Below are 110925 nucleotides of genomic sequence, written 5' to 3'. Positions count from 1 at the left end.
CTGCGTCAGCAGTGGCCGGAGCATCCGTCGGTCGGCATCAACGTTAACCGTCTGTATGGCATCCTTCAGGCCGCCGAACAGGGCGACCTTACCGCGCAGGCCGACTTCTTCTGTGACATGGAAGAGCGCGACGGGCATCTGTTCGCTGAGATGAGCAAGCGCCGTCGGGCGCTCCTGACGCTTCCCTGGAAGATTGTGCCACCGCGCAATGCCAGCGCCACCGAGCAGGCGCTGGCCGTCAAAGTCTCCGAATGGTTCCAGGACCTGCCGGATTTTGAGGCACTGCTGTTTGATCTCACCGATGCCATCGGGCACGGCTTTTCACCGGTTGAGATTGACTGGTCGCGTCAGGGTAAACTGTGGTTTCCGTTGCGCTTTCACAAGCGCCCGCAGCGCTGGTTCCGCACGCCGTCGTTCGCCGGTGATGATATCCGCCTGACGGATGGCACGGCGGACGGCGCGGCGCTGTGGCCCACCGGATGGGTGCTGCACCGCCACAAGGCGAAGTGCGGCGGCTTCCCGGAAGCGGGTCTGTTCCGCGTGCTGGCGTGGACTTACCTGTTCAAAAACCTCTCAGCGCGCGATCTGGCGGAGTTCCTGGAGGTGTATGGTCTGCCGATGCGCGTCGGTAAGTACCCGTCCGGCACCACCGACGACGAGAAGATGGAACTGATGCGCGCGGTGATGACGCTGGGGCGCGAGGCGGCGGGGATCATGCCGCAGGGCATGGAAATTAACTTCGAAGATGCCGCCGCCGGTCAGGCCGATCCGTTTAAATTCATGATTGACTGGTGCGAGCGCACGCAGAGCAAGGTCATTCTCGGTGCCACCCTGACGTCACAGACGGAGAGCAATGGCAACCGCTCACTCGGTGATGTGCATAACGAGGTGCGCCATGAGCTGCTGGCCAGCGACGCCCGGCAGCTGGCCACCACGCTCACGCGTGAACTGCTCTGGCCGCTGCTTGCGCTCAATGGCCACGCGGATACCGATCCGCGCCGGATGTGTCGCTTTGAGTTTGACGCCAGCGAGCCGGAAGACCTGAAAACCCTTGCTGACGCCATCGGTGCGTCGGTTAACGCCGGTATCGCCGTGGGCCAGGAGTGGGCGCATCAGCGCACCGGCATCCCGGTTCCGGCGGCAGGTGAAACCCTGCTGGTGCCACCGGGGAACAAACGCGACACGCCTGCGGCACTTTCTCTGCTGTCCGATGCGCGTGCCATGCTGCCGTTCACGCAGCAGGCGGCCCTTTCCGTGCAGGAGGATAACAGCGCACAGGCCACACTGGATGCCGTCCCCCAGGCGCTGGCCGGGGTGACTGAAGAGGCGATGAGAGCGCTGCTTACGCCGCTTGTCGCGGCCCTCAGCGACGGCCAGCCCCCGGAGGCGCTGCATGCCCTTATCGATGCGGCATATCCGCAGCTCGCTGACGAAGAGATGCGCCAGCTGATTGAGAACGCGCTGTTTGTCGCTGACCTGTGGGGGCGTGTCCGTGGTTAACCTCGGCTATGCCATGACGCTGAAGCCGGAGGCAGCGATACGTTACTTCCGTTCAAAGGGCATTAACATCGCGTTTGATACCCGGCAGATGCAGGACCGTGCGCACGCCACCTCATTTGTGGTGAGCGGTATCCTGAAGCAGGATGTGCTGACGGATGTGCATACCGCGCTGGCGCAGGCGCTGGAGGACGGCCAGACCGGCGCCTGGTTTAAGGATAACCTGATGCCACAGCTGGCGCGTAAGGGCTGGCTGGGCAGCGGTCTGAAGGCTGACGATGACGGTGTGCTGGAGGGCCGGAAGCTGATGCCATACCGGCTTGATACCATCTTTCGCACCAACACGCAGTCGGCATACATGGCGGGCCGCTATGAGAAAATGCGCGCCAACGTTAAGGCGCGGCCCTACTGGCAGTATGTGGCGGTGATGGACAGCCGAACCCGTCCGGCGCATGCGGCCCTTAACGGTCGTATCTTCCGCTGGGATGATCCGATCTGGGATATCCTCTTTCCCCCGAACGGTTACAACTGCCGCTGCCGCGTGGTGGCGTTGTCACAGGCTGAAGTCGACCGGCATCCGGTGGGTGTTGAATCGTCAGAGGGTATGCGGATCACCATTGAGCAGCCTTATGGTAACAGCACCCGTCCGGTCACGGCCCTGAAAGACCCGGCCTCCGGGCGTCTGTTTACCCCGGATGCGGGCTTTCATCTCAACCCCGGACGCGACAGCCTGGCGAACCTCAGCCAGCAGCTGTTGCGCAAAGGGGCCAGCGCACCACCGCACCTTGCGGCGCTGGCCACGGACGAAGCCATGCGCAGTCCGGCTGTGCGGGCTGACTTCACACGCGACCTGGCGGGGTGGGTGCAGACTGTGGCGCACGATGACCGCCTCAGCGGCGATGCACGCTATGCCGGGGCGCTGCTGCCTGCCGTGGTGGACGCGCCCGCCGTCAGCGTGACGCGGGCTGTGGTGACGCTGACAGCGGACACCGTGCGGGCGCAGCCAGCGGTGACGGCTGACTGGCTGCGTATTCCTGCGCTGCTGGCTTCCCCTGATGTGGTGCTGCAGGATGCTGACGGTTCGCTGTTGTACGTGGTGCGCCGCAGTAACCTGCCGCGCGTGCTGCGGGTGAGTCTGAGCGGTGATATGCCCGCCATCACGCAGAGTGAGCTGCTCACGCCTGCGCGTGAGGTGCAGCTGAGAGCGCTGCCGGTGGTGACCGGCGCATGGGAGGCCTGATGGAGCCGGAACTGACGATAACCTTCCCCCCGGAACTGGAGCAGGCGCTGGACCGGATGGCGCAGCGCTTGGCCCGCCGTGAACCGTTGCTGCGGGACATCAGCGAGCGCATGTATAAAGCGGTTATGGATAACTTCGCGCAGGAAGGTCGCCCGGTGAAGTGGCTGCCGGTTGCCCGTGAAGGGAAAATCCTGCAGGACAGTGGCCGTCTGGCCAGCTCCATCGACACGTACAGCGACAATGACCGCGCCGTGGTCGGGACGAACGTTATCTACGCCCGTATCCAGAACCAGGGAGGTAAAACGCGTCCGCATGAGATCAGGCCGAAATATAAGCAGGCCCTGCGCTTTAACGGTCGCTATGCGGCAAAGGTGAATCACCCCGGCTCAACTGTACCGGCCCGCCCGTTCCTGACCCTCACCGGTGAGGATATGCAGGATATAGCACAAAGCATAGATGACTGGCTTACAGGTGGGCTGTGAGGATAAACGCCTGAGACGCCCTGTAAGCGCCTGAAGACCTCCGGGGGTACATCGCTACCCCTGAAAACCTTTTAAACGGAACTGACGCGATTTAAACGTGTTTTAAACGGGGTTACGCCTGCCGGTTAAGCTGTTACCCTGTGATCCTGCGCAAACCTTCCCCTGCGTAACTGCTTCACCCCTGCAACTGATTAGCCTTTTGCCCTCCCGCTAAGCTGCGTCCTGACATGATGACACAGGATGGCAGCAGTACATGAAACCGGCCCTGCGCATTGGCGCACTTAACGGATGGATCACCCCGACACTGGACGGTGACGCACCTCGCGTGCAGCTTCTCCCTGCCGGTCGGTTCCGCTCGGAAGATGGTCGCCCTGCGGAAGCGGAGTGCTGGCGACTGGAAGCCGCGCAGGCGGCGCAGGTCATTGCCACCGCAGAGCGCCGCGTTAACGATTTCATGTTCGATTATGAGCACCAGACCATTCACAAGGAAGAGAACGGGCAGCCCAACCCTGCCGCAGGCTGGTTTAAGCGGCTTGAGTTCGATCCGGTTGCAGGCCTGTTTGCCACCGACGTGCAGTGGACGGCGCGCGCACAGCAGTTGATTGACGCAAAGGAGTACCGCTATGTGTCAGCGCTGTTTCTGTATGACCAGCAGGGCAACGTGGTCAAGCTCATTAATGCCGCCCTGACCAACACTCCGGCGCTGGATGGTATGGATGAACTCCTTGCCGCCGCGTCATTTCTTTACCTCCCGGAGGACACACCGATGGATGAAAACTTACGCCTGGCACTCTGCGCGATGCTGGGTCTGGGGAAAGAGGCCGATGAGGCCGCGATTGCTGTCGCGCTGACGGCGGCGCAGGAAACCCTGCTTAAACCCGCCGCCTGCAGCACCTTTTCCGACCTGATTGCGAAGAAAGACCAGAGCATTGCGGCGCTGTCTCAGCAGGCCACCACTGCACCGGACCCGTCCAGGTTCGTGCCGGTCAGCGTGTTCAATGAGACCCGCGAGCAGCTTGCAGCCCTGAGCCAGAAAGTGCATCAGACCGAAGCGGATGCCCTGATTGAGGCGGCGCTGAGCGACGGTCGCATCATTCCCGGAGCCGATGAGGACTGGATGCGTTCACTGGCGACAAAAGACCTGGACACCTTTAAGACTGGCCTGTCCATCCGCACGCCCAATCCGGCGCTGACGGGGATGCAGACCGGCGGCAAAGCCCCGGCAGAACTGAACACCGCCGCCCTGTCGGCTGACCAGCAGAAAATGCTGGGCGCGCTCGGTCTGGACGCTGGCTACCTCTCTGAGAGCGGAGGTGCAGCATGACCGCAACCACCACACCCCGTAACACGCCGTGGCGCGATGCCATCCTGACGCCGGTCGGCGTGGCGAAAGGCGAAACCATCCCGGAAGGGGCTATCGTCTGCATCAATGCTGACGGTTATGCCGTCAACGGCAAGGCGGACGCCACCCTGAAATTCGGCGGTTGCGCAGCAGAATCCGTGGATAACAGCACGGGCGCTGACGGCGACATCACCATCCTGGTGCGGACCAATAAGGCGTTTCGCTGGGATCAGGACGGCACCATCACGCAGGCTAATCTGCTTGACCGGGCTTATGTCCTGGACAACCAGACGGTGACCGCCACTGATGGCAGTACGCCTGCGTCAGATGACGGGAAGACTCCGGCCACCGAAGCCACCAACTGTAAGGCGGGCAGCATCATCATGATTGATGCTGACGGCGTCTGGATTTACTGACAATAAGGAAGACAACGATGGCCGAAATCACTAAAGCCAATCTCGACGTGCTGTTTCTGGCGCTGAAAAAAAGTTTCAGCGATGCCCTGAGCCGCGCACAGCCCAACTGGGGCGAGGTGGCCACGCTGATCCCGTCGACAACGGCGGCAAACTATTACGCCTGGATGGAGCAGTTCCCGCAGCTGCGTAAATGGGTGGGCGACAAAATGGTGCAGCGCCTGCAGCGCCAGGACTACGTTGTGCCCAACGATGATTACGAGGCGACCATCAGCGTTAAGCGTAACCACATTGAAGATGACCAGCTTGGCATTTACCCGGTCTCTGCCACCGCTTATGGCACCGCTGCCGCCAACTGGCCGGATAAGCTGATTTATGACCTGGTGAATAACGGCTTCAGTGCGAAATGCTTCGACGGTCAGCCGTTCTTCAGCGCAAAACACCCCGTTGCGAAGAAAACCTTCAGCAACCTGCTGAGCGCGCCACTCTCAATTGCTTCTCTGGCAGAAGCCCAGGCCTCCTTCGGTAAGGCACGCGAGATGATGTGGAGCCTGCAGGATTCACAGGGAGAGCCGCTGAGCCTTAACCCCAATATCCTGCTGGTCGGTCCTGCGCTGTTTGAACTGGCCACGTCGCTGGTGACCACCGACCGTCTGGAAGATGGCAAGCCTAACCCGTACAAGGGGGCGGCAAAGGTGGTGATGTCCCAGCGTATCAAATCTGCGACAGCGTGGTTTCTGCTGGACACCACCCAGGCGCTCAAGCCGTTCATCTTTCAGCAGCGCAGGAAGCCAACCTTTGTATCGCAGCTTACCCCGGACAGTGACAGCGTCTTTATGCGCGCGGAATACCTGTTTGGCGCTGAAGCGCGCGGTGCGGCGGCGTATGCCTTCTGGCAGATGGCGGTCGGCTCCACCGGTGACGGAAAATAGTCATGTACGCAACCCGTGATGACATGGTGAAGCGCTTCGGTGAGCGTGAAGTCAGTGAAATCACCAATGTTAGCGACATCGATATTGATGATGACGGCGTGCTGGACTTTGCCCTGCAGGCCGCTTCCGATGAGATCGATGGCTATATTGCCGGGCGTTACACGCTGCCGCTGAAAGCCCGTCCGCCCATCCTGACCGGCATCGCCTGTGACATTGCCCGTTACCGGCTGACCGGCACGGAGCGGCTGTGTACGGACGAAATTCGCGACCGCTACCGTGACGGCATCCGCTATCTGGAGAAAGTTGCAAAGGGTGACGTGTCGCTGGGTTCGGGAGAGTCAGGCGGAGCCGCACTGCCATCATCCTCAACCGGCGTCATGTTTACTGCAGGCAGCAACAGCTGGTCCCGGTGGCGCACAGGCGGAGGCGGTTACTGATGATTACGCAGATTGAGCAGGCCATCGTCACACGCCTCAGTGAAGGCCTGAATACCCGTAAAGGTGGCATGGTGCGTAACGTCACCACCTACGGCGGCGAGCTTGAAGATATCGGTCAGATACTGCGCGTACTGCCCGGTATCTGGGTGACATTCAAAGGCGTCACCAGTTGCCGCCCGCAGAACACCACGCAGCGCCGCTGGCGCGTGACGGGCGAGTTTGCGGTGTTTGTGGCGTCACGCAGCGTGCGTAGTGAAACCGCCCAGCGCGAAGGTGGTCCCGTGCCGGATGAGCCGGGCTGTAACCTGATAGCGGAGAGCGTGCGTCGCCTGCTGACCGGGCAGGATGTGGGGCTTCCCATCGCCTGCCTGCGTCCGGGGCGCGTCACCAATCTGTTCCGCAAGGCCTATAAGGACAGCGCGGTGTCGGTGTACGTGTGCGAGTTTTCCACGCACTGGTATGAGGACGCGCTGGACAACGGTCGCTGGCCAGCGCCGGAAGACGCCACCGATCCGGATTATATCTTTGCGGAGTACTGCGGCAGGCTTGATAAACCGTGGCCTGCCCATGACACCACCGCAGGCACCTTCACCACACCATCCGGTGCGACGCTTGACAGCATTGTGACTACGGAGAAAGACGAATGACCCGTGTGATTGCCCGTAAGGGGGTACGCGTGCCGCTGGAGAACGACAGCCGCCGCTACATTACTGACAGCCAGGCGGTGGAGGTGGTGCTGACAACCTACTACCGCCGCCGCCTGAGCGATGGCGACCTTGAGCTGGTCCCGGCAAAGGTGGCTGAACCCGCCGCTAAGGCCGTCGCGCCAGCTGCCACGAAAACTGCCGACACCGGCGCGAAGAAGGAGGACTGAGTCATGGCTGATACGGACAACATCCCGACCACCACCCGCGTGCCGGGGACGTACACCCGGTACGACTTCACCAGCGGCGCACGCACGCTTGCAACGGGTGACCAGTATCTGGTTATCCTGGCGCAGCGTCTGTCAGCGGGCAGTGTGGCCGCGCTGACCCCGACCGACGTCTACAGCGCCGATGAAGCGGCGGAGTATTTCGGGCGCGGCTCTCAGGCGCACCTGATGGCCGCTGCCGCCATTGCGGCCAACAGCAGCCTGCAGCTGGCGGTCTGTGCGCTGGATGATGACAAGGCAGGGGTGGCCGCAAGCGGTTCGCTGGTGCTGAGCGGTCCCGCCACCGGCTCCGGACAGGTCAGTCTGCGCGTGGGCACCACCACGGTCTCCATCGCGGTGAAAGCTGGTGCGACCGCTGAAACCCTGACGGACGACCTGCATGCGGCACTGGCCGCACAGGCTGACCTGCCGCTGCGGGCCACCATTGACCGCGTCGCTGAGAAACAGAGCGGCCTGATTTTTACCGCCCGTAACACCGGCGCATGCGGTAACGAAATCAGCCTTGCGCTGACCATCACCGCCAGTGGTGTGTCAGGGGAGCTTAGCACCATGACCGGCGGCGCGGGTGACCCGGCGCTGCCGGATGCGCTATCTGCCGTGTTCAGCGCCGGTCACACGCTTATTGCGGTGCCGTATTCCTCACAGGATGCGCTCACCACGCTTGCTGCGCACGTCAATGAGGTCTCCGGCCCCACCGAGCAGCGCGGGGCGGTGGCCGTCACCGGCTGGCGCGACACGCTGGCCACCGGCATCACGCTGACCGGCGACACCAACACCGCACGCATCACCACGGGCTGGCATCACGGCTCAGCACTGCCGTGCGGCATTCTGGCAGCGGTGTATGCCGCCACCATTGCCGCAGAAGATGACCCGTCTGAGCCGCTGGATAATGCGGTGCTGACCGGGCTGGATGTGACCGCGCAGACCGACTGGCCGATGCGTACCGAAATGGAGAAGGCTCTGCACAACGGCCTGACGCCGTTTAACGTGGTGAACAACGAGGTGCAGCTGGTCCGCGCCATCAGTACGTATGTGAAAAACAGCCAGGGGATTGACGACCCGACGCTGCTCGATATCAACACCATCCGCACGCTGGATTATATCCGCAAGGCCTGGCGCACCCGGATGTCTCAGCGCTTTCCGAACAACGGCAAGCTGACGGACCACCGTCTGCGCCAGATTAAGTCGGAGACGCTGGATGTGCTCTATGCGCTGCAGGCGCTGGAGATGGTGGAGAACATCGACACGTACAAAGACCAGGTGACCGTCACCCGTAACCTGCAGGATGCGAACCGTGCCGATACCGCTATCCCTGCTCCGGTCGTGCGCGGTCTGCATATCCTGACCGGCACCATTTACCTGTATTAAGGAGCGCGCAATGAGCGACCTGTATGTCGGGCCGATTGTCCTGGAGGTCAACGGCACCGAAATCGAGATTGTGAGCGTCAGTCCGACCGTGGACACCGGGCGCAAGCTGGTGAAAACCATGAACTCCACCGGGCGGGCTAAGGGGCATGTTAACGGCATTGCCACCTACAACCTGACGCTGGAGGCGGTGAAGCCCAAAGGCCATACCATCGTCTGGGAGAACATTGTTGACGGCAAGCTCACCCTCTACCCGCAGGACACTGCCGATGGCGACAAGACCATCACCTATCAGAACTTCACGGTGCAGACCGTGGGGGACCAGTACAACGTGGATAACGAAGCGCGCGTGAGCATCAGCGGCTTTGCCCTTAACCGTATCGAGGAATAACGATGACCGGAAGCACCAAAACCCTCAGTGGCCAGCTTGAGATTGGCGTGGAATTTGATGGCAAGTTGCACCGTGACTTTACCCTGCGCCTGCCGACCGTGGGCGATGAGATTGACGTGGCCGAGGATGAGAGCGTGCCGGAAAGTGGCTTTCGCGTGGCCATCTTTGCCCGCTGCCTGACCGCGCTCGGCAGTATTCCTGCGAAGCAACTGAGCTATAAGCTGTTGCGCGACGAGCTGGACAGTGGCGATTTCGGGATACTGATTAAAGCTGCTGAGGAGCTGAAAAAAAAGCGCAAATCAGCGAACGTCTGCGACATAACTTCCGCTGTGCCTGTCTCCGGCTCGGACGCTACGGGGTCAGTGAAGCCGACATCTTCCGCTTCAGTGCTGTAGAGCTGGCCGGGCGACTGGATGCCCTTAACCATGTGGAAAACCCGAAAGCCTGGTTAAAAGCGCAGTCAGGGCAACATGCCCGTTTTGTCAGCACCCGGCGCAGTAAAAAGCGCCGGAAATCCCGTCCAAAATCATCCAGGAAATAACGTATGGCAGGCCCGTTTGACACGCAGATCGGCATCGGCGTAAAAGATAACGCCACGGCTGGCATCACCCGTATCCGCAATGAAGTTCAGCGCATGCAGGAGGCGCGAGAACGGCTGGGTGTGCGCAGTGAGAATACCATTCGCCGGGCTATCCAGCAGACCGAGGCCTCCCTGAATCGTCTTGCCCGCAGTGGCACGATAAGTGCCGCTGAGCTGTCGCGCGCGCAGGAAAAAGCGGCGACTAAAATTATCCACCTCCAGAAAGAGATGGCTGAGGCAGAGGTGCGCAGTTTCACCAGTCGCAATGCTGCCAGGGAAGCATATACAGCGCTTGGAATAAGAAGCGAGCACTCTGTTCAGCGTGAAATTCAGCGCACCGAAGCCGCTTATAACCGGCTTGAACGCTCAGGTGTCCTGTCCGCCAGTGAGCTGCAACGTGCGCAGGAAAAAACCATTTCAACTGTGGCACGCCTTCGTCGAGAGCTGGGGCAGGCTGACCGCGAACAACGTACTTTCGGGCAGAATATCCGTCGGAGTATGTCCGTCATTGGCGGGGTCGGTGGTGCAATCGCAGGCGTCGGGTTGGCGCTCCATAAACCCATAACCGACGCAGCTTCCTACGATCATACCCTGCGTGAAACCGCTAACTTTGCTTACAACAGCGGCGGCATCAAAGAACGTGAAGCGGGCATGAAACGCATGGATAGCAGCATTCGTGACGCTGTCGGGGCAACCGGCGCAAGTGCTGATGAGGCTTTTTCGGCCCTGAGAACGATGTGGCGATCCGGCGTCATGCAGGGCGACAGTCCCTATAAGTACCTGAGCAATGTGCTGCGCAATGCGGTAGCTACCGGCGCAGATGCTGAGTCGGTCGCAAACACGCAGGCCAGTACTGTCAACTTCGGGCTGGGCGAAAAAGATTCGCAGGCGGGCCTCAGCGTGCTTACGACGATGGCTCAGCATGGGAGCATTGATGTGCCGAAACTGGCGCACGAAATGCCGCGAGGACTGGAGTCAGGTAAATCTGCTGGTTTTTATGGCCCGCGCGGCTTCTCACAACTGGCCGCCTTCTTTGAGGCATCGGCTATCGGGGCTAAAAACCCGGAAGATGCCGCCACCAATGCCAATGATTTCCTTGCCGAACTGACGTCCAAAAATCTTGCGAACAATGCCGGCGGAATTCAGCTCAACGGCAAAAAGCTCGATTTGCGCGGCATGATGCGCTATGACCTTGCGCACGGCAAAACCGCTCTGGATACCGTCACCGGCGTTATCAGCAAAATGGATAAAGCCGACCCGGATTATCGCCATCTGACGAAGCAACTGTCGTCTGCATCCACCGATGAGCAACGGGCAAAGCTCCGGGCGCAACTGGATCAGATCCACGGACAACACATTTCCCAATTGTTCCCCAACCAGCAGGCCCGCAATGCTTATCTGAATTTCGACCGGAATCGTGACTTTTATAATCAGCTTGTTGGTGAGGGTGTGAGTCAGTTCAGTCTGCCAGAGGGTGAGCGTTCGGCAGATGTTGACTTTCAGCTCATCCAGCGAGGCCCGCAGTGGAAAACGGATCGCGCCACCCATCTGACGCAGGTCACCGGCAACGAAGCAACCAGCGGTGCTGCCGGTCTGTGGGGAGATTTCATGAATCACATCGCGGATCTGGAGCAAAAATTTCCGGCGCTTGGGGAAGCGGTGAGCGGAGTGACGACAGCATTTAAAGCCATCACCGGCGGGACCATTGGCGGCACTGTCGGCGGTGCAATCGGTGGCATGACGATCTTTAAAAAACTCAGGAATATGCTCACCGGTAACTCTGCAGCAGTGGCTGAGGGCGCTGAAGGTGCGGAAGCTGCAGGCGCGACCTCTGGTGGCGTGCTGGGGTCGATTGGACGCTGGCTTACCGGTGGCGCGCGTGCTGTCGGAGGTGCAGTGATTAACGGCGGTAAAAGTGCGGTCACTGATGGCATTGTGGAGGGTGGGCTTTTAAGTAACCCGCTGGCGCTGACCATTGCTGGTCTGGTTTACCCTTCGGATACCGTGAGCGGCAGCAGTGAGTCCGCAGAGCTGGCCCGCCTCAAAAACCAGAACTACGGAAAAAACTCCCGCCAGACGTCGTCTGAAGCGCTCAGCTACCTGCAAAACTGGAAAGGTAATCAGGCACCGGCGGGAGGACAGCCGGTTGTCAGGTTACCTGCTCAGCAGGTTCCGGTCGTTAATGTCAGCGTGACGCTCAATGATCGTGATATTGCTGCCGCTGTACACGTACTGATGGATCAGAACGCCCGGAGGCACGGCGCATGAGTGATTTTATCTCCCAGATAGCCGCAGTGGCGGGTATAGACACCCTGATGGAGGCGTCTTACCGTGGCGTGCCGTTTGACGTGGTGGCCACCCGTGACACGCTGGCCCGCGATACCGTGAACTATGCCTACCCGTACCACGATGGCGCGACCGTTGAGGACCAGGGGCTGAAAGCAATTAACTTTCGTCTCTCGACCATTCTCTTCGGGCTGGACTGGAAACAGCAGTTAAACGCGCTTATCACCGCCTTTAAAACCGGCGGGCCGGGCGAGCTTATTCATCCCATCTACAACTCCATTCCCCGCGCGCAGTTCCTTGAGGCGGGGATTGAGAAACGCGCCGAAGAGATGGACGCCGTCACCGTCGAGCTGGTCTTTGTGGAGTCCGGCGAGGTGCAGGCGCTGTTTGAAGCGGCCTCTGCTGACCGCGCGTCAGAGAGTATCACCAGTACAGGCAACAGCCTGCTGGACGGTGCCGCCTCAGCCTTCAGTACCGCGATGCGTGATATCCGGGAGCTGGAGAACGGCGTGGAGCGCATCAACACGATAGTCGCTCAGGGCGAATACGTCCTGGACGGCGTACGCGAACAGATTCAGGGGGCAACGGCCAGCGTCAGCAACCTGCTGGACACGCCCGCTGCGCTGGTGAGCGACCTTAAAAGCCTGCTATCAACCTTCAGCGACTCGCTGACGCTGACCGGCAGCGGCGTGAAGTCAGACTGGCAGCAGGTCACCCGGCTGGCACAGACCACCGTGGCGCTGCCGCAGCAGTATGTCGCCTCACGCAGCATTGTCACCATCAGCAAACCCTACCGCCTGCCGCTGAGCCGGGTGACCGCCATCAGAAGCAGTGACACGCAGCTTGTCACCCGTACCGCGCAGCTGGTTACCGTGAGCGAGCTGACCGCCGTGGCCGCCACCATTTTTGCAAACGAGACCACCACGCCGTCGCTCACCAGCACGCAGACGGAAGCCATCACAAACAACGTGCGCAGCGCCATCGCGGACGCGCTCAGCGCCTGCCGGACTGCCCTGCTGACGGATATCAGCGAGGCCCGCAGCCGGGGGCTGACCGCCGACACCCGCACCCTCAGCACCACCATCACGCAGCTGCAGGCGCTGGCTTACACCCTGCAGAAACAGGCGGCAGCGCTGATACAGCAGCGGCCACCGCTTGTCACCCGCGAGGTGACCCGCCGGGCCAACCTGCATCTGGTGGCCTTTGACTGGTACGCCGACGCCAGCCGCGCGGAAGAGCTGCTGCGCCTCAATCCGCAACTGGCTAACCCAAATGACCTGCGTCCCGGCATGACCCTTTACGCTTACTCAAGGTGACCCCGTATGGATAACAGCACGACTGATGAACGCCTGACCCTGACCGTGGGCGGCGTCACGCACAGCGACTGGATGCGCGTCAGCGTCGACGCCTCCTTTCTGACGCCAGCAGGTGCCTGGTCGCTGGCCGTGGGAATGAACGGCAACAGGCTACCGGCTGAAGTGCATGAAGGCGCACGCGCCGTGCTGAGCGCGGGCAGCGATGTGCTGATGACCGGCCTGATTGACGATATCAATCACGACATCACGCGCGGCCAGAACGTGCTCAACCTCGCCGGGCGCGATAATGCCGCCGCACTGGTTGACTGCTCCGCGCCGGTGTTCACCGCGCAGGAGATGACGCCGGAGGAAGTGATTAACAAAATCGTGAAGCCCCTCGGCATCACCCGCGTGGTCATTCATGCCGACAGCAGTACCGCCCCGAAGAAGTTCGCCGTTAATCCGGGTGAAACCGCCTGGAGCGCCCTGATGCAGGTGGCGCAGGTCAACGGCCTGTGGCCGTGGGTGGCCCCGGACGGCACGCTGATAATTGGCGGCCCGGACTACAGTGCAGCACCCGTGGCCTCGCTGGTGATGAATGCGGACGGCAGTGGCAACCTGCTGCGTCTCGGTAAGGTGACCAGCATCGCCGGACGCTACTCGGAGGTTACAGTGCTGTCACAGAGCCACGGCACCGCTACGCACAACGGCGCACACCAGCGCAGGGGCACCGCCACCGATACCGGCTTTGGGCTGTACCGCCCGTTTATTGAGGTGGCGGGCGACACCGATACCGACGACATGGCCACCGCCCGCGCCCGCAAGGTGCTGTCGGATTCGCGCCTGAAGGGGCTGACGCTCTCCGCCACCGTCCGGGGCGTGCGCACGGAAGGCGGCACCGCCTGGCAGCCCGGCCAGCGCGTGGCGGTGAAGAGTGAACTTCACGACACCGACGCCATTTACTTTGTGATGGCGCGCAGCATTCAGGGCGGACGCGGCATACCGCTCACCACCACGCTCACCCTTAAGGAAGACGGGGTGTGGGTGCCGGATGCCTACCCCAAATCGCGCCATAAGCGCAAAGGTAAAGGCAAAGGCACCACCGGCGTTTACCATACCTGGGAGGAAATCACATGACGGACATCACCGGCATCATTCGCCGTAACATTGCCACCGCACTGGCAGGCATCCGCAGGCCGTTTCGCGCGGTGCTCTCACGCATCACCACGGAAGGTGGCGTGATGACAGCCCAGCTCGACGGGCTGTCAGGCGAGACGCTGCAGGCCGTCGAGGTGTTTCAGCACTTCGGCTTTACCTCGGTGCCGCCGGAGAACGCGATGGCCGTCATCCTGCCGCTGGGCGGCAGCACCAGCCACAGCGTGGTGGTGGCGACAGAGCACAGCGAATACCGCATTCAGTCGCTGAAGCCCGGCGAGGTCGCCATCTACAGCAGCGACGGGGCCAGCATCACGCTGAAGGATGGCCAGGCCATTAAGGCAACCTGCAAAACCTTTACCCTGGAGTGTGAAAGCGCCGCGATTAACGCCAGTAAATCCATTGCCTGCACCACGCCGGACTTCAGCACCTCACAGAACGCCACCGTGAAGGGACTGCTCACCGGCAGCGGCGGCATGAGCATTTCCGGTGACAACGGCAGCGGCTCTGCTGCCACGTTTGCGGGGGATATCAGCCACACCTCCGGCTCCATCAGCTCGCTCAGCGTCAAAATCAACGGCGTGGAGGTGAGTGGTCATATCCACGACACGCCGGAAGGCAAATCCGGGCCGATGCTGGCAGACTGAGGTCAGTCCGGTCACCGGCGACCGCTGCCGCCGGTGTTCTTGTGCCCGTCCCCGGTGCCGGTCCGTCTCTTTTACCCGCTTCCTTCCGGCATCCCTTCACCTCACTCCCCGGCTGCTTCACCCCTGCAACATCCGTCTCACCCGCGCGCGCGATATTCTACCCCGCATGGACAACATGCTCAATCCCGACACCGGCGACTACACCGGCACCCGTACCAAGGGGCTGGAAAATGCCGCACAGATGCGCCTCAAAACCCCGCTGGGCAGCTGGCTGTTTAACGCTGCCATCGGGTCAAGGCTGCATCAGTTGCCCCGCAAGGACACGGAGCAGACCCGCGCGCTGGCGGAGCAGTACGCCTTTCAGGCGCTCCAGCCGCTGGTCACTGATGGCCGGGCTACGGCGGTAAACGTCACCGCCACGCAAACGCGCACGGGCTGGATTGACCTTGTTGTCCGCATCACGGAGGCCAGCGGTCAGGTGGCCACCTTCGAACACCCGGTAAAAGTGAGTTAACCGATGCCCCTGACGATACCCGCGCAGGCAGACCTGGCGGAAAAGTACCTCGAAGAGGTCGGCAACCAGTTGCCGGACGCGGACGCCACGGAAGACAGCGACCAGGCGGTGCGGGCAAACGCCACCGGCTCGGTGGTATGGGGACTGTATCAGTACGCTGCCTGGGTTCTGCGCCAGCTTTTCCCGGACACCGCCGACAGCGACTGGCTGGTTATGCACGCCCGCCAGCGCGGCCTGAGCCGCAAGAACGCCACCGCAGCGGGTGGCAGCGTGACCCTTACGGGTAAGGCAGGCACCGCCGTTGCCAGCGGCCTGCAGTTCCGGGTGAGCGGCAACAGTACGCTGTACCAGACCACGGAGGACGGCATCACCGGCGACGACGGCACGCTGACGGTGGCCGCAAAAGCCACCACCACCGGCACGGCGGGTAACCTGAGCGCAGGCGTGAGCGGCGCGCTGGTCTCCGCGCCGTCCGGCACTGACAGTGCCGTGACCGTGGTCAGCATGAACGGTGGCACCGACACCGAGACGGATGACGCGCTGCTCTCCCGCCTGCTGGACGTGATGCGCCAGCCCCCGGCGGGCGGCAATGCCCATGACTACAAGGTGTGGGCGGAGTCGGTCGACGGCGTCAGCGGTGCCTGGGTGTTTCCGCTGCGGCGCGGGCTGGGCACGGTCGACGTGGTTATCACCGCCGCTGACGGCCTGCCATCACAGGAGACCATCGACGCCACGCAGGCGTATATCGACAGCGTGCGCCCGGTCGGGCCGGGTGATGACGGTTGCCGGGTGCTGGCCCCGACGATTAAAACGGTCGACGTCAGCGCGGAGGTGGGCATCAGCGACGACACCACGCTGGAGGCCGTCACCACAGGCATCAACGGCAGCCTGCTGACCTGGTTTAACGCGCTGACGCCCGGTCAGGAAGCCGTCCGCAGCCAGGCGGGCGCGCTGATATCCGACACGGACGGCGTGCTGGATTACGCATTACCCACGCCTGCGGCCAACGTCACGCCGGTGGTGGATGACAGTACGGTGGAATGGATACGCCCCGGCACCATCACCGTGACAGAGCTGAAGGCCTGACCATGACGCGCGACGATTACCGCAATCTGCTGGCACTGCTGCTGCCGCCGGTGACGTATGACGCCTCCGGTGAACGCCTTAACGCAGAGCTGACGGCAGAGGCCGCGCTGTATGCCGCCGCAGAGGCGGTTGTCACCGAACTGCTGACGGCCATTGACCCGCTGACGGCCACCGACACGCTGCCGGACTGGGAGCGGGTCTACGCCCTGACGCCCGGCAGTGACGACACCCTGCAGCAGCGCCGTGACCGCGTCCAGGTGGCGCTGGCCGAAACCGGCGGCCTCAGCCGTGAGTATTTTATCCGCCTGGCGAAAACGCTGGGCTACGACATCACCATTGAAGAGCCGGACGACCCGAAGTGGCGCTGGCTGGTGAACGTCAGCGGCGCGCCTGAGCGCATCTATTACTTTCGTGTGGATGAGTCCGCTGTGGGCGACCGTCTTGAAGAGGCCGGAGACCCCGGACTGGAAACGCTGTTTCAGCGCCTTAAACCGGCGCACACGGAGTGTGTTTTTACCTATACAGAGGACAGCAGTCAGTGAAGCCCTTAATTGACCCGATAAACACCAGCGACGGGCAGTTTCACCCCATCAACACGCAGACGGGTGAGAAAGCCACCATCGTCACACCGGACTACATGAACGACAGCCAGGACGCCACCCGCAGCCTGCAGCGGGAGCTTATCAGCATCCTCACGGCCTCCGGCATCAAACCGGCAGAGGCCACCGATAACCAGTTGCTGACAGCACTGAAAAAGCTTTTCCTCGATGAGGATGACGATCGTGTCAGTGGTGCCCTGCAGAAGGGGCAAAATCTGGCTGACGTCGATGATGCTGACGCGTCCCTGAAAAATCTGGGCGGCTACCCCCTGTCGGGCGGTGCGCTTAATGGGCCGGTCATCCCCGGTACGACAGAAGCAGGTCTGCAGAAGGATGCGTCATCCTGGAATGAAGGTGCATCATCTAACAAAATTTTCCAGGTTGTCGGCGCAGATACCAGCTATTCCGTGGTGTCAGATTTTTACCTCAGTGCCGGTAATTACTGGGCCTGGCGTGTCTACCTGGGTAAGGTTGACAGCGTACACGTTCTTGATTTTCGCAGTGACGGCACGCTCCGGGCACCAGGTGATGTTTATGCTGGTGAAGCCCACCTGGCCACCGATGGCAATATTAATGGCACCTGCTGGGGGGGCTTCCTGAATACCTGGATTGTGTCGAAAATTAGCGCCGCTGTAGCCGGTGCAATCACAGGAATACGCCTTGCCACCTCAACCTGGGCGGCTACCGGCAGCAGTAACTGGAGTGCGCCCTCCGGTGCGGTAATGAATGGCGTCGGGATTTACACCGGTGCCCAGGCCCGTTACGCCTATATTCAGGTTTGCATCGGCGGTCAGTGGGTCAATATTTCAACGGTTTAAAAGGTAGCGAGATGAAAATTTATAAAAACTTCAGCCAGTATCAGCCAGAGAGCGGGCTGGCTGGTGTGATGTATCTGAAAGATGAAGATGGCCATGACTGGTACAACTTACAACAGCATTTTTCCGGCGACACCACGAAAATCGTGTTTGATTCCACCGGGCTGATTATTGATGCAAAGCGTGATGTCAGTGCCATCGTTCCGGTCGATATGAGCGTGGCAGAATTGAGCGATGCGGACCTGCCAGCAGGCTTTACGGCGGACACGGCCTCGCAGTGGCAGTTTGACGGTAAAGCTGTCACTAAAAAGCCGCTGACGGCGGAAGAGTGCCTGGCCAAAGCCACCGCACAGCGCCAAAGCCTGCTCGACACCGCAAACTCGACGATCAGTTTCTGGCAGACCAAATTACTGGCGGGTAAGACACTTACTGAAGACCAGAAAACAAAGCTGGACCTGTGGCTTGAATATATGGATGAGCTGGAGATGCTGGATTTCGGTGGCGTCAGCGATGAGGCTGCTTATAACGCGATTGCGTGGCCGGACAGGCCGGAATAATAAAAAAAAGCCGCCGGGAACCAGAAAGCCAGGCGGCAAATGAAACACAACAGGTAATGTCATTTTTAAACTGTGAACTACACACATAACGGATCAGGTTATATGCGTCAGGGAATATACATTATCTGATATGAATAATGCCTAAACAGAATGGGGATTAACTTGTTTTTTTGCGATGACTTAACCGGACTGGCAACACATCAGCTGCGCTGTTCGTCTGTGGAACGCGCTCACGGGGAAATAAAAAGAAAAGAAGAACGGACAGGAAAAAGAACAAAAAATAACGCCCTCTTTCACAGGGCGTAATCGAACAGACCGATTAAATGTTGGGAAAAGCAAGTCTTAACGTCTTTTACTTCATTGAGGATGTGGATATGCGCTTATCCACGCAGCACAGTCTGTCAGATGATTATTAAACAACGATTTAACAGCCATCAAAATCGACTGGGATATTTTGATTTAAATCAAGGTGAACGAAGTTCACCTTCATCATCACCTCATTCACACGGGAGATAACCATGAAATGCCCTGCATACCTCAAAAGGTTATTTTCCTTTATTCACCAAAAGGAGAAGTCCATGAGCACAATCAACATTACCGGCAATATCCAGAAAGCCGCTATCACCCAGCTGCGCAGTAAAGAGGTTGTGGCAGGTATTCTGGCGGCGATTTACAGCGGCCCGACAAAAGAGGATGCCACCGAAGCGGCAACCGACTTTGTTAATCACCTGTCACTGCATAACGAGGCCAGCGTTCGCACTGCCTGCGGTGAGAACTTCGACAAAATTCAGGCAGCTTTTACCGACCAGGCGCAGGGCATCGCCGAAAAACTGGCCGATGCGGTGATTGATGCGGATAAAGCCGAAGCGGAAGGTCAGGTGCAGACCTACGTTAACAACCTGCAATACAAGCACAGTATCGATAACGGTCAGGATGTACCTGAACCGGAAGCAGCGGCATAACGTCACATCAATCCGTCAATACGCCGGGATAACCGGCGTATTGACGGCAACGAAGATAACCTTCGATAATTTCACAGGAAAAGGGAAATACCCTTATGATAATGAATAAGCCAATACAGATTGTTCGACTTTATAATGGTGATGCTTTTATCGGGCTGGATGTTGCAGTCGATGGCGCAACCATCGGAAGTGTATTGTCGGCAAAAATGGTCTGCATCCCTGACGACTGTCCCAGGCTGGTAGTGGAATTCGCCCTCGGCATTAATGGTGAGGACGAGCTGGGACAGGGATTTAAAGTAGACCTGGCTGACGAAAGGCTAAAAAAAGTGAGTCAGTCTTCCGCGCGGGCCAACTTATAGCCAAAAGGTGTCAACAGTAGCGCCGGGATGTTTACCTTTGGCCACATAAGACGCCTCATAACTGCCTGGGGATTAATAATGCCATCCTCTATAAGCTGCAGCAGATTGACCACCATTTCGTTTTCACTCTTTTCACCGAAATGATGGTCATACTCTTCAGTGGAAAGATGTCGGGGATAAACATCCTCCAGGACATCAATTATTTCCCACTGAAGTTCGCCTGACAGTAAATCACCCATATTTTTCCTCCCTAAATTCAACGCCCCTGACGTTGCTCTGGTGAGAATATTAAGCCGCACAGATTCAATAGGTTGTAAATGAATGTACCTGCTGCATACCTGCAACGGACAAACCGGGAAAGTTTTACATAATATTGCCGAAGACCACGATGATAAGTAACCGGATAATTTCATGTATAACAAATGGGCGAAAAAATGAAAACAACTGTCATCCCGTGGGTTGGGGGTAAACGTAAGCTGGCGAAACATCTTCTGCCACTGTTCCCGGCCCATACCTGCTATGTTGAACCCTTCTGCGGAGGGGCTGCGCTGTTCTTTATGAAAGCGCCTTCAGCCGCTGAAGTTCTGAATGATATTAACGGCGATATTATTAACCTGTATCGCGTTATTCAGCATCATCCTGGCGAGTTTGCAGCGCAGTTTAAATGGGCTTTAACCAGCCGTGAAATGTTTAAATGGCTGAAGGATACGCCGCCGGAAACCCTGACGGATATCCAGCGCGCTGCCCGGTTCTATTACCTCCAGAAGCTGTCGTTTGGCGCAAAAGTGGAAGGCCGGACGTTTGGCATAAGTGCAGGATCGCCATCAAAGCTGAATATATTGCGTATGGAAGAAACGATCTCGGATGCCTGGCTGCGCCTTCATCGTGTCACAATCGAGCGCCTGGACTGGCAGACATGCATTACACGCTATGATCGGCCTGAAACGCTTTTTTATCTCGACCCACCTTACTGGCGGGTTCAGGGGTATGGCTTGCCTTTTGATTACGATCAGTATGAACAAATGGCCCGGCATGCCCGACAGATTAAAGGAAAGATGATAATTTCAGTTAACGATCACCCGGACATGCGACAGGCGTTTAAGGGGCTGGAAATAAGTAAGGTAACCACCACTTACTCGGTAGGAAGCAACAACGGCCACAGGGCCGCTGAGCTTATTATCACGAACTTCACGCCATGGCGTGGTAACGGGAAGCCATAAACGCCTCTGAAAGCCGCCACTGGCCATTACGTTCCTCAGCCATACCGCTGACAGTCATTTGTTCAAGGATAAAGCGGGCGACATGGCAATCAAGCCCGGTAACAAACACGATTGAATGAAGCGGCAAGGTGGGAGACTGGCTGAGTGCAGATATAATTTCACAGGCGTCATCGGTCATGGTCTGGCAGATAGCAGAAAAATTCACAATAAATTCCCTCTGTATGGTCAAAAAAGCCACAGGCCTGTGGTGGGTCGCACACTAACTCGACAGAAAAGACGAGTCCAGAGGTTAAAAGACCACAGCAAACAAAAGGGAAATAACTGATTAAAACGCGAGCGATTTGGACGAGATTTTGCACAGAATTTTAAGGTTTAAGGAGTGCAAAATCTTTTCCAAATCAGTGCAAAATCGATTTTCGCGCTACACCAGGCGTGGGAAACTATCCTTGAGCCTTCGGCTGTCAGCCTCAATGTGCAGTGGAAACGCTCAATCGTAGAAAACTGGCATACCGCTTTTGACGGACGCTATCCATTTGCGGCCAGCAAAAGCGATGCCTCATTGCCGATGCTAGCCGAGTTCATTCGCAAAGATGCCGGGCGTATAGACAGCTTCCTCAGTGGTCGCCTGGGTGGCGTGCTGCAAAAAGAGGGCAGCCGCTGGGTAGCGGACAGTGCGCACAGTCAGGGATTAACCTTTAATCCGGCCTTCCTCAAAGCGGTGAACCAGCTGCGCGAACTGGCGGATATTCTGTTCACCGACGGCACGCAGGGCATCAGCTTTGAGCTTCAAGGGCGTCCAACGCCGGACGTGGTGAAAACCGAGTTGAAAGTCGACGGGCAAACGCTGAGTTATTTCAATCAGATGGCAGAATGGCAGGCGATCCGCTGGCCGGGTGAGAACTTGAAGCCCGGTACGCTGCTCACCTGGACCGGCGTGGGCAACGGCGGCCAGGTTTACGGTGATTACAGCGGCACCTGGGGCTTTATTCGCTGGCTGGAGCAAGGCAAGCGTCAGCGTCTGGATCGTAGCCAGTGGATGCTGAATTTTGCCACGCTGGATAAACGCAACCTGCAATGGGTACTGCGCACGCAGATGAGCGACGGCCCACTGGCGCTGCTGCGGTTACGTGGTTTCACGTTGCCGGAAGAGATATTCAGCGTTGATGCGGTCTCCGCCTTGCAATCGATGGCACCGCGTGAAACGGCAACGGAAGAAATTACCACCGACATGGATGAAACAGAATAATGGCGACAGGTTTTTATTTAGTTCAGGGTGACAAAACCACCTGCGGCGGCCGGATCATTGAAGGCGCGACTGACCATACAATATTTGGCAAAGCTGCTGCGCGTGAGAAAGACAGAGTGCTCTGCGGAAAACATCCCGGCACGTTTATTATTGCTGGCGGTATCGTCAACGACACTATTCATGGCCGTCGCATGGCGGGCACATTAGACAGCGAAAGTACCTGTCCCTGTAAGGCGAAGTTTATTCCGTCGATGCTGCAGGATACTTATGAGAAGGCGAGTGGCGGTTCAACTACAGCTAGCGAATCTTCAGTGTTAAAACCTATAGCCCGACCATTACCGGCGTATTTAACCGGTGAAAAAGCACCTTCTGGGTTTGTGCCTGATTATCCAGTACTGAGAAACACGTATGACCTGCCAGATATGGCACTGCGGTCGATGCTGAAAAACAATAACCAAGACGTAATGCTGCTCACGCTTGAAGAGGCATTTGAGGTGTTGGCTTACTGGGGATCGTGGAAGTCTGGTTGGGTTAATTTAACTCAGAACGGGCCAGCCCAAATAATTATTAACTATGGTACAAATTTAAAGGATGTCGTTACAGCCTCAATGTTAGTAAATGATTTGGGGCGTTTTGGTATTAAGGCAATCTCATACATCGGTAAAAATGGGAATGAACTAATTAAAATAACTGGATATCCAGGTTTAAGAAAAATTCTAAATGCTCCTGTTTTTTCTGCAAAAAATCCTAAGTTAGTTGATTTAGGACTGGGTAAATATGCATCTTCAGGTATAGCTAAAAATATTTTAAATGGAGCTAGAGTTACTTTCATTGTCGCTGCTGCTTATAGAGCTTTAGATTATTTTTTTAATGATGAGGCTGAATTGGCGAAATTTATTGGTTCTTTAGCTACTGATGTTGTCAAGATAGGCATCGCATCTGTTATATCTGGTGGTGCAGGGCTTGCCGCTGGAGTCATGTTCTCTTTCGTGATTGCTCCCACAGTGGCTATTGTTGTGGTTGGGTTTGGTGCTGCTCTCATACTAAACTATCTGGATGATAAATTTGGTATAACCGATCGAGTTATAAATTATATTGAATCGGCCCAACAAGAAGTAATGCTCACAGCAAGAAAAATAGAAAAAGGAGTTTGGGATCTTGGCTCTATGTTTGTTGACGAAATGCTGCGAAAAGGAAAAAAAGTCATATCAGCAGAGGTTATGAAATATTTAAAATCAAGTATTAATGAAATCATTCCTGAGGAACTATAATGCATAAATTTCCATTGTCGACCAGAGTTGTGCTTCTGACATGGAGCGTAATTATGTGGATTTTATCGTTGTTTGCCTCTTATATTGGTTATATTTCAACAAAGGAATATTTGGCATTTCCTGATGTGTTGACATACTCAACAGGGCTCGTTTCTCTAAGCTTATCCTCATTTATAATGTTTCCATTTTGCTTGTCTGGTATTTATGGTTTTTTAAAAGGGCAACGTATGAATGATAAATACCAGAAGGTTGCCATGATGACAATTCTCTCTGGGGTTTTGCTATCAATTGTTTATGGTTTCTCTTTCAAAGTGTTTTTTATTAGCAATATTAATGGTAGAGGTTATTATAGTTGCGCCGGCATACCATCAGGATGGATGCCTGGAATGGCAACAAAATATGTAATAAATAAAAATCTATGCAATAAAAATAAATGATCATTAATGGTGTTTTTATGATAAATGCAAAGTGTATATTTTGTTGCTATTGTGCTTGTTATTTTTTTTGCAAGGCTTGTCTTTATAGTTAAGGATATCTTGTTTGCTATGGGGATTCCAGAGGTTGGAGTTTTTGTTTGGCTACTGAGTATGTTAAGGAACTATCAGGTTGTAATAAATAGAGCCCGGATGGAACTATCTTCTGTTATAAGTATTTAAACTCCACGTCAGAATGATTTTTTAATTCTGAATATTTAATTAACGCACTTCAAAAATAATATAATTATGGACGACTTAACCCTGCGTTATTACGACGCTGAAATGCGCTACCTGCAAGAAGCAGGTGAAGAATTTGCCCGGGCTCATCCGGAGCAGGCGGCGATGTTGAATCTGGACAAAGCCAGTGCCCGCGATCCCTATGTCGAAAGACTGTTCGAAGGCTTTGCTTTTATGGTCGGTCGGCTGCGGGAAAAGCTGGACGATGATCTGCCGGAACTGACCGAAGGGCTGGTCAGCCTGCTGTGGCCGCATTATCTGCGCACCATTCCGTCGATGTCGGTGGTGGAGTTTACGCCCGACTGGCGGGAAATGAAGGAGCCGATGCGGCTGGCGCGCGGCTTTGAAGTGATCTCACGTCCGGTGGGTGAAAAAGGCACGCGTTGCCGCTACACCACAACACGTAATGTGCATGTGCTGCCTCTGGCGCTGGAATCGGCCGTGCTGTCGACCGATGTCGCCGGACGTTCGGTGATCCGCCTGCGCTTTAATGGCGGCGCGCTGGCCGACTGGAGCCGCATCAATGTCGGCCATATTCCACTCTATCTCAATGCCGATGCACCGCTGGCCTGTGCGCTGCATGAGGCGCTGACGCTCAACGTTGCCAGCATGTCGCTGCGTCTGCCGGGTGAAACCGATAGCCAAAAATTCGACGGGCATTTCAGCGGACAGGGCTTCAGTGACGCCGATCGACTTTGGCCGGGCGATGAGGGCAGCTTCAGCGGCTATCAGCTGCTGCTGGAATACTTCACCTTCCGCGAAAAATTCATGGCGGTAAATCTACGCGGGTTGGAGCAGGTTGTGCTGCCGGCATCATTGCCGTGGTTCGAGCTCGACGTGGTGCTGACCGAGCGCTGGGAACATGATTTCCTGTTCAGTGAAAAGCATCTGCGCCTCAACGCCGTGCCGGTGATTAACCTGTTTGCGATGGAATCCGATCCATTAATGATCAACGGCTTGCAGACCGAATATATGCTGCGGCCGATGCGCGTGCAGGACGGGCACACTGAAATCTATTCGGTAGATTCGGTCATCTCCTCCAAAAAACAGCCTTACGTGCCGTTCAGCAGTTTCCGTCACAAAGGCGGTATGCTGCGTCACGACGCGCCGGAACATTACTTCCACACGCGCGTGCGACGCGGGCCTTCCGGGCTGCATGAAACCTGGATGATCCTCGGTGGCGAGGCGTTTGATAATCACAGCCTGCCGGAGCATGAAAGCCTGTCGGTGAGCGTCACCGGCACCAACGGTCAACTGCCGCGTCGCGCGTTGCAGAGCACGCTACTGGATACCGCCGTGAGCAGCACTGATATTGCTATTAAGGTGCGTAATCTGTGCGCGCCGACGCTACCGTGTTATCCGCCGAACCGTGACCGCTTCCACTGGCGCGTGCTGAGCCATCTCGGCTCGAGTTTTCTGTGGATGATGGATAACGCGGAAGTCCTGCGCGGCACGCTGGCGCTGTACGACTGGACGCACAGCGAAATGAATCGCCGTCGTCTGGAAGCGATTCTGCACGTCTGCCACAAAGAGACCGAACGCTTTGAGCGGGGTTATTTGCTGCGCGGCGTGCAGATCGAAATCACCCTCGACAGTAGCGGTTTTGCTGGCAGCGGTGATATCTGCTTATTTGGCGAGATGCTGAGCCGCTTCTTTGCGCTCTATACCGACATCCACCTGTTTAACCGTCTGATTTTAATCCTGCAGCCAACCGGAGAGCGCCTCGAATGGGAAGAGAAACACCATCGCCGCATCTCCGGCTGACGCCCCGACTGGAGCAGGAACTGACGCGGCTGAACTTTTACCGCTTCTGTCAGCTGATTGAACATCAGCATATGGATAAACCGCCGCTTGGCAGCACCAGTAAGCCGGGAAACGATGCGGTGCGCCTGCTGCCGCATCCCGGCATGGGCTTTCCTGCGGGCGAACTCAAAGCGGTTGAATACAGTAATATCGATCCTGCTGCTGCGCCGGTGGTACGCACCACATTCCTTGGTATGTACGGCGTAGATTCGCCGTTGCCGGGCAGTTATATCGATGACATCACGCAGCGAGAAGGAGGGCATGAGGCGTTGCAGGGTTTTCTCGATATTTTCAACCACCGCATCCTGACGCAGTTTTATCGCATCTGGCGCAAATATTCCTACCCGGCCACCTTTGAAGCGGGCGGCGGCGATAAAACCTCGCAGTCGCTGCTTGGGCTGGTGGGATTGGGCATTCCGGGAACTGGCAAGCACGTTGCCACGCCGGTTTCACGTTTTCTGGCGCTGCTGGGCGTGATGCGCCAGCCGGGCCGAACGGAAGAGGGGATTCGCGCGCTGGTGCGCTTGTTAGCGCCAAATACTTCGCTCAGCGTGCGGCCGCACTGCCTGCGCCCGGTGCCGGTCAGTAATCCGCTGGGATGCGAATTTGTGCTGGATGGCAATGCGCCGCTCGGCGATGAAGCGATGGATGCCAACAGCCAGCTACTGATTGAACTGCAAACCGCCTGCCCGGATGAAGCCCGGGGCTGGCTGCCGGACGGCCAGTTGTATCAGGACTTTCAGGTGATGCTGCGGGTGTATCTCGGCTGGCGTTATCGGGCGCGCATCCGGCTGTGTCTGGATACGCGACTGCTTGAGCCACCGGCGCTGGGCGATGCGCCGTTCTGTCTCGGTTTGACTGGCGTGCTGGGCGCGGACGGCGAAAACCGTGACATCCCACAAACTTTTACCACCGAGCTGGGCTGCTATTCAGGCATGAGCCCGGCCAATTCCTGCAAGGAGCAGCGACGTGTCCGTTACCACTTTGATTAAAATAATGATGTGCAGCGCAGCTATGCTGCTTGGCGGCTGCGGTGTGCAGCAGAAAGTCAGTGACGGCACTATCTCCGCGTTTGACTCAATTTTCTACAAGCAGATTAAAACGCTGCATCTTGATTTCACCGCGCGTGAAAGCCTCAACAGCGACAGACGTGAGCATAATCCGCTGTCGCAGCCGGTTATGGTGCGCGTATTCCAGCTCCGTGAGCGCAAGGCCTTTGACGGCGCGGTGTATCAGCAACTGACCGGCGATGCGGCAGACGTGCTCAAGGCTGAACTGCTGGCCGATCGTGACGTGGTGCTGACGCCCGGCGGCGATATGTCACTGAATATGCCAATGGAAAAAAAGGCCCGTTTTGTGGCGGTGGTGGCGCTGTTTCAACAGCCGGATATGACAAAAAACAGCTGGCGACTGGTGCTGGAGCGTAACGATTTAGATCCCGATAAAGCGCGCGTGATCGAGCTCAGCAGTCACAGCCTGCGTCTGATTACTGAGGAGATGCGATGAACAATCACCATCATCAACCGTCGCTGTATGAACTGCTGAAAGGCAGTTTTGCCGGTGGGTTGGAGCTGAAACGCGTCAAAGAGCAGGATCAGGTGATCCTTTCCGTGCTCGATAATATGCAGCGCATCCTCAATACCCGCGCCGGATCGCTGTCGCATATTGCTGATTATGGCCTGCCAGACATGACCCGCATTTTGCAGGGGATGCCCGGCAGTGCGCATCAACTGCTGTATACCCTTTCCGCAGTGCTGTTGAAATATGAGCCGCGCCTGAAGCGCATCGACGTAATTTTACTGGAGCAAAACATGGCTGGCGAGTTGCGCTACGCTATTGATGCTGAGCTGAAAGATATAGGTTTAGTACGTTTCGGCACCGAGTTCATGCCGGAAGGGCGCGTGATGATCCGCCATATGAAGCAACAGCAATATCTGGACACTCAGGCTTTTGTTTGAGAAGAACGAATGGAGTTGTAAATGAAAATTTTACTGCTATCTGCAATGCTTAACATAATTAAGGGCTTGCATTGTTAATGCAAGCCCTTGATTTTTGGTGGCCCCTACTGGACTTGAACCAGTGACCAAGCGATTATGAGAACCATAACCGCCAACCGATAATCAATGACTTATTTTTAAATCAATGAGTTAATGAATCTATATGAGGCAATATAAGCTAATAATCCTAACTTGCTGCGACACTTTTGCGACACTTTAATGGGTTTAAGTTGATCGCCTCTTCCAAATGGTTCGGAGCGAAGTGTGCGTAACGCATTGTCATTTTTATGTCGGTGTGTCCGAGGATTTTTTGCAACACGAGAATGTTGCCACCATTCATCATAAAGTGGCTGGCGAAAGTATGGCGCAAAACATGCGTCAACTGTCCGGGAGGTAATTCAATTTCAGCGCGCTCTAGAGCATTTCTGAAGGCATAGTAACAAGGAGTGAAAATCGCGCCTGGCTTCCTTGGTAATTCCTCAAGCAAAGCTGGGTCAACGGGTATGGTTCTATTACGTTTCCCTTTGGTCTTAATAAAAGTGATTTTGCCTGGGGTGATTTGCGAGCGTTTCAGAGTTTCAGCTTCACCCCAGCGCGCACCAGTCGACAAGCACACTTTCACTATCGTTTCTAAATCCCTAGCTGTACTGTTCCGGCATTCCTCCAGTAGTCGCTCAATCTGCTCATCAGTCAGATAAGACATCTCACTTTCATCAATGCGAAATTGGCGCACGTTTTCAAGCGGATTAGGAGGAGACCATTCACCCAACCTTTTTAGCTCATTAAATACAGCCAGAAAATAGGCTAGTTCAAGGTTCATGGTTCGGGGAGAAACCTGTGCAATACGCTTAGTGCGGGCAAACTCACCTTTAAGGCGTTTAGCTCGATATGCAGTAAAAAGCTGCGCATTGAATTCCGAGGCTAAAGGCGCACCCATACACTCGGCAGCCCACAGCATGGTGCTTTTACGCTTTTCACCATCTGAAAGGGTGATCCCGTGGCGGTCAAACCATAGGTGAACTAAATCTGCCAAGCGGCGAAGATCTTTTCCATCTCCAAGCCAGGGTGAATCCTCTATCTTTTGAAGCGTATAATTTTCGAATGCTAAAGCTTCGCCTTTAGTGGCGAATTTTTTTCTGACTCGCTTCCCTTCTTTACCGTCACTCCGATTTACAGAGTAAAAGTCAGCGACCCATTGTCCGGAGCTAAGCTTTCTAACAGTCATCTTATTGAATGGTGAGAACCACTTTTCCCAATATCTCAATATCATCAATGCTGCAATCGAACACAGCCCCCGCCCCTTCGACTCGTAGTTTCCTAACTGGGATGCGAGTTAAAGTCCTAACGCTTACCTTCTCTTCAACATTGACCAACCACATACCATCACTAACGGCTCTATCATCCATATCAACCACGTACTGAATTCCTGCATCAACAATCATGTTTGGCTTTTGCGGGAGTTGCTTAGGCTCAAGAAAGATAGACCTATCGAGCAGAATGTATCCACCGTCACTTAGGATACCGTTAATTAGATTTTTTCTAATTACACTGGCTGAATCTGTAGGTTTTTCATTTGCCTTTTCACCCACACCGGTTAGCAACCATTCCAATGAAACTCCAGTTTCAATCATGCACTGAACCATGATGTCGCTTGGGAGTCCGCCACGTTTATAGCGTGCAGCTAGTGAGCTTGAGGCTATGTCCAGGTGATCAGCAAGATGCCCCTTTTGAGTAAATCCATAAGCTTCGATCACTCTATCAAGGATTGGGGCGCTATCTGCGTCGGCGTTTATGCGAAATCTAGCCATAAATTTCCAGCTAGATATTGTCTATAAAAGTTGACTTGTAGACATTATCTAGCTAATCTCCATTTTGTGTTAGACATTAACTTATATTGACTGATATTGCCGTATCAATCTAAACCGGAGTTTGCCTTATGCGCCCTAGCATTACAATCATCATCCCTGAGCCATATCTGCCTCTTGACGAGTATTGTCGCCGCACTGGGACCAATAAGGAAACAGCTAAGAACCTAATTGAGTACGGTAAGCTGCCAATCAAGCCAAAAGGTTTGCAGAAGAAAGGCTTAATCGAAATCAACATGGCCGCACTAACCATTCAAGCGCTGAGCGAATGTGATATTTCGCTTAATGCGTAATAAATCTTATATATTAGACAAGGACTAATCATGTTTGATTTTGAGATTTCCACCCATGGCCACTTTGATGAGGCCTGCCGCAAGTTTGCTCTTACTCACAACATGTCAGAGCTGGCTAAACAGGCCGGTATGAAAGTGCAAACTCTCCGCAACAAACTTAACCCAGATCAGGTTCATCAACTAACCGTTGCAGAAATGCTATTGATTACTGATCTTACAGAGGATGCAACTCTGATTGATGGTGCGCTGGCGCAGTTGCAATGTCTGCCATGTGTGCCAGTTAACGAGGTTGCTCCGGAGAAGTTACCAGCCTATGTGCTCAAAGCTACCGCTGAAGTAGGGCAGTTAGCCGCAGGAGTTGTCAGCCAGGAACGATTTACGTCGGCCTGTCGCCGTGGTTTTGTTCAAAGCGTTAACACCGGTATTCGTTGTCTTACTCTTGCCGCAATTGCCATTCAGACCCGCGTCCATTCAAACCCTGCGATGGCTGGCACTACCGATGTGTTAAGCGGTATCGGTGCATCAATCGGGGTGGTTTAAGTGATGGCGTTTTCAGTTGCACCACTACTAAAGCGGCAAAGCCCCTCACACGCATTCGGTCACGGCTGGATTGCAGCAGAAGATGGCATGCGCTGGCACCCGGCAAACTCACAGGCCGAACTACTGGCAGGTTTAAACGGTAAAAGGAAAAAAGCAACATGGGTTACAAAGCTGAAAGCATCATTGTACAGATGAACGCCGGACAGCGTGTTAGCGCGCTAAATCATATTGCTACCCTTCGCACTATGATGTATGGCGATTGTGATGATGAGTTGAAACGCTTTATTAACGAAATGCGTAATAAGCGTGATGAGCAGTTTGAAAAAAATTGCCGTGCATTGGGCGCAATATTCTTTCTGGCAAATATAAATAAAGAACGTCACCACGTTGAATACAGTGAACTGACGAGTGACGAGGTAAAAGCACTGATTGGTGCCATGAATCACTTTCGAGCAGTCGTGAGTTTATTTCCCAAAAGGCTGACGCTTCCAAACTAATTAACTAAAAGAAAATAAATGGCGTAAATCCGCCGGGCATTCTTTTGCCTTTAATCTGGAGTTTTAACAATGAGAAATATTGAAACACGTAAATATCAGGCCGATGCAGACGCGTTAAATTCCCTGCTGAGCAAAGCCAAAAGTGAGCAGCGTCGTGATGATGCGCTGGCCGTGTCCATCCGTATTGCCGCGCTGGCTATTCATGCCAGAAAGAACGAAATGTCGGCAACAGAAATCATCGAACTGCTGGATAAAGAGGCCAGTCGATTTGAAACCCAGGCACAGGAGCTGCACTGATGGCTGACTCAATGGATTTGGTGCAGTTGCTCGTTGAGGAAGAACTGGCGCGCAACCTTGCTAACGCACGGCGCCAGCCTGCCGGGGCTGGTGAGTTTTTTTGTCTGTCCTGTGATGAGGCAATACCGGAAGCCCGCCGCCGCGCTGTACAGGGTGTCACCCACTGTGTGGCCTGTCAGGAAATCAACGAACTGAAAAATGTGCATTACAACGGGACATCACTATGAACACCATTTTAAAATGGCCGGGCAGCAAGTCCCGTATCATGCCAGAAATCAATAAGCACCTGCCAGAGGGGTATCGTCTGGTTGAACCTTTTGCAGGTTCATGCGCAGTAATGATGAATACAGACTTTCCGGCTTATCTGGTGGCAGACGTCAATCCTGATTTGATTAATCTCTATCGCCAGATTAAAGAATTTGAGCAGCAATTTATTATCGTTGCGTTTCGTACTTTCGCTGAAAACCGCTCAGAGGAAAGTTATTACACTATCCGTGAAATGTTTAATCATCATCCCGGATTGCCGCTTTTAGATCGAGCTGCTTATTTCCTTTACCTTAACCGTAATGGTTATCGTGGGATGTGTCGGTATAACCAGAAAGGTCATTTCAACGTTCCATTTGGCAACTACTCAGAACCCTATTTTCCGCTTGCCGAGATCAGCTCCTTCGCTGAAAAAGCGCGGCGGGCTACGTTCATCTGTGCTGACTTTACTGAAACCCTGAATATGGTCAAAGCCGGTGATGTTGTGTACTGCGATCCTCCTTACCATGGCACCTTTACGGATTACCACGGCGGCGGCTTCGGGGAAACTCAACAATATGAGCTGGCCTCTGTTTTGAGTGATATGGCTAACCGACACCCGGTCATCGCTTCCAACAGCAACACCAGTCTTGTTAAAAGCCTGTATCGTCAGTTTGACCTTCATCAGATCACTGCCCCGCGCAGCATTGGCGTAGCAGCTGGCAAGGGGAAGCGCGCTGAAGAAATTATTGCTGTCAACCGCCCGTTTAGTAGTTCTGTAAAGTATGCCAATCCCTCGATTTATCCCACATTGCTCAATGAGGTCTTGCCATGATCAAGCTTTTCGGTGGCTATATATCGGGTACTGTCCATCGCGGCAACCGGGCGTATCTTTGCTATCAACCCGCGCAAGCCATGTCGGATTTATTTTCCCTGAAACAAGCGTTGCCAGAAACTCGCCAAAATGTCCGGGCACCTGGAAAAGGTCTGTTGGCATTGGCAGAAATCGCGAATCGCCCAAAACAAACATCTCCACAGTTTGACGAGTCGCCTGAAGAGAAATGTGAATATCTGACTCTAGAGATTCCGGTGTGTCCCACTCAGGAAATCCTTGTGTATGGGTGTGCCGGATCGGTTGGAGCACGTTATTCAATGCGCGCCGGACAACTTCTTTCCATTCTTCGCGAGACGGCCACTTTGCTTCGACGCACCATAGGACGCGACGAGCAATCTCATTTCGACAGGATTCTGAGGGAAGCCAACGCTCAGCTTCGTAGTTTCTCGTCGGCTCCAAAAACGCGTCACATGCGGCATACATGTCGGTCGCTGATAAAAGCCTTACAGCAGCTTGAGGAGCATCTGCGCCAGGAACAAAACTTAACAGCTCATCGTAATAAGGACGTGTAATCGGTGACTGCCCTGACATTTCATGCTCCATTTTCAGAATTGAGTAGCGACTTTAAACCCGCAAATAAAAATCAACAAGGATATGTCTGGCCGTGGAATGCTCCACGGCAGGCTGTCGCCAGTCCATATCTCACTTATGATGAAATCCACCGCCGTGATCAGCTGATCGCGGCAGTTTCGCGTGCGCAGGCGTTACTTGAAGCCCAACCTGCGCTTGTCCGTATCGACATTAACCGCCGCCTGAATGAACTGGAAAAAGAGCATGGCGTTCAGCGGGCCAATGCCTACTTAACGAAAACCTTCGTTGAGCGGACATTGCCACGCCTTGAGCGGGTAAATGCGCAGTATCGCCTCGGCGAAATGAATAACGGCACGTTTACCTTGCTGACTGATAACGCCGGAGATAACCGCCGGGCAGCATCTGCTGCCGGTACGCTGTGGGAACTGATGAGAAGATTTAACCGACTGCCTGAAATGGCACGGGCAGATGTTGATCTGCTGGCCGGGGATGTCGCTAATTTTGTACTGGCTGAGATGGTTCAGGCACACGGGCAGGGGAGCGATGAATCCAATTACCACTACATCCACCGTATCTACATGACCGCAGCCGCTATCACCTGCGAGCTTAAGCAGACGCCGCCACTCTGGGACAAGGTTACGTCTCGTCTTTTCGACCCGGAAGAAGTGACGCCGGCGATCATGCGTATGCAGACAGAGAAATGGTGGAAAGGTCGCCTGCGCCGTATTGCGGCATCATGGCGTGAACACCTGCAGATTGCCCTAGCTAACGTCAGCAAAAAGCAGACGCCTTATGCCAGCAACATGACCGTAATCGAATGGCGTGAGCAGAAGCGCCGGACCCGTGAATTTCTCAAAGGAATGGAGCTGGAAGACGAAGAGGGCAACCGCATCAGCCTGATTGAGAAATACGACGGCAGCGTGGCTAATCCCGCTATACGTCGCTGCGAGCTGATGACCCGGATTCGCGGCTTTGAAAATATCTGCAATGAGATGGGCTTTGTCGGGGAGTTCTACACCATTACTGCCCCGTCACGATATCACGCCACCATCAAAACCGGCCATCGCAACCGCAAATGGAACGGTGCCAGCCCGGCTGATACACAGCGTTATCTCTGCAATGTCTGGCAGAAAGTCCGCGCAAAACTGCATCGTGAAGATATCCGCATTTTTGGTATTCGCGTGGCCGAGCCACATCACGACGCCACACCACACTGGCACATGCTGATGTTTATGCTGCCTGAAAGCGTTGACTGCGTGCGGCAGATTCTGCGGGATTACGCTTATCAGGAGGACAGCGGCGAGCTGATTACGGATAAAGCCCGCAAGGCACGCTTTCATGCTGAAGCTATCGATCCGGAGAAGGGCAGCGCCACCGGCTACGTGGCTAAGTACATCTCAAAAAACATCGACGGTTACGCCCTTGATGGTGAACTGGATGACGAAAGCGGAAAGGAGTTGAAAGAAACCGCGCCAGCCGTTTCTGCTTGGGCAGCACGTTGGCACATTCGCCAGTTTCAGTTTGTGGGCGGTGCGCCGGTAACGGTTTACCGCGAGCTGCGCCGCATGGATGACAGTGAGACTGCGCACGGTCTGAGTGTGGAGTTTGCTGCTGCGCATGACGCTGCTGATGCCGGTGACTGGGCTGAATACGTCAATGCCCAAGGCGGGCCGTTTGTCCGCCGTGACGATCTGGCCGTGCGCACCTGGTATCAGTCGTCAGAAGAATGTAACGAATATGGTGAAGAAACACTACGCATCAAAGGCGTTTACGCAACATCTGTTGGTAATGATACCCCGATATTAACCCGTCTCGTACAGTGGAAGATTGTCGCGAAGCGAGCCGTTGATTTGGTTGTTGACCTTAAGGGCGCGCCTGCGCCCTCTCGGAGTTCTGTCAATAACTGTACGGGGAGTTCGGGATCTGAGGATCCGCCGAAGCCGGAAAGATTGCCAGAAATTGACTTTGGCAGTTTGAGCAGGAAAGAACGGCGGCGACAACTGACAAGGATAAGGGCAAAGCAGCCGGTAAAAGCCTCAAAGGTTTTCAGGCGTTCCGACAAAAATGAGGTAGCCTGCGCTCGTGTTATAGAGCAAATCCGTGATCTTATTGGTGAAACAATTAGCTGCGGGCTGGCTGCGCGGTTGATCGGCGGTACTGAAACACGGATTGGCGGCGAGTGGTTTAGTTGTACCGCCCAGGGTGAGTTGTTACGGGCAAGAAAAAAGGACGTGGCTGGTGAGTTGTTAGCCAGGTGCAGTCTCTTGGCCGAAAAGATAAGAAATAGGATTTATCCAGATTGAAGATAAAAAGTATTTCACAATGATACAAAATCCATATACTGTATTTATGTACAGTGCTTGTTGCTTTGGGGGAAAAATGGACGATGATTTAAGAGAGCGGGTGAGGTTGGAACGTGTTGAATTGATTGCCAGACTTGCTTCGGAAGGAGTTTGCCAAGAGCGAGATCGAGAAATCGCACTAAACCTTATTGCCGAGATTGCATCAGATGCCGAGTTAAGAAACCGGCAATTCTCGGTAATCTTTTCCGCCGCTCCCTTTAAGAACTGAAGGTACGATTTATGCGTGTTGAAATCATGATCGATAAAGAACAGAACATCAGTCCGGCAACACTCACTGCATTGGAAGAAGAACTCTATAAACACCTTGTTCCAATATACCCAAAAACAGCTATTCGCATCCGCAAAGGCAGCGCTAACGGAGTTGAATTGAGCGGCCTAAAACTGGATGAAGACAAAAAGCGAGTGATGCAAATCCTTCAGGATGTATGGGAAGATGATGGTTGGCAGCACTGACCTTGAGATTTCCCGGTAGTGCATGACTATGCCGCATGAATTCGCATGATCGTTTAAGGATCGTTTTTGATGAGTCCCGCCAGTTTTGGCGGGACTTTGCTTATCTCATGCGCCTGCATGAAAACCGCTACATAAAGCGGGCAGGCGTGGCGGGGGTACGAGCGCGCGCTTAGAGTTAATGTGCAGTTGGGCAATGTGCGGAATATAAAGAAATCCCGTGTGAAGCGTTCCGGTACCAGTTATACTCTGGCAAGAAATCAACTATCAGAATCAACTTCATAAGGAGGGGCAGAGATGACTGTAACTATCCATCAAAAACCTCTTAATGCTTTTTTAAACCGAGTCAGCACCCTCGATGGACGATTGGCTGAAGGTTTAGCTAAGTTACTCCCTGATTGGTGGGACGATTCATTGAATCAGTCACCGAGCATCAGCCAGCAGGTAATTTTAGGATTGGCAAAATTTGCCAATTTAGATCTTAATGCTGTGCTTAACCCTGCCACACCGCTGCGATTCAATGATTCAGTTCGTAGATATAAGCATGCAGCTAATAAACCTGTAGCAGAGCTTCAGGCTGCTACTGCAGTTGTGGACGGCATGGCAAAAATAGCTGCGACAGTTGTAAAAAATGATTACAATGAGCTTCCACCTGCTAGTGATATTCGTCAATTAATATTATCGAGCGGCAAGTCGTGGGTAGACTATCAGGCACTTTTGGAATATTCATGGTCTATGGGGATTCCAGTTCTTTATATGCCTGAAATTCCAGCAAGGAAAAAAATGGATGCTGTTGCTATTAAAGTTTCAGAACGTCCGGTCATTGCTTTAACAAAAAAGCAAAAACACGCTAGCGCTTTGCTCTTCAGTTTGGCGCATGAACTAGGACATATTGCATGCGGTCACCTCGAACGTAACTCATTACTAATTGATGAAAAAATCAATGAAGATGACGTTGATAATCCGCAAGAAATAGAAGCAAATGCATTCGCTATTGAATTGTTGAATGGTCGCCCTGATGCTTCTTTTTACAGTCGTTTTAGGGTGACTGCAGATGTTCTAGCTGATGGCGCTCTTCGTATCGCGCGACTAAATCAGGTTGATCCGGGTCATGTTGCTCTTAACTATGCGAAGACAATGGGTCGAAATGGTGGGAACTATTATCCCGTTTGCTTTAGCGCATTGAACATTATCTATCCCCATTTGACATGGGCTGAGCAAGCTAACCGGACCTTTTTGGAATACGTTGACGAAGATAAGGTTTCGGAAGATAAGTTCGAAATGCTCTGCAAAATGAACAACATCGAGGTTTAGTGCCAGTGGCTGTATTACTTGATAATGATGTAGTACTGAAATTGGCCCAATTAGATTTGCTTGCTGATGGTTGCAAATTACTCACAAGAAACTATGGCCAGTTATATGTATTAGATACATTAGTGTATCAGCTCAACGGTAAAGCATCTTTGCGCAGATACGGTACTGAAGCTATTGAGCGCGTCAAGCTTTGTATAGCTCAAGGTGATTTTTTACTATTTGAAGAACTAATCACCGATTCAAGGTTAATCAACCTTCAAAATAGCTTCGATAACCTTGACGAAGGTGAGATGCGTTTAGTGCAAGGTTTGTTAAATCACCATGATTTATTACTTTCAGGTGACAAGCGGTTTTTAAAAGCCATTTCTGAAACTGGTTTTATTGAAGAAGCTTCTTTAAATAATAGATTTGTCTGTTTAGAGCAAGTCATCTGCTTTCTTATTAATGAGTTATCTCTCGATCATATAAATGATAAGGCGAGCATTGCCTTTCAAGGAGAGTTTCGTGTGGATAGCGCATTAAGGACCTGTCTTGGTCGTGGACGCACACATGAACATGTGGTTGAAGGAATTTATAACCAGTTAAAAGAACTGCCTCAAATATTGTTGTCTGTTGAGCAGCATTGGCAATTATCTAGCCCTTGATTGGTTTCCAATAAAAGAAAGGCGCATCAATTTCGCCTTTCTTTCATACTTATTTTTAGTTTAAAGAGTAGACCTCAAACCGCATTACATCTTCTCCAATCCAATCATTTAACTCCTGTAACCTCCGTTGCAGCGGTATCAACTCATTACGCACAAACACTTTGCTGGCCTTTTCAATATCGCCAAACCCACCAGTGTTGTTCGGAATGATACCCATTAGCTGAGGCGGCACGCGATGTACGGCCAGCATGTCGTCGCGGCTCACGTTCTTGATGTTCAGAAACTCATCTTTAGCAGCCACTTCAGACAACGGGATGATCTGGATGCCGTCCTTTTTCCCGTTCGGGCTGTACATAAACAGGTTACGGAAGTTGCCTGGCCCCTTTGCGCTTTTCATGGCGCTGCGGATGTTGTCCACGTCCTGCTGGCTCTGGGCTGGGTCGGTCATGTACATGATAAAACCCGCATGACTGCCGTTAAGATAATACTTGCGACGGAAAAGCGTGGCCGACTCGTTCAGCAGGGTCGACGGGATCGCTGACAGATAGCCCGGCAGACCGTAAATCTCCTGATTGATATCCGGCTCCATCAGGTGGAAGACGCTGCCCTTCGTAAACTCATAGGGTTCCGTGCTGATGCCATAGTGCGCATACCAGTACGTGTCCAGGTCTAGGCCGCGCCGCGTGAACTTCGCCAGCGATGGCTCCAGCTTCAGCACGTTACCGAGGCGGCTGATCCGCTTCTCCAGGTAGGCGTTGCCGAAAATCAGATAGTCCAGCGCAAAGCGGCTGAATGCCTGCTGACTCAGCAGCGGATGCGGGATAAAGGTACTTGCCAGAATGTTGCACTTCACGCTGATGGGGGAGCTGTGGTGAACGGCGGCGCGGAACGTGCGCGCCAGTCCGTCACTGCTCACAGGGGGTTCATACCAGCGATCATTGATAACGCACTCCACGTAGTCCAGCAGTTCGCGGCGGTCCAGCACCGGAATCGGGTCGCCAAAGGTAAACGCCTTAGACGCTGCCCCGCTGGTCATATTATCCGACTGCGGCACGGGCTGCGTGCAGATGCGGTTCCTGCGTTTGCTCATTTAATAAATCTCCACAATATTCTGCGTGTGTGCCGCCTGTCCCTGCAGCGGCTCGTTTGCCAGCGCGTGCATGGTTGCCCAGGCTAAATCGCCGTGGCTGACTTCCTCGCTGCGGCTGGTTTCATAGGTAGGACGGTTGCCGCTGGCCGTGGTGGCTTTGCGGATAGACATGAATGACTGCGCGATGTCGAGGTGACTGGCGTCAAACTCCAGCCGCCCGCTGGCGATGGTGTCGTAGGCTTTGAGCACCAGGGCGTTTTTGACGTTCGGGTTATAAACAAACTCTTTCACCTGCGGGAAAAAGGCTTTGACGTTCTCATACACGCCGAGGCCGACGCCGGTGGAATCGATGCCGATATAGGTCACGTTATACTGCTGCGTCAGTGTCCTGATGGCGTCGGCCTGGGCCCGGAAGTCCATACCGCGCCACTGGTGGCGTTCAAGTATGCGGAACTTGCCACCCGGCACGGCGGGCGGTGCCATAACCACGCATCCGGCGCTGTCGCCGTTCTGCGTGCCCTTCGCCGGGTCGTAGCCGATCCAGACCTCTTTCCAGCCAAACGGGCGCAGCGCCAGCGCCTCAAAGTCGTTCCAGACCTCCCAGCTGTCCACCATGCATTTCTGTAGTATCGCCAGTTGGAACACCGACGCCAGATCGTCCATGAACACGCACATCAGTAGGTTCTGATAGTCTTCCGGGCTGTAGCGGGTGCGTAACTGCTCAAGGTCAAACAGGTCGCAGCCGCCGCGAACCGCATCTTCAACGGTCACAATCTGGCGGAACTGACCGTCTTCACAGAGGCGTCCGGCGGCCAGTGACTGATGGCTGAGGTCAATATTAACCCGGTCCGCTTTGGCGCGGCCCTTATTAAACTGCCCGCCAGACCAGAATGGATAGGCGCTGTGCGTCAGGCTGGACGGCGTGGAAAAGTAGGTTTCGCGCCATTTCTTGTGCAGCGCCATGCCCGACGCCACTTTCTGCAGTTCCTGAAACTTCGGTATCCAGAAATATTCGTCCAGGTACAGGTTGCCGTGGTAGCTCTGTGCTGTGCGGGCGTTGGTGCCGAGGAAGTACAGACACGCGCCGTTGCTGAGCGTCATCGGGTCGCCCTTAAGGTCTACATCCACCTCGCGGGCAAACTCAATAATGTACTGCCTGAAAACGTGCGCCTGCGCCTTGCTTGCCGACAGAAAAATCTGATTACGCCCGGTAGTCAGCGCATCGATCAGCGCCTCGCGGGCAAAAAAGAAGGTGGCCCCAATCTGGCGCGACTTCAGCAGGTTGCGGACGGCATATTTATTCCCGGCCTCCCACCACTGGCGCTGGTAGCGGAACATCGAGCCGTGAAAAACTTCCTGCAGCTTCTCAATCTGTTCGTCGCTGAACAGGTTTTTTTCCAAGGGCTTACGCGGGCCTTTGTTGCGGTTTTCCACGTTGGGGTTCAGGTCCGCTTCGTTCCCACCGTTGCTGAACTTACCAATGCGGGCATGGCGCTCGGACTGGCGCGCCAGCAGGTCGATTTCCTTAAAGTCTTTCCCTTCCTTCTGCTCCTTCATGATGAGTTGGCAGTAGCGTGCGGCGGTGGTCAGCTGCATCTGATCTAGCGGGCCGTAGTCGCCCCACCTGTCGCGCTTCTTCCAGCTGTGAACAGTTGCGGGTTTCTCTCCCAGCATTTCAGCAATGCGGGCGATACGGTATCCCTGAAAGTACAGCAGTAAAGCCTGCCTGCGGGGATCTAGGTCGTTGGGGCCGGGTGTCATGTTCATGCAGCCAAAATACGGCCCCGCCGTTTCCTTTTCCGCCGTCCCTTATTGTGTGGATTACCGCACAATGTCGCCGCGTTGTTTCGATCCCCCCGTCGCCGCAAACATAGGGCCTCACAGAGTTTTTCTGAACGGAGCCTGGACAATGGCAAAAAAAGCAAAGCGTTTTCGTATCGGGGTGGAAGGTGCCACCACGGACGGGCGCACCATCGAGCGTTGCTGGCTTGAGCAGATGGCTGCAAATTACAACCCCGTACTTTACACCGCCGTGATCAACATGGAGCACATCAAGGGCTACACGCCTGACAGCGCGTTTCGTCGCTTTGGTGTGGTGGAGGCGCTGGACGCCGAAGAAATCAGCGACGGCCCGCTGAAAGGCAAAGTGGGGCTTTATGCCCTGATTAACCCGACTGATGAACTGGTCATGCTGACCGGCAAAATGCAGAAAATCTTCACCTCAATGGAAATCCGCCCCGAATTCGCGGACACCGGCGCGGCGTATCTGATTGGACTGGCCGTGACCGACGATCCGGCCAGCCTCGGCACCGAAATGCTGCAGTTCAGCGCCAGCGCCGGGGCAAACCCTCTGGCAAACCGCAAGCAGCATCCTGACAACCTTTTTACCGAAGCTACCGAAACCGTGATCGAGTTTGAGGACGTGGCCGATGAAAAGCCCGCTCTGTTCACCCGTATCAAAGCCATGTTCAGCAAACAGCAGCAGAGCGATGCGGCCCGTTTCAGCGACGTACATCAGGCGGTTGAGCTGATTGCCACCGAGCAGCAGGACTTCAGCGTGCGTATGGAGGCCGCACTTAGCGAACAGGCCCAAAACCTCAAATCGCACTTCAGCGATGCGCTGGGTGAGGAAGTGACGAAACGCGAAAAGCTGCAGGCTGATTTCAGCGAACTGCAGCTGCAACTGAGCCGGGAAGATGTCCGCCAGCAGCTCCGCCCGCGCACGCCGGGTAACGGCGGCAGCGGCGAAGTGCGCACCGACTGCTGATATGGCGGCGGCAAACCTTATTAACGAACTGAGAAAGCGAAGCGATGAAAAATACTACCCGTTTTAAGCTGAATGCTTACATGTCGGTGCTGGCAGAAATCAACAAAATCGACCTGTCTGCCCTGAACAGTAAATTCACGATTGAGCCATCCGTGTCGCAGACGCTGGAAACCAAAATTCAGGAATCGTCCGTGTTCCTGCAGGCTATTAATATCATGCCAGTCGGTGAACAAAGCGGCGAACGGCTGGGGCTTGGGATCGGCACCACCATTGCAGGCACCACCGACACCACAGTGAAAGAGCGTGAGCCAACCGATCCAACCTACATCGACGGTGACGGCTACAAGTGCACGCAGACCAACTTTGATACGGCTCTGCCTTATTCGAAGCTGGACATGTGGGCGAAGTTCAGCGATTTCCAGGTGCGCATCCGTGACGCCATTGTGAAGCGTCAGGCGCTGGACCGCATCATGATCGGATTCAACGGCCTCAAGCGTGAAAAAACCTCAAACCGCGTGCTGAACCCGCTGCTGCAGGACGTGAATATCGGCTGGCTGGAAAAAATCCGCCAGGAAAAACCGTCGCAGGTGCTCGGCCAGCATATCGACGACAGCGGCAATGTCGTGTCGGATAAAGTCACCGTCGGCAAAGGCGGCCTGTTCCGTAACCTAGATGCCGTGGTGATGGGCGCGGTGACGGAAAAAATAGGCGTGCAATATCAGGACGACACTGAACTGGTGGTGATCTGCGGCCGCCAACTGCTGGCCGACAAGTATTTTCCACTGGTCAATCAGAGCCAACCTAACACCGAAGCGATTGCCGCTGACCTGATTATCAGCCAGAAACGCATCGGCGGCCTGCAGGCTGTCCGCGCGCCATACTTCCCGGCAAATGCGCTGCTGATCACGCGGCTCGATAACCTGTCCATCTACTGGCAGGAGGAGACGCGCCGCCGCTCGATCATCGATAACCCGAAACGTGACCGCATCGAAAATCTTGAGTCGGTCAACGAGGCTTACGTGGTCGAGGATTACGACTGCACCTGCCTGGTGGAAAACATCGAGCTGCTGGAGCAGGAGCCGGAGCCTGAAGCGGGCCAGATGAGCGAGGCGGAAATTGAGCGCATCGCTACCGTGGCGGCAAGCGTGGTGAAGTCCATGACCGGCAACTCTGAAGCTGACACCAACACCGGAGCGTAATCCGTGACCAACCCTTTCCGCGCACATACGCGCTTTATGCAGGCACAGGAGGCCGCCCGGTCGGGCGGCACCGGTCGCAGCGCAAAGGGCTATGACCTGATGCTGCTGCAGCTGAACGAAGACCGCCGCCGCCTCAAGGGCATTCAGTCCAACGTCAGAAAGGCCGAAATCAAGGTGGAGGTGCTGCCGAAGTACGCCGCATGGGCTGAGGGCGTGCTAAGCGCCGATGGCGCGCAGCAGGACGACGTGCTGATGTACGTGATGCTCTGGCGCGTTGACGCCGGTGATTATGGCGGTGCGCTGAGGATTGGCCGTCATGCATTAAAGCACGGCTGGGTGATGCCGCTGGGACATCGCACCACGGCGACGGTGCTGGCCGAGGAAATAGCCGACGCGGCAAAGGCCGCCGTGCTGGCGCAGGCACCTTTTGATCCTGCGCTGCTGCTGGAGGCTCTGGAGGTGGTGGATACGCACGACATGCCAGACCAGTCGCGCGCGCGCCTGCACAAGTCCATCGGCTGGGTACTGACGGAAAGCAGCCCCGCGTCAGCGCTGAACCATCTGAAGCATGCCCTGCAGCTGGACGAGAAGTGCGGCGTTAAAAAAGACATTGAGCAGCTGGAGCGGAAAATCCGTAACGCCAGCTGATAACCGGACGTGCCCACGCGCGGGGCGGCACGGGGTGGAGACAGGCAGCGCCGCATCAAAACTCCGTCCACCGCCCACTTTATTCAGGAGAAGCACGGCAATGAAATTTGTAACGCCGGAACAGGCACCGGATATGCCAGAAATTATCCCCAACAACTCGTTCTGGCCGGATATCGATCTGGCTGGTTTCCGCGCGGCGATGCGCGTTGACGGCACGGTAACCCCGGCGCGATTGCGTCAGGTCACCCTCACGGCCATGTCAGAAGTTAACGCGGAGCTTTACGCCTGGCGAGAGCGGCAGGAAATCAACGGTTTTAACAGCCTGGCCGATGTACCGGCGGAGCAACTGGCTGGGCGTAGCGTGCGCCTGCATCACTATGAAAATGCGGTGTGGTGCTGGGCGCGCGCGGTGCTGAACGAGCGCTATCAGGACTTTGACGCCACCGCTGCCGCAGCGAAGCGCGGGGAAGAACTGGAAAATGCCACCGGTGACCTGTGGCGCGACGCGCGCTGGGCCATCAGCCGCGTACAGAATGTGCCGCATTGCACCGTCGAGCTTATCTGATGAAGGTGCGGGCGTTGCAGTATGACACGGTGGACGCACTCTGCTGGCGTCATTACGGGCGCACGCAGGGCGTGACGGAGCAGGTGTTACAGGCGAATCCCGGCCTGGCCGGGTATGGTCCGGTTTTACCTCACGGACTTGAGGTTGAGCTGCCGGACGTGGCACCTGCCGTAACTTCACAGACCGTTCAGCTTTGGGACTGAATCATGATGGAGAAAATCAGCACCGTCATAACCTGGTGCATTGCGGTTGTCATGGCATGGCTTGGCGGGATGGATCTGAAGGATGTCGGCACGCTGGCCGGAATAGCCCTCGGGATCCTGATGGCGTTCATCAGCTGGTACTACAAGCGTAAAACCTACCGGCTGTTAGCCAGCGGACGCATCACGCGGGAGGAATATGAATCTGCAAACCGTTAAACGTTGCGCCGTGGGTGTGGTGCTGGCGATTGCTGCCACGCTGCCCGGTTTCCAGCAACTGCACACCTCTGTTGAGGGGATGAGGCTGATTGCGGACTACGAAGGCTGCCGCCTCAGTCCCTATCAGTGCAGTGCGGGTGTCTGGACAGACGGGATTGGAAACACCCACGGCGTGGTGGCGGGCAAAACCATTACGGAACGGCAGGCAGCGGGTAATTTTATTACCAATGTGCTGCGGGTTGAGGCCGCCCTGGCGCGCTGTGCCGCGGTGGCGATGCCGCAAAAAGTGTATGACGCGCTGGTGTCGTTTGCTTTCAATGTCGGCACCGGTAACGCCTGTGGCTCAACGCTGGTGAAGCTGCTTAATGCCGGTCGCTGGAAAGATGCCTGTAACCAGTTGCCCCGCTGGGTGTACGTCAGGGGCATTTTCGATAAGGGGCTGGATAACCGCCGTGCGCGGGAACGCCTCTGGTGCCTTAAGGGTGCTGAAGCATGATGCGTTTTATGGTGGTGCTCATTGCGCTGTTAACCGTCGGGTTTGGGTGGCAGTCGTGGCGGCTGAATAACGCCAGCCATACGATTGAAAGCCAGTCCACGAAACTGAGCAGCAAAAATCAGGCGCTGACGCAGAAAAACAGCCAGCTGATTGCGCTGGGTGTTCTGACGCAGACCAGCAGCCGGGCGCAGATGCACCTGTACGCTGTGGCCGAAAAAAATACTGCGCTGCTGCGAGACAGGCAGCGGCGGACGGAGGAACTGAAGCGTGAAAATGAAGAGCTGCGCCGCTGGGCTGATACCCTTCTGCCTGATGCTGTTATCCGGTTGCACACAAGGCCCGCATTCACCGGAGGTGAATCTTACCGTGAGTGGCTGTCCCAAAATAACCCGGTGCCGCCTGGCGTCGTCAGCGCCGAAAAATAATGGCGACCTCAGCACGGCGCTGGATGAGGCGGAGGCTGCCTGGGCAAACTGCGCCGATAAGGTGGATACCATTGTGACCTGCCAGGAAAAAGACGATGAACAAGCCGCAGTCCTTACGAAAAGCCCTGACCAGTGCCGTGCCCTACGTGCAGGCCAATCCCGATCGTCTGCACCTGTTTGTTGATAACGGCTCACTGGTTGCCACGTCGGCCATCTCGGTGTCATGGGAATACCGTTACACGCTGAATATCGTGGTGACGGACTTTGCCGGCGATCAAAATTTGCTGATGGCCCCCATTCAGTTCTGGCTCCGGGCTAATCAGCCGGATGCCCTGCAAAACGCGGCAGAACGGGAGAGGCTGTTCACGTTTGAGGTGGATATTCTTGGAAATGATCGCTGTGATATCAGCATTAACCTGAAACTGACGGAGCGCGTGCTCGCCCGTGAGATCGATGGTGTGATACAGGTTGAAGCCGTGCCGGAGCCTGAAGAGCCGGACGTGTTCTGGACGTCAGCGCATGGATGACCTGCATCAGGTCGATGCCTGGCTGGCGGCTCTGTTAAGCCAGCTAGAGCCTGCGGTACGCGTACGGATGTTACGTGAGGTTGCGCGAGACATGCGCAAAATCCAACAGGCTAATATAACAGCGCAGCGCGCCCCGGATGGCGCTGCATGGGAACTACGACGCATAACGGCCCGGACGAAAAAGGGGCGTATACGGCGTAAAATGTTCACTAAGCTGAAAACGGCAAAGTATCTCAAGGCGCAGGCCGATGCTAATCAGGCTGATGTGTCATTTACCGACAAAGTGCAGCGTATGGCCCGTGTGCATCATTACGGTTTGCGGGAAAAAGTTAACCGCCAGGGTAGGGAAGTGAAGTATGCAGAGCGTCCATTACTGGGGATAAATGGTGAAGTTGAGGCTTCGGTTAAAGAATTATTGATGCGCTGGCTAGCTGGGTAACGATGTCAGCTCAAAGTTGATCTGACTCTTACCGTTAGGGATCAACTAATTTGACTGGCAGCGTTGAACAAAAGGTTTACGTTCTGCCTGTGCATGAACGTATCATAATTGTTATGGTATATTCCGTATAGTCATAAATGGTTATCTTTTAATCGAGTCCAGCTATAAAGTTCACTTGTCAAGCCATTACTTAAAACTGCTTTTTATAGCCGATGAATGCGAATGAAAGAGGTACTGTTTAAATATCCAGATAAAAGATTTCTATCTGGGTCAGATGAGTGATACAGTTTCACCTATGAGACCCACTGGAGGTGTTATGTCTGAATTTGAACTGCTGGCGCGGGATTTACTTGAGAAAGCAGAAGTAGAAGAGAAACAACGTCAGGAAAATGATAAAAAACTTATTGAGCAGGTATTGGAAATTTATGATCAGAAGTATGTGGCAGAGTTGCTTAGAAAAGTTGGCAAGAACGAATGGAGTCGGGAAACCCTTAACCGTTGGATAAATGGTAGATGTTCCCCTAAATCACTGACTTCAGCCGAAGAAGCACTGCTAAAAAAAATGCTTCCGAAACCACCTGCAAATCATCCAGATTATGCATTCCGTTTTGTCGATTTGTTTGCTGGCATTGGCGGTATACGTAAAGGTTTTGAAGCCATCGGAGGGCAGTGCGTCTTTACCAGTGAGTGGAATAAAGAAGCTGTGCGTACCTATAAAGCGAACTGGTTTAATGACGAGCAGGCACATACGTTCAATCTTGATATCCGGGAAGTTACACTTAGTGATAAGCCGGAAGTATCAGAGACGCAGGCCTATAGTTATATAGACAAGCATGTGCCAGATCATGACGTACTTCTGGCTGGTTTTCCCTGTCAGCCTTTCAGCCTCGCGGGAGTGAGTAAGAAAAATTCGCTGGGTCGTGCGCACGGTTTTGAGTGTGAGGCGCAGGGGACTCTTTTCTTTGATGTGGCTCGTATTATCAGGGCAAAAAAACCGGCTATCTTTGTTCTGGAAAACGTCAAAAACCTTAAAAGCCATGACAAGGGGAAAACGTTCAAAGTCATCATGGAGACGCTCGACGAGCTTGGCTACGAAGTTGCGGATGCGACTGATGTAGGTAAGAGTGACCCTAAAGTCATCGACGGAAAACATTTCCTGCCCCAGCACCGTGAACGCATCGTTCTGGTCGGTTTTCGCCGCGACCTGAATATTCACACAGGTTTCACCCTTCGCGATGTCAGCCGATTTTATCCGGCACGACGTCCGGCGTTCGGCGAGTTACTGGATCCAGTAGTGGACAGCAAATATATTTTGACGCCGAAGCTTTGGGAGTACCTCTACAACTATGCCAAAAAGCATGCGGCAAAAGGTAATGGCTTTGGCTTTGGTCTCGTTGACCCTGAAAACACGGAAAGCGTGGCTCGTACGCTTTCCGCTCGGTATCACAAAGATGGGTCTGAAATTTTGATAGACCGTGGCTGGGATAAGGCCATGGGTGAATCTGACTTCAGGAACGAAGAAAACCAGACATGTCGTCCGCGCAGATTGACTCCGCGAGAGTGTGCGAGACTTATGGGCTTTGAAGAACCTAACGGCAGGCCCTTCCGTATTCCGGTTTCTGACACTCAGTCATACCGGCAGTTCGGTAACTCCGTTGTGGTTCCTGTCTTTGAGGCCGTCGCCAAACTGCTGGAACCATACATCCTCAGAGCCGTGTCTGCGGATACTAAAAAGTCAATGCAGGCATAATTAGTACTCCCGGCATAATAATGCCGGGAGTACTTACGGCAGTTCTGCGTAAAGTCCGATAAGCTCTACAATGAAATCACGCAGCGTCATGAGCTCATCTCTCACTGCTTCCGGGTATTTTTTGTGTAAAGAATATGGCACAACCAGCCTTACTCCCGCCTCCCGCATTTCCTTGTACTGAGCTTGAGAAACTCCCTCTTGCAACGTAAATAGATGTATCTGCCTAATTTTGTCCGCCTCATTCAGTATCTGACGCCAGCGGTCTTTACAAGTCGTCTTAACGGCCAACATACGCAGATTTTCTTCAGGAAATCCAACGTTATGATAGGCCTCTGCAGACGGAAATAGAAAATCTGGTTTTTTGTTGCCTTCTGTCACTGCCTGCGTGGCGAAGTGACGCAGGCCATGCTCAGTGAAAAGATGTTCAAGATGCAGCTCTAATGATTTTCCTGCTCTGGATTTACGGCGGTTACTAACAGAGTTGGCTAGTGCGATAAATTCATCGACCGATCCAAATCCTTTCCGAATGATATCCAGTACGTGCAGTTCTTCTACAAGCAGGAAGATGTCGTACTCTATTCGACGCCGGTCAACAAGCTGTTCGTCTGGACCATCAGAGTGTTTTGCATAATGTCCGGCTGCATAGCTGATTATCTCGCTTCCTGATGGAAACTGTTGTTTCCAGGCGTTAGGGATATTGTATCTATGGTTAACTGGGACGTGGTGTAAAGTCAGGCCACCCAGAATTTCACTGGCTGGGCCAGATATGAGCATTCCAGGAATTACTTCTCCCATCACAGACTCAATAACATCTTCTTCATCCGGGCTGACGCAGACCCAGACGTCCACGCCCGAACAGTCACCGCCTTGTTCATCTTGATTAAAGGCAAGGAGGGTCAGGGCTCCAGTATTTTCTGGATTTTGGAGTGGACTTCCTCTTCCCCAGCGTGTGATTCTTTTCTCATTCCTGGTGCCACCAAAAAAACGATTGTTATAATATATTGCCCGCGCTTCACTGTCTGGGCGCTCATGTGATGAGACATGCGCTGTGAGAAATACGGAAGGATTAAGTTCATGAGTGTGGTTGATTGAAGGTATAAGCTTTTCAACAATGTTTGAGGGTATATAAAGCCCAACTTGGTGACCTCCTGTTGCGCCGGTGTCATTGGCGGACAGCCGTTTTATGTAGAGAAAATGATTCTTAGCTGCTATCTCGAACAGCCAGTTATGAAAACCCGACATAAGTATCCCTCTATTTTTCTAAAAATTTAAAGTGTCATTCATCCACACGCAGATGCAGTATTCAATCTTCATTCGATTGATTAAATCTAGAAAATATGCACCGCTTATTTCATCGCCGTTTTTTGAACAAACCTGCCAGATAGAAGACTTGGGTAATGGCTACAAGCGATAGTTGAACTTTGACTTACTTAGTGGCTTAAATTGGTGCAATATGGATGAGCATAAAAAAGTAATGAATTATGAGGGCTGATCATATATCCACCTCAGGTCTTCAGCTAACGATACCTACGGGAGAAGTTTTTCTTGACCACTCTACTTATATAACTATTCAAACCAATCCCAGCTTGGGCTAGTTTTTTCATCTCAAGGACAGTCGCAATCCCGGGGTTAGTAGCATCATAAACGTACTTCCATCCATCTTTAAAGTGTATTGTTATAGCGTCGGAAGTATTTTCATAGGACTGCACTCCCGATTTACCGCTTTTATTTGCATACATTGGCATTTTAAACCCCTTTTTTGATTGCAAGAGACATTGATATTACAACTTTATATGTCTGATATGAGAGATGATTTTTGAGCTAGATCATAACTTCAATTCTTTCTCACGGATGTGAATTATTAAACCTGATGCATTAACTGATACGTCTCAAAGTTTGTAATTTCCGCTTCTAATAGAAATCAAATTGCCAGCTTCGGTTGAGTTCATAGTAGAAAAATTTTTAGGTTATGCATGAGTCAGCACAGGTAAACCTTTGTACCACGCCTCTCACAATACCCACAACTGCCAGTTAATGTTTCTTAGTGGCAATCTCCCAGTATGAATGCACAACTGACCGAAATCATGCGCCTTATCACTAACCTGATCCGCACCGGGACCGTTTCCGAGGTGGATAAGGCTAACTGGCTTTGCCGGGTGAAAACGGGCGACCTCGAAACTAACTGGATTAACTGGCTGACGTTGCGCGCAGGTAACTCACGCACCTGGTGGAAGCCGTCCGTGGGTGAGCAGGTGGTACTACTCAGCATGGGCGGCAATCTGGAAACCGCATTTGCGCTGCCCGCCGTTTATTCCGACGCCTTCGCGCCGCCTTCGGAGTCTGAAGAGGCGAGCGTGACGGCGTACCCAGACGGCGGCTGGTTTGAGTATGAACCCGCCACCGGCCGCTGGCTGATTAAGGGGATTAAAAGCGTGCTGATTGAAGCGACAGACAGCATAGAACTGAAAACCGGCCAGTTCATCGTGACCGCTGACCAGACGCGGATTAACAGCGCGGTGGTGATGAACGGCGGCGTGACGCAGGGAGGCGGGGCGATGAGTTCAAATGGCGTCGTTGTGGATTCCCATGTGCATGGCGGCGTTGAAAAAGGTGGGGCAAATACCGGGGGGCCGCAGTGAGTATGTACCAGGGTATGAACAGGGATACCGGTGAGGCCATCAGCGATATTGACCACATCCGCCAGTCGGTGCGGGACATTCTGATGACGCCGGAGGGCAGCAGACTGGCGCGGCGCAGTTACGGCTCGCTGCTTTCGGTTCTGCTTGACCAGCCGCAAAACGACATTATTCGTCTTCAGGTGATGGCCGCGACCTATTCCGCGCTGAGCCGCTGGGAACCCCGCATCCGCCTGGATTCGGTGGAGATTACCAGCAGTTTTGACGGCGTAATGCAGGTGGCGTTGTCCGGCCAGCGTGATGACGGTTCACCGGTTTCAATGACTGTGCAGACGGGGGTGACGAGTGGCGGTAATTGACCTTTCGCAGTTGCCTGCACCGCAGGTGGTGGCGGTGCCTGATTTCGAGGTGCTGCTGGCGGAGCGTAAAGAGGCGCTGACCGCACTCTATCCGGCAGACGAACAGGACGCGGTGCGCCGCGTGCTGGCGCTGGAGTCTGACCCGCTGGTCAAGAATCTTCAGGAGAGTACTTACCGCGAAATCCTGCTGCGTCAGCGCATTAACGAAGCGGCTCAGGCGGTGATGGTGGCCTATGCGCTGGGCAGCGATCTGGAACAACTGGCCGCAAACAATAACGTTGCACGCCTGACCATCACGCCAGCGGATACGGAGGCCGTGCCGCCGGTTGATGCCGTGATGGAGTCTGACGACGATCTGCGCCTTCGTGTCCCCGCCGCTTTTGAGGGCCTGTCCGTGGCCGGACCCACGGCGGCCTATGAGTTTTATGCGAAGAGTGCAGACGGGCGCGTGGCTGACGTATCCGCCACCAGTCCGTCACCGGCTGACGTGCTGATCACTGTCCTGAGCCGTGAGGATGACGGTCTGGCCTCTGCTGACTTACTGGGCATTGTGGGCAGGGCGCTGAATGCAGAAAGTGTGCGGCCGGTGGCGGATCGCGTGACGGTTCAGGCAGCGGCGATATTCAGTTACCGCGTGCAGGCGAAACTGCACCTGTTTGATGGCGTGACTGCCGCGCCCTGTCTGGCGGCGGCAAAGGAGCGGCTTGCTGCCTATCTCACTGAGCAGAAAAAACTGGGGTGCAGCGTGCGCCGCGAGTCCTACGGGGCGGTGCTGCGCGTGGCGGGTGTGGACTGGGTGGAAATCGCCGAACCGGCGACCGACATCATCATGGACCGCACGCAGGCGGGCAACTGCACCGGTACGGACATCAGCGTGGCGGACGAAGGGGTGCAGGCATGATGAATAACAGCCTGTTACCGCCCGGTTCATCTGCACTGGAGCGCAGGCTGGCGCAGGCGTGCAGCGGGATTTCCGGTCTGAACGTGCCGCTGCACGACCTGTGGAACCCGGCCACCTGCCCGGTGAGTTTTCTGCCGTATCTTGCCTGGGCATTTTCGGTCGACCGCTGGGACGAAAGCTGGGCGGAAAGCGTCAAGCGCCGGGTGGTTCAGGATGCGTTCTATATCCATCAGCACAAGGGCACAACCAGCGCCATCCGTCGCGTGGTGGAGCCGTTTGGTTTTCTTATCCGCATTATTGAGTGGTGGCAGACCGGTGAGGCGCCGGGCACATTCCGGCTGGATATCGGCGTGCAGGACCAGGGCATTACGGAAGAAACCTATCTGGAGCTTGAGCGGCTGATTAGCGACGCGAAGCCGTGCAGCCGCCATCTGCTGGGCATGTCCATTAATCTTCAGGTGAACGGTCAGATGCCGGTGGCCGTCGTCAGTTATGACGGGGATGAACTGACGGTTTACCCCTACACCCCGGAACTTATCTCCGTCAGCGGCCCTGTTTATGGTGGCGCGGCGGTTCACATTATCGATCTGCTGGAAGTGGGACCATGACACAAAAATATTATGCAATCGTGACCAGTTCAGGTGCCGCCATGATAGCCAACGCTGCCGCACTTGGACTCAAACTTAACATCACACAGATGGCCGTGGGCGATGGCGGCGGGGCATTACCCACACCCAATGCCAGTCAGACTAAGCTGGTTAACGAGACGCGTCGCGCCGCGCTTAATGCGCTGAGTGTTGACCCTGACAATGCCAGTCAGATTATTGCTGAGCAGATTATTCCCGAAACGGAAGGGGGATTCTGGATCCGTGAGATGGGGCTGTATTCAGAGGATGGCACACTGATTGCCGTCTGCAACACGCCGGAAACCTACAAGCCTGCGTTGCAGGAGGGGAGCGGACGCACCCAGACCGTGCGCATGATCCTGATTGTGAACAGTACGGATACCATCACGTTGAAGATCGATCCGTCCGTGGTGCTGGCGACGCGAAAATATGTTGATGACAGCATACTAACCGTCAGGCAGTACGCCAGTAAGTTGCTTGCTGACCACGTAAGTGACCTCAATCCTCACGATCAATATCTGCTTACCGAAAACGCCCTTGCTGAGATTGGCGGGGATAACGCGCTGCTTACGAAGCTGTTTCTTAATCTCGGGCTGGGAACGGCTGCGGGGAAGGATGTCGGAACAGACCCCGGTCAGATCCCTGACATGAGCGCATGGAAGTTTGTGAAAAGTTCGGACGGGACGAAATGGGCACTGACCTTACCCAATGGTTTTCTGTTGCAGAAAGTCTCCGCAAATCCTGCCAGCGTGAGTACGCTTGTCACTTCTTCATGGCTGGTGCCTTATCCAGCCGAATGCCTGGGCATATGGCACGCTGACGGCTCCAGCTCAGCGGTAAACCTCGATTCAACGGCCGCCGGGATAATCTCTGTTGGCAGGACTTATCATGTGGGTTTCTCCGTCAGCACGGTACAGACGGGCGCGCTGGGTGGACATGACATTTATTCTATAGGTTACTGATATGAAATTTTACTTCTCCCCCTCGAATCTCGCGTTTTATCAGGACGCATTCAGAAGCTATTACGACGCGGCAGGCAGCTGGCCTGCCGATGTGGTGGAAATTTCTGAAGACGTTTTTAACCAGTTCACCTGTGCCACACCTGATGGCAAAGTCCTGACCTGTGTCAGCGGTCAGCCATTATGGGAAGACGCGCCCGCACCTTCACAGGAAGAACGGGTTGCCACCGCAGAGCAACGTCGTGCTGAGCTGCGTCTGATTGCTGATAAGGCCGTTGAGCCTTTGCAGGATGCTGTCGATCTGAACATGGCGACGGATGCCGAAATCGCTTCACTGAACGCGTGGAAGCAGTATCGCGTTTATCTGAACAGAACGGATATTTCACTGGCTCCTGATATAGCATGGCCTGAGATACCCGCCTGACAGACTGGCCCGGCAGCGGGCCTGTTTTATTTGTGCCCTTTCCCACACAACGGTAACCGGGTGCAGTTCACCGCAGTACCTTTCACCATAGCGAAACCCCTTACCAGGAGATTCGTTACATGGCGCAAGACTATCATCACGGCGTGCGCGTTGAGGAAATCAACGACGGCACCCGAACCATCACTACCGTGAGCACGGCAATAGTGGGCATGGTCTGCACCGGCGATGATGCCGATGCAACCGTGTTTCCACTGAACACGCCCGTACTGCTGACTGACGTCCTCACCGCCAGCGGCCAGGCCGGAGAGTCCGGCACGCTGGCCCGTTCGCTGGATGCCATCGCCGACCAGGCGAAACCCGTCACTGTTGTCGTGCGCGTGGCGCAGGGTGACACCGAAGCGGAAACCTCTTCCAACATCATCGGCGGCGTGACGCCTGACGGCAAACGCACCGGGATGAAGGCGCTGCTAGCCGCACAGGCACAGGTGGGCGTCAAGCCGCGCATTCTTGGCGTACCGGGGCATGACACCCAGGCGGTGGCAACGGAGCTGCTGTCGGTGGCGCAGAGTCTGCGCGGCTTTGCCTATCTGGCGGCATACGGCTGCAAAACCGTAGAAGAGGCCATCGCTTACCGGGCTAACTTCAGCCAGCGCGAAGGGATGCTTATCTGGCCCGATTTCATCAACTTTGACACCGTCACCAGTGCGGATGCGACGGCTTACGCTACCGCCCGCGCGCTGGGTCTGCGCGCCAAAATTGACGAACAGACCGGCTGGCACAAAAGCCTGTCGAACGTTGGCGTGAACGGCGTGACCGGCATTTCCGCCGATGTGTTCTGGGATTTACAGGATCCGGCCACCGATGCCGGACTGCTGAACCAGAACGACATCACCACGCTTATTCGCAAGGACGGGTTCCGCTTCTGGGGTTCGCGCTGCCTGAGTGACGATCCGCTGTTTGCCTTTGAGAACTACACGCGCACCGCGCAGGTGCTGGCGGACACGATGGCGGAGGCGCATATGTGGGCCGTTGACGGCGCGCTAAACCCGTCGCTTGCCCGTGACATTATCGAAGGTATCCGCGCCGAGCTGCGCAGCCTGGTGAATCAGGGTTACCTCATCGGCGGTGACTGCTGGCTGGATGAAAGCGTGAACACCAGAGACACGCTGAAAGCGGGCCAGCTGCTGATTGATTACGATTACACCCCGGTGCCGCCGCTGGAGAATTTGCTGCTGCGTCAGCGTATCACTGACCAGTACCTGGTGAACTTTGCCAGCCGCGTCAGCGCATAAGGAGACACAAAAATGGCCTTACCCCGCAAGCTCAAGCACCTGAATCTTTTTAACGCCGGTAACAACTGGATGGGCGTGGTGGAGTCCGTGACGCTGCCGAAGTTTACCCGCAAGTTTGAAAAATACCGTGGCGGCGGGATGCCCGGCGCGGTGGATATTGATATGGGGCTGGATGACGGCGCGCTGGATACGGAGTTTTCGATTGGCGGCACGGAGCTGCTGCTGTTTAAACAGATGGGGGCCACCAGAGCGGACGGGATCCAGCTGCGTTTCACCGGCTCTATCCAGCGTGATGACACCGCTGAGGTTCAGGCGGTGGAGCTGGTTGTGCGCGGCCGCCACAAGGAAGTGGACTCGGGCGAATGGAAAACCGGCGAGTCCAGTACCACAAAAGTGTCCGGCACCAACAGCTACGCCAGACTGACAATTAATGGCGAGGTGGTTTACGAGGTGGATAACGTGAACATGGTCGAAATTGTCGACGGCGTTGACCTGCTTGAAGCCCACCGCAACGCGCTGGGCCTCTGATAACACCGGCAGGGTGACGCCTGCCGCTCTTTCTCACTGAATTCAGGAAATAAAAGAAATGGTTAAAGAAACGGAACAGGCGGTAACCCTTCCGCTGCAAAAAATCGTGATGCTGGATACCCCTGTGCAGCGCGGTAAGGAAACCATCACCCAGGTGACCCTGCGCAAGCCTCAGTCCGGCGCACTGCGCGGCACCCGCCTTCAGGCGCTGATGGATATGGACGTGAACGCCATGATGGTGGTGCTGCCACGCATTTCGATGCCTGCGCTCCAGCCGCATGAAATCAACGAAATGGACCCGGCCGATTTGCTTTCGCTGTCGGTGGAGGTGGTCACTTTTTTGTTGCCGAAGTCGGTGACGTCGGATTTCCAGACGGCCTGACGACAGACGATCTGGTGGCGGATATCGCCACCGTATTTCACTGGCCGCCCTCCGCCACGGAGAACATGACGCTGACGGAGGTGCTTGAATGGCGGCACAGAGCAGTCCGACGAAACGGAGCCGGTGACGATGAGTGATACCAGCCTGCGGTTGCAGGTCGTCCTTGACGCGGTGGATAAAATCACCCGCCCTTTCAGAAATGCGCAGGCTGGCTCCAGGGAGCTGGCCGCCGCGCTTAAGGCCAGCAAAGACAGCCTGAAGTCACTGAATGAACAGGCCGGACGTATTGATGGCTTTCGTAAAACCCGCTCCCAGCTTGCCATCACGGAAAAGAATCTGGCAACCGCCCGGCATGAGGCCGCGCAGCTGGCGACGCAGTTTGCTGCGACCAGTAAACCCACGGCGCAGCAGGCAAAGCTGCTGGCGCAGGCCAGAAGCCGGGCGGGCGAACTTCAGCAGACGTATAACGGGCTGCGCCTGTCCGTGCAGCGGCAGCGTGAGGCGCTGAGCGCGGCAGGTATCGATACAAAACAGCTGAGTGCGGCACAGCGACGCCTGAGAACGGATGCGAACGGGGCCAGCGCGGCCATTGAGCGCCAGCAGGCTCAGTTACGTAAGTTGGGCGAGCGTCAGCAAAAGCTGAGTGCTATGCGCACCCGCCATGATAAGACGATGGAAATGCGCAACAGCCTGGCCGGTAACGGCGCGGGCATGGTTGCCACCGGCGTGACAACCGGCATGACCATGCTGGCCCCGGTGCGGGCGTACTCTGAATCGGAAGACGCGTCCACGCAGCTGGCTGCCTCCATGATGGGGCCGGGGGCGAAGGTGCTGCCGGAGTTTGAGAAAATCAACCGGCTGGCCGTCAGCCTGGGCGACAAGCTGCCCGGCACCACGGCGGACTTTCAGAACATGATGACCATGCTCAGGCGTCAGGGGATGAGCGCACAGGCCATTCTGGGCGGGCTGGGCGAAGCCACGGCTTACCTCGGCGTACAGCTGAAGATGGCCCCCACAGCTGCGGCGGAGTTTGCGGCAAAGTTGCAGGATGCCACGCAGACCAGCGAAAAGGACATGATGGCGCTGACCGACATCATTCAGAAGGGGTTCTATGCCGGTGTGGACGCCGACAACATGTTGCAGGGCTTTTCCAAAATCGGCAGTGCGATGGACATTATTCACGAGAAGGGGATAACCGCTGCGAAAACCTTCGCGCCGCTGCTGGTGATGGCCGATCAGGCCAGCATGGCCGGTGAGTCAGCCGGTAACGCTTACCGCAAGATTTTTCAGGCCACGCTGAATAATAAAAAGACCGGCAAAGCCAATGATGAGCTGGCGGGCACGGGGATCACGCTGAAGTTCCAGAATGAAAAGGGCCAGTTTGCCGGGCTGGAAAACCTGTATGCGCAGCTGGCTAAGCTCAGGACCCTCACCGACGACGGTAAGAGGCAATCCGTTATTAAGACCCTTTTTGGTGACGATGCGGAAACTTTGCAGGCGCTGAACATCATGATCAGCAAAGGCATTGAGGGCTACCGCGAAACGGCCGCGAAGCTGGACAATCAGGCCGCGCTGCGTGAGCGGGTCAACGCCTCGCTGGGCACCCTGGGCAACAAATGGGAAGCGGCCACCGGCTCCTTTACCAACGCCATGGCCGCCATTGGTGAAACCGTTGCGCCCGATCTCAAGCGCCTGTCTGACTGGCTGGGCAGTCTTGCCACGTCGCTGGGCAATTTTGCGAAGCAGCACCCGCAGCTGACCGCCGGACTGTTTAAACTTGGCGCGGGCTTTGCCATCGCGGCCACCGCCGTGGGGGCACTGTCGCTGGCTGCCGCTGCCGTACTTGGCCCGCTGGCCGTCCTGCGTCTGAGCTGTGGCGCGCTGGGCATTAAGGCCGTCAGCGCATTCAGCCTCATCCGGGGGGCGCTGGGACTGACGGGTAACAGCATTCTGTGGCTGGGCCGCCTGATGATGGCGAACCCCATTCTGGCCGTGATCGGCCTGATTGCTGCCGGGGCGCTGCTTATCTGGCAGAACTGGGACACGCTGGGGCCGAAGCTTGCCGCATTATGGAGCGGGATCAGTGCAAAGGTCAGTGCCGTCTGGGCTGCCATACGGACTTACATCAGTACGAAATGGAATGAGATTGTGGCTGATGTGCAGGCGCTGCCCGCCCGCTTTCAGGAGGCGGGTTCTCAGATGATTGACGGCCTGATGGCGGGGATCGGCCAGAAGTGGGAAGGGCTCAGGAGCAAACTGTCATCCCTGACCAGCTTCCTGCCGGACTGGATGAAGCCGGACAGTGCATCGCCTGCGCTGCCAAAGACACCCGTCAGGGGGCCGGGTCCGGCCACCGGCTTTGCCGGGTTGTATGACAGCGGCGGGGTGATCCCGTCCGGGCGGTTTGGCATTGCGGGAGAAAATGGCCCTGAGCTGGTGAACGGACCTGCCACTATAACCAGTCGCCGTCGTACGACTTCACTGGCTGCCGCCGCCGCGATTGCGCTGGGGGCCGCCGCCGCGCCTGCGTCCGCCCGTCCGGTGCATCCGATGAGCCTGCCGGTGAAATCCTCACCCGGCGCAGTAACAGCCGCGGACAGCGGACAGCCTGTTGTTGTCATGCAGGGTAAATATGAAATTAATGTCCATCAGCAACCGGGGCAGAACGCACAGGATGTGGTGGAGGAAGTGATGCGCAGGCTGGCAGAGAAAGAGCGGCAGGCTCAGGCCCGCGCGCGGAGTTCATACAGTGACCGGGGAGGGTTTGATTCATGATGATGACGCTTGGCCTGTTTGTTTTCATGCTGAAAACGGTGCCTTACCAGCAGTTGCAGTACCAGCGCAGCTGGCGCTTTCCGACAAACAGCCGTGTGGGTGTGCGCCCGGCCATGCAGTTCCTTGGTCCTGATAACGACACGGTGACGCTGTCCGGCGTGCTGCTGCCTGAGATGACCGGCGGGCGGCTGACGCTGTTTGCGCTGGAGCAGGTAGCGGAGCTGGGGCGCGCATGGCCGCTGATTGAAGGGAGCGGGACGATTTACGGGATGTTTGTTATTGAAAGTCTCAGTCAGACCCGCGCGGAGTTCTTCAGTAATGGCGCGTGCAGGCGGATTGAATTCACGTTGACGCTGAAGCGTGCGGATGAATCGCTGGGCGAAATGTTTGGCAGCCTGAGCGATCAACTGGTAGCAATGAAAAGCGCCGCCGCCGGTGCGGCCGGGCAGATGACTTCTGTCATCGGAGGGCTGCTGCCATGACGGTTAACGCTGCGGTCAGTACTCCCGCATTCCGCCTGACGATGGAGGGCGCGGACGTCACGCAGAAGATTGAAAAGCGGCTTATCAGCCTGACCCTGACGGATAACCGTGGCTTTGAGGCTGACCAACTGGACATCGAGCTGGATGATGCGGATGGCAGGCTGATGCTCCCGCGTCGTGGGGTGGCACTCACGCTGGCGCTGGGCTGGGAAGGGCAAACGCTCTTTCCAAAAGGCACTTACACGGTGGATGAGATAGAGCACTCAGGCTCTCCGGACAAACTGATGCTGCGCGCCCGCAGCGCTGACTTTCGTGAAACGCTGAACATCCGGCGTGAGAAGTCCTGGCATAACATGACCGTGGGCGACATTGCGCGGGATATTGCGGCCCGTCACGGGCTGACGCTGGCGCTCGGTGATGATGTGGCAAAGATGGCGATTGACCATCTGGACCAGACAAATGAATCCGATGCCAGTTTTCTGATGAGGCTGGGGCGTCAGTGTGGGGCCATTGCCTGCGTGAAGAATGGCAACCTGCTGTTTATCCGTCAGGGGCAGGGAAAGACGGCCAGCGGAAAAGCGCTACCGGTGATGATTATCCAGCGCAAAGACGGCGACGGCCACCGCTTCAGCCTGGCTGACCGGGAAGCCTATTCCGGCGTGATCGCCAGTTGGCTGCATACGCGTGAGCCGGTGAAAAAGACAGTCACCAAGGTGAAGCGTAAGCGCAAATCCACCGCCAGCAAAAAGGAACCCGAGGCAAAGCAGGGCGATTATCTGATCGGCACCGATGAGAACGTGCTGGTGCTCAGCCGGACCTATGCCAGCCGGGCAAACGCTGAGCGTGCTGCAAAAATGCAGTGGGAACGCTTACAGCGCGGGGTGGCGTCCTTCTCCATTCAGTTGGCGAAGGGGCGTGCAGATCTTTATACGGAAATGCCGGTGAAGGTCAGCGGCTACAAGGAGCAGATAGATGCGGCGGAATGGATCATTACCACACTGACGCACAGCCTGACTGACAGCGGGTTTACCACGAGTATGGAGCTGGAAGTGAAAATTAATAGTATTGAGATGGAGTGAATTAGCTTTAATCTAATTTTTAATGTAAGATTCGCAAAAAAGCGAAATGGGAGGTACATATGATGAATTGTCCTTTGTGTGGCAATGCTGCACATACACGGAGTAGTTTCCAGGTATCTGAGACGACTAAGGAACGTTACAACCAGTGCCAGAACATCAATTGCAGTTGTACGTTCAAATCGCATGAGACTGTCTCTGAAATAATTATGACCCCCGGTAGTGTTAAGTCTGTTCCACCACATCCAGATCGCAGTTTGCAAGGTACTTTATGGATGTGATTTTGAAATATGGACGGCCCGCTTAGGCGGGTTTTTTTATGCCCAAATTTTATGGCATTTGAAAGAGAGTGTCGCAGGAGGGAAAAACCGTGCGACACTTTTGCGACACTGATAACCAGAAACAAAAAAGCCACCTCATGAAAGGTGGCTTAATCTCCTGATTTGACAGGTAAAATCTGGTGGCCCCTACTGGACTTGAACCAGTGACCAAGCGATTATGAGTCGCGTGCTCTAACCAACTGAGCTAAGGGGCCTGAGGCGCAGGATTATAATGGAACTTAGGAGGGCAATCCAGCAGTTATCGTCCGTTTGGCTGTTTTCCAGGCGTTATGCCGAAGGACTGAACTGTTTGAATTGCAACCTTTTCCCCTTCACACCAGTAAAGTTTACAGGGTTAATGCTGCCATTTAACAAGTAACCGCAATTAACTAACCTGTAAGACTCTTTATCGCCGCATCCTTTGCCCCTTAACGACCCTCTTTTACCCACTACCGCCCCTTTCTACCCGCTTAGCGATAGCGGGAAGCGGGCTGGCTCAACGACAGGTCGGGCAATAATGCTGCGCGGGCCTCATCATAGGCCTGCCAGTTGGCTACTTTTTCCAGCGAAGGGATAGTCACACTCTCGCCGATATCCAGGCCTGCTAAAGCCGCATCCACCAGATCGTGTACTTCCATAATCATATGGGCGGGGATGTTATCCAGTGAATCTCCCGCACGGTCGAAAATCTCGGTGCGGGTGACGCCAGGCAGAACGGCCTGAACGCGCACGCCGTGCGGCTGTAGCGATACTTCCAGCGAGCGGGTGAGGGTCAATACAAAGGATTTGGTGCTGTTATACGCACCGTTAAACCTCTCGTGGACCAGCGACAGAACCGAAGCAACCGAAATCAGCGTTCCGGCGCGGCGGGATTTGAACGCGTTGCCAGCGGCGTACGCCAGGCGGGTTGGGGCGGTGACGTTCAGGGCAATCATTCGCTGTACGTAGTCAATGTCGCTGTCAAGAAATTCTCCTCCGATAGCCACGCCTGCATTATTGAGCAGCAGGGAGATCGCCGTATCCTGGCTTAAGCGCTGTTCAACGCGTGCCAGATCCTGCTGGTTGGTGAGATCCGCGGTCAAAACTTCACTACTAATGCCCCATTCGGTGGAAAGCTTTGCTGCCAGCGCTTCCAGCCGGTCTGTATCGCGGGCAACCAGCAGCAGATCATAGCCTCGCTCGGCAAGCCGTTGTGCATAGACCGCGCCAATACCTGAGGAAGCGCCGGTAATCACTGCGGTGCCCTTAGACGTTTGAGAACTGGACATGATGAACTCCTTAATATGATGGTTATCATTTTGCGGCAGCGCTTAATATGATGATCATCATATATTGTGTCAAGCCAGTGAAATTCCGCCTTTACGTCATTTTGACAGGCCGGTAAGTTAAAATTTACTAGTTAATTCAGTAGGATAAATTACGAACGCTGCCAGGTAGATTGAATATGACGGATATAATAATTATTATGATAGTCATATTCTGTTGGCGCACAGCGCGGTTTAGCGGTGTTGGGAGGTGGTATGTCAGAAGTTAGCACGCACAAAGAGCGCACTCGCCAGCGCATTCTTAACGAGGCGGCTGCCGTGATGCGGATAGTCGGAACGGAGGGAATAGGCGTTGCCGCGCTGATGAAGCGGGCAGGGCTGACACACGGCGGTTTTTATGCTCACTTCTCTTCGCGTGACGATCTGGTGACAAACGGGGTGGATCGCATGTTTAACGAAACGCGCGAAAGGCTACAGGCGTTATCACCGCTGCCGGACGGAGCAGAACGGTTATCCCGGCTGATTGATCTTTATCTCTCGACTGAGGCCCGTAACGCACCGGAACTCAACTGCCCGTTGCCTTCGCTATCGGGGGAAGCCTGCCGTCTGCCTGAAGAGGCACGGGCTCGTTTTAGCGTAGGCATTGAGGATATGCACCGGGTGATCGCCGGTTCTTTAGAGGCGATGGGTCATGAGCAGCCGCAGGCACTGGCTTCTTCTGCTCAGGCCGAGCTGATCGGTGCGATGGCGCTGGCACGCGCCGTTCCAGATGATGCTCATGCTGAACGGATACTGGCAGATTCTCGTAGCCAGCTGAAGCAGCGGCTGGGGCTTGTTCCGGCCGCGCGTAGTTAAATGCACACTGAGATAAAAGCGCCTGATAGCCCCGCTGAACGGCGATCGGCGGGGCTGGTTTCACTGAAGTGCTGGTCAGGCGCTGATATCGGTGGAGAGGGCAATCTCCTTTTGGGCTTCGAGAGCAGCCAGGCGTTCGGTCAGCGCGGCATGGATCAGCGTATAAGCATCGCTGCCCAGCGTCAGCCTGCGCGGGGCAGGGGAACGGTCGACTGACGCGATCATTTCCCGCACCATTTTTTTCGCGTCGCCCACCTGCGGCCAGCCTTCCAGTAACTGGCGGATGCCGGAGTCATCGTAGGCCGCGTGCGGATCAGCCAGTTCCATTCCGCGAGTGAAGTCAGTCTGTGCCGTGCCCGGCTCAACCAGCGTAAACTCTATATTAAAGCCCGCTACTTCCTGCGCGACCGTCTCCACAAAGCCTTCCATCGCGAACTTGCTGGTGTGATACAGGCTCAACCCTGGGAAAGTTATCTGCCCCCCCATGGAGGAAAGCTGAAGGATACGGCCGCCGCCCTGTTGGCGAAGGTGCGGAAGCGCGGCACGGATAACCTGAATCGAGCCCAGCACGTTAGTCGTTAACTGACGGGAGATCTGCGCATCGGACAGCTCTTCAGCAGCCCCGGCAAGGCCGTAGCCAGCATTGCTGACTACAACGTCAATGCGTCCCAGCTCGGCAAAGGCGCGGTCAATCACCTCCCGCACATTTCCGGCATCGGTAACATCAAGCTGTGCCAGCTACAGCTGTTCACCATAGCGGGTCTTCAGTCCCTCCAGCACGGACGGCTTGCGCAAGGTTGCCGCTACGCGGTCGCCGCGTTCCAGCAGGCGTTCTGTCATTTCCAGGCCGAAGCCGGATGAGGTGCCGGTAATAAACCAGGTTCTGGACATAAGGTTCTCCTTTTGGGGTGTGTGAGAACCTTACACCTGACGGATTGATGCTACTATCCGTCTAATTACGCATGAGTTGGTGAAAATATCCCATGAATAATAAGCCCGATTTGACCGCGCTGAATGCCTTCGTGCTGGTTGCTACCCGCCGCAGCTTCCGCCAGGCTGCCGACGAGCTTGGATTATCCCCCTCAACCCTCAGCCATATGCTGAGGACGCTGGAGGAGAAGATGGGCGTACGCCTGCTGCACCGCACGACTCGCAGCGTATCCACAACCGAAGCTGGCGAGCGGTTGCTCAGACAGCTTCGGCCCGTTCTACAGGGACTGGATCACGCGCTCAGTTCGGTAGAGCAGTTTCGCCAGCAGCCAGCCGGAACCCTGCGCATCAACGCGAGCGAAGGGGCCGCCCGCCAGCTCTTGCAGCAGGTTGTGCCGATATTTTTACAACGCTATCCGGCGATTTCGCTGGATTTAGTCACCGAAGGCAGGCTGATCGATATCGTTAGCGAACAGTTTGATGCCGGAGTCCGCCTGCTGGAGGATATCCCGCAGGATATGGTTGCGGTGCCGTTTGGCGGCGAGCTGCGATTTATCGCCGTGGCATCTCCAGCGTACGTCGCGCGGTATGGGCAACCGGCTACGCCGGACGATCTGCTGCGCCACCAGTGCATTCGTTTTCGCCTGCCAAGCGGCAAACTTTATCGCTGGGAGTTCTCACGGCGCGGCGTGGAGCGACATATTGAGGTGAAAGGGGCGCTGATGCTGGATCACCTTGAGCTGATGGCAGAAACCGCAGCGGATGGGCTGGGGATTGCCTATATGCCGGACAGCGTGGCGCTTCCCTGGCTGCGCCGCGGAAAATTGCAGCAACTGCTGGAAGAGTGGAGCCCGCCCTCGCCGGGCCTGGCGCTCTACTATCCTGGTCACCGCCACGTCCCCGCCGCGCTAAGAGCATTTATTGAGGTGATGAAATTGCCGGGCGTTACGGCTGGCCGGGAGGAATAACGGGGGGATGGTAGATGGCGGCGCTCCAGTGGCGGCTGCTGGCGTGCTTCTCGGCCAGCCAGCCCTCTTTGCGCAGATGGCGGGCGATCATTTTATTCATGATGCCGTGGCCCAGTAGCAGAACGTTACCGTACTGGGAAAACAAAATCAGCCGGTCGGCTGCCTGCTCTGCTCGTAGCTCCGCCTGATGAAAGGACTCTACCGAACCCGCATAGCCGCAAAGCCACATCAGCCGCAGCAGCGAAAGCCATAGCGATGGCGGCAGATTAGGCGTGGTGACGCGCATAATCGGTAAAGAGACTTCGCTGAATAAGGCGTCGACGCAGGCAGGTTCCAGCCCCAGCTTCTCCAGCGATGAGCGGGCGCGGGGAAGCGGGCTGGTGACCACATAGTCAGCCATTGCCGCCACCCGCACGCTTCTCTCTGGAGGACTGTCCTGCACGTTCGACAGATCGTAAGCCTCACACCAGGCCGTCATGGCCAGCGCAGGCAAGCGTGAACCGCTGGCGTAGTCAGGTTTTCCGTGACGCATCAGGATTATCGCCATGGCCTTCTCTCAGCATAATTTTACTTAAGGGTAAGCCGCTGCTCTTCTCAAGACAACAGGCCGCTTCTTTTTAAGATTTGCCCAACATTATCGCCGGGTCATCTTGCTGCAACAAAACGCTGTTTACACTGCCCCCGATGGAGCCAGTCGGCGTCGAGTGAAAATTAAACGTTAGTGAAGGTAATTCGTTGATTTTCCGCTCGATAAATAATCGCCTGGTATTTTTTTAATTTCATCTGATTGTATTTGTTGATTTTTATGTTGTGGCGACATCAGGTAATGTGAAGTGACTCTACTTTATTGATGGCGATCTCTTGCTTTATCTACGCGCGTAGATACAATGGGTTCGCAGTCAAAATTCACGGTGCCTGATGCCTGTCCGCCCAGTGAAGGTCATTTTGTTTCACGCTATTAACGCGATTGGTTATCTGAAACCAGCCATCAGCAGGAAACGAAAAACTTATTCCCCAACACCAGGGAGCCTGTTACCGACCTTTCACCACGGCTTAGCAAAAGCGCGTCCTCGCTGGCGAATTTTTCCTGACTCTCAGGACTCGCCAGGGAAGGCAAACCAGTAATCTGCACATCAGGGAATTTTCATGTCCACTCTTCAACGTAGTCAGCAAGAGGCTTCAGTTGCCGCATCTGCGGCGGATGAACGCCTGACCACCCCGGAAGGGCGCAAAGATTTTTGGCGGGCAACCCTCTCCTGCTGGCTGGGTACAGCCATGGAATATGCGGACTTCGCTCTCTATGGTCTGGCGGCAGGTATTATCTTTGGCGATGTTTTCTTTCCGGAAGCCACTCCGGCGATGGCTCTCCTCTCCAGCTTTGCCACCTGGTCCGTAGGTTTTATTGCCCGACCGATTGGCGCGCTGTTCTTCGGCTGGCTGGGCGATCGTAAAGGCCGTAAGACGGTGATGATCTCAACCATTATCCTGATGGGCGCATCCACTACGCTGATCGGCGCAATCCCCAGCTATGCCTCGATCGGGCTCTGGGCGCCAGCCTGCCTGGTGATGCTGCGCTTCAGCCAGGGCTTTGGCGCGGGAGCAGAACTTTCAGGCGGCACGGTGATGCTGGGTGAATACGCACCGGCAGAAAAACGCGGGCTGGTCTCTTCGATTATCGCTTTGGGCTCTAACAGCGGTACGCTGGTGGCCTCGCTGGTCTGGCTGGCGGTGGTGCAGATGGACCAGCACTCGCTACAGGAGTGGGGCTGGCGCATTCCTTTCCTTTGCAGCTCGCTGATTGCGCTGGTGGCGCTGTGGATCCGCCGTCATCTGCGTGAAACCCCGGTCTTTGAACGTAAAAAAGCCGAAGTGCTTGCCCTGCGTGAAAGCTCGCTGGCCGCACAGACGCAGCCGACAGAGACTCGCGGCTTCTGGCAGCGCAGCCGTGCCTTTCTGGTGATGGTCGGCCTGCGCATTGGCGAAAACGGCCCCTCTTATCTGGCGCAGGGGTTTATCATCGGCTACGTGGTGAAAGTACTGGCGGTCGATAAGTCCGTGGCAACCACCGCCGTGTTTCTTGCCTCGCTGCTGGGCTTCCTGATTATTCCTTTTGCTGGCTGGCTCTCCGACCGCTTCGGTCGTCGGATTACCTATCGCTGGTTCTGCCTGCTGCTGATCCTCTACGCGTTTCCGGCCTTTATGCTACTGGATTCACGGGAACCTGCCATTGTCATTGCCACTATTGTTGTCGGTATGGGGCTGGCTTCGCTCGGGATTTTTGGCGTGCAGGCGGCCTGGGGAGTAGAGTTGTTCGGCGTACATCATCGCTACACTAAAATGGCGACGGCGAAAGAGCTGGGCTCAATCCTTTCCGGCGGCACGGCTCCTCTGGTCGCAGCCGCGCTGCTCTCCTGGACCGGCCACTGGTGGCCGATTGCCACTTATTTTGCCGTGATGGCGGCGATTGGCTTCCTGACCACGTTTGTCGCCCCGGAAACCCGAGGGCGCGATCTTAATGACCCGGACGATGCTATCTGACCGGCGTAAGGCAAACCGTTGGCGGCTCAGCGGTTTGCCAGCGGATAAGGCAAAACATTGACTAAAAACACGCTTAATCGCGCCACCCGAAAAGATGTGGCCAGAGAAGCCGGTACCTCGGTCGCGGTGGTGAGCTATGTGATCAATAACGGGCCGAGGCCGGTTGCCGAGGCGACCCGGCTTCGCGTGCTGGAAGCGGTGAAGAAAACCGGCTACCGGCCAAACAGCGTTGCCAGAGCGCTGGCTTCTGGCACCAGCAAAACCTATGGCCTGGTAGTCCCCAATATTTCCAACGCGTTTATCGCCTCTTTTGCCCACGCTCTACAGCAAGAGGCGCTAAGCAACGGTATGGTCATGCTGCTGGGAGACGCCGGCGACAGCCGCAAACGCGAGCTGGAGCTGATTAATACGCTGTTGAGCCAGCAGGTTGACGGACTGTTTTATACCAGCGTTGACCGCCATCCCTACATCGATCTGATCCAGGCCAGCGGCACGCCGCTGGTGATGCTCGATCGCGTCGATCCCAGTCTGAACGTGAATATTTTGCGGGTTGATGAGCGAAAGGCTGCCCATCAGGTGACGACGCATCTGCTGAGCCACGGCTACCAGGAGGTGGGGATGATCTGCGGTCCGCTGGAGCGGTTAAACACTCAGGAACGTCTCGCGGGCTGGCGTCAGGCGCTGGTAGATTTTGGCGTGGTTGAGCGGCCAGAATGGATTTTCCCCGCGGCCTACAGCCGCGAAGGCGGCTTTGATGCGGCGATGCAGATGCTGAAAAATGGCGCCTTGCCTCGCGCTCTGTTTGCCAGCAATGAAACTCAGGCCATCGGCTGCATTCGTGCGCTGGCGGAGCACCACATCAGCGTGCCAGAGCAGGTGGCGCTGGTTTGTTTTAACGGAACGGAACAGTCAGCGTTTCATGTCCCTTCATTAACGACCGTGCGTCAGCCGGTACGGGAAATGGCGAAAAGGGCCATCGCAATGCTGACCGCCCCGCAGGGTGAGGCGCAGCTCAGTGAGTTTGCGCATCAGTTGGAAATAGGTGAATCCTGCGGCTGTGCGCTGCATCGCAGCCGTAACGCCGGGTAAAAAGATAATAACAATATGAAAAGAGTGATCGTTGATTGTGATCCGGGCAACGGCATCCCAGGCGCCAACGTCGATGACGGTCTGGCACTTGCGCTGGTGTTGGGATCGCCTGGCCTCTCGCTTGAGCTGATCACCACGGTGGCTGGTAACACGCCCAGTCAGCAGGGATTTAACGTAGCGAAAAGTTTAGTCGAGCGGCTGGGGCTATCCATACCGGTGCTCAAGGGGGCCGATCGCGCACTGGAAGAGCCAGCAGAACCGTGGCGAAAGGCGCTGGACTCACGGGTTTATGAGACAAAGCTCGCCCATTTATGGCAGGGCGTCCGTCAGCCAACGGTTTTTCCTGCGCCAGAAGAAGAGGCCGCTGACGCGATCGGCAGGCTGATTTGCGCCAATCCAGGGGAGATAACGCTGGTGGCGATTGGTCCGTTGACCAACGTAGCGCTGGCAATGGAGCGCTACCCGGAGATGGTGGAAGCGGTGCAGGAGATCGCTATTATGGGCGGCGTCTTTGCGCTGGACGACTATATTAAGGACACCAACTTTGGTCTGGATCCTGAGGCGGCGCACAAGGTGCTGACCAGCGGAGCGAGCATCACGCTGGTGCCGATGGACGTCACCACCAGGACGCTGATGACCCACAGCGATCTTGATCGGATTGCGAAGCTGGACACGCCGCTGGCGCGGTTTGTTAGTGAAACGCTCAGGCCGTGGATGGACTACTCCATTCAAACCCGAAAACTTCCTGGCTGCTGGGTTCACGATGCGCTGGTCATTGCGTGGCTGCTGAATCAGCAGGTGGCGACGGCGGCTGATTACTACGTAGATGTCGAGCTGAGGCCGGGGATGACGCGCGGCAAGTCATGGCGCTATCGCCGTCCGCTGCGGGTTGACGTGGGGATTGGTGAGCCGGACGGCGGGTTGGTCCACGTACTGCAAACGGTGGATAATCGTTTGCTGATCGCGATGCTGGAAAACGCGCTCGCGAACTAAATGGCCACTGGCGACGACGCCGAAAAAAATAATGGGTACTGAGGGAATAAAGCCGCTGCTGGTTCGTTTTATCTGTTCATTGGCTAAACTTGTGAGCAATAACGATGACCCAATCCACGGCACCTCTTTCACGACTAATGCGCCTTGCGCTGGTGGGCGGCATTCCCCTGCTGCTGGCGCTGCTATTTCTGTGGGCGGGCGGCTGGCTGACTCCGCAACGTCTTTCCGCTGAAAAACTGGTTAACACGCTACAGCAGGGGCCGGGGGAAAAACCCGGCTTCCGGCGCAATCATGCCAAGGGCCTGTGCGTGATGGGCGAGTTTGAAGCGAATGGCAACGTCGCCTCGCTTTCGAAAGCGTCGGTTTTTGCGCCAGGAAACACGCCCGTAACCGGTCGCTTTGCCATCGCTGGCGGCAACCCTGGCGCGCCGGACTACGCCGTACCCATCCGCAGTATGGCACTGCAATTCACTTCCGCTTCCGGCCAGCAGTGGCGCACAGGAATGAACGCGATGCCGTTCTTCCCGGTTGCGACCCTCGAGGGCTTCTACGATCAGCTGGTAGCCTCTAAGCCCGATCCCGCAACCGGCAAGCCGGACCCGAAAAAGATGCTGGCTTTTGCCACCGCTCATCCGGAAGTCAAAGCGTTTGGCGCCTGGGTAAAACAGTATGTTCCTTCCGGGAGCTGGGCGGTGGATCGCTACAACAGCCTGAATGCTTTCCGCCTGATCGACAAACAGGGACAAAGCCATCTGGTGCGCTGGAGTATGGTGCCGCATCAGGCCTGGCAGCCGATTTCCGACCAGGACAAGCAGGAGAAAGACTTCCTGCAACAGGATCTGGTGAAACGTCTGGCGCAGGGACCGCTGAAGTGGGATCTGGTGTTTACCGTGGCGCAGCCTGGCGATAGCAGTAACGACGCCAGCCAGCTCTGGCCCGCCGATCGCCAGACGATTAATGCCGGAACGCTGGTGCTGAACCGCGCCGCGCCGCAGGAAGGCGGTCCCTGCAACAATATCAATTACGACCCCTTAATCCTGCCGGATGGGATTGCTGCTTCGGACGACCCTCTGCTGAACGCGCGTTCAGCCGCCTATGCCAAATCATACAATCGCCGGACGCAGGAAGAAGCTCACGGCCAGCCAGGAGAGCAGCTATGAAACAGGTTACCCATTTTCATCCGGCCCTTCGCGCGCTGCACTGGCTGATGGCCGCGGCAATCCTGGCCATGCTGTTTATCGGCGTGGCGATGGTTTCCACCGTTTCCTCAATGCACGCGGTACTGGTGGCTATCCACAAGCCGCTGGGCGCGGCAATTTTTCTGTTGGTGCTGGTACGCCTGTGGGTACGGTTCGCAACGCCCACGCCTCCCTTGCCTGCAAGCGTCGCTCCGCTACAGCGGGCGCTGGCCCATCTGTCGCACTGGGTGCTGTATGCGCTGATCCTGCTTCAGCCGCTGATTGGCTGGGCAATGCTCTCTGCGGCAGGCTATCCTGTCACTCTGAGCGTCGGATTTATACTGCCGCCGATTGCGCCAGTCAGTAACGATCTCTATGCGCTGCTGCGTCCGCTGCATACCTGGGTCGCGCTGGTTTTGTTTATTATGGTGATGCTGCACCTCGCCGCCGCGCTTCTGCACGGGCTGATGCTGCGCGACGGCGTGTTCAGCAGCATGGCCGGGACCAAACGCCGGGGATAAATGGCTATGCCGCCGCTGAGCGATCGACAGATTCGGGAAATGTTGCCTCATTTACAGCGTTTCGCACTGTGGCTGACCCGTAATCCGCACAGTGCGGAGGATCTGGTACAGTCCTGCCTGGCGAAAGCGTTAGGACGCTGGGGCGGCTATCGGGGGGAAGAGAGCCTGAGGGCCTGGCTGTTCGCCATACTTTACCGACAATTTATTGACGGCGAGCGGCGACGTAAACGCTATCAGCGCATTCTGGGCTTTTTTTCCGGGGAGGAACCCGTCAGCGAGTCGGCGGAAACGCTGGCGATTGCCGATGACACGCTACGGCAGTTTGCACGGCTGCCGGCGGATGCCAGGGCGCTGCTGCTGATGGTCAGCGTTGAGGGTATGAGCTACCAGGAGGCCGCCACCGCGCTGGATATTCCGATTGGCACGGTAATGTCGCGCCTTTCACGAGCCCGTAAACAGCTGCACCACCACCTGGAAGGGCAGCCTTCCGTCGCATTAAGGAGACTGAAATGAAGGGCCAGCAACCTGAAGAACAGGAGCTACACGCGTGGCTGGATGGCCAGGCTGACGAGGAAATCTCTCGTCGGGTGGAGCGCTGGCTGGCGGAAAATCCTCAGGCGGCGGCGGAGGTTGAAGGGTGGCGGCAGGATGCCCGTCAGCTTCGCCTGGCGATGCAACAGCACGCTTTGCCGATGGAAACGCCGGAGCCGGTTCAGCTGCGTCGGCGCGTGCGCCAGCAGCGCCAGTGGAGAGTGGCGGCAGCCTGCGCGCTGGTGCTGACGCTCAGCCTCGGCGGCTGGTCGGGTTGGAAGCTGAAGGATGTGCAGATAGCGCAGAGACAATTACCGATGGAGGATGCGGTGCAGGCCTACAAACTGTTCGGCACCGGTTCCCTGGCGAATCTGGACGTGGTTTCCGCCGGGCACGGCGAGCTGGCTTCCTGGGTGCAGCGCTATTTTATCAACGGCACGCTGCCGCCCAATCTTGAACAGTTTGGCTACCGACTGCTGGGCGCCAGGCTGATGGCGACTAATAATGGCCCTGCGGCGCTGGTGATGTATCAGAACCCACACGGTATTCGCGTGGCCTGGTATATTCGTCCTGTTGAGCCTGTCAGGCTGCCTCACGGTGAGCGTCGGGCCAGCGATTTAATGGCGCAGTACTGGAGCGATAATCACTATAACTATGCGCTGGTTACCCCTTCCGACGCCAGCGAGGTCGATACTATGCGCCAGGCTATCAGGCAATCAACCAGCTAATTATTCGCCTGGTAATGAATTGTAACCCCCGTTTACAGCCTGAATCCAGCGCTGACAAAGACGCGAAGATCGCTATTTGCTTACATGCTATAAACAAATAGTTAACATTTTCTCGCCCGGTATCCGGGCGCCGATCGCGGCAAGACAGGATAACCCTATGTTCAACTGGACCTCGACCCAGCGCAATGTGGCTTTCGCCAGCTTTGCCAGCTGGACGCTGGACGCGTTTGACTTCTTTATACTGGTCTTCGTGTTGAGTGATATCGCCTCTAATTTCCACACTGAAATTTCGCACGTCTCGCTGTCGATCATGTTGACGCTGGCCGTACGGCCGGTAGGCGCGCTGCTCTTTGGCCGCCTGGCTGAAAAGTTCGGCCGCCGACCGGTGCTGATGATCAACATCCTGATGTTTTCCATTTTCGAGCTTTTATCGGCATGGTCGCCCACGCTCGGTACTTTTATGGCCTTCCGGGTGATTTATGGCATTGCGATGGGGGGCGTCTGGGGCGTTGCCTCGTCGCTGGCGATGGAAACGATCCCCGATCGTTCGCGCGGGCTGATGTCGGGAATATTCCAGGCCGGCTATCCGTGCGGCTACCTGCTGGCCTCGATCGTCTTTGGGCTGTTCTACAGCACGGTAGGATGGCGGGGCATGTTCCTGATTGGCGCGCTGCCGGTGCTGCTGCTGCCGTTTATTTACTTCAAAGTCCCTGAGTCGCCAGTCTGGCTGGCGGCCCGCGAGCGAAAAGAGAGTACCGCGCTGATGCCGGTACTGCGCAGCCACTGGAAGCTCTGCCTCTATCTGGTGCTGCTGATGGCCTGCTTTAACTTCTTCAGCCACGGTACGCAGGATTTGTATCCGACCTTCCTGAAGGTACAGCATGGATTCGATCCGCACACCGTAAGCATCATCGCCATCTGTTACAACATTGCGGCGATGCTGGGTGGCGTGTTCTTTGGCACGCTGTCGGAGAAAATAGGCCGTAAGAAAGCGATGATGATTGCCGCCTTCCTGGCGCTGCCGGTGATCCCGCTGTGGGCGTTTTCAACCGGTTCGGTGATGATTGGGCTGGGCGCGTTCCTGATGCAGTTTATGGTACAGGGCGCGTGGGGCGTGGTGCCAACCTACCTGACCGAGTTGGTGCCCGCCAATACGCGTGCGGTGCTGCCGGGCTTCGTTTACCAACTTGGTAACCTGATTGCTTCCGTGAACGCCACGCTGCAATCCTCGATTGCCGAAGCGCACGGCAACAACTACGGCTTAGCGATGGCGAGTGTCGCCGGAACGGTGGCGGTGCTGATCTGTCTGTTTGTCGCGTTCGGCAGGGAAACCAGGGGCGTGGAGATCTCTTCTTCCCCCGGAAAAATAAGCGAGCAGCCTCGTTAGCGCGCAGGCTTCAGCAGGGCGGTTCGGTAGAGCCGCCCTTTTTTTATGCTCAGGCAGGGACTTCGCAGACGTCGACCCAGCTGGCTTCGGCCAGCCTGGCCAGGGTTTCAGGCGCGATGCGCACGGCGCTGTTAATCGAACCTGCGGCGGGCAGGACTTCAGCATAATGTCTTAGCGAGACGTCACACAGCACCTGCAAAGGCGTTTCCAGGCCGAAAGGGCAGACGCCGCCGACCGGGTGACCGGTCCAGTTCACCACTTCATCCGTGCTTAGCATACGTGCTTTGGCGCCCAGCGTGGCCTTCAGCTTGCGGTTATCCAGGCGGGCATCGCCGCGAGTTACGATCAGCACCACCCTATCTTTTACCTTCAGCGACAGGGTTTTGGCAATCTGACCAGGCTCAACATGGTGGGCCTGCGCCGCCAGCGCGACCGTCGCTGTGCTTTCAGCCAGCTCAATAATCTCAATTTCAGGGGCGCGCTCGGCAAAAAATTGCCGTACAGACTCCAGGCTCATGCTTATCTCCCTTATCACGAAGCGCATAAACTTGCCACAGAGCAGGCTGGCTGTAAACGGAAAGGCGAGATATCAGCGTGGTTTTAGCGTGCAGTTTCCGCAACGCTGGACGTCAGGCAGGCGATAGCGCTGGCAGCAGGTGCGCCGCTGCATCTCGCCTTCACGCGGTAACATGGTGCGATAGAAAGGATTTTCCGAGCCGTCGAGCAGGGTGCGGGAGAAGAAAAACGCGTGTTCCAGCTCAGCATGTAACGACTTGCCGAGCAGGGGAGCAATCTCGCCGAGGAACCAGAACACCGCGAAGCCGGTATTGCTCCAAATCAGCTTGCCATTGATCTCCCCGTGTCGCTCTATGCCGCTCACTACCGGGATCAGATGCTGTTGGATCAGGCGGTCCATACGGCGACGCGGACTGAGATAGCGCGCCTGTTGATCCTCACGGATATCAAACCAGAAGGTGGCCGGACGGCCGGTTTCGTGGAAGTCGACGTGACAATGCTCAGCAGAACAGTCTAAAGCACGCTCTTCAAGCAGCAGTGCCATCATCATTGGCGGCAGGATCAGGCCAAAGTACCACTGCGCCCAGAGGGAGTGCAGCGGTTTATATTCACGCGACATCCCGGCGTGCTCACGGTAGATAAAATCACCGTATCGCGCGTTAAGGCGCTTGAAGTTCTCCGGCGTGGCCCAGCGTTCCAGCGTCATACAGCCTGCTGGCGCCTCTTCGCCCAGCTTTACGCTGTCGAGGAAATAAGCACGATGCTCACTGAACAGAGCGCGGAGCGATGCCGCCAGCGAACGATTGCTCTGCAAAAAAATCAGTGGGTGTGAACCATACTTAACTGCCTGACGAACGAGGGTAGCCATGAGATCCCAGAGTGAACCTGATTGCAAAAACAAATGATAATTGTTCTTAATTCTATCTGAGCCAAAACGGACTCACAAGCCGCAGATCATGCGCTGAGCAGGAAAAAATCAATGAGGTTAGCATCAATAAATTATCTTAATGTCAACCTGTTTCCTCATAGAGATTGCTGATATAAACCGGCAGCGGCTGTTTTATATTCTGCTTTAAGGAGGGGAATTCATAAAGTATGATGCGGCAGTGAGATAATTAATTCCTTCTTGATGGAATAATAAAAACCCGGTGGTTTAAATGCATGAAGGCGGCGTCAGAACTTTATCTTTATTCGTTCCGTAAATAATCTCCAATCATGCAGGTTTATAATGAATCCTCCGCGTAAGCAGAGCGCGAGCGGCGTAAATAAGCCCGACAGGAAGACGTTTGAATTAGTAAGTTTTATTAGCGGGCTGAATGTATTGGCCCGGATCGGCGGGCCAATGAGGAAGTTATAGCGCGTCGGCAGACTGCTTACGGCTGCTCTTAACAATATCTTCATACGAGAGGATCGTATTGCGGCCCCGGCTTTTCGCCAGGTACAACGCGCGGTCCGCATTCGCCAGCGCCGCATCAAAATCGTCCTCAAGCAGCGGGGCAAACCCGGCGCTGACGGTAACGCTGGTAGCAACCCGGTCGTTAAAACGGTGCGGGATCTCCAGATTAAGCACGTACTGGCGTATCCGCTCGGAAAGCTTTCTGGCAATCGACTCATTGACGTTGGTCATCAGTACCAGAAACTCCTCGCCGCCATAGCGCGTCACAATGTCGCGTGAGCGCACCGCATCACGGATGGCAACCGACACGCGGGCCAGCGCCTGATCGCCCATGGCATGGCCATAGTTGTCGTTGTAGGCCTTGAAGTTATCGATATCCAGCAGCAGCACAAAGTGGCTGCCCGCATGATTCTCAAGGATGTTATCCAGCCGGTTTTTCAACCCGCGTCGGTTGTACAGCCCGGTTAACGGGTCGAGCATACTGAGATCGCTATAGGTCTCTTTCTCTTCATACAGTTGGCGCATCAGTTGCCGGGTAAACCTGTCGCGCTGGCGCAGCATCAGGTGATGCAACGTATAGCCAATCAGCGGCAGGGCGACGGTGAACAGGATCAGCAGCGTATTGTGCCCGCGGTCAAGCACCAGTACGGCCACAGAAGGCGGTACAGTATGCAGGCAAAAGGCCAGCAGATGATCTCCCAGCGCGATGGCGCTGATAAAAAATACGCTCATCAGGCTGATAACCAGGAAACTCCCGTCAAAATAAAATACCTTTTCATACTTAAGGTAAATTTGCCATGTCCAGAGCAGACCGGTTATTAATGCCACGATATTTAATAGTGGAAATTTTCCCGAAGGCTTTAAAAGCATCCATGCCACAATCATTACGCTCATTATTACGATGAGAGCGGTGGGAGGTGAAAACTGGAATGTGGTAATTTTTCCATTTACGCTGCATAAACAAAATAACGCGGTTGCTGTGTTTAAAAAAAGAAAGAGCATCAGCGACAGCCGATGCTTGCTGTTAAGCAATTTATCATAGCTTTGTAATTTCATTATTTCTACTCGTGACTGCATTGAAATAGTGCACGCCAGTAGCTTCAGGTGGCGAATGATTTCGTGCCTGAAATAGTTTCTGTCTGTTATTATTTGGATTGTCTTAATAGCGATCGCGGTCAATTTAACACTTAACCGCGTAAGTGTCACCAGTAAGCACAAAGTTTCAGCAGAGGATAACAATTAATGCTGCAAATTGATAAATATTCTTATATGCTATTGGTAATCATTATCATTTAAAAGGGTGTGGGTACGGCGATGCTGATAGCAATGATCACCGCATGTGGACTCTGGGGGGTTAGCTGGATGCTGGGTAAACGACTGGATAGCGCCTGGGGCGTGCTGCTCCCCTGTGCATTGATGCCGCTCATCACCCTGATGAACCTGTCGTTCAGCGAATGGCGGGCAGTGATGGTGGTTGCATTGCTGGCTACGGTAGTGATGCTCTTTCATAAGCGGCTGCGCCATTATCTGCTGCTCCCTTCCTGCCTGGCGCTGGCTGGCGGCATGGCGGCTATCTCGGTCAATTTCGGCATGTCCTGAAAGATTGAGCTTCAGGGCAAAGTCATGACCAGCACGAACGGGTGCGGATAAAGGAAATTCTGCGGATGGCTAACAGGAATGTCAGGGAAAACAGTTACAGCAGGGAGTGAAACAGGGAAGTGCGTTCAACGTGGTGCGAAGAGAGGGACTTGAACCCTCACGTCCGTAAGAACACTAACACCTGAAGCTAGCGCGTCTACCAATTCCGCCACCTTCGCATCGTGTTGAACTCTTTAGTGTTTATTCATATCACCGCATTGGTGCGAAGAGAGGGACTTGAACCCTCACGTCCGTAAGAACACTAACACCTGAAGCTAGCGCGTCTACCAATTCCGCCACCTTCGCGCAGATGCTGCGTAATATGAACAATGTGATTATGGTGCGAAGAGAGGGACTTGAACCCTCACGTCCGTAAGGACACTAACACCTGAAGCTAGCGCGTCTACCAATTCCGCCACCTTCGCATACCGTCAACACAGGTAAACTGTATTGCAACCACGGAGGCGCATTCTAGAGATTTTCCCATGGACGTCAACAGTTATTTGGCCACCCTGCCATGATTGCTGCAAAAAGCGACGTTCTGCGGGACGGGGTGACGAATCAGGCGGTTGCTGACGAAAAAAAAACGGCGAATAAATCGCCGCTTTAGTGATTAGCGCTTAGCTTTCGCCGCGCGTTGTAATACGGCGCGATAGACCTTGAAGCGCCCGTTCTGCACCAGCACTTCATGGCTGCCAAAGGTCTCATCCAGCACCTGTGGATACGGCAGGAAGGCGTTAGCGACAATGCGCAACTCGCCGCCCATATTCAGATGCTTCACGGCGCCCCGGATCAGCGTCTGAGCCGCATCCAGACTGGTCTGCATCCCATCGTGGAACGGCGGGTTGGAGATAATCATATCGTAACGGCCGTTGACGTCGGAATAGACGTTGCTGGCAAACACCTCACCCTCCAGTCCGTTGGCGGCCAGGGTGGCTTTACTGGCCTCCACGGCGGCGGCGTTGACGTCGGTCATCGTCAGGCGAACCTTCGGTGAGAAGCTGGCAAGCATCGCGGAAAGCACGCCAGCGCCGCAGCCGAGGTCCAGCACTTTGCCTTTCATATGCGGTTTCAGCGTGCTGAGGAGGATATTACTGCCCGCATCCAGACCGTCGCGGCTGAATACGCCCGGCAGCGTTTTAATCGTCAGATTGCCAAGAGGGTACTCATCCCAGTAATTTTCCACGTCAAAGGTTGGCCGGGCGTCGAGGCGGCCGTGATACAGACCGCAGCGGCGGGCGCTGTCAATTTTGGTCAGCTTCGCCCAGGCTTCCGTCATCTGCTCCGCGCTGCGGACGCCGCTGCGGTTTTCGCCTACCACGAACAAATCGCTTCCCAGCGGCAGCAGCGACAGCAGGTTTTCAAGCTGGAACTGGGCTTCCGGCTTGTTCTTCGGCCAGAAATAGATCAGCGTGTCGCATTCGGCAACGCTCTCAGCCGTCGCCACCAGGCCGAACTGGGCGCGGTCTCCCAGCGCACGGCTCAGGATCTGCCAGTGATGATATTGTTGGGTATGCACCCGACTCAAAACGGTGTCTAACTGAGCGGGCAGGTCATCCTGCAAATCGCCAGCAAACAGGACGCGGCGTTGAGTAAATTCATCACTGTGGCGCAGTATCACTTCACTGGCCGGGCTAAAAGCAGACATCGGTGGCTCCTCACGAATCAGAGCGGCGATTATACCCAAATTAGCCAGAGTTGCAGCAAAGCCTGAGGGGAACGCGGAATTTCTCTGCTCATCGCGGGTTCAGGGGCGGCGGATGTGGCTTTGTTGGCGCGGAACCGATGGTTTTGCTAGCATAGCGACGCAATCGGGCGAGCAGACGGAAAAAAAGATGTCCCCCAGGCGAGACTGGTTATTACAGCAGATGGGCATTACGCAGTATACGCTGCGGCGTCCGCGTGCCCTGCACGGAGAGGTTTCCGTTTCGCTGCCTGAGCAGACTCGCCTGCTGATTGTGGCGGAAGTGCCGCCTTCTCTGAGCGACCCGCTAATCAACGACGTGCTGCGCGCCATGCTGATGGACGAACAGGATGTGCTGGTGCTGACCCCGGAACAGCTGGCAATGCTGCCAGACGATATTCGTTGCGCGGCCTGGTGTCTGGGTATTGAGCCGGTTCCCGAGCTGAACGGCTCGCAGATCGCTTCGCCTGTTCTTGCGGAGCTCTATAATAATGCCGGCGCCAAACGCGCGCTGTGGCAGCAGATTTCCCACTATGAATCAGATTTCTTTACTGACCCCGCAAGACTTTGAGCGCGCCTTTGCCATTGAGCGGCGCAGCCATGCTTTTCCCTGGACAGAAAAAACCTTCGTCAGTAATCAGGGCGAGCGCTATCTGAACTACCGGCTTACCGCAGACGGGCAGCTGGCGGGGTTTGCCATCACCCAGGTGGTGCTGGATGAGGCCACCTTATTCAACCTGGCTATCGATCCGGCTTTCCAGCGTCAGGGCATGGGGCTACAGCTGTTACAGCATGTGATAACCGAGCTTGAATCCAGAGGCATTCAGACCTTATGGCTGGAAGTGCGCGCCTCAAATCGTCCGGCTATTGCGCTCTACGAGCGGCTGGATTTCAACGAAGTGTCGGTGCGCCGTAACTATTACCCGACGGCGGACGGCAAAGAAGATGCCATTATTATGGCGCTGACTTTATAAGGATCGACTGAAAAGATGCTCAACGACTGGGATTGGATCTTATTTGACGCTGACGATACGCTGTTTCACTTCGATGCGTTTGCCGGTTTGCAGCGTCTGTTTCAACAGTATGAGGTGACATTCACTGCTGCGGATTACGACGACTATCAGGCGATTAACAAACCGCTGTGGGTTGACTATCAGAACGGGGCTATTACCGCGCTTCAGCTACAGCACCAGCGTTTTGAGAGCTGGGCGGAGAAGCTCGAGGTGACCCCGCTGGATTTGAATGACGGCTACCTGGCCGCGATGGCGCAGGTCTGTACGCCGCTGGCCGGTGCGGTCAGCCTGCTTAACGCTCTTAAAGGGAAGGTTAAGATGGGGATCATTACCAACGGGTTTACCGCACTACAGCAGGCGCGTCTCGAACGGACCGGACTGCTGGGCTATTTTGACCTGCTGGTGATTTCCGAGCAGGTAGGGCACGCGAAGCCGCATCCGGCTATTTTTGACTACGCGTTGTCTCAGATGGGCAATCCTCCGCGTGAGCGGGTGCTGATGGTAGGGGATAATCCGGATTCTGACATTCTCGGCGGGATCAATGCCGGGCTGGCTACCTGCTGGCTGAATGTTCAGCAACGCCCGCTTCCTGAGGGTATTCAGCCTGACTGGCAGGTAAACTCGCTGCAGCAACTGGAAGTGATTCTTAATTCTTAAGTTTGATTTTTTTAGTACTTTGTTTCTTTCCTGCAAAATATGCCAGCATATTTTTCTGGCATTTTCCTTTAATCCCTCAAATTAAAACAGATAAATCTGTAGATCCTCGTCTCAAAAATTCGTATCGCCAAAATCCTATTTTTCAGGACCAAATTATGATTTATTGATATGACATTTGGTTATCAAAATATGTTTTTTAACTACTTTTTTGCTTAAAAAGGCAAGTTATTGCCCTGATAAGTTGATGAGCATTGCATTTTTCTGGCCATTTATTCATAAATCCCCTTAAATTTGTAACATAAGGTTCTCTTACATTGCCATTTTGATTTGTTTAGGCGTTGAATAAATGGAAAGACTCTGTAAACTTTCCGAAAATTTCACTATTAACTGTTACCACGGATACGGGCGGGTTGCGTGAGCACCATCTCGTGCGGTAGCTATGGCACTGCTTAATTTTTTTTTACTTCTTAATTTACAGCTAATTAAGTGGTAATGTAACTGAAAATCGTAATGCGTTTAAGGACTTTGCGTAAGAAGAGTGGTTTCATTAAGTTCAGATTTATTCACTTCTTAGCGTAGGGCATTACGGAGGGATTGGTAGGGTAAAGGGAGTCTGGCCAGCATTTCTCACGCCTTTCAAGCGAGAATAGCGGTAAAAACGATCCTGCTGCTTCACAATTAACCTGCTAATCATGCCGTGCGCCTCGTTGATGTTTATGAATTGAATAACCTGCGTTGCTGAACTGTGATGCGTGCTTTTGGCCCTGAAGCGAGATGATTTGATTTGGACCTGTTAATGCCTGGTCCGGTTTAGTCTCGCCTCTTGCCCACCTCTTTTCTTCCCGCTTGTTCGTAAGGCCAGCCGCCGCTGGTCGCTAACACCCTCCAGTATCTTGTACATGCGTATTTCCAGGTTGTATTACGCCTTTTATTTAAAAAAAACTTCATGAGGATCATGGTGAAAATTCGAATTGCACTGAGTTTGCTGTTTGTTTTGGCCGTTACCGGTTGTAAAACGCCACCGCCAGCAGTAACGGATGACACGATCGTTTCCAGCACCGTAGATGGCGTCAAGTTGACCTATCGTCACGCCGTGCAGCCGCCGGTCTCTTTCACGCCGGTTAACGAAGAGTACCGGGCGCTCTATAACGCCTCGGTAATGACCCGTCCTGACTTCGGCGGCAAGCTGGTGAGCTATCTGGATAACGGCAAGCCTTATACCGTTCTGGGTACGGTGGAAAACAACTGGTTTGCCCTGGCTGAACAGGGGCAGGAGCAGTTGATTGGCTACGTCCCGATGCGTGCGGTGGTGAAGAGCGACCTTTACGACAAAACCGTGAAAGCCGACTCGCGCCGTAAGCGCGTCCGCGCCCCGGCGAAGAAAACCTGCGTTGCGGCTGGCGACAGCAAAGCCTGCCAGAACAGCAACAGCGGAACCTGGATCATCGACTGATAACGCGCTAATGGCCGCATCAATATGAACAGACTTTTATTATTGCGCCTGAGTCTTCAGGCGCTTTTTCTTCTGGCATTCAGCCTGCTGGCCGGATGCAGTTCCTCTTCGCACAGCGAACCTGCTCACTACAACCTGGTTTTCCAGGCGCATCCGCAAATCAACGATGGCGCTCCCCTCAAGGTGAGGGTGATGCTGCTGAAGTCGGATGCGGATTTCATGTCTGCCGATTTCTATTCGTTGCAAAACAACGCGCCAACGCTGTTAGGTGGCAACTTGATCAACAGCGAACAGTTTTTCCTGATGCCCGGCCAGCTGAATAAAGTCCTCAGCGGGCAGAGTACTTCAGAGGCCCGATATATCGGGATCCTCGCCGAGTACCAGTCTCTTGATGGCAAAAAGTGGCGCCTCTCGTTGCCTCTGCCGGTTCCCAACGACAGCAGCTTCTACAAATTCTGGCAGGGGTCCACAGACGAACTGAAAGCCGACATCATTGCTGACATCAGCGGTCTGCGCACCGTGAAACAGTGAGCATTGCCTGACAACGGAAGCCATTATGAATAAAGCAGAAAAAGTGGTCTGGACCGAGGGTATGTTCCTGCGCCCGCACCATTTCCAGCAATCAGAGAGCTACCAGCAAAGTACGCTGCGTAACTGGGGAATGACCCAGCGGCCTTATCTCTGGGGCTTTTTAGACTGCGAGATCGACGAAGCGATGCTGCGTCAGGGGAAGATTGCCCTCAGTTCCGCCAGTGGTCTGCTGCCTGACGGCACCTTTTTCTCCTTTCGCGATGCGCGCAACGGGCCGCCGCCGCTGGCGATCCCAGATAATCAGGGTAATGAGAAAGTGGTGCTGGCGCTGCCTGCCCGTCGTAATGGTCGTGAAGAGGTGATCTTTAGCGAAGCGTCGGACTCGCTGGCTCGCTACGTCACCTTTGAGCAGGAAGTGGACGACTTCAACGCGCTTTCCGTCGGTCAGGCTGCCGTACAGTTCGGCAAGCTGCGCCTGAGACTGATGCTGGAGAGCGAGCTGTCCGCCGAATGGACCGCGATGGCGGTGGTCAGGGTCATGGAAAAGCGCAACGATAACCAGGTTCGGCTGGACGGCGGCTACATTCCGCCGATGCTTAACTGCATTGCGCATTCGCTGCTTTATGACTACCTCAGCGATATGCTTGGGCTGCTGGAGCAGCGCAGCCAGCAGATTGGTCAACGTATGCAGCAGCCCGGTCGCTTTAATAGCGCCGATATGCTGGACTTTATGCTGCTGGCGCTGGTTAACCACCACTTCGGCCACGTCAGCCACCTGAAAAACCTGCCGCTGCTGCACCCTGAACAGCTGTTTTCCACCTGGCTGGCGTTTGCCAGCGAGCTGACCACCTACACGCCGCAGCGTTTCCCTGAAGGCACGCTGCCGGTGTATGACCACGACGATCTGGCCTGGTGCTTTGGCAAGCTGATGCTGATGCTGCGCCAGGGGCTGTCGCAGGTGATGGAAGAGAACGCCGTTCAACTTCCGCTAACCGAGCGTTCCCACGGCCTGAATGTGGCGACCGTGCCAGAGACCTCGATGGTGCGCGAGTTTGGCTTCGTGCTGGCGGTGCGTGCCAACGTGCCGGGCGAAGCGCTGCAAACGCACTTCCCGGCGCAGATGAAGGTGGCGCCCGTTACGCGAATCCGCGATTTGGTCCAGCTTCAGCTGCCGGGCATGGTGCTTAAGTCGATGCCCGTTGCGCCGCCGCAGATCCCCTGGCACACCGGTTACAGCTACTTTGAACTGGAGAAGGGCAGCGAGCTGTGGCAGGAAATGGAAAAATCCGGCACCTTCGCCCTTCATCTGGCGGGGGATTTCCCTGGCCTGATGATGGAATTCTGGGCTATTCGTAGCCATTCAGCCTGACGCAGGGAGCGAAAAAGATGCAGGAACGACAGGCTTATGCCCAGGGCGATATCTTCTCAGGCGCCAGCAGCAATAACCCGCTGGTGGCGGCGGCGAACGGCTTATTGAACGCCATTCCGCAGATCCGCCACTCCGTCACTCATGCCGATCCCGCCGGTTTACGCCAGCGGCTGATCGACGAAATGCGCCAGTTTGAAATGAACTGCCAGCGCGCCAGCCTGCCTTACGAGGTCATTATCGGCGCGCGCTATTGCCTGTGCACCGCGCTGGATGAAGCGGCCGCGCTGACGCCATGGGGAAGCCGCGGCGTCTGGCCCGGCCAGGGGCTACTGGTGACCTTCCATAACGAAACCTGGGGCGGCGAGAAATTCTTCCAGCTGCTGGCCAAGCTTTCGCAGAACCCGCGTGAACAAATCGTTCTGCTGGAGCTGATCAACTACTGTTTGCAACTGGGCTTTGAAGGGCGCTATCGCGTACTGGATAACGGCCGTTCACAGCTTGAAACCATCAAACAGCGTCTGTTGCAGATGATCCGCTCCGTGCGCGGCGGCTACGCGCCTCCGCTCTCGCCTCATCCTGAAGATCATCCGGTCACCCGCAAGCTGTGGCGGCCGGTGGTGCCCTTGTGGGCCTGCACCGCATTGGTCGGCTTCCTTGCCTGCCTGTTCTATATCCTGCTTAACTGGCGGCTGGGCGACGTGACCAGCCCGGTGCTGGCAGCGGTTTATCAGACGCCATTACCCGAAGTCACCATTCATAATCCGGCTCCGCCGCCGCCAGCTGCCCTCAACCTGAAATCCTTCCTGCGCCCTGAAATCGAAGAAGGGCTGGTCGCGGTGAAGGATGAAGCCGATCAAAGCGTAGTGACCCTCAAGGGCGACGGCCTGTTTACTTCCGGCTCGACCGCCGTTCGCGGTCGTTATGAACAGGTTCTGGATCGTATTGCTCAGGCGATGAACAACGTTAGCGGTCGCATTCTGGTTATTGGCTACAGCGATAACGTGCCGATCCGCAGCGCCCGCTTCGCCTCCAATTATGAGCTTTCGCTGGCCAGAGCGCAGTCCGTACAGGAACGCCTCCAGCAGCATCTGTCACAGCCGCAACGCGTGAAAGCGGAAGGGCGCGGGGAATCCAACCCCCTGGTGCCGAATACCACCGCAGAAAATCGCGCCCGTAACCGCCGGGTGGACATCACGCTGTTGGTTTCGCCGCAGAACACCCGCGCGGAAGTTAACGGTTTGCAGCAAGGAAATTAACGGATGCTGAATATTCTTTTTGCCATCATGACCAATCGCCTGATGTGGGGCTTTATTGGTATTACCGCGCTCTCCTTTATCATCTGGGTCATTGGGCCGGTCTTCTCGATCGTCGATTCCCGCCCGCTGGAGCCAGAAGCCAACCGCATGATCAGCATCGCGCTGCTGTATGCGGCATGGGGGCTAAGCAATCTGGTGCCGCGTCTCTACAACTCCTGGCTGAACCGCAAGCTGATGGGCAGCCTGAAAACCACGCCGGATGAAGACGGGGCTACTGAGAACAAACGCCTGACGAATGAAGATCGCGTGCTGTCGGAGCGTTTTACCGAAGCCGCCGAAATGCTGAAAAAGGCTCATTTCAGCCGGGCTGGCAACAATCGCTGGACCCAGCGCTTCAGCCGACAGTATCTGTATCAACTGCCGTGGTACGTCATTATCGGCGCGCCTGGCGCGGGGAAAACCACGGCGTTGGTCAACTCCGGCCTGCAATTCCCGCTGGCCGATCGCTTCGGTAAGGCTGCCCTGCGAGGGATTGGCGGCACCCGTAACTGCGACTGGTGGTTCACCAACGAAGCGGTGCTACTGGACACGGCCGGACGCTACACCACTCAGGAGAGCGAGCAGCAACAGGATGCCAGCGAGTGGGGGAATTTTGTTGGACTGCTGCGTAAATACCGTGGCCGCCAGCCAATCAACGGCGTGATCGTCACCGTCAGCGTTTCCGATCTGCTCACCCAGTCCGCTGAGGCTTCGCGTCAGCAGGCCATTTCGCTTCGTCAGCGCCTGATGGAGCTACATGAGCAACTGGGCATTCGCTTTCCGGTTTACGTACTGATCACCAAAACCGACCTGCTGAAGGGCTTTCGTGCCTATTTTGCCAGCTTCGATAAGGCGCAGCGCGATCAGGTCTGGGGCTTTACCTTCCCATGGGAACGCTCCAGGCTGGCGGACTTTGACCTGCTCAGCGCCTTCACTCAGGAATATGCCCTGCTGCAACAGCGGCTTGATGCTGGCCTGCCGGATACGCTGCTACAGGAAAGCGACGGCAGAGCGAGAGCCGAAAGCTATCTGTTCCCACAGGAGTTTGCGGCTCTTCGTCCGCTGCTGAACGACTATCTGGAGACGGTGTTCAGTCGTTCCAACTTTGAAACGCAGTTTTCGCCACGCGGTATCTACTTCGCCAGCGGCACCCAGGAAGGGCTGCCGTTTGACCGGGTCATGGGCGAGCTGAGCCGTGCGCTGAACCTGCCGCAGGATGAGGGCGGCAACAGCGGAGCCTGGGATAACGTCAATAAAGAGGCGCCGATCCCGGGCAATAAGGGCCAGAGCTTCTTCCTGAAAGACCTGCTGCAAAACGTCATCTTCCAGGAGGCTGGGCTGGCAGGCAGCAACCGCTGGTGGGAGTTTCGCAATCGCGCCGTGCTCTGGTCGGGTTACGTCGTGCTCGCCGCCGCGCTGGTCATTGCCGGGTTGCTGTGGATAACCAGCTATAACAACAACCGCAGCTATTTGCAGGAAGTGCAGGCCAGGGTGCCTGAGGTGGCGAAGCTGAGCCAGAACCTCCAGGCGAATGACCTGACCGACCTCTATGCGCTGCTGCCTTTCCTCAACGGCGTGCTGCATCTGCCGGAGAGCAAGGACTTTGATCTCAATGACCCCTCGATTACCCGCAGAATGGGGCTGTATCGCGGCGTTGAGGTCAGCGACGCCACGCAGACGCTCTACCAGAAATCCCTTAAGCAGCTGCTGATGCCGCAGGTCGCCCAGTTGATCACCACCTGGCTGCGCAACGACAACGGCAGCGATGCGGATTACAGCTACGAGGCGTTGAAGGCTTATCAGATGCTGTATTCGCCGAAGCACTACGACGGCAAATTCCTGCACGCGTGGCTGATGCTGAATATTCAGCGCAACCAGCCGCAAAACGTCACTCAACAGCAAATCAGCCAGCTTGACTGGCACCTGACGCAGCTGCTGGAAACGCAGATTCAGGCTTCGCCTTACGCGCGGGACGATGCGCTGGTAAAGCGCGAGCAGGCGCTGATTAATCAGATGCCGCTGTCACAGCGCGTCTATGGACGCCTCAGGCGCCTGCTCGAAAGGGATGACAGTTTGAAATCCGTCTCGCTGGCTTCGCTTGGCGGCCCGCAAAGCGAGCTGGTGTTCTCCCGCAAAAGCGGCAAATCGATTGGCGAAGGCATTCCGGGGCTGTTCACGCCGGACGGCTACTGGAACAGCTTTGATAAAAACATCAACAGCGTCACGGCGGCACTGCATGATGATGACCAGTGGGTGCTGGGCGGCCAGGTGCAGGGCGAAACGAAAGAGCAGACCGACCTTGCCGTGCGCCAGCTGTACATGGCTGACTATATGCGCCAGTGGGACGGCCTGCTACAGGACATCCAGCTGAATAACAGCGCCGATTTGTCACAGCGCATCAACGCCGCGCGGCTGCTTTCCAGCAGCAACTCCCCGCTGCGTAAGCTGGTGGTCAACCTCAGCCATTATCTGGTGCTGGAGAAAGCGGCCCCGGAAGAGGCGGCGAAAGCCGGGAAGGATGATAAAGAGGAGAGCAGCGCCAGCAGTACGTTGACCGCCCTGTTCCGCTCGCGCCAGGCCACAACGGCGGCCAGCCAGCAGCAAACGCCAGAGCAGTCAGTAACCGCTCACTTCGCACCGATTATCGAGCTGGCTCAGCCGCTGGAGAAGGGCGGAAAAACTATCGCCTTTGATGATTTCCTCAAGCAAATCGACGAGCTCTACCGCTATCTGACTGCGGTGCAGGATGCCGCCAACAGCGGGATGCCGCCGCCAGCGGGTGACTCAATCAGCCGTTTGCAGGCCAGCGCCGGTCGTCTGCCGGGGTCGTTGCAGAACATGTTTACCAGTATGGCCGTGGGCGCGAGCAGCGATACCCAGCGCCGCGATCTGGATAACGTGCGTAAGCGCATTAATGTGGAAGTCGGCAGCTTCTGCCGTCAGGCCATTGCCGGGCGCTATCCGCTGTCCCGCAGCGGCCGTTCAGAGGTGACGCCTGACGATCTGGCCCGCATGTTTGCGCCGGGTAGCGGACTGATGGACAGCTTCTTCCGCGATAATCTGGCGAACAAGGTGGACACCACTCAGTCCAGCTGGCGCTTCACGCCGGGCATTGATGGCAAAACCCTGCCGGGCGGTGAAAGCATACTGAGACCGTTCCAGCAGGCACAAAGCATTCGCGACGCCTTCTTCGCCAACGGTGCGACCACGCCTTCGTTCCGGGTAACCGTGCGGACCCTGCAAATGGATAACAACATCCTGACGCTAACGCTGGATGTGGACGGGCAGCTGCTGCGCTACAGCCACGGACCGCAGGCAGTGCAGCTGATGAGCTGGCCTGGCCCCGGCGGCACCAACCAGGTGCGTATGCAGCTGGGACTGGCCGATGGCACCACCGCTACGCTGGTCACCAACGGCGCATGGGCGCTTAACCGCTTCTTCGATCGTGCTCAGATCGCCCGTGGCGGCGGCAGCCTGAGCCGTCAGGCCACCTTCAACGTCAATGGTCATCGGGTGACGCTGGAGTTCACGCCAAACAGTATCCGTAATCCGTTTCAGCTTCCTGGGTTCTCATGCCCCTAACCGCAAGGCAAGGATTTGATAATGAGCCAGACTCCTGCGATTGGCTGGTACGGGAAATTGCCCAGTGCCGGTGACTTTCTCAAACGCCGTTTTCCCGAAGCGATCTGGCAGCAGTGGACCCACTGGTTTCAGGTGGGTTTGCTGAACTGGCAGAAGAATGAAGAGCAGCGTCCCGAAGGCGACAGGCCGTTCGACGCGGCGCCGGTGTGGAATTTCGTCGTGCCGCCGATGCTGGGCAGCCAGCTGGTGCAGATGGGCTGCCTGCTGCCCGCGCGGGACAACGTCGGGCGGCAGTATCCGGTGTGCGCGCTGATCACCTTCTCCCCGCAAAGCTGGACGCAGCCGCAGCTGGCGCTGGCTGGCGAGTGGTATCAGCAGGTCGGTCGCACGCTGCTCCACGCCGTACGCAACCGCTTTACCGCTGAGCAGTTGGATCAGGCGCTGCTGCTGATCCCGGCGCCTGCCTTACCGGCGCCCGAAACTCGCTCCGACATTCTGGACGTCATTGGCTACGCCGACCAACCCAGCACGCTGAGTTGGCGACAGGCGTCCGACTGCTTCGATCCGCAGCACTACACCAGCTTCTGGTGGACTAACCAGACTGACGGCTACCCGCTTTATACCCATGTGCACAGCGGCAACTTTACCGGGCAGCTGTTTTCAATGCTGTTCGATCCGGCTGCCGGGGCAAAGCCCGGACGCCACGGGCTTTATCCGCCAATGTTTGAGTAATAACGCAAGGAGCCCTGATGAATATCGATGCGCTACTCGCCCCGATAAGCAGTGATAAACCGTGCGGCGACAATCTTGAATATGACGCCGACTACATGGCAATGGAACAAGCCTGCGCGGGAAAAGCCGAACAGCAGTTTGGCGATACCATCATTCCTGCCGAACCAGCGGACTGGAATAAAGTTGAGCGTCTTGCCAGCGGCCTGCTGAGCCGCACCAAAGACATCCGCGTGATGCTGGCGCTGACCCGCGCCTGGACCCAGTTGAAAGGACTGCCCGGCTACGCCGCCGGACTCGAACTGCTTAAGCAGTCTCTGTTGCTCTATTGGGAACCGATTTGGCCGGTGCTGGAAGAGGACGGCGAGCGCGATCCATTCTTTCGCGTCAATGCGCTGGCGGCCTTAGGTGATAAGTCAGCGCTTACTACTGCTGTTCGCCAGACGTCATTGATACGCAGCGCCTCTGATGAGATCTCCCTGCGTGACGCCTGCGCGCTGCTGGACGGCAGCAAAACGGAATGCCCGGAATATCCAGGCGGACGCGCCAGGCTGACCGACGAGCTGGCTCGTAGCGGCCAACCCGGTGTGGAAGCCATCGTTGCTATAAGTGAGCGTTTGCAAACTATTCACGACACGCTGGTGGAGCATCTTGGCGAAACGGGCGTCCCGGAAATGCAGCAGCTGCAAAAAACGGTGATGACCGTGGTGCAGGCCTGCGACGTGACCGATTTAGCCGCCCTGATCCCGGCGATGGCGTCGGCGAGTGAACAACCTCATCAGGAAGTACCGGCAGCCAGAACCGTGCGGACGGAAACGGACTGGCGGACGGTTCAGCCCGGCTCGCGCTCCGATGCGCAGTTGATGCTGGAAAAAGTGAAACAGTATTTTGTGCAGCATGAGCCAAGCCATCCGGCTCCGCTGATGATCGAACGCGTGCAGCGTATGATCGAGCTCGACTTTATGGACATCATCCGTGATTTGGCGCCAGACGGCGTTCATCAGCTGGAAAATATATTCGGACGTCGCGATAACTGATTCGCACGTTTACTGACGTTTTACCGCGCAAACCAATGGAGAATCCCATGCCAACCAGTAAATCCAGTGGGCAGAAGTTTATCGCCCGTAACCGCGCGCCGCGTGTGCAGATCGAGTACGACGTGGAGATCTATGGTGCGGAACGCAAAATTGAACTGCCGTTCGTGATGGGCGTGATGTCCGATCTGGTCGGCAAGTCGCTTGAAGACTTACCGGCCGTCGACGAACGCAAATTCCTTGAAATTGATATCGACAACTTCGACGAGCGCATGAAATCGCTGAAGCCGCGCGTGGCTTTCCAGGCGGACAACACGCTGACCGGTGAAGGGCGTCTGAATATCGATCTGACCTTCAATAGCATGGACGATTTCTCGCCGGATGCGGTGGCCCGTAACGTAGAGCCGCTGAACAAGCTGCTGGACGCGCGTACTCAGCTTTCCAACCTGCTGACCTACATGGACGGCAAAAACGGGGCGGAAGAGCTGATCGCTAAAATTTTGCAAGACCCTACGCTGCTGAAATCGCTGAGTCACCTGCCAAAGCAGGATGATGCGGCAAAAGACGGGGAGGAGTAACCGATGAGCAACCCTTCACAACAGTCGCAGCCGCAGGAGCAGCAGGCATATAGCCAGGACGAGTTCAGCGCGCTGCTGAATAAAGAGTTCCGTCCCAAGACGGACTCCGCGCGTGCCGCCGTGGAGAGTGCGGTAAAAACTCTGGCGCAGCAGGCGCTGGAAAATACCGTGACCCTGTCCACCGATGCCTATCGCACTATTCAGGAGCTGATTGCCGAGATTGACGAGAAGCTGTCGCATCAGGTTAACCAGATCATTCACCACGAAGACTTCCAGAAGCTGGAAGGCGCGTGGCGTGGCCTGAGCTACCTGGTAAACAACACCGAAACCGATGAGATGCTGAAAATCCGCTTTATGAGCATCTCCCGTCAGGAGCTGGGCCGCACGCTGAAGCGCTTTAAAGGCGTAGGCTGGGACCAGAGCCCGATCTTTAAGAAGATCTATGAAGAAGAGTACGGCCAGTTCGGCGGTGAGCCCTTTGGCTGCCTGGTCGGCGACTACTACTTCGACCACAGCCCGCAGGACGTGGAGCTGCTGGGAGAAATGGCGCGCATTGGTGCCGCGTCGCACTGCCCGTTCATTACCGGCACCGCGCCGGGCGTGATGCAGATGGAATCCTGGCAGGAGCTGGCAAACCCGCGCGACCTGACCAAAATTTTCCAGAACAGCGAGTACGCCGCCTGGCGCAGCCTGCGTGAGTCTGAAGACGCACGCTACCTGGGCCTGGTGATGCCGCGCTTCCTGTCCCGCCTGCCTTACGGCATCCGCACCAACCCGGTGGACAGCTTCGACTTTGAAGAAGAGACCGAAGGCGCGAACCACAGCAACTATACCTGGACTAACGCCGCCTATGCGATGGCAGCCAACATCAACCGCTCCTTTAAGGAGTACGGCTGGTGTACCTCGATCCGTGGAGTGGAATCCGGCGGCGCCGTTGAAAACCTGCCTTGCCATACCTTCCCGAGCGACGATGGCGGCGTGGACATGAAGTGTCCGACCGAAATCGCCATCAGCGATCGCCGCGAAGCCGAACTGGCGAAAAACGGCTTTATGCCGCTGGTTCACCGCAAGAACTCCGACTTTGCCGCCTTTATCGGCGCGCAGTCGCTGCAGAAGCCTGCGGAATACCATGACCCGGATGCTACCGCCAACGCCCGTCTGGCATCACGCCTGCCGTACCTGTTCGCCTGCTGCCGCTTCGCGCATTATCTGAAGTGCATTGTGCGCGACAAGATCGGCTCTTTCCGCGAGCGTGACGAAATGGAACGCTGGCTGAACGACTGGGTGATGAACTACGTCGACGGCGACCCGGCCAACTCTTCGCAGGAAACCAAATCCCGCAAGCCGCTGGCCTCGGCAGAAGTGCAGGTAGAAGAGATCGAAGACAACCCAGGCTACTACGCCGCCAAGTTCTTCCTGCGTCCGCACTACCAGCTGGAAGGTCTGACCGTTTCGCTGCGCCTGGTTTCAAAACTGCCATCACTGAAGTCTAACGATTCTTAACGGCGGGGGTTGGCGGGTTTGTGGGGCACATTATTTGTCCTGCAAATCCACCCCAAAAAATAGCGGGGTGGTTTATTGCTCCGCAACAGATTCGCTGAGGTGTTCACCAATGAACACCTCAGCGTGCTCTCGGAATACTCCATGTAGCAGTTTTCGAGAGTGAGGCAGAGGTAAAATATGGACTGTTTTATTCAGCCCCATGCTTTCCTGTTTGCCATATCAGTGCTTTATCTAAAGCAAACTTTAACTAATGAAGAGTAGATAATTATGGCTATTGATATGTTTATGAAAGTGGATGGTGTGACCGGTGAGTCAAAAGACTCTAATCACTCCGGTTGGACCGATATTACGTCGTTCTCATGGGGCGCTTCCCAGCCAGGCAATATGGCAGTGGGCGGCGGCGGCGGTGCCGGTAAAGTTAATTTTAATGACCTGCATGTTGAGGCTTTGATCGACAAGTCTACAACTGCACTGCTTAAAAACTGCTCAAGCGGTAAGCACCTTGCTAAAGTTGAGTTGTCTGTCTGCAAAGCTGGTGGAAGTCAGATTGAATATAGCCGTATCACTCTTGAAGATGTGTTGGTTACATCTGTTCAATATAACGGCAGTGATAATGGCGATACTATCGGAATGACCTATGGTTTCCAGGCTTCTAAAGTGAAGCAGCAATACTGGGAGCAGAGTTCTTCCGGTGGTAAAGGCGCAGAAACCACCGCTGGGTGGAATATCAAAGAAAACAAAGAATCTTAATACAAACAGAGCAATTTCCTTGCGGGGGAATTGCTTTTTTTCAGAAATTGTTTGATTTTTTCATCGTAATGCTTGAAAAATATCAGGACTTTAAAAGGAGGTTTAGATGAGTATCTCTGGTTCTGTTGGTCTTGGAGCGAAAAATAATCCGGCAGATGTGAAAACTATTCAAAAGTTGCTTCAGGCTAACGGTTTTCCAAATCTGCGCGATGATGGTGCATTCGGGCCTAAAACTCTCGAAGCAATAAAAAATTATCAGGCAAAATTCCTTCATCAGCCAGATGGTGTGGTTGATGCAAATGGCCGTACTTTTAGAAAATTAACTGCAGGAAATACTCAGGGCTCACCATCTGGTATTCCTCAGGAAAATCGGCATCTCAATTCAGGTCGATTGACTGTTAATGCCGGGCAGGTAACATTTGATGCTGAAGGAAATGATAATCCACATAACAGATATTTTAGCCGTCATTTACACTGGCCTGAAGGTGTCTCTGGTGTCACAATCGGCCGTGGATATGATATGGGGGGGCGTTCTCAGGAGGCCATTTATCTCGATTTGACGCGATGTGGTATTCCTGCTGATCAGGCAGAGTTAATGTCTCATGGAAAAAAAATGACAGGGCCTACTGCTGGGCGATTTGTTCAACTTCATAGAAACGAATGTGGAGTGATATCACGGGAAGCGCAGGCTCGATTATTTGAACTGATATACCCCAGATATGTTTCCACAGCGAAAAGCGTCTACCTGAGTAAAACGGCTCAGTTTCCAGAAAGAACCAGTTGGGAGTTACTGAAAACCCCAATCAGAGAGATTGCAGTAGATTTTGTTTATCAGGGCCTAGGCTTTGAAAGGACGATGAAAGCCTGCATGACTAATGATTATGATACCTTGATCAATTTTATTGAAACCAATGCTCAGGCAAAAAGTTATGAAGGTGGTCGTCAGCGGGCCAATTATTTAAGAAAAAACAGGTGATTTGAGGTAGACATGAATAATAAATTTTTACTTGGTAGTGCTTTTGGTCTCTTTGTAATGAGTGTTTCAGCACAAGCCATGGAAGATTGTTCAAAAAAAACCAGCGACCCTGATGTGTTTATCTGTGCTCAAAACAATCGCACTGCTGCGGAAAAAGAGTTAAATAAAGAGTATTCAGAAGCTAAAAAGCGTATTAATAATGTTTTTTCTTCAGAGCCTGAAGTAAAAAAAGATTATCTTCCAGTATTCCTGGAAGCTCAACGCGGTTGGTTGCAGTATAGAGATAACCAGTGCAAGCTGTATGCCCATGTTGCAGATAAAAACAGTAATCCATACACTGTTTTTACCAATAACTGCATTGCAAAAATGGATGAAGAAAGAACAAAAGAATTAAAGGAAATTCCTTACGACTGATTATATGGGTTGAACTACAAAATGTCTTTTCTATGACCACTTCATGATTCTTAATTTGTACAATGCTCAAGTAAATGTGCATATTGTGAGGTGGGAATAGGAAATGGGGAAAATTTAACCATTATGTACGATAATGATATTTTGTAGGTTGTTATTGTATTAAGAAGTAGAGCGATTATTTCAACGTGAATCGGTAAGATGGAATTTTTTTAGATGATATTTATTTTTCTTATTCCTTGTCAAGGTATAACGACCAGGTTAGTCGATATCAATTAATGAAAATGATAAGCCAATCGGTTTTCTGATTCAGCTAAAGGCAATATTAAAGAGATGCTCTCCTTTTTCAGGGATGATATGAGTAGCTAACAGGATGGAGCTTAAATGAAGAAAATATTTGTATTGTTATTTATCGCCTTGTCTTCTTATGCCAATGCCGGAACATTACTGACGCCAGTCAATGTCAGACCCTATGAAAAATCAATTTATAACGAATCTCTAAAATACTCGATAGACGGCGGTTCACCGCTGGATAAGCAAAGTTTCTCAGTCATGGTGAATGGAAAAAAGCTAGGTAGCTTTATCGCCGGTCAGGGCTTCAGCGATCGAGATACCAAAATATGTTTTGTCTCGTGGGCGACTAAACCAGATAAAGTCGACATATTGATCCCCACCATTGGTAAAGATGATTGGGAAGCTGAACTTTGTAATAATACCGTGGCGGTTGGCGTTTTATCTGATGAAAAAGATCCATTTGTAAAAATTGGTGTTGTTTATGATGCGCAATCGCCGAATGCTAACCCAATGGAATCTGCTGTTTTTTCTATAGATAAATCCACGAAAAAAATGACTTTGGACAATAATCTTACCGGTAAAATTGGTTCCGAAGATGTTGCTACATTTAAAAAATTAAAAGAGTTGTATAAGAATAATTAACGAAGCTAGAGTTATTTGGATAATAACTATGTAGTGGTGTTGACGAGAGTTCGATATGATTACTAAAGTAAATTTAATTCTGATAGTAATGACAATGCTCTTCACTTTACAAACTAATGCTAAAGTGGAGTATACGCCGGAGCAGTACCTAAAAAATTATGCTTTAAGTACCTGTGTTTCAGACGGCTATTCCTCTAAGGAAGTAAAAAATGATGCCGCTGCTGCTGCCAGAGGCTATGTGGAATTTGGTGATTACTCTTTGTCAGCTCATACTGCTGTGAGAACCTTAGGCCGAAAATTTTTGTCTGAGAAATATACTAGCCAGTATGGAGAGTCAATGATTTTAGCGAAATGTATTGATTTTTATCACAGCAATGAACTTGATGAACTTGTAAAAAAATTCCAGGGAAAAGAAGATAATTAGGATGTTTTGATTTTTATGAGGAATATTATTGCTGCTTCGCTTTAGGTTCTGAAATGAAAAAAATAGCAATTATTTTAATCTTGATATTTCCTCCACTGGTTTTTGATATTACGCCTCCTGCAATGGATTCTTTTAAGCAATCAGACGTCTTTAGTAACTGGTTACTAAGTAGATGTATAGGAAAGTTAGATGCCAGTGAAGATTTAAAAAATGATGCACGCAAAAGTGCATCTGCATGGCTTGAAGTTAGTCGGTTATCGATTGATGCTTTCCATGATGGAGATGTTCTAATTGATAATTATTTGAAGTTGAATTTCTCTGGTAGCGGCGGTGGCGATTTTAATATTTTGAAGTGTACGCTGGTTTCTAAGAGTAAAGAGTCAAACGCTATTTTCAAAAAATATTATAAATGATGTGTTCTGTCGTCAGGCCAAAAAGTGGTTGATGGGAGATAAATTACATGTCAGACGGTGATGTATGGATGCTATATGAACAGAATGGTTGAATCCAAATTCAAAGGCTGCCTGATTGCTTCATTATTGCTGGTAGCAGGCTGCGCTGAAGCAACTTCTGCGCCTGCCGCCAATCCGGTGATTAAGCAGGTTAAGACTACCGTTGAGAAAGAGAAACTGGTCAGCGATCCTGCCTGTACTGACTATCTGTTCACCAAAGATGCTGAGAAAGGCATGGATCTGGTGGATGTGATGGAAAAGCATGGTGGTAAATGCGCTGGCGATCCGCAGATCCAGCATCGTTTGTTTAGCGTCTATGTTGACCAAAAAACCAGGCAGATGCTCAGTGATAAGGACGATCCAGAAGACGGTAACCTTTCCCTGTTGCAACCCTGAGAAGAATATGGAAAACATCCTGGTGATTCTTACTGAATTATCGGGATGATATAAGTAGCTAACAGGATAGAGCTTAAATGGAAAAATTATTTACATTGTTACTTATCGCCTTGTCTTTTTATGCCAATGCCGGAATATTACTGACGCCAGTGAATGTCAGGCCTTATGAAAAATTAATTTATAATGAATCGATAAAACATTCTATCGAGGGGGGTACTCCTCTGGAGAAACAGAGCTTTACTCTTACTGAAAATGGCAAGGCCGTTGGTATATTTATAGCTGGCAGGGGATTCAATACCCATGATGACAATGTTTGCTTCATAGGTTGGTCAGAGAAAACTCCTGTCGTTAAAACAATTATTCCTACAATTGGTTTTGATGACTGGGAAGCAGAAGTATGTTACCAAACCAGGGTAGTCGGTATTATCTCAAATAAAAATGATAAGAATATTAAGATTGCGGTCATTTATGAGGCTGCCTCTCCCAATTCAATTGCTAATGAGGCGATAATTTTCACGGTCATTAGACCAAAAGGTGATATTGAATTAGATAAAGAGTTGACCAATAAAATTGGTTCATCAGGCTATAAAACTATTAAAGAGTTAAAAGATGCTTATTTAAAATAAATTCCTCAGCCTTCAAACCCCGATGCTTTTATCAAAAAGCCGCGAGGCTTGAATGCCGAATAAATCCAATGCAGGAAAACGTTATGCGATTCACGATAATAGCGATTAAACCGGATCATCAACCGCCGCAGGGTAGCTGTGATTTTATGCCGCCGGGCGGTACTATCGGCCGCGGTGCTGATAATAATCTGGTGCTGCCAGATGATAACCGCACCATTTCCCGTCTCCAGGCCATTGTGCACATTACCGCCGATGGCGAATGCCGTATTACCAATCGCGGTAACGTGACGCTGGTACACCTGAATGATATCCCGCTGGAGCGGGGCCGCCAGGTGGATTTACAAGACGGGGACATCCTCAGCATTGATGAATACCGCCTGCTGGTGAACGATCTGTCCACCGGCGCGCAGCCTGCTGCCGCTGCTGTGGCAAGACCGTCCGCGCCCAGAGCCGCCACGCAAAATGCGGCTACGCAAGCTGGGGCTGCACCTTCAGCGCCACAGCCCGCTGCGGCGCAACCTGCGCCGACCGCTAGCGAAAAAGAAAAACCGACGGCGGCTATTCCCAGTGAAATCTGGGACAGCCTGGCGCAGGAGTTTTCGATTACCGATAGTCTCTCCAGCCGCAGCAGGCCGCAGCAGAGCAGCGATAATCCGCTAACCGAAGCCCCGGCGCCTGACCGCAATCCTGCCGATCCGCTGGCGCAGTTCGCCGCTAAGCCGGATACGCTGAATTTCGACCGCCGGGATCAAACGCCAGATTCGCTGTTTAACAATGATGACGCGCTGTTTAAGCAGGACAGCATCTTTGAAGACAGCACGCCCAGCACGCTAATGCAGCAGCCGTCCGCTAAGCCGCAGCCGGTGAATAAGGGCAAGGATGAGCTCGATCCGCTGGCGCTGTTTGGCGGCAACGGCGGCGGTGCGCCTGCCCGGCAGAACAGCGACGACCCGTTGGGCCTGATGATGGGTAACGCCGTGCCGCTCACGCCGCCCGACGAGATAAGCCCTCGTCCGGTCACCGGGCAGCCTCCTCAGCAGACGATCGTGCCGCCCGTACCAAAAGCGCCGGACAGTGATTTCGATCTTTTCACTGATAAGCCAGCCCAGTCGCAGTCGTCATCGCTGTTTGACGACACGCCGCAGGATCTTTCATCGTCGCCGCTGTTTGCTGAACATCCTGAGCCGACGCCTTCGCAGAACCGTTCCCGCGCAGAGGCGAGTGCCGGACAGGACGCTTCCCAGTTGAACGGGCAGCCTGTCGGCTCCCCGTTATCTGATCGGCAGCCAGACGACGCGCAGCAGGCTTCACCGCTCGCCGACTCGCCGCTGTTCGATGAACTTCCTGCTGAAACCAGCGCCGCGCAGCCGGACTACGGCGGTATCACGCTGCCAACCCCTCAGGCCGTGGCTCGCAGCAACACGCCGCCGCCGAAGGGGCGCCTGCGTATCGATCCGGTGGCAAACAACGCTGCGCAGCAGTCCACAACCTCCGCCAGCGGCCAGATACTGGATGGCGAGCTACTGGAGGCGTTGACCAGCGGCATGGGACTCGGCGATCTGCAACCCACGCCGCGTTTCGATCGTGACTCGATGCAGGAGCTGGGACAGATGCTCAGCATGTTCTCTCAGGGAACGGTGGCGCTGCTCTCTTCCCGCTCGATCCTCAAGCGCGGCGTGAAGGCGGAAATGACGGTGATCCTTGATGAAGCGAACAACCCCTTCAAGCTGCTGCCGTCGGGCAAATCCGTGCTGATGCAGATGTTTGGCAGCCGGATGCCGGGCTTTATGCCGCCCAAGCAGTCGGTGCGTGATGCGCTGGTCGATTTACAGGCTCACCAGCTCGGGATGATCGCCGGTATCCGCGCGATCATCGCCTCGATGCTGCAATCCTTCAATCCTCAGCAGTTGGAAGAGGAGGCGAAGCAGGAAGGGGTGACTTCCCGACTTTCTCTGCCCAGCAGCCGCAAAGCCGCGCTGTGGGAACATTTCACCAGGCGCTATGGCGAAACCGCCGGTGAAATAGAGGATGACTTCCATACCCTGTTCGGCGAGGCGTTTTTGCATGCCTATGACATGGAAGTGAACCAGTACAAAGACTCTCAAATCAGATCGGAAGAATGATGAATATCACCATTGCCTCTATGTCGAATCAGGGAGCACGCGAAAGCAATCAGGACCAGACCGGCGAGCATATCGGCGAGCGGTCGGCCTGCTTTGTGGTTTGCGATGGCGTTGCGGGGCTGCCGGGCGGCGACGTTGCCGCGACGCTTGCTCGGAACACCATTCTCGAGCGTTTCAACGGCGACCAGCATCTGGATGCACAGAGCATCCGGCGCTACGTCAACGAAGCCAACGGCGCTATCCGCCAGCAGCAGAAAGCGGTCACCGACTACAGCCGCATGGGCACCACGCTGGTCAGCCTGTTTATCGACAGGGATTACGAGCTGGCCTACTGGGCACATGCGGGCGACAGCCGCCTTTATCTGTTTCGCCGTGGCTATCTCTATCACGTCACTACCGATCACAGCCTGATCCAGCAGATGAAAGATGCCGGGCATCAGACGGAAGGGATCAACAGCAACCTGCTCTATTTTGCCCTTGGCATGGGCGATGAAGAGCGGGACGCCAGCTACAGCGACGTGGTGCCGATTGAAGACGGCGACGCTTTTTTGCTGTGCACCGACGGCTTCTGGCACGGACTCTCCCAGGAGAACATGCAGCAGTCGCTGCATATGGTGAACACCCCGGACGAATGGCTGACCCTGATGCAGGAAGTGATTCGTAAAAACGAGCAGCAAGCTAACGTCAGCCAGGACAACTACAGCGCCGTCGCGGTTTGGGTTGGCGATCCGCAGGACACCACGCTGCTGCATTCGCTTTCGCAGGCAGCCCAGTTTTTCCCTCTTCGTGATTAACAGCCTTAAAGGACTTATATGAAATATTGGCTATCAGGTGCGCTCTCTCTGCTTATCGCGTCTAACGCCTGGGCGCAGGATTATCTCGTGGTGTCGTCCCCAACGCAGAAGCTGGATATCTGGATCGACAACGTCAAAAGTAAAGATGCGGCCAGCTGGTGTAGCAGCGAACTGCCGCTGCGCATCGTAGCGAAAGGCAATAAAAAACCTGAGGTGTTGAAAGGTTTTCTGCCGCGCGTGGGCAGCCTGTTGCAACATCAGTGTGGCAAAATGGAGTCCATCAACTGGCAGATGAACGACGCTAATGGCAAGGCGCTGGCGCACGGCACGGCAGCTAAAGCGCAGTCATGGGCGGTTCAGGTCGCGCCCGAAGCGCCCGCTGTTGCTGAAACGGCGCCTGCTGCTGCCCCATCGGCTGAGTCAACGCCTGCGGCCCCATCAGCGCCACCGGCCCCGCCAGCTCCGCCTGTCGTAGCCGCCGAAGATCTTTCGCCGCCAGCGGATACTACGCCCTGGGTGCAGTTCAGCCTGATGGATGGCTGCCACTTCCGCACCTATTTCCGCAACAACAGCCAGACCAGCGCGCTGTTCGTTCCCGCTAAGGGCGGCGTGACCTGCGGTGGCGACGGCTGGCTAAGCGGCGAAAGCCAGATTGCGCAGATAGGTAAAGGGGCTGCAAAGCACCTGCGCATGACTTTCCTGCAGGGCTTCCCGGTTTCCGGGCTGACCAGCAAAGCGCTCAGCAGTGATGTACAAATTACCACGGTTAACAACGAGCGGATGGTACTCAGCGATGAGACATCGCCGCAAAGCTGGATGGTGGTGCCGTTCGATCCTGCCGTTAACGGCTGGAAATCCAGCGGTACGGTGGTGGTGCAAATCAGCCCGGAGCAGGCCCGCGACGAGAGTGAGGTCAAGGCTCGCCTCAATGAGGTACGCAAAGTCTGGACGCCTTATCTGGCGGATAAGAACTCGCTGACCATCAAGCTGGTGGAAGCGCTGCATCCACAGCTGAAAGATCCGGCCGCCGGCGCGTTCCGCACGATTAACTAGTCTCTGCTGGTCAAAGGAAAATCTATGAATTCCCTCACTACCCTGATGTCCGGTGCCTCTCTGGCGGAAACCCTTGCCCGCGTTGAAGGTGAAATCAAAAGCCGTCCGGCTGATGCCGATCTGCGCGCGGCCTTTGTGCAGCTTTTGTGCCTGGCGGGAAACTGGACGCGCGCCAGCACCCAGCTGAAATCCTGGGGAGCGCTAAAGCCGCAGGCGAAACCCACGGTGACGCTGCTGGAGCAGGCGGTGGCCGGAGAAGTGCAGCGTGCCGCCGTATTTGCCGGTCAGGCCGCGCCAACAATGCCGGGGGAAGCGTTCAACTGGGCGGAAGGCCTGCTGAGCGCGCTGAATGCCGATGCCGCGGGCAAGAGCGAGCTGGCGGAGGAGCTTCGCGCTGCCGCCTTCGATGCGGCCGAGGTCAATCCGGGCGTGGTTAAGCTGCGGGAGAATGACCAGGTACAGGCGCTGGAGTGGCTGATTGATGGCGATGGCCGTCTGGGGCCGGTCTGTGAACTGATCGTCAACGGGCGTTATACGTGGCTGCCGTTCGGCGCCATCAGCGAACTGCGCTTCAAGGCTCCGGTCAGCGTGACCGATCTGGTCTGGTGTCATACCTCGGTAAGGCTGATCGACGGCAGCGAGCAGGTGTGCCAGATCCCGGTACGTTACCCGTTTGATGCCGAGGCGCCGGACGCGCTGCGTCTGGCCAGCGTGACAGAGTGGCAGCCGCTGGATCGCGCCGGGGTACAGTTTACCGGTCAGGGGCAGAAAACCTGGCTAAGCGGCGATGCAGACTATCCGCTGCTGAGCCTGGAAGTGCTGACCTTCGCCGAAGACGAGGCGCTATGAGCAATGACTTCGATCTGAACCAGTCGCAGCAGGGGAGCGAAATGCTTCGCGGCGGCTACCGGCATCGTAACAAGCAGGATGCGCTAAACGCGCGCGACAAAATGCAGCCCTCGCTGCTGGACAGGCTGACGGACAATGCGCCGGATAAGAAGCAGGAGTCCGCCAGCAGCACGGTGATCTCTCACAGCGCGCTCCGCCGCAACGTGCTCAGAGATTTGCAGTGGCTGTTCAACAGCATTAATAACGAAGTGCAGCAGGATCTGGAGCCGTTCGATCAGGTACTGCGTTCGGTGCTGAACTACGGCGTGGCGCCGCTAGCAGGGCAGCGGATGTCCGATATTGAATGGCATGACGTGCAGCGCAAGCTCACCCAGTCCATCCTGAATTTTGAGCCGCGTATTATGCCCGTCGGACTTCAGGTGCGCTGCATTTCCGACACTCACTCGCTCAACCTGCATAACGTCCTGTCGATTGAAATTAAAGGGCGGCTGTGGTGCGTGCCTTATCCGCTGGAGTTCCTCTTCCGCACCGATGTTGACCTGGAAAACGGCCATTTTGAGTTTAAAGACGTAGGGTAATCATGGACAGCAAACTGCTCGATTATTACAACCGTGAACTGGCTTACCTGCGCGAAATGGGGGCCGAGTTTGCGGAGCGCTACCCAAAAGTGGCCGGAAGGCTGGGAATGCGCGGGATTGACGTGGCCGATCCGTACGTCGAGCGGCTGATGGAGGGCTTTGCCTTCCTGACCTCCCGCGTGCAGCTAAAAATGGATGCTGAGTTTCCGCGCTTCTCTCAGCGGATGCTGGAGATGATTGCGCCGAACTACCTCTCGCCGACGCCCTCAATGGCGATTGCTGAACTGCATCCCGACAGCAAAAAGGGTGATATCAGCAGCGGCTTCCTGGTGCCGCGCGGCACCATGATGGACAGCCAGACCCTGAAAAAAAGCGGCGTCACCTGTAGCTATACCACCGCACACGACGTGATGTTACAGCCGATCGTGATTAAAAGCGTCGAGCTGGGCGGCGTGCCTGCCGATATCCCGCTGGGGCCAATGGGCCTGAGCCAGCGCGGGGCGGCCAGCGCGCTGCGTATTCGCCTCGGCTGTTTTAGCGATGTTTCTCTTAATCATCTGACGTTTGACGATCTGATGTTCTTCCTCAGCGGCCCGGATATTCAGGCGCAGCAGCTGCTGGAGCTGATAATGCAGCACGCGGTCGGCAGCTTCTGTCAGACCGTGGAGGCCAGACCGCAGCGGGTGGTGTTAAGCGACGATGCGCTGAAACAGGAAGGTTTTTCGCCCGATCAGGCGCTGCTGCCGAACGATCTGCGTAATTTTGACGGCTACCGTCTGCTACAGGAATACTTTGCGTTTCCGGCGCGCTTCCAGTTCATCAGCATCAGCCAGCTGCGCGGCATTCTGGGCAAATGCGGACCGGGCGTAAAAGAATTTGAAATCGTGCTGCTGCTGGATAAAGCCGACGCCGCGCTGGAAAGGGTCATTGATAAAAGCCATCTGTCCCTGCACTGCACGCCGGTGATCAACCTGTTCCCCAAAACGGCAGAGCGGCAGAAAATCAGCGACAGCGTCCATGAGTACCATCTGGTGGTTGATAATATTCGTCCGCTGGACTATGAAATCTTCTCGGTGCAAAGGCTGTATGCCACCAGCGACAAGAGCCGTGATGAGCAAATTTTCCGTCCGTTCTGGAGTACTTTCAGCCAGGACCGAGGGGATTACGGAGCCTATTTCTCCCTGCGTCGCGAACAGCGCACGCTGTCGGAACGTGCCCAGCGCTACGGCACGCGTACCGGCTACGTTGGCTCGGAGGTGTTTCTGTCGCTGGTGGATGAACGCCATTCGCCCTGGAGCGATGACCTGCGCCACCTGACGGCCGAAGTGATGTGTACCAGCCGCGATCTGCCGCTGATGCTGCTCCAGCAGGATCAGGGCAACTTTATGATGCCGGACTCTATCCCTGTCGGGCAGCTTACCCTGAAGAAGGGACCGACGCCGCCGCGCCCGGCGCTGGCGGAAGGGCTGACCACCTGGCGGCTGATCAGTCATCTACAGATGAACTATCTCAGCCTGATGGACAGCGATGACGGGCAGGGCGCCTCGGCGCTGCGCCAGCTGCTGGGCCTGTATGCCAACCTGGCCGAAGCGCCGGTTGCCCGGCAGATTGACGGCATTCGTCACTGCCAGCTGAAGCCGGTTTATCGCCGGGTGCCGGAGCCCGGTCCGATCGTCTTTGCTCGCGGCATTGGCATTGAGCTGCGCGTGGACGAGCAGGCCTTCTCCGGTTCCAGCCCGTGGCTGTTGGGCAGCGTGCTGGAGCGAGTATTTTCACGGCTGGTGGCGATGAACGCCTTTACCGAAGTGACGCTGACCAGTCAGCAGCGCGGTGAGGTGGGATACTGGTCGCCGCGCATGGGTAAAAGGGCGTTGATATGAGCCAGGCGACGGCAAAGCAGGAACTGAAGATCCATAAAGTCCAGCGGCTGCCAGAGCAATTCTGGCAGGGCGTGACGCTGGCGCCCTGGCGCTACGATCTGTTCCAGATGCTGCGTCGGCTGGATGCGCAGGGCGGCGAGCGCTATCCGCTTGGGCGCGCTCCGCTGCCCCGCCATGAACCTCTGCGTATCGGGCAGGAGCCCTCGCTGGCCTTCGCGCCGTCTACGCTGGCTAAAGCCAGCGCGCGCGAAAACAGTCCGCTGCATGACGTTTCGATCCTCAGCTTTGGCCTGTTCGGTCCGAACGGTCCGCTGCCGGTACACCTGACCGAATATGCGCGCGAGCGGATTTATCACCACCAGGACAGCAGCCTGAGCGCGTTCGCCGATCTGTTTCACCACCGGCTGACGCTGCTGTTTTATCGCGCCTGGGCAGATGCGCAGCCGACGGTGTCGCTGGACAGGGATGATGCCCATCACTTTGAGCGCTATCTGGCGAGCCTGATCGGCATGGGCCAACCGACACAGCTGGCGAAGGGAAGCCTGAGCGACCACGCGCGCTACGCCGTTGCCGGTCATCTGACCCGCCACGGGCGGGATGCTGAAGGGCTGCAAAAAATCCTCAGCTACTACTTCAAGGTGCCGGTCACGCTGGTGGAAAACGTGCCGCACTGGCAGCCGATTGACCGGCGAGAACGCGCCCAGCTCGGCGCCGGCAGGCGAATGCCAACGCTTGGGCAGTCTGCCTTCCTGGGGATCGCCGTCCGCGACGTGCAGCACAAGTTCCGCATTGAGCTGGGGCCGCTGAGGCTGGAAAGCTATAACCAGTTTTTGCCCGGTCAGTCCTGGGCGGAGCAACTGCGCGACTGGGTGCGGCAGTATCTCGGTATTGAATACGTCTGGGACGTGCGCCTGATTCTGGCGGCGGAGGACGTAAAGGGCGTGACGCTGGGCGGTCCGGCCCGATTAGGCTTCAACGGCTGGTTGGGCCATCAGGCCGAGCCCCGGCCGCGTAAAGATCTCACCTTCAGCCCGGAACCGCTTGAAAGTACCGGCGTGTAACAAGCAATAAACGGCAAGAGATGTTCGCTTCTGGTCATCCAACTTATTTACAGCCTCTAACTTACTGAGAAAAACCATGTCAGAAATCAGCCGCGCCGTACTGTTCGGCAAACTGGACACGCTGTTATTTACCTCGCTGGAAAGTGCCACCGCGTTTTGTAAGCTGCGCGGCAACCCTTACGTAGAGCTGGTGCACTGGCTGCATCAGCTGATGCAGCAGCAGGAGGGCGATTTACAGCAGCTGATCCGTTACTTTTCACTGGACGAAGAGGCACTCACGCGGGATATCGTTGCGGCGCTGGATCGTCTGCCCCGGGGGGCCAGCGCAGTCTCCGATCTGTCGGAACACATCGACAGCGCGGTGGAGCGCGCCTGGGTTTATGGCTCGCTGAAGTTTGGCGTACAGAAGATCCGCGGCGGCCATCTGCTGATCGCCATGCTGAAAACCTTCAACCTCACCAACCTGTTGAAAGGTATTTCCCCGCAGTTTAGCCGCATCAGCGCCGATGCGCTGCTCGAACAGTTTGATACCGTTTTTGCCAACAGCAAAGAGCAGCAGCAGCTTGCCGCTGCGCCCGCTGAAGCCGGTACGCCTCCACCGCAGAAAGGCACGCTGGCGCAGTATGCTCAGGACCTGACCGCGCGGGCGCGCGAAGGCAAAATTGATCCGGTCGCGGGACGTGATGAAGAAATCCGCCAGATGGTCGACATCCTGATGCGGCGTCGCCAGAACAATCCGCTGCTGACGGGCGAGGCGGGCGTTGGGAAAACGGCGGTAGTGGAAGGCCTGGCGCTGAGGATTGCCGCAGGCGATGTGCCGCAGCCCTTACAGGATGTTCAGCTGTGGCTGCTGGACATTGGCATGCTGCAAGCCGGTGCCGGGATGAAGGGCGAGTTTGAAGCGCGCCTTCAGGCATTAATCAACGAAGTGCAGTCCAGCCCAACGCCGATCGTCCTGTTTATCGACGAGATCCACACGCTGATCGGCGCGGGGGGACAGCAGGGGACGGGCGATGCGGCGAACCTGTTGAAACCGGCTCTGGCCCGCGGTCAGCTGCGTACCATCGGTGCAACGACCTGGGCTGAATACAAAAAATATATTGAGAAAGATCCCGCGCTGACCCGCCGTTTCCAGACCGTGCAGGTGCATGAACCGGATGAAGAGAAAGCGCTGCTGATGCTGCGCAGTACCGTCAGCCCGCTGGAGAAACACCACCGCGTGCTGCTGCTGGACGAGGCCGTTGCGGCGGCGGTGAAACTTTCCCACCGCTATATTCCTGCCCGCCAGCTGCCGGACAAGGCGGTGGCGCTGCTGGATACCGCCTGCGCGCGCGTGGCCGTCAGCCAGAGCGCTCAGCCCCCGCAGCTGGAAGATTGTCTGCACCGCATTCAGGCGCTGGAGATTGAAAAAGAGATTGCCGGACGTGAGCTGAAGGTCGGTATTGGCGACAGCGCGCGCGTTGAGGCGCTCGACGAACAGCTGGCAGACCTTACCGAACGGTCAGAAGCGCTGACCGCGCGCTGGCAGCAAGAGCGTGAGCTGGTGGATGGCATTATTGCGCTGCGTGCGCAACTGCATGAAGACACAGCCGACGCTGAAGAGGTTGCCAGCCTGCACCAAACGCTGAAGGAGCGTCAGCAGCAGCTGAAAGATCTTCAGGGCGAGGCCCCGCTGCTGTTTGCCGCCGTCGATGCCAACGTGGTGGCTGCGGTCGTCTCCGACTGGACCGGCATCCCGCTGGGCCGCATGGTGAAAAACGAAATCGACGCGGTGCTGAAGCTGGCCGACACCCTTAACGAGCGCGTGATTGGTCAGCGTCACGGCCTGGACCTGATTGCTAAACGCGTCCGCACGTCCCGCGCCCGGCTGGACGACCCGAACAAACCGGTCGGCGTATTTATGCTGTGTGGCCCGTCAGGCGTTGGTAAAACCGAAACCGCGCTGGCGCTGGCGGAAACTCTGTACGGCGGCGAGCAGAATATCATCACCATCAATATGAGCGAATTCCAGGAAGCGCACACCGTTTCCACCCTTAAGGGCGCACCACCGGGCTACGTGGGCTATGGCGAAGGCGGCGTGCTGACTGAAGCCGTTCGTCGACGCCCTTACAGCGTGGTGCTGCTGGACGAGATCGAAAAAGCGCACCCGGATGTGCATGAGATCTTTTTCCAGGTGTTCGATAAAGGCTGGATGGAGGATGGCGAGGGGCGGCATATCGACTTCCGCAACACCATTATTATTCTGACCTCGAACGTTGGTACGCAGCTTATCAGCGCCATGTGCGCCGATCCCGAGCTGATGCCTGAACCGGAAGCGCTGGCAGGCGCGCTGCGTCCGCCGCTGCTGGAAGTTTTCCCTCCGGCTTTACTCGGTCGCCTGCTGGTGGTGCCCTATTACCCGCTGAGCGACGAAATGCTCGCCAGCATTGTGCGTTTGCAGCTTAAACGTATCCAGCGTCGGCTTGAGCAGAACCACGGCATTGTTTCCGAGGTGGATGACAGCGTGATTGCTCAGGTTGTGCAGCGCTGCACCGAAGTTGAATCCGGCGGCCGCATGGTCGACGCCATCCTTACGAATACCCTGCTGCCGCAGATGAGCCAGATGTTGCTCACCGCCAGCGCGCAGGATGAACAGTATCGCCGCCTGCGTGTGACCCTACAGCAGGGCGAATTCCAGTGTCAGTTCGAGGCTTAGGCCCGTCACTATCAGAGAGTTGTCCAATATGTCAGAACACGATAATCCGCGCGCAGTCCCGAACGCCTTACCGGTGGGCTACCGTTTTAACGAGTTTGAAATCAAGGAAGTGATTGGCGGTGGCGGCTTTGGCATTGTCTATCGCGCCTGGGATCACCAGCTTGAGCGAACCATTGCCATCAAGGAGTTTATGCCAGCTTCGCTGGCCGTCCGTAGTGACGACCTGACGCTGGTGCTGCGCAGCGAGCGTTTCAGCAAAACGTTCCATGCCGGACTTAATAGCTTTATTCAGGAGGCGCGCCTGCTGGCCCGCTTCAATCACCCGAACCTGCTGCACGTTCTGCGCTTCTGGGTACAGAACGACACGGCCTATATGGGCACGGCATTTTATACCGGCACCACGCTTTCTCATCTCCATCAGCAGCGCCCGGAGATGGTCAGCGAGGCCTGGATCCGCACCATGCTGCCGCCGCTGTTTGGGGCGATCAACACCATTCACCAGGAAGGCTACCTGCACCGTGATATCTCGCTGGATAATATCCAGATTCAGGAGAACGGCGTGCCGGTGCTGCTGGACTTTGGCTCCGCGCGTAAGGCTATCGGCAACCTCTCCGACGAGACCGAAACCATGCTTAAGCCCGGCTTCGCGCCGATTGAGCAGTACAGCGACGATAACGAAAGCGAGCAGGGAACCTGGACCGATATCTATGCGCTCGGCGCCGTACTGCATACGCTGATTGTCGGTTCACCGCCGCCGGTCAGCGTGGTGCGCAGCATTGAAGATAACTATCAGCCGCTGATCAAGCGGCAGCCGTTCGGCTACTCGCTGGCGCTGCTTAATGCGGTTGACCGCGCGCTGGCGCTTCAGCCAGAAGATCGTCCGCAAACCGTTGACGAGTTTGCCGGACTGATGGAGCTTTCACCCACCGATATCAACGATATCCACGAGGTGAAGGTCAGCAGGCCAGGCACGATGATGGTGCCGGTTGAACAGGTAGAAGAGGTTGCCGACAAGGCTGCCACGCCATTGAAACGCTTTATCGTGCCGGGGCTGATTGCCGCTGGCGTGCTGGTGGGTATCGGCGTGGGCGCTATGATTGCCGGAGGCGGCAGCGAGAGCCAGCCGCAAACCGCAGCCACCGCTCCAGCGAAAGCGCCATCCGCTGCTGAAGCCACTCCGGCGGCCTCACAGTCACCGACGGCGACGGCTGATGCCGCACCGGCAAACTCGCAGTCCAGCGGAGCCGCCACGACGCCTGCCGCCGCGCCACCGCCGCCGCCAGAACCGGTTGCTCAGGTCTATATCAAGCTGCTGCCGGGCGATCAGGTCGCGATGAACGGGAATCCGCAGGCGCTGGTCCCTTCCCCTAACGGCTTTGCCATGCTGCAACTGCCGCCGGGCGACTATCGCTTCAGCATCAGCAATAACGGCCACACGCGCGACCAGAGTATCACCGTCGATCGCGAAGGCGTGTGGCTGCTTAATCCGCAAAGTTAATCTTCAACAATCAGCCCGGCGCATCTGCCGGCCGGGCGCAGTCTTTCAGGGAAATCACCATGCTTGATCGCATCACGGTTCAACTACCGACAGAAGGCCTGCTGTTCTGGAAACTGGACGGCACCGAAGCGCTCTCCAGCGCCTTTGAAATCTCCGTCCAGCTGCTGAGCACCGACGCGCGCATTGAGCGCAAAGCGCTGCTGGGCCAGCCGATTACCGTTTCCATTCCCACCCAGAGCCTGATGGGCACCCGCTACCTGAACGGGAAAATCACCCGGGTGACGGTAGGCAGCACGGAGCTGAGCGGCAC

The 110925-nt window shown here is 55.5% G+C and carries 123 protein-coding genes, 4 tRNA genes and 2 pseudogenes (1 of these 129 only partly in view); 111 read left to right on the top strand and 18 right to left on the bottom strand.

The genetic code is table 11. The annotated features are described in order from the left end of the window. The 23 genes from NG99_RS04635 to NG99_RS04525 form a co-directional block, all read left to right on the top strand. A protein-coding gene (locus NG99_RS04635) for a DUF935 domain-containing protein (RefSeq protein WP_034888881.1) crosses the window boundary here: on the top strand, window positions 1-1500 show its 3' portion. The gene continues 81 nt to the left of window position 1, outside the view; the window shows 1500 of its 1581 coding nt (coding positions 82-1581); its start codon lies off the left edge, out of view; its stop codon occupies window positions 1498-1500. Beyond that, window positions 1466-2737 (top strand): phage head morphogenesis protein, encoded by a 1272-nt coding sequence (locus tag NG99_RS04630; protein ID WP_232298167.1) that lies wholly within the window; start codon window positions 1466-1468, stop codon window positions 2735-2737. Before NG99_RS04635 ends, NG99_RS04630 begins: the two co-directional genes overlap by 35 nt. Then, window positions 2737-3219, top strand: a complete 483-nt coding sequence (locus NG99_RS04625; protein ID WP_034888879.1) for a phage virion morphogenesis protein — start codon at window positions 2737-2739, stop codon at window positions 3217-3219. The genes NG99_RS04630 and NG99_RS04625 overlap by 1 nt, the downstream gene beginning before the upstream one ends. Before the next feature lie 253 nt (window positions 3220-3472). Beyond that, window positions 3473-4543, top strand: a complete 1071-nt coding sequence (locus NG99_RS04620) for a phage protease (RefSeq protein ID WP_052130551.1) — start codon at window positions 3473-3475, stop codon at window positions 4541-4543. Beyond that, a complete protein-coding gene (locus tag NG99_RS04615) occupies window positions 4540-4977 on the top strand; it encodes a hypothetical protein (protein ID WP_034888877.1) in 438 nt (145 codons plus the stop codon). Before NG99_RS04620 ends, NG99_RS04615 begins: the two co-directional genes overlap by 4 nt. Before the next feature lie 17 nt (window positions 4978-4994). Next, window positions 4995-5906 carry a Mu-like prophage major head subunit gpT family protein gene (locus NG99_RS04610; RefSeq protein ID WP_034888875.1) on the top strand — a complete coding sequence of 304 codons (912 nt, stop codon included), beginning with the start codon at window positions 4995-4997 and terminating at the stop codon, window positions 5904-5906. Window positions 5907-5908: 2 nt separating this feature from the next. Next, a complete protein-coding gene (locus NG99_RS04605) occupies window positions 5909-6343 on the top strand; it encodes a gp436 family protein (protein WP_034888873.1) in 435 nt (144 codons plus the stop codon). Next, window positions 6343-6990 (top strand): DUF1834 family protein, encoded by a 648-nt coding sequence (locus NG99_RS04600; protein ID WP_034888872.1) that lies wholly within the window; start codon window positions 6343-6345, stop codon window positions 6988-6990. The genes NG99_RS04605 and NG99_RS04600 overlap by 1 nt, the downstream gene beginning before the upstream one ends. Then, complete coding sequence (locus tag NG99_RS04595) at window positions 6987-7217, top strand: DUF2635 domain-containing protein (RefSeq protein WP_034888870.1); 231 nt, start codon at window positions 6987-6989, stop codon at window positions 7215-7217. The genes NG99_RS04600 and NG99_RS04595 overlap by 4 nt, the downstream gene beginning before the upstream one ends. 3 nt (window positions 7218-7220) lie before the next feature. Beyond that, on the top strand, window positions 7221-8642 hold the full coding sequence (locus NG99_RS04590; protein ID WP_052130550.1) for a phage tail sheath C-terminal domain-containing protein: 1422 nt from the start codon (window positions 7221-7223) through the stop codon (window positions 8640-8642). Window positions 8643-8652: 10 nt separating this feature from the next. Continuing rightward, the gene (locus NG99_RS04585) at window positions 8653-9030 is read left to right on the top strand and encodes a hypothetical protein (RefSeq protein WP_034888868.1); all 378 of its coding nucleotides are present in this window, start codon (window positions 8653-8655) and stop codon (window positions 9028-9030) included. Window positions 9031-9032: 2 nt separating this feature from the next. Beyond that, entirely contained in the window at window positions 9033-9425 is a 393-nt protein-coding gene (locus NG99_RS04580; RefSeq protein WP_034888866.1) for a phage tail assembly protein, read from the top strand. Between the two features lie 149 nt (window positions 9426-9574). Then, window positions 9575-11878, top strand: coding sequence for a phage tail tape measure protein (locus NG99_RS04575; RefSeq protein ID WP_034888864.1), 2304 nt, complete (start codon window positions 9575-9577; stop codon window positions 11876-11878). After that, on the top strand, window positions 11875-13212 hold the full coding sequence (locus NG99_RS04570) for a DNA circularization protein (RefSeq protein ID WP_034888862.1): 1338 nt from the start codon (window positions 11875-11877) through the stop codon (window positions 13210-13212). Before NG99_RS04575 ends, NG99_RS04570 begins: the two co-directional genes overlap by 4 nt. Window positions 13213-13218: 6 nt before the next feature. Beyond that, a complete protein-coding gene (locus tag NG99_RS04565; protein ID WP_034888860.1) occupies window positions 13219-14328 on the top strand; it encodes a phage baseplate assembly protein in 1110 nt (369 codons plus the stop codon). Continuing rightward, on the top strand, window positions 14325-14993 hold the full coding sequence (locus NG99_RS04560; protein WP_034888858.1) for a phage baseplate assembly protein V: 669 nt from the start codon (window positions 14325-14327) through the stop codon (window positions 14991-14993). The genes NG99_RS04565 and NG99_RS04560 overlap by 4 nt, the downstream gene beginning before the upstream one ends. A 175-nt stretch (window positions 14994-15168) precedes the next feature. Next, window positions 15169-15507 carry a phage GP46 family protein gene (locus NG99_RS04555; protein WP_157032547.1) on the top strand — a complete coding sequence of 113 codons (339 nt, stop codon included), beginning with the start codon at window positions 15169-15171 and terminating at the stop codon, window positions 15505-15507. 3 nt (window positions 15508-15510) lie between these two features. Then, on the top strand, window positions 15511-16593 hold the full coding sequence (locus NG99_RS04550; protein ID WP_034888854.1) for a baseplate J/gp47 family protein: 1083 nt from the start codon (window positions 15511-15513) through the stop codon (window positions 16591-16593). Between the two features lie 2 nt (window positions 16594-16595). Beyond that, window positions 16596-17135 (top strand): YmfQ family protein, encoded by a 540-nt coding sequence (locus NG99_RS04545; protein ID WP_034888852.1) that lies wholly within the window; start codon window positions 16596-16598, stop codon window positions 17133-17135. Continuing rightward, window positions 17132-18010, top strand: coding sequence for a hypothetical protein (locus tag NG99_RS04540; RefSeq protein ID WP_034888850.1), 879 nt, complete (start codon window positions 17132-17134; stop codon window positions 18008-18010). Before NG99_RS04545 ends, NG99_RS04540 begins: the two co-directional genes overlap by 4 nt. Window positions 18011-18021: 11 nt before the next feature. Next, window positions 18022-18564, top strand: coding sequence for a tail fiber assembly protein (locus NG99_RS04535; protein WP_034888848.1), 543 nt, complete (start codon window positions 18022-18024; stop codon window positions 18562-18564). A gap of 578 nt (window positions 18565-19142) precedes the next feature. Continuing rightward, the gene (locus NG99_RS04530) at window positions 19143-19526 is read left to right on the top strand and encodes a hypothetical protein (protein ID WP_034888847.1); all 384 of its coding nucleotides are present in this window, start codon (window positions 19143-19145) and stop codon (window positions 19524-19526) included. A 101-nt stretch (window positions 19527-19627) separates the two neighbouring features. Continuing rightward, window positions 19628-19885: a hypothetical protein gene (locus tag NG99_RS04525; RefSeq protein ID WP_157032546.1), complete on the top strand. Its 258-nt coding sequence runs from the start codon at window positions 19628-19630 to the stop codon at window positions 19883-19885. On the opposite strand, the gene NG99_RS04520 is transcribed toward NG99_RS04525, so the two are convergent. Further along, window positions 19858-20124, bottom strand: coding sequence for a hypothetical protein (locus tag NG99_RS04520; RefSeq protein WP_034888843.1), 267 nt, complete (start codon window positions 20122-20124; stop codon window positions 19858-19860). The two genes, NG99_RS04525 and NG99_RS04520, sit on opposite strands and share 28 nt — an antisense overlap. A 195-nt stretch (window positions 20125-20319) precedes the next feature. Here NG99_RS04520 and NG99_RS04515 point away from each other — a divergent pair, with 195 nt between their 5' ends. Continuing rightward, window positions 20320-21105, top strand: coding sequence for a DNA adenine methylase (locus NG99_RS04515; protein WP_034888957.1), 786 nt, complete (start codon window positions 20320-20322; stop codon window positions 21103-21105). Here NG99_RS04515 and NG99_RS04510 read toward each other — a convergent pair. Then, complete coding sequence (locus NG99_RS04510; protein WP_034888841.1) at window positions 21074-21310, bottom strand: hypothetical protein; 237 nt, start codon at window positions 21308-21310, stop codon at window positions 21074-21076. The genes NG99_RS04515 and NG99_RS04510 overlap by 32 nt on opposite strands. Window positions 21311-21526: 216 nt before the next feature. On the opposite strand from NG99_RS04510, the pseudogene NG99_RS04505 reads away from it, so the two are divergent. The 7 genes and pseudogenes from NG99_RS04505 to tssE (NG99_RS04475) all read left to right on the top strand — a co-directional run. Continuing rightward, a pseudogene (locus NG99_RS04505) lies at window positions 21527-22351 on the top strand (type VI secretion IcmF C-terminal domain-containing protein); the annotation flags it as partial. Further along, the gene (locus NG99_RS04500) at window positions 22351-23622 is read left to right on the top strand and encodes a PAAR domain-containing protein (protein ID WP_034888837.1); all 1272 of its coding nucleotides are present in this window, start codon (window positions 22351-22353) and stop codon (window positions 23620-23622) included. The pseudogene NG99_RS04505 and the gene NG99_RS04500, both read left to right, overlap by 1 nt. A gap of 53 nt (window positions 23623-23675) precedes the next feature. Beyond that, on the top strand, window positions 23676-24059 hold the full coding sequence (locus NG99_RS28790) for a DUF1240 domain-containing protein (RefSeq protein WP_198138730.1): 384 nt from the start codon (window positions 23676-23678) through the stop codon (window positions 24057-24059). A gap of 285 nt (window positions 24060-24344) precedes the next feature. Further along, window positions 24345-26099, top strand: coding sequence for a type VI secretion system baseplate subunit TssF (gene tssF / locus NG99_RS04490; protein ID WP_034888833.1), 1755 nt, complete (start codon window positions 24345-24347; stop codon window positions 26097-26099). Continuing rightward, window positions 26063-27130, top strand: a complete 1068-nt coding sequence (tssG, locus tag NG99_RS04485; RefSeq protein WP_034888831.1) for a type VI secretion system baseplate subunit TssG — start codon at window positions 26063-26065, stop codon at window positions 27128-27130. Before tssF (NG99_RS04490) ends, tssG (NG99_RS04485) begins: the two co-directional genes overlap by 37 nt. Then, window positions 27108-27644, top strand: a complete 537-nt coding sequence (tssJ, locus tag NG99_RS04480; RefSeq protein ID WP_034888829.1) for a type VI secretion system lipoprotein TssJ — start codon at window positions 27108-27110, stop codon at window positions 27642-27644. Before tssG (NG99_RS04485) ends, tssJ (NG99_RS04480) begins: the two co-directional genes overlap by 23 nt. Next, window positions 27641-28096, top strand: a complete 456-nt coding sequence (gene tssE / locus NG99_RS04475; protein ID WP_034888827.1) for a type VI secretion system baseplate subunit TssE — start codon at window positions 27641-27643, stop codon at window positions 28094-28096. The genes tssJ (NG99_RS04480) and tssE (NG99_RS04475) overlap by 4 nt, the downstream gene beginning before the upstream one ends. 226 nt (window positions 28097-28322) lie before the next feature. On the opposite strand, the gene NG99_RS04470 is transcribed toward tssE (NG99_RS04475), so the two are convergent. Together NG99_RS04470 and NG99_RS04465 are read right to left on the bottom strand one after the other, a co-directional pair. Then, the gene (locus tag NG99_RS04470; RefSeq protein ID WP_034888825.1) at window positions 28323-29360 is read right to left on the bottom strand and encodes a phage integrase; all 1038 of its coding nucleotides are present in this window, start codon (window positions 29358-29360) and stop codon (window positions 28323-28325) included. A 1-nt stretch (window position 29361) separates the two neighbouring features. Then, a complete protein-coding gene (locus NG99_RS04465; protein WP_034888823.1) occupies window positions 29362-29943 on the bottom strand; it encodes a phage repressor protein CI in 582 nt (193 codons plus the stop codon). Window positions 29944-30071: 128 nt separating this feature from the next. On the opposite strand from NG99_RS04465, the gene NG99_RS04460 reads away from it, so the two are divergent. The 13 genes from NG99_RS04460 (at window position 30072) to NG99_RS04410 (ending at window position 38067) form a co-directional block, all read left to right on the top strand. Then, window positions 30072-30293: a hypothetical protein gene (locus NG99_RS04460; RefSeq protein WP_034888821.1), complete on the top strand. Its 222-nt coding sequence runs from the start codon at window positions 30072-30074 to the stop codon at window positions 30291-30293. A 30-nt stretch (window positions 30294-30323) separates the two neighbouring features. After that, the gene (locus NG99_RS04455; protein WP_034888819.1) at window positions 30324-30833 is read left to right on the top strand and encodes a phage regulatory CII family protein; all 510 of its coding nucleotides are present in this window, start codon (window positions 30324-30326) and stop codon (window positions 30831-30833) included. Between the two features lie 3 nt (window positions 30834-30836). Next, window positions 30837-31028 (top strand): phage filamentation protein Fil family protein, encoded by a 192-nt coding sequence (locus tag NG99_RS27980; protein ID WP_072017532.1) that lies wholly within the window; start codon window positions 30837-30839, stop codon window positions 31026-31028. After that, window positions 30992-31330: a DUF5347 family protein gene (locus NG99_RS04450; RefSeq protein ID WP_034888817.1), complete on the top strand. Its 339-nt coding sequence runs from the start codon at window positions 30992-30994 to the stop codon at window positions 31328-31330. Before NG99_RS27980 ends, NG99_RS04450 begins: the two co-directional genes overlap by 37 nt. 69 nt (window positions 31331-31399) lie before the next feature. Next, a complete protein-coding gene (locus NG99_RS04445; RefSeq protein ID WP_034888815.1) occupies window positions 31400-31627 on the top strand; it encodes a DUF2732 family protein in 228 nt (75 codons plus the stop codon). Then, a complete protein-coding gene (locus NG99_RS04440; protein ID WP_034888813.1) occupies window positions 31627-31854 on the top strand; it encodes a TraR/DksA family transcriptional regulator in 228 nt (75 codons plus the stop codon). The genes NG99_RS04445 and NG99_RS04440 overlap by 1 nt, the downstream gene beginning before the upstream one ends. Then, window positions 31851-32705 (top strand): DNA adenine methylase, encoded by an 855-nt coding sequence (locus tag NG99_RS04435; RefSeq protein WP_034888811.1) that lies wholly within the window; start codon window positions 31851-31853, stop codon window positions 32703-32705. Before NG99_RS04440 ends, NG99_RS04435 begins: the two co-directional genes overlap by 4 nt. After that, window positions 32702-33277 carry a hypothetical protein gene (locus NG99_RS04430; RefSeq protein ID WP_034888809.1) on the top strand — a complete coding sequence of 192 codons (576 nt, stop codon included), beginning with the start codon at window positions 32702-32704 and terminating at the stop codon, window positions 33275-33277. Before NG99_RS04435 ends, NG99_RS04430 begins: the two co-directional genes overlap by 4 nt. A 39-nt stretch (window positions 33278-33316) precedes the next feature. Next, window positions 33317-35599 (top strand): replication endonuclease, encoded by a 2283-nt coding sequence (locus NG99_RS04425; protein WP_034888955.1) that lies wholly within the window; start codon window positions 33317-33319, stop codon window positions 35597-35599. A gap of 76 nt (window positions 35600-35675) precedes the next feature. After that, window positions 35676-35867: a hypothetical protein gene (locus NG99_RS27975; RefSeq protein ID WP_198138729.1), complete on the top strand. Its 192-nt coding sequence runs from the start codon at window positions 35676-35678 to the stop codon at window positions 35865-35867. Between the two features lie 11 nt (window positions 35868-35878). Further along, complete coding sequence (locus NG99_RS04420; RefSeq protein WP_034888806.1) at window positions 35879-36112, top strand: DinI-like family protein; 234 nt, start codon at window positions 35879-35881, stop codon at window positions 36110-36112. 294 nt (window positions 36113-36406) lie between these two features. Further along, window positions 36407-37423 (top strand): ImmA/IrrE family metallo-endopeptidase, encoded by a 1017-nt coding sequence (locus NG99_RS04415; RefSeq protein WP_034888804.1) that lies wholly within the window; start codon window positions 36407-36409, stop codon window positions 37421-37423. Between the two features lie 5 nt (window positions 37424-37428). Continuing rightward, window positions 37429-38067, top strand: a complete 639-nt coding sequence (locus NG99_RS04410; protein WP_034888802.1) for a hypothetical protein — start codon at window positions 37429-37431, stop codon at window positions 38065-38067. A gap of 55 nt (window positions 38068-38122) precedes the next feature. Here the strand turns inward: NG99_RS04410 and NG99_RS04405 are convergent, their stop codons facing one another. Together NG99_RS04405 and NG99_RS04400 are read right to left on the bottom strand one after the other, a co-directional pair. Beyond that, complete coding sequence (locus tag NG99_RS04405; RefSeq protein ID WP_034888800.1) at window positions 38123-39157, bottom strand: phage portal protein; 1035 nt, start codon at window positions 39155-39157, stop codon at window positions 38123-38125. Further along, on the bottom strand, window positions 39158-40924 hold the full coding sequence (locus tag NG99_RS04400) for a terminase ATPase subunit family protein (protein WP_034888798.1): 1767 nt from the start codon (window positions 40922-40924) through the stop codon (window positions 39158-39160). A 142-nt stretch (window positions 40925-41066) separates the two neighbouring features. Here NG99_RS04400 and NG99_RS04395 point away from each other — a divergent pair, with 142 nt between their 5' ends. From NG99_RS04395 to NG99_RS04345, 12 genes are all read left to right on the top strand, one after another. Beyond that, complete coding sequence (locus NG99_RS04395) at window positions 41067-41924, top strand: GPO family capsid scaffolding protein (RefSeq protein ID WP_034888796.1); 858 nt, start codon at window positions 41067-41069, stop codon at window positions 41922-41924. A gap of 44 nt (window positions 41925-41968) precedes the next feature. Then, window positions 41969-43123: a phage major capsid protein, P2 family gene (locus NG99_RS04390; protein ID WP_034888794.1), complete on the top strand. Its 1155-nt coding sequence runs from the start codon at window positions 41969-41971 to the stop codon at window positions 43121-43123. Between the two features lie 36 nt (window positions 43124-43159). Further along, entirely contained in the window at window positions 43160-43771 is a 612-nt protein-coding gene (gene gpM, locus NG99_RS04385; RefSeq protein WP_052130557.1) for a phage terminase small subunit, read from the top strand. Between the two features lie 100 nt (window positions 43772-43871). Further along, entirely contained in the window at window positions 43872-44336 is a 465-nt protein-coding gene (locus NG99_RS04380) for a head completion/stabilization protein (RefSeq protein ID WP_034888790.1), read from the top strand. Further along, a complete protein-coding gene (locus NG99_RS04375) occupies window positions 44336-44539 on the top strand; it encodes a tail protein X (RefSeq protein ID WP_034888788.1) in 204 nt (67 codons plus the stop codon). Before NG99_RS04380 ends, NG99_RS04375 begins: the two co-directional genes overlap by 1 nt. Before the next feature lie 3 nt (window positions 44540-44542). Next, window positions 44543-44755, top strand: a complete 213-nt coding sequence (locus tag NG99_RS04370; protein ID WP_084110396.1) for an HP1 family phage holin — start codon at window positions 44543-44545, stop codon at window positions 44753-44755. Beyond that, window positions 44736-45251 carry a lysozyme gene (locus tag NG99_RS04365; RefSeq protein ID WP_034888784.1) on the top strand — a complete coding sequence of 172 codons (516 nt, stop codon included), beginning with the start codon at window positions 44736-44738 and terminating at the stop codon, window positions 45249-45251. The genes NG99_RS04370 and NG99_RS04365 overlap by 20 nt, the downstream gene beginning before the upstream one ends. Next, window positions 45251-45676: an Rz-like lysis system protein LysB gene (lysB, locus tag NG99_RS04360; protein ID WP_034888953.1), complete on the top strand. Its 426-nt coding sequence runs from the start codon at window positions 45251-45253 to the stop codon at window positions 45674-45676. Before NG99_RS04365 ends, lysB begins: the two co-directional genes overlap by 1 nt. Next, window positions 45564-45860: an Rz1-like lysis system protein LysC gene (gene lysC / locus NG99_RS29865; protein ID WP_232298166.1), complete on the top strand. Its 297-nt coding sequence runs from the start codon at window positions 45564-45566 to the stop codon at window positions 45858-45860. The genes lysB and lysC overlap by 113 nt, the downstream gene beginning before the upstream one ends. After that, the gene (locus NG99_RS04355) at window positions 45772-46203 is read left to right on the top strand and encodes a phage tail protein (protein ID WP_034888782.1); all 432 of its coding nucleotides are present in this window, start codon (window positions 45772-45774) and stop codon (window positions 46201-46203) included. The genes lysC and NG99_RS04355 overlap by 89 nt, the downstream gene beginning before the upstream one ends. Then, window positions 46196-46642 (top strand): phage virion morphogenesis protein, encoded by a 447-nt coding sequence (locus NG99_RS04350; RefSeq protein WP_034888780.1) that lies wholly within the window; start codon window positions 46196-46198, stop codon window positions 46640-46642. Before NG99_RS04355 ends, NG99_RS04350 begins: the two co-directional genes overlap by 8 nt. Window positions 46643-46958: 316 nt before the next feature. Next, window positions 46959-48392 carry a DNA cytosine methyltransferase gene (locus tag NG99_RS04345; protein WP_034888778.1) on the top strand — a complete coding sequence of 478 codons (1434 nt, stop codon included), beginning with the start codon at window positions 46959-46961 and terminating at the stop codon, window positions 48390-48392. A gap of 33 nt (window positions 48393-48425) precedes the next feature. Here the strand turns inward: NG99_RS04345 and NG99_RS04340 are convergent, their stop codons facing one another. Beyond that, window positions 48426-49634 (bottom strand): type II restriction endonuclease, encoded by a 1209-nt coding sequence (locus tag NG99_RS04340; RefSeq protein WP_034888776.1) that lies wholly within the window; start codon window positions 49632-49634, stop codon window positions 48426-48428. A gap of 818 nt (window positions 49635-50452) precedes the next feature. Between NG99_RS04340 and NG99_RS04330 the strand changes: the two genes are divergently transcribed. The 14 genes from NG99_RS04330 to NG99_RS27960 all read left to right on the top strand — a co-directional run bounded on the left by NG99_RS04330 (window position 50453) and on the right by NG99_RS27960 (window position 61113). Next, window positions 50453-51031 (top strand): phage baseplate assembly protein V, encoded by a 579-nt coding sequence (locus tag NG99_RS04330; RefSeq protein WP_034888772.1) that lies wholly within the window; start codon window positions 50453-50455, stop codon window positions 51029-51031. Beyond that, the gene (locus tag NG99_RS04325; protein WP_198138727.1) at window positions 51028-51387 is read left to right on the top strand and encodes a GPW/gp25 family protein; all 360 of its coding nucleotides are present in this window, start codon (window positions 51028-51030) and stop codon (window positions 51385-51387) included. The genes NG99_RS04330 and NG99_RS04325 overlap by 4 nt, the downstream gene beginning before the upstream one ends. Continuing rightward, the gene (locus tag NG99_RS04320) at window positions 51374-52288 is read left to right on the top strand and encodes a baseplate J/gp47 family protein (RefSeq protein WP_034888768.1); all 915 of its coding nucleotides are present in this window, start codon (window positions 51374-51376) and stop codon (window positions 52286-52288) included. The genes NG99_RS04325 and NG99_RS04320 overlap by 14 nt, the downstream gene beginning before the upstream one ends. Next, window positions 52285-52896 carry a phage tail protein I gene (locus NG99_RS04315; protein ID WP_034888766.1) on the top strand — a complete coding sequence of 204 codons (612 nt, stop codon included), beginning with the start codon at window positions 52285-52287 and terminating at the stop codon, window positions 52894-52896. The genes NG99_RS04320 and NG99_RS04315 overlap by 4 nt, the downstream gene beginning before the upstream one ends. Then, a complete protein-coding gene (locus tag NG99_RS29860; protein ID WP_232298165.1) occupies window positions 52893-53876 on the top strand; it encodes a phage tail protein in 984 nt (327 codons plus the stop codon). The genes NG99_RS04315 and NG99_RS29860 overlap by 4 nt, the downstream gene beginning before the upstream one ends. A 1-nt stretch (window position 53877) precedes the next feature. Then, window positions 53878-54297 (top strand): tail fiber assembly protein, encoded by a 420-nt coding sequence (locus tag NG99_RS04305; RefSeq protein WP_034888764.1) that lies wholly within the window; start codon window positions 53878-53880, stop codon window positions 54295-54297. A gap of 119 nt (window positions 54298-54416) precedes the next feature. Beyond that, window positions 54417-55589, top strand: a complete 1173-nt coding sequence (locus NG99_RS04300; RefSeq protein ID WP_034888762.1) for a phage tail sheath protein — start codon at window positions 54417-54419, stop codon at window positions 55587-55589. A gap of 12 nt (window positions 55590-55601) precedes the next feature. Next, window positions 55602-56117, top strand: a complete 516-nt coding sequence (locus NG99_RS04295) for a phage major tail tube protein (protein ID WP_034888760.1) — start codon at window positions 55602-55604, stop codon at window positions 56115-56117. 58 nt (window positions 56118-56175) lie between these two features. Next, window positions 56176-56499: a phage tail assembly protein gene (locus NG99_RS04290; protein WP_034888758.1), complete on the top strand. Its 324-nt coding sequence runs from the start codon at window positions 56176-56178 to the stop codon at window positions 56497-56499. 14 nt (window positions 56500-56513) lie between these two features. After that, window positions 56514-56636, top strand: a complete 123-nt coding sequence (locus NG99_RS27965) for a GpE family phage tail protein (protein WP_072017531.1) — start codon at window positions 56514-56516, stop codon at window positions 56634-56636. Continuing rightward, the gene (locus NG99_RS04285) at window positions 56629-59274 is read left to right on the top strand and encodes a phage tail tape measure protein (RefSeq protein ID WP_034888949.1); all 2646 of its coding nucleotides are present in this window, start codon (window positions 56629-56631) and stop codon (window positions 59272-59274) included. The genes NG99_RS27965 and NG99_RS04285 overlap by 8 nt, the downstream gene beginning before the upstream one ends. Continuing rightward, window positions 59271-59756, top strand: a complete 486-nt coding sequence (locus NG99_RS04280) for a phage tail protein (RefSeq protein ID WP_034888756.1) — start codon at window positions 59271-59273, stop codon at window positions 59754-59756. Before NG99_RS04285 ends, NG99_RS04280 begins: the two co-directional genes overlap by 4 nt. Then, a complete protein-coding gene (locus tag NG99_RS04275; RefSeq protein ID WP_034888755.1) occupies window positions 59753-60835 on the top strand; it encodes a phage late control D family protein in 1083 nt (360 codons plus the stop codon). The genes NG99_RS04280 and NG99_RS04275 overlap by 4 nt, the downstream gene beginning before the upstream one ends. 59 nt (window positions 60836-60894) lie before the next feature. Then, the gene (locus NG99_RS27960; protein WP_072017530.1) at window positions 60895-61113 is read left to right on the top strand and encodes an ogr/Delta-like zinc finger family protein; all 219 of its coding nucleotides are present in this window, start codon (window positions 60895-60897) and stop codon (window positions 61111-61113) included. 177 nt (window positions 61114-61290) lie between these two features. Here the strand turns inward: NG99_RS27960 and NG99_RS04270 are convergent. Together NG99_RS04270 and NG99_RS04265 are read right to left on the bottom strand one after the other, a co-directional pair. After that, a tRNA-Ile gene (locus NG99_RS04270) sits at window positions 61291-61367 on the bottom strand. A gap of 255 nt (window positions 61368-61622) precedes the next feature. Continuing rightward, entirely contained in the window at window positions 61623-62420 is a 798-nt protein-coding gene (locus tag NG99_RS04265; protein WP_034888753.1) for an SDR family NAD(P)-dependent oxidoreductase, read from the bottom strand. A gap of 252 nt (window positions 62421-62672) precedes the next feature. Between NG99_RS04265 and NG99_RS04260 the strand changes: the two genes are divergently transcribed. Beyond that, a complete protein-coding gene (locus NG99_RS04260; protein ID WP_034888751.1) occupies window positions 62673-63272 on the top strand; it encodes a TetR/AcrR family transcriptional regulator in 600 nt (199 codons plus the stop codon). Window positions 63273-63347: 75 nt separating this feature from the next. Here the strand turns inward: NG99_RS04260 and NG99_RS04255 are convergent. Then, window positions 63348-64163: pseudogene (locus NG99_RS04255) on the bottom strand (SDR family oxidoreductase). A gap of 92 nt (window positions 64164-64255) precedes the next feature. Here NG99_RS04255 and NG99_RS04250 point away from each other — a divergent pair. Continuing rightward, on the top strand, window positions 64256-65170 hold the full coding sequence (locus NG99_RS04250; RefSeq protein ID WP_034888749.1) for a LysR family transcriptional regulator: 915 nt from the start codon (window positions 64256-64258) through the stop codon (window positions 65168-65170). Here the strand turns inward: NG99_RS04250 and NG99_RS04245 are convergent. Further along, complete coding sequence (locus tag NG99_RS04245; protein WP_034888747.1) at window positions 65148-65717, bottom strand: histidine phosphatase family protein; 570 nt, start codon at window positions 65715-65717, stop codon at window positions 65148-65150. The genes NG99_RS04250 and NG99_RS04245 overlap by 23 nt on opposite strands. Window positions 65718-66316: 599 nt before the next feature. Between NG99_RS04245 and NG99_RS04240 the strand changes: the two genes are divergently transcribed. The 8 genes from NG99_RS04240 to NG99_RS04205 all read left to right on the top strand — a co-directional run bounded on the left by NG99_RS04240 (window position 66317) and on the right by NG99_RS04205 (window position 74135). After that, complete coding sequence (locus NG99_RS04240; RefSeq protein WP_034888745.1) at window positions 66317-67708, top strand: MFS transporter; 1392 nt, start codon at window positions 66317-66319, stop codon at window positions 67706-67708. Between the two features lie 57 nt (window positions 67709-67765). Continuing rightward, window positions 67766-68797 (top strand): LacI family DNA-binding transcriptional regulator, encoded by a 1032-nt coding sequence (locus NG99_RS04235; protein ID WP_034888743.1) that lies wholly within the window; start codon window positions 67766-67768, stop codon window positions 68795-68797. A 15-nt stretch (window positions 68798-68812) separates the two neighbouring features. Next, window positions 68813-69790 (top strand): nucleoside hydrolase, encoded by a 978-nt coding sequence (locus NG99_RS04230; protein ID WP_034888741.1) that lies wholly within the window; start codon window positions 68813-68815, stop codon window positions 69788-69790. Window positions 69791-69894: 104 nt separating this feature from the next. Then, window positions 69895-70950 (top strand): catalase family peroxidase, encoded by a 1056-nt coding sequence (locus NG99_RS04225; protein ID WP_034888739.1) that lies wholly within the window; start codon window positions 69895-69897, stop codon window positions 70948-70950. Further along, a complete protein-coding gene (locus NG99_RS04220; RefSeq protein WP_034888737.1) occupies window positions 70947-71489 on the top strand; it encodes a cytochrome b in 543 nt (180 codons plus the stop codon). The genes NG99_RS04225 and NG99_RS04220 overlap by 4 nt, the downstream gene beginning before the upstream one ends. After that, complete coding sequence (locus tag NG99_RS04215; protein WP_232298164.1) at window positions 71490-72002, top strand: RNA polymerase sigma factor; 513 nt, start codon at window positions 71490-71492, stop codon at window positions 72000-72002. After that, window positions 71999-72748, top strand: coding sequence for an anti-sigma factor family protein (locus tag NG99_RS04210; protein ID WP_034888735.1), 750 nt, complete (start codon window positions 71999-72001; stop codon window positions 72746-72748). Before NG99_RS04215 ends, NG99_RS04210 begins: the two co-directional genes overlap by 4 nt. Window positions 72749-72905: 157 nt before the next feature. Further along, on the top strand, window positions 72906-74135 hold the full coding sequence (locus NG99_RS04205) for an MFS transporter (RefSeq protein WP_034888733.1): 1230 nt from the start codon (window positions 72906-72908) through the stop codon (window positions 74133-74135). 49 nt (window positions 74136-74184) lie between these two features. Here the strand turns inward: NG99_RS04205 and NG99_RS04200 are convergent, their stop codons facing one another. The 3 genes from NG99_RS04200 to NG99_RS04190 all read right to left on the bottom strand — a co-directional run bounded on the left by NG99_RS04200 (window position 74185) and on the right by NG99_RS04190 (window position 77103). Then, the gene (locus NG99_RS04200) at window positions 74185-74652 is read right to left on the bottom strand and encodes a YbaK/EbsC family protein (RefSeq protein WP_034888729.1); all 468 of its coding nucleotides are present in this window, start codon (window positions 74650-74652) and stop codon (window positions 74185-74187) included. A 72-nt stretch (window positions 74653-74724) separates the two neighbouring features. Then, window positions 74725-75519, bottom strand: a complete 795-nt coding sequence (gene fhuF / locus NG99_RS04195; RefSeq protein WP_034888727.1) for a siderophore-iron reductase FhuF — start codon at window positions 75517-75519, stop codon at window positions 74725-74727. A gap of 483 nt (window positions 75520-76002) precedes the next feature. Continuing rightward, the gene (locus tag NG99_RS04190; RefSeq protein WP_034888725.1) at window positions 76003-77103 is read right to left on the bottom strand and encodes a GGDEF domain-containing protein; all 1101 of its coding nucleotides are present in this window, start codon (window positions 77101-77103) and stop codon (window positions 76003-76005) included. Window positions 77104-77361: 258 nt separating this feature from the next. On the opposite strand from NG99_RS04190, the gene NG99_RS04185 reads away from it, so the two are divergent. Continuing rightward, window positions 77362-77646, top strand: coding sequence for a DUF1435 domain-containing protein (locus NG99_RS04185; protein WP_034888722.1), 285 nt, complete (start codon window positions 77362-77364; stop codon window positions 77644-77646). A gap of 131 nt (window positions 77647-77777) precedes the next feature. On the opposite strand, the gene NG99_RS04180 is transcribed toward NG99_RS04185, so the two are convergent. The 4 genes from NG99_RS04180 to rsmC all read right to left on the bottom strand — a co-directional run bounded on the left by NG99_RS04180 (window position 77778) and on the right by rsmC (window position 79333). Beyond that, window positions 77778-77864: transfer RNA gene (locus NG99_RS04180), tRNA-Leu, on the bottom strand. 40 nt (window positions 77865-77904) lie between these two features. Beyond that, window positions 77905-77991, bottom strand: a tRNA-Leu gene (locus tag NG99_RS04175). 32 nt (window positions 77992-78023) lie between these two features. Then, window positions 78024-78110, bottom strand: a tRNA-Leu gene (locus NG99_RS04170). Window positions 78111-78298: 188 nt separating this feature from the next. After that, entirely contained in the window at window positions 78299-79333 is a 1035-nt protein-coding gene (gene rsmC / locus NG99_RS04165) for a 16S rRNA (guanine(1207)-N(2))-methyltransferase RsmC (protein ID WP_034888720.1), read from the bottom strand. 187 nt (window positions 79334-79520) lie between these two features. On the opposite strand from rsmC, the gene NG99_RS04160 reads away from it, so the two are divergent. The 30 genes from NG99_RS04160 to NG99_RS04015 all read left to right on the top strand — a co-directional run. After that, window positions 79521-79940 (top strand): DNA polymerase III subunit psi, encoded by a 420-nt coding sequence (locus NG99_RS04160; protein WP_034888946.1) that lies wholly within the window; start codon window positions 79521-79523, stop codon window positions 79938-79940. Next, window positions 79903-80343, top strand: a complete 441-nt coding sequence (gene rimI / locus NG99_RS04155; protein WP_034888718.1) for a ribosomal protein S18-alanine N-acetyltransferase — start codon at window positions 79903-79905, stop codon at window positions 80341-80343. Before NG99_RS04160 ends, rimI begins: the two co-directional genes overlap by 38 nt. A gap of 15 nt (window positions 80344-80358) precedes the next feature. Then, complete coding sequence (yjjG, locus tag NG99_RS04150) at window positions 80359-81039, top strand: pyrimidine 5'-nucleotidase (protein WP_034888716.1); 681 nt, start codon at window positions 80359-80361, stop codon at window positions 81037-81039. A gap of 958 nt (window positions 81040-81997) precedes the next feature. Further along, entirely contained in the window at window positions 81998-82492 is a 495-nt protein-coding gene (locus NG99_RS04145) for a hypothetical protein (protein WP_034888944.1), read from the top strand. Window positions 82493-82516: 24 nt separating this feature from the next. Beyond that, on the top strand, window positions 82517-83023 hold the full coding sequence (gene tssJ, locus NG99_RS04140; protein WP_034888714.1) for a type VI secretion system lipoprotein TssJ: 507 nt from the start codon (window positions 82517-82519) through the stop codon (window positions 83021-83023). A gap of 25 nt (window positions 83024-83048) precedes the next feature. Then, on the top strand, window positions 83049-84392 hold the full coding sequence (gene tssK, locus NG99_RS04135; RefSeq protein WP_034888712.1) for a type VI secretion system baseplate subunit TssK: 1344 nt from the start codon (window positions 83049-83051) through the stop codon (window positions 84390-84392). Window positions 84393-84409: 17 nt separating this feature from the next. Further along, complete coding sequence (locus NG99_RS04130) at window positions 84410-85648, top strand: DotU family type VI secretion system protein (RefSeq protein ID WP_034888710.1); 1239 nt, start codon at window positions 84410-84412, stop codon at window positions 85646-85648. A gap of 3 nt (window positions 85649-85651) precedes the next feature. Beyond that, the gene (gene tssM / locus NG99_RS04125) at window positions 85652-89269 is read left to right on the top strand and encodes a type VI secretion system membrane subunit TssM (RefSeq protein WP_034888708.1); all 3618 of its coding nucleotides are present in this window, start codon (window positions 85652-85654) and stop codon (window positions 89267-89269) included. A 21-nt stretch (window positions 89270-89290) separates the two neighbouring features. Beyond that, window positions 89291-90001 carry a type VI secretion system-associated protein TagF gene (tagF, locus tag NG99_RS04120; RefSeq protein ID WP_034888706.1) on the top strand — a complete coding sequence of 237 codons (711 nt, stop codon included), beginning with the start codon at window positions 89291-89293 and terminating at the stop codon, window positions 89999-90001. Window positions 90002-90018: 17 nt separating this feature from the next. Then, on the top strand, window positions 90019-91035 hold the full coding sequence (gene tssA / locus NG99_RS04115; RefSeq protein ID WP_034888705.1) for a type VI secretion system protein TssA: 1017 nt from the start codon (window positions 90019-90021) through the stop codon (window positions 91033-91035). A gap of 47 nt (window positions 91036-91082) precedes the next feature. Next, window positions 91083-91610 carry a type VI secretion system contractile sheath small subunit gene (gene tssB, locus NG99_RS04110; protein WP_034888703.1) on the top strand — a complete coding sequence of 176 codons (528 nt, stop codon included), beginning with the start codon at window positions 91083-91085 and terminating at the stop codon, window positions 91608-91610. Window positions 91611-91613: 3 nt separating this feature from the next. Continuing rightward, a complete protein-coding gene (gene tssC / locus NG99_RS04105) occupies window positions 91614-93113 on the top strand; it encodes a type VI secretion system contractile sheath large subunit (protein WP_034888701.1) in 1500 nt (499 codons plus the stop codon). Between the two features lie 267 nt (window positions 93114-93380). Continuing rightward, a complete protein-coding gene (locus NG99_RS04100) occupies window positions 93381-93863 on the top strand; it encodes an Hcp family type VI secretion system effector (RefSeq protein ID WP_034888700.1) in 483 nt (160 codons plus the stop codon). Window positions 93864-93969: 106 nt separating this feature from the next. Continuing rightward, complete coding sequence (locus NG99_RS04095; RefSeq protein WP_034888698.1) at window positions 93970-94839, top strand: peptidoglycan-binding protein; 870 nt, start codon at window positions 93970-93972, stop codon at window positions 94837-94839. Window positions 94840-94851: 12 nt separating this feature from the next. Next, window positions 94852-95253 carry a lysozyme inhibitor LprI family protein gene (locus tag NG99_RS04090; protein ID WP_034888696.1) on the top strand — a complete coding sequence of 134 codons (402 nt, stop codon included), beginning with the start codon at window positions 94852-94854 and terminating at the stop codon, window positions 95251-95253. A gap of 381 nt (window positions 95254-95634) precedes the next feature. Further along, window positions 95635-96186 carry a hypothetical protein gene (locus tag NG99_RS04085; protein ID WP_034888694.1) on the top strand — a complete coding sequence of 184 codons (552 nt, stop codon included), beginning with the start codon at window positions 95635-95637 and terminating at the stop codon, window positions 96184-96186. 88 nt (window positions 96187-96274) lie between these two features. After that, window positions 96275-96610 carry a T6SS amidase immunity protein Tai4 family protein gene (locus NG99_RS04080; RefSeq protein ID WP_408606389.1) on the top strand — a complete coding sequence of 112 codons (336 nt, stop codon included), beginning with the start codon at window positions 96275-96277 and terminating at the stop codon, window positions 96608-96610. A gap of 53 nt (window positions 96611-96663) precedes the next feature. Then, window positions 96664-97023: a T6SS amidase immunity protein Tai4 family protein gene (locus NG99_RS04075; RefSeq protein ID WP_034888691.1), complete on the top strand. Its 360-nt coding sequence runs from the start codon at window positions 96664-96666 to the stop codon at window positions 97021-97023. 75 nt (window positions 97024-97098) lie between these two features. Continuing rightward, window positions 97099-97458, top strand: a complete 360-nt coding sequence (locus NG99_RS04070; protein WP_232298163.1) for a hypothetical protein — start codon at window positions 97099-97101, stop codon at window positions 97456-97458. A gap of 77 nt (window positions 97459-97535) precedes the next feature. After that, complete coding sequence (locus NG99_RS27455; protein ID WP_052130548.1) at window positions 97536-98084, top strand: hypothetical protein; 549 nt, start codon at window positions 97536-97538, stop codon at window positions 98082-98084. A gap of 83 nt (window positions 98085-98167) precedes the next feature. Continuing rightward, window positions 98168-100207, top strand: coding sequence for a type VI secretion system-associated FHA domain protein TagH (gene tagH / locus NG99_RS04060; RefSeq protein WP_034888689.1), 2040 nt, complete (start codon window positions 98168-98170; stop codon window positions 100205-100207). Then, on the top strand, window positions 100207-101001 hold the full coding sequence (locus NG99_RS04055) for a PP2C family protein-serine/threonine phosphatase (protein WP_034888938.1): 795 nt from the start codon (window positions 100207-100209) through the stop codon (window positions 100999-101001). Before tagH ends, NG99_RS04055 begins: the two co-directional genes overlap by 1 nt. A gap of 18 nt (window positions 101002-101019) precedes the next feature. Then, on the top strand, window positions 101020-102054 hold the full coding sequence (locus tag NG99_RS04050; RefSeq protein WP_034888686.1) for a hypothetical protein: 1035 nt from the start codon (window positions 101020-101022) through the stop codon (window positions 102052-102054). A 24-nt stretch (window positions 102055-102078) separates the two neighbouring features. Further along, window positions 102079-102903 (top strand): type VI secretion system accessory protein TagJ, encoded by an 825-nt coding sequence (locus NG99_RS04045; protein ID WP_034888684.1) that lies wholly within the window; start codon window positions 102079-102081, stop codon window positions 102901-102903. Continuing rightward, window positions 102900-103481: a type VI secretion system baseplate subunit TssE gene (gene tssE / locus NG99_RS04040; protein ID WP_052130547.1), complete on the top strand. Its 582-nt coding sequence runs from the start codon at window positions 102900-102902 to the stop codon at window positions 103479-103481. Before NG99_RS04045 ends, tssE (NG99_RS04040) begins: the two co-directional genes overlap by 4 nt. 2 nt (window positions 103482-103483) lie before the next feature. After that, a complete protein-coding gene (gene tssF, locus NG99_RS04035) occupies window positions 103484-105361 on the top strand; it encodes a type VI secretion system baseplate subunit TssF (protein ID WP_034888682.1) in 1878 nt (625 codons plus the stop codon). Then, a complete protein-coding gene (tssG, locus tag NG99_RS04030; protein ID WP_034888680.1) occupies window positions 105358-106422 on the top strand; it encodes a type VI secretion system baseplate subunit TssG in 1065 nt (354 codons plus the stop codon). The genes tssF (NG99_RS04035) and tssG (NG99_RS04030) overlap by 4 nt, the downstream gene beginning before the upstream one ends. Before the next feature lie 76 nt (window positions 106423-106498). Continuing rightward, a complete protein-coding gene (tssH, locus tag NG99_RS04025; RefSeq protein WP_034888678.1) occupies window positions 106499-109117 on the top strand; it encodes a type VI secretion system ATPase TssH in 2619 nt (872 codons plus the stop codon). A 28-nt stretch (window positions 109118-109145) separates the two neighbouring features. Further along, a complete protein-coding gene (locus NG99_RS04020) occupies window positions 109146-110615 on the top strand; it encodes a serine/threonine protein kinase (protein WP_034888676.1) in 1470 nt (489 codons plus the stop codon). Between the two features lie 59 nt (window positions 110616-110674). Next, window positions 110675-110925 (top strand): contractile injection system protein, VgrG/Pvc8 family (locus NG99_RS04015; RefSeq protein ID WP_034888673.1); only part of this gene is annotated, 251 nt, incomplete at its 3' end.

The organism is Erwinia typographi (assembly GCF_000773975.1).
GTDB lineage: Bacteria > Pseudomonadota > Gammaproteobacteria > Enterobacterales > Enterobacteriaceae > Erwinia > Erwinia typographi.
The sequence above is the reverse complement of the archived record's forward strand: the minus strand, read 5'-3'. Positions and strand labels throughout refer to the sequence as shown.

Coding starts and splice junctions, on each gene's coding strand:
- NG99_RS04625 (WP_034888879.1), top strand. CDS start 2,737: ATGGAGCCGGAACTGACGATAACCTTCCCCCCGGAACTGGAGCAGGCG.
- NG99_RS04620 (WP_052130551.1), top strand. CDS start 3,473: ATGAAACCGGCCCTGCGCATTGGCGCACTTAACGGATGGATCACCCCG.
- NG99_RS04615 (WP_034888877.1), top strand. CDS start 4,540: ATGACCGCAACCACCACACCCCGTAACACGCCGTGGCGCGATGCCATC.
- NG99_RS04610 (WP_034888875.1), top strand. CDS start 4,995: ATGGCCGAAATCACTAAAGCCAATCTCGACGTGCTGTTTCTGGCGCTG.
- NG99_RS04605 (WP_034888873.1), top strand. CDS start 5,909: ATGTACGCAACCCGTGATGACATGGTGAAGCGCTTCGGTGAGCGTGAA.
- NG99_RS04600 (WP_034888872.1), top strand. CDS start 6,343: ATGATTACGCAGATTGAGCAGGCCATCGTCACACGCCTCAGTGAAGGC.
- NG99_RS04595 (WP_034888870.1), top strand. CDS start 6,987: ATGACCCGTGTGATTGCCCGTAAGGGGGTACGCGTGCCGCTGGAGAAC.
- NG99_RS04590 (WP_052130550.1), top strand. CDS start 7,221: ATGGCTGATACGGACAACATCCCGACCACCACCCGCGTGCCGGGGACG.
- NG99_RS04585 (WP_034888868.1), top strand. CDS start 8,653: ATGAGCGACCTGTATGTCGGGCCGATTGTCCTGGAGGTCAACGGCACC.
- NG99_RS04580 (WP_034888866.1), top strand. CDS start 9,033: ATGACCGGAAGCACCAAAACCCTCAGTGGCCAGCTTGAGATTGGCGTG.
- NG99_RS04575 (WP_034888864.1), top strand. CDS start 9,575: ATGGCAGGCCCGTTTGACACGCAGATCGGCATCGGCGTAAAAGATAAC.
- NG99_RS04570 (WP_034888862.1), top strand. CDS start 11,875: ATGAGTGATTTTATCTCCCAGATAGCCGCAGTGGCGGGTATAGACACC.
- NG99_RS04565 (WP_034888860.1), top strand. CDS start 13,219: ATGGATAACAGCACGACTGATGAACGCCTGACCCTGACCGTGGGCGGC.
- NG99_RS04560 (WP_034888858.1), top strand. CDS start 14,325: ATGACGGACATCACCGGCATCATTCGCCGTAACATTGCCACCGCACTG.
- NG99_RS04555 (WP_157032547.1), top strand. CDS start 15,169: ATGCTCAATCCCGACACCGGCGACTACACCGGCACCCGTACCAAGGGG.
- NG99_RS04550 (WP_034888854.1), top strand. CDS start 15,511: ATGCCCCTGACGATACCCGCGCAGGCAGACCTGGCGGAAAAGTACCTC.
- NG99_RS04545 (WP_034888852.1), top strand. CDS start 16,596: ATGACGCGCGACGATTACCGCAATCTGCTGGCACTGCTGCTGCCGCCG.
- NG99_RS04535 (WP_034888848.1), top strand. CDS start 18,022: ATGAAAATTTATAAAAACTTCAGCCAGTATCAGCCAGAGAGCGGGCTG.
- NG99_RS04530 (WP_034888847.1), top strand. CDS start 19,143: ATGAGCACAATCAACATTACCGGCAATATCCAGAAAGCCGCTATCACC.
- NG99_RS04525 (WP_157032546.1), top strand. CDS start 19,628: ATGAATAAGCCAATACAGATTGTTCGACTTTATAATGGTGATGCTTTT.
- NG99_RS04520 (WP_034888843.1), bottom strand. CDS start 20,124: ATGGGTGATTTACTGTCAGGCGAACTTCAGTGGGAAATAATTGATGTC.
- NG99_RS04515 (WP_034888957.1), top strand. CDS start 20,320: ATGAAAACAACTGTCATCCCGTGGGTTGGGGGTAAACGTAAGCTGGCG.
- NG99_RS04500 (WP_034888837.1), top strand. CDS start 22,351: ATGGCGACAGGTTTTTATTTAGTTCAGGGTGACAAAACCACCTGCGGC.
- NG99_RS28790 (WP_198138730.1), top strand. CDS start 23,676: ATGTGGATTTTATCGTTGTTTGCCTCTTATATTGGTTATATTTCAACA.
- tssF (WP_034888833.1), top strand. CDS start 24,345: ATGGACGACTTAACCCTGCGTTATTACGACGCTGAAATGCGCTACCTG.
- tssG (WP_034888831.1), top strand. CDS start 26,063: ATGGGAAGAGAAACACCATCGCCGCATCTCCGGCTGACGCCCCGACTG.
- tssE (WP_034888827.1), top strand. CDS start 27,641: ATGAACAATCACCATCATCAACCGTCGCTGTATGAACTGCTGAAAGGC.
- NG99_RS04470 (WP_034888825.1), bottom strand. CDS start 29,360: ATGACTGTTAGAAAGCTTAGCTCCGGACAATGGGTCGCTGACTTTTAC.
- NG99_RS04465 (WP_034888823.1), bottom strand. CDS start 29,943: ATGGCTAGATTTCGCATAAACGCCGACGCAGATAGCGCCCCAATCCTT.
- NG99_RS04460 (WP_034888821.1), top strand. CDS start 30,072: ATGCGCCCTAGCATTACAATCATCATCCCTGAGCCATATCTGCCTCTT.
- NG99_RS04455 (WP_034888819.1), top strand. CDS start 30,324: ATGTTTGATTTTGAGATTTCCACCCATGGCCACTTTGATGAGGCCTGC.
- NG99_RS27980 (WP_072017532.1), top strand. CDS start 30,837: ATGGCGTTTTCAGTTGCACCACTACTAAAGCGGCAAAGCCCCTCACAC.
- NG99_RS04450 (WP_034888817.1), top strand. CDS start 30,992: ATGGGTTACAAAGCTGAAAGCATCATTGTACAGATGAACGCCGGACAG.
- NG99_RS04445 (WP_034888815.1), top strand. CDS start 31,400: ATGAGAAATATTGAAACACGTAAATATCAGGCCGATGCAGACGCGTTA.
- NG99_RS04440 (WP_034888813.1), top strand. CDS start 31,627: ATGGCTGACTCAATGGATTTGGTGCAGTTGCTCGTTGAGGAAGAACTG.
- NG99_RS04435 (WP_034888811.1), top strand. CDS start 31,851: ATGAACACCATTTTAAAATGGCCGGGCAGCAAGTCCCGTATCATGCCA.
- NG99_RS04430 (WP_034888809.1), top strand. CDS start 32,702: ATGATCAAGCTTTTCGGTGGCTATATATCGGGTACTGTCCATCGCGGC.
- NG99_RS27975 (WP_198138729.1), top strand. CDS start 35,676: ATGGACGATGATTTAAGAGAGCGGGTGAGGTTGGAACGTGTTGAATTG.
- NG99_RS04420 (WP_034888806.1), top strand. CDS start 35,879: ATGCGTGTTGAAATCATGATCGATAAAGAACAGAACATCAGTCCGGCA.
- NG99_RS04415 (WP_034888804.1), top strand. CDS start 36,407: ATGACTGTAACTATCCATCAAAAACCTCTTAATGCTTTTTTAAACCGA.
- NG99_RS04405 (WP_034888800.1), bottom strand. CDS start 39,157: ATGAGCAAACGCAGGAACCGCATCTGCACGCAGCCCGTGCCGCAGTCG.
- NG99_RS04400 (WP_034888798.1), bottom strand. CDS start 40,924: ATGAACATGACACCCGGCCCCAACGACCTAGATCCCCGCAGGCAGGCT.
- NG99_RS04395 (WP_034888796.1), top strand. CDS start 41,067: ATGGCAAAAAAAGCAAAGCGTTTTCGTATCGGGGTGGAAGGTGCCACC.
- NG99_RS04390 (WP_034888794.1), top strand. CDS start 41,969: ATGAAAAATACTACCCGTTTTAAGCTGAATGCTTACATGTCGGTGCTG.
- gpM (WP_052130557.1), top strand. CDS start 43,160: ATGCAGGCACAGGAGGCCGCCCGGTCGGGCGGCACCGGTCGCAGCGCA.
- NG99_RS04380 (WP_034888790.1), top strand. CDS start 43,872: ATGAAATTTGTAACGCCGGAACAGGCACCGGATATGCCAGAAATTATC.
- NG99_RS04375 (WP_034888788.1), top strand. CDS start 44,336: ATGAAGGTGCGGGCGTTGCAGTATGACACGGTGGACGCACTCTGCTGG.
- NG99_RS04370 (WP_084110396.1), top strand. CDS start 44,543: ATGATGGAGAAAATCAGCACCGTCATAACCTGGTGCATTGCGGTTGTC.
- NG99_RS04365 (WP_034888784.1), top strand. CDS start 44,736: ATGAATCTGCAAACCGTTAAACGTTGCGCCGTGGGTGTGGTGCTGGCG.
- lysB (WP_034888953.1), top strand. CDS start 45,251: ATGCGTTTTATGGTGGTGCTCATTGCGCTGTTAACCGTCGGGTTTGGG.
- lysC (WP_232298166.1), top strand. CDS start 45,564: ATGCTGTTATCCGGTTGCACACAAGGCCCGCATTCACCGGAGGTGAAT.
- NG99_RS04355 (WP_034888782.1), top strand. CDS start 45,772: ATGAACAAGCCGCAGTCCTTACGAAAAGCCCTGACCAGTGCCGTGCCC.
- NG99_RS04350 (WP_034888780.1), top strand. CDS start 46,196: ATGGATGACCTGCATCAGGTCGATGCCTGGCTGGCGGCTCTGTTAAGC.
- NG99_RS04345 (WP_034888778.1), top strand. CDS start 46,959: ATGTCTGAATTTGAACTGCTGGCGCGGGATTTACTTGAGAAAGCAGAA.
- NG99_RS04340 (WP_034888776.1), bottom strand. CDS start 49,634: ATGTCGGGTTTTCATAACTGGCTGTTCGAGATAGCAGCTAAGAATCAT.
- NG99_RS04330 (WP_034888772.1), top strand. CDS start 50,453: ATGAATGCACAACTGACCGAAATCATGCGCCTTATCACTAACCTGATC.
- NG99_RS04315 (WP_034888766.1), top strand. CDS start 52,285: ATGATGAATAACAGCCTGTTACCGCCCGGTTCATCTGCACTGGAGCGC.
- NG99_RS29860 (WP_232298165.1), top strand. CDS start 52,893: ATGACACAAAAATATTATGCAATCGTGACCAGTTCAGGTGCCGCCATG.
- NG99_RS04305 (WP_034888764.1), top strand. CDS start 53,878: ATGAAATTTTACTTCTCCCCCTCGAATCTCGCGTTTTATCAGGACGCA.
- NG99_RS04300 (WP_034888762.1), top strand. CDS start 54,417: ATGGCGCAAGACTATCATCACGGCGTGCGCGTTGAGGAAATCAACGAC.
- NG99_RS04295 (WP_034888760.1), top strand. CDS start 55,602: ATGGCCTTACCCCGCAAGCTCAAGCACCTGAATCTTTTTAACGCCGGT.
- NG99_RS04290 (WP_034888758.1), top strand. CDS start 56,176: ATGGTTAAAGAAACGGAACAGGCGGTAACCCTTCCGCTGCAAAAAATC.
- NG99_RS04285 (WP_034888949.1), top strand. CDS start 56,629: ATGAGTGATACCAGCCTGCGGTTGCAGGTCGTCCTTGACGCGGTGGAT.
- NG99_RS04280 (WP_034888756.1), top strand. CDS start 59,271: ATGATGATGACGCTTGGCCTGTTTGTTTTCATGCTGAAAACGGTGCCT.
- NG99_RS04275 (WP_034888755.1), top strand. CDS start 59,753: ATGACGGTTAACGCTGCGGTCAGTACTCCCGCATTCCGCCTGACGATG.
- NG99_RS27960 (WP_072017530.1), top strand. CDS start 60,895: ATGATGAATTGTCCTTTGTGTGGCAATGCTGCACATACACGGAGTAGT.
- NG99_RS04265 (WP_034888753.1), bottom strand. CDS start 62,420: ATGTCCAGTTCTCAAACGTCTAAGGGCACCGCAGTGATTACCGGCGCT.
- NG99_RS04260 (WP_034888751.1), top strand. CDS start 62,673: ATGTCAGAAGTTAGCACGCACAAAGAGCGCACTCGCCAGCGCATTCTT.
- NG99_RS04250 (WP_034888749.1), top strand. CDS start 64,256: ATGAATAATAAGCCCGATTTGACCGCGCTGAATGCCTTCGTGCTGGTT.
- NG99_RS04245 (WP_034888747.1), bottom strand. CDS start 65,717: ATGGCGATAATCCTGATGCGTCACGGAAAACCTGACTACGCCAGCGGT.
- NG99_RS04240 (WP_034888745.1), top strand. CDS start 66,317: ATGTCCACTCTTCAACGTAGTCAGCAAGAGGCTTCAGTTGCCGCATCT.
- NG99_RS04230 (WP_034888741.1), top strand. CDS start 68,813: ATGAAAAGAGTGATCGTTGATTGTGATCCGGGCAACGGCATCCCAGGC.
- NG99_RS04225 (WP_034888739.1), top strand. CDS start 69,895: ATGACCCAATCCACGGCACCTCTTTCACGACTAATGCGCCTTGCGCTG.
- NG99_RS04220 (WP_034888737.1), top strand. CDS start 70,947: ATGAAACAGGTTACCCATTTTCATCCGGCCCTTCGCGCGCTGCACTGG.
- NG99_RS04215 (WP_232298164.1), top strand. CDS start 71,490: ATGGCTATGCCGCCGCTGAGCGATCGACAGATTCGGGAAATGTTGCCT.
- NG99_RS04210 (WP_034888735.1), top strand. CDS start 71,999: ATGAAGGGCCAGCAACCTGAAGAACAGGAGCTACACGCGTGGCTGGAT.
- NG99_RS04205 (WP_034888733.1), top strand. CDS start 72,906: ATGTTCAACTGGACCTCGACCCAGCGCAATGTGGCTTTCGCCAGCTTT.
- NG99_RS04200 (WP_034888729.1), bottom strand. CDS start 74,652: ATGAGCCTGGAGTCTGTACGGCAATTTTTTGCCGAGCGCGCCCCTGAA.
- fhuF (WP_034888727.1), bottom strand. CDS start 75,519: ATGGCTACCCTCGTTCGTCAGGCAGTTAAGTATGGTTCACACCCACTG.
- NG99_RS04190 (WP_034888725.1), bottom strand. CDS start 77,103: ATGAAATTACAAAGCTATGATAAATTGCTTAACAGCAAGCATCGGCTG.
- NG99_RS04185 (WP_034888722.1), top strand. CDS start 77,362: ATGCTGATAGCAATGATCACCGCATGTGGACTCTGGGGGGTTAGCTGG.
- rsmC (WP_034888720.1), bottom strand. CDS start 79,333: ATGTCTGCTTTTAGCCCGGCCAGTGAAGTGATACTGCGCCACAGTGAT.
- NG99_RS04160 (WP_034888946.1), top strand. CDS start 79,521: ATGTCCCCCAGGCGAGACTGGTTATTACAGCAGATGGGCATTACGCAG.
- rimI (WP_034888718.1), top strand. CDS start 79,903: ATGAATCAGATTTCTTTACTGACCCCGCAAGACTTTGAGCGCGCCTTT.
- yjjG (WP_034888716.1), top strand. CDS start 80,359: ATGCTCAACGACTGGGATTGGATCTTATTTGACGCTGACGATACGCTG.
- tssJ (WP_034888714.1), top strand. CDS start 82,517: ATGAACAGACTTTTATTATTGCGCCTGAGTCTTCAGGCGCTTTTTCTT.
- tssK (WP_034888712.1), top strand. CDS start 83,049: ATGAATAAAGCAGAAAAAGTGGTCTGGACCGAGGGTATGTTCCTGCGC.
- NG99_RS04130 (WP_034888710.1), top strand. CDS start 84,410: ATGCAGGAACGACAGGCTTATGCCCAGGGCGATATCTTCTCAGGCGCC.
- tssM (WP_034888708.1), top strand. CDS start 85,652: ATGCTGAATATTCTTTTTGCCATCATGACCAATCGCCTGATGTGGGGC.
- tagF (WP_034888706.1), top strand. CDS start 89,291: ATGAGCCAGACTCCTGCGATTGGCTGGTACGGGAAATTGCCCAGTGCC.
- tssA (WP_034888705.1), top strand. CDS start 90,019: ATGAATATCGATGCGCTACTCGCCCCGATAAGCAGTGATAAACCGTGC.
- tssB (WP_034888703.1), top strand. CDS start 91,083: ATGCCAACCAGTAAATCCAGTGGGCAGAAGTTTATCGCCCGTAACCGC.
- tssC (WP_034888701.1), top strand. CDS start 91,614: ATGAGCAACCCTTCACAACAGTCGCAGCCGCAGGAGCAGCAGGCATAT.
- NG99_RS04100 (WP_034888700.1), top strand. CDS start 93,381: ATGGCTATTGATATGTTTATGAAAGTGGATGGTGTGACCGGTGAGTCA.
- NG99_RS04095 (WP_034888698.1), top strand. CDS start 93,970: ATGAGTATCTCTGGTTCTGTTGGTCTTGGAGCGAAAAATAATCCGGCA.
- NG99_RS04090 (WP_034888696.1), top strand. CDS start 94,852: ATGAATAATAAATTTTTACTTGGTAGTGCTTTTGGTCTCTTTGTAATG.
- NG99_RS04085 (WP_034888694.1), top strand. CDS start 95,635: ATGAAGAAAATATTTGTATTGTTATTTATCGCCTTGTCTTCTTATGCC.
- NG99_RS04080 (WP_408606389.1), top strand. CDS start 96,275: ATGACAATGCTCTTCACTTTACAAACTAATGCTAAAGTGGAGTATACG.
- NG99_RS04075 (WP_034888691.1), top strand. CDS start 96,664: ATGAAAAAAATAGCAATTATTTTAATCTTGATATTTCCTCCACTGGTT.
- NG99_RS04070 (WP_232298163.1), top strand. CDS start 97,099: ATGAACAGAATGGTTGAATCCAAATTCAAAGGCTGCCTGATTGCTTCA.
- NG99_RS27455 (WP_052130548.1), top strand. CDS start 97,536: ATGGAAAAATTATTTACATTGTTACTTATCGCCTTGTCTTTTTATGCC.
- tagH (WP_034888689.1), top strand. CDS start 98,168: ATGCGATTCACGATAATAGCGATTAAACCGGATCATCAACCGCCGCAG.
- NG99_RS04055 (WP_034888938.1), top strand. CDS start 100,207: ATGAATATCACCATTGCCTCTATGTCGAATCAGGGAGCACGCGAAAGC.
- NG99_RS04050 (WP_034888686.1), top strand. CDS start 101,020: ATGAAATATTGGCTATCAGGTGCGCTCTCTCTGCTTATCGCGTCTAAC.
- NG99_RS04045 (WP_034888684.1), top strand. CDS start 102,079: ATGAATTCCCTCACTACCCTGATGTCCGGTGCCTCTCTGGCGGAAACC.
- tssE (WP_052130547.1), top strand. CDS start 102,900: ATGAGCAATGACTTCGATCTGAACCAGTCGCAGCAGGGGAGCGAAATG.
- tssF (WP_034888682.1), top strand. CDS start 103,484: ATGGACAGCAAACTGCTCGATTATTACAACCGTGAACTGGCTTACCTG.
- tssG (WP_034888680.1), top strand. CDS start 105,358: ATGAGCCAGGCGACGGCAAAGCAGGAACTGAAGATCCATAAAGTCCAG.
- tssH (WP_034888678.1), top strand. CDS start 106,499: ATGTCAGAAATCAGCCGCGCCGTACTGTTCGGCAAACTGGACACGCTG.
- NG99_RS04020 (WP_034888676.1), top strand. CDS start 109,146: ATGTCAGAACACGATAATCCGCGCGCAGTCCCGAACGCCTTACCGGTG.